We start from the raw sequence: 113578 nt of genomic DNA on the forward strand, positions 1-113578 counted from the left end.
CCACCAGCCGCTTGAGAATATCCAGTACACGCGGGTTCATCGGGCATTACTCACAATCTGAAGGGCTGCAGGCTCACCGGTTTGCAACGCCGTGGGTGGTGCAAACCGGCGCACATCGAACGGCGCCACATGGGTGCTGGTGTGCCCGGTGCTCATCCACTCGGCCATCACGTCCCCTACCCCGGGGCCCAGCTGGAAGCCGTGCCCACAGAAGCCAAAGGCATAGAAAAGGCCATCTACCTTGCTGCTGGCGCTGATCACTGGCAGCGAGTCGGGTGTGTAGCTTTCGATGCCGCTCCACACGCGGATGATGTTCAGGTTCACGGCACCCGGCAGCAAGCGTTGCATTTGTTCGATCTGGTTGATCGTGCTGCGCGGCTCCACCTGCACGCGCCGGGTGAGCATGTCGGGGCGGCTGCGGTAACCGCCGCCGATCACGATATTGCCGCGGGCGATCTGGCGGAAGTAAATCACCTCTTCCGGGATTTTGGTGTACACGCCGATCACCGTCGGCAGCGCATAGGGCACAGGCTCGGTGACCGCCATCTGCGGGCCGTGGGTTTCCAGCGGCACCGGTTCGCCAAACTGTTCGGACAGCTTCGAGCCCCAGGCACCGGCGGTAATCAACAACTGCCCGGCGATGAATACCTGGCCGTCGGTGGTGGTGACATGAAACTCGCCGCCCACTTTCTGCACATCGCGCACTTCAGTGCGCTCCTCGACTCGCGCCCCGGCCCGCACCGCCGCACGGGCAAACGCCGGGGCGGCCAGGCGTGGGTTGGCATGGCCATCGTGGGGCGCGTAAGAGCCGGCCTTCACCTCCGGCCCCAGGAACGGGAAGCGCTCGTGCAAGGCCTTGCCGGTGATCACTTCCAGGTCCAGGGCGCGCGCTTCGGGTGCGGCGGCGTAGGCGCGCAACTCGTCGACATGCGCTTCGTCGTAGCACACCCGCATATGGCCACTGGGCAAAAATTCCAGGTCTTCGCCAATCAGCTCGGGCAGGCGTTTCCACAAGGCCCAGGAGCGGTTGGCCAAATCCAGCTGGCACAGCGCGCGCCCTTGACGCCGCACGTTGCCAAAGTTCACACCACTGGCGTACTGACCAATCTGGTCGCGCTCCAGCAACGTCACCGAGCGCCCACGCTGGCGCAGGAAAAATGCAGACGCAGCGCCCATGAAACCACCGCCCACAATCAGCACATCGCTTCTGTGCGCCGTCATGAAGCCACCTCGCTTTTGTGCATCGACAGGGGTTTGACCGGTGCCTGACCGCGCTGGCGGCCCACGGCCTCTACCGGTACGCCGGCCTCGGCGGCAATCACCTGGGCACCGGCCTGGGAGCAATAACGGCCCTGGCAGCGGCCCATGCCAACGCGGCTGAAGGCCTTGGCGCGGTTCACTTCGCAGGCGCCCTTCTCGCGCACCACGGCACGCAGTTCACCGGCGCTGATCATTTCGCAGCGGCAAACAATCGCCTCGTCGGGCAACGCCTTGGCCTGTTCGGCAGGCCACGGGAATGCCTCGCACAGGCCCACGCGAAACTGCTCCATCACCGCCAGCGACTGCCGGCACGCCTGCTGGGCAACGCCTTGCACGGGTTGCTGCAAATCCTGCAGCACCGCCAACGCCGCCAACCGGCCGGCCTGCTCAGCCGCATCGGCACCTCGTACGCGAGCACCGTCGCCCGCGGCATAAACACCTTCGACCGAAGTCCGGCCGTCGTCGTCGACCGCCAGCAGCCACTGCCCGGATACCGCGTCAAACTGCATGCGGCAACCGGCCAGGTCGGCCAGCTGGGTTTCCGGGCGCAAGTGATAGCCTAGGGCCAGGGCATCGCAGTCAATTTGCTGCACCTGCCCATCAGCACCCTTGAAGCGCACCCCACGCACCCCCTGCTGGCCATCGCCCTGGATTTCCAGCGGCTGTACGCCCAGGCGCACCGCTACCTTGGCCCGGTACAACCGCGCCAGCAGCTTCATGCCTTCAAACAGCACCGCGGGCCGGGCCAGCAACTTGGGCAAGGCCTTGATGCGGTTGATCAGCGGTGAGGTATCGAGCACCGCCGCCACCTGCGCCCCGGCCTTGAGGTACTGACTGGCGACAAGGTAAAGCAGTGGCCCGCTGCCCATGAACACCACGTTGTGGCCAATAGACACCGACTGCGCCTTGAGCGCGATCTGCGCCCCGCCCAGGCTATAGGTGCCCGGCAGGTGCCAGCCGAGCAGCGGCATCAGCCGGTCGGTGGCGCCGGTGCACAGGATCAACGCGTCATACTCGACCACCGAGTGTTGCCCTTGGCTGACGCAGTGCAATTGCCCCGGGGTGAGGTTCCACACCAGTGTGTCGGGGCGGTAATCGATGAGCCCGCTCAGTTGGTCGAAACACTGATGCAAGGCTTTTGCCTTGTCGGCTTCAGTGCCGTACAAGGCGCTGTAATCGCGTGTGAAACCTTCGGGCTGACGGCGGTAGATCTGCCCGCCGTCACGGCGGTTCTCGTCGACTACCACCGGTTTGATGCCGGCCTCCAGCAAGGTTTGCGCACAGCGCGTGCCGGCTGGCCCGGCGCCGACGATGACTACCCGCGCAGTGGCCATATTGCCTCCGGTTGTTGGGTAACGATATCCAGCCCTTCGCGCACTTCGTTGGAGCAGGCGCGCAGCCGCTCGCCGTTGCGGGTCCAGACCCAGCAATCCTGGCAGGCGCCCATCAGGCAGAACCCGGCGCGGCGGCCGGAATCGAACTCCGACTCGCGCAACGATGCACCTTGCGTCAACAACGCGACCATCAACGTGTCGCCCTGCAGTGCCTCGATGGGCGCGCCATCGACCAGCAGCCTTACCGTGGCGCGCTCGCGCTCGCCCAACCTCGCAAAACGCGCTTTCATGCCAACGCCCTCACGCCCATATTCTCCGGTTGCGTACGTGCCCCGCCCAGTTCGGCAGCGTCGCGGTGGCACAGAATTTCGCTGCCATCAGCCAGCGTGCGCCGGCTGGGGGCTGTCTTGTTGCACAGGCCATCGATGCGCTGCGGGCAGCGGTTCAGGAAGCTGCACAGCTCGCTGGCATTTTCTACCGGGCTGATGGCGGGCAGTTCGCCGCAAGTAATGCCGCAATGCTCCAGCCAGCCCTGGCGCAGTTCGGGCACCGAATGCACCAGCAAGTTGGTGTAGGGGTGCAGCGGCGCGGCACTGAAGGCCTCGCGGCTGCCTTGCTGAACCTTGTGGCCGCTGTACATCACCACGATGTCGTCGCACAGCGCCCGCACGGTGGAGATGTCGTGGCTGATGAACAGGTACGACACCCCCAGTTCGCGGCGCAGGTCGCCCAACAGTTCGAGGATGGCGGCACCCACCACGGTGTCCAGCGCCGAGGTTACTTCATCGCACAGGATCAGGTCCGGCTTGGCGGCCAGTGCTCGGGCCAGGTTGATACGTTGCTTCTGGCCACCGGAAAGGCCACTGGGGCGGCGCTTGGCGATGTTGCGCGGCAAGCGCACCAGGTCGAGCAGTTCATCGACGCGCTGGTCCAGTGCTGCCCCTTTGAGGCCAAAGTACATTTTCAGCGGGCGAGACAAGATGGTGTGGATGCTGTGCATGGGGTTGAGCGCCGTGTCGGCGTTCTGGAACACCATCTGGATGCGCCGGAACTGGTCGGCGCTGCGTTCGGCCAGGCTGCCTGGCAATGTGGCACCGGCAAAGTTCAGGCTGCCACGCGCGGGCGTCAACAGGCCGGCCACCACCCGAGCCAGGGTCGACTTGCCCGAACCCGACTCGCCGATCACACCAATGGCCTGGCCACGGCACACGGTCAGGTCGATGTCTTCCAGCACGCGGATCATCGGCAGGCCGTTGAGGTTTTTCTTGCCGTAACCAGCACTCATGCCGTTTATCGACAGCAACACGTCATCCTGGGCCACCTCGCTGCTGGGGGCTTGGTTGGCATCCGGGCGCGCCGCGGCCAGCAGGCTGCGGGTGTAGTCCTGAGACGGGCCATTGAGCAAGGCCCGGGTGCTGCTGTGCTCAACCACCTTGCCGCCGTTGAGTACCACGATCTGGTCGGCCATTTGTGCAACCACGGCCAGGTCGTGGGACACGTACACCGCCGTCGCGCCACGCTCGTGTACCACCCGTTTGAATGCGCGCAGTACGTCGATCTGGGTGGTCACGTCCAGGGCGGTGGTAGGTTCGTCCAGCACCACCAGCAGCGGGTCGCTGATCAGCGCCATGGCCGCCATGATCCGCTGCAGTTGCCCGCCAGACACCTGATGCGGGTAGCGCTGGCCAATGCTCTGCGGGTTGGGCAGCGCCAGGTCGCGGAACAGGCCGATGGCCTTGGCCTGCAGCTCGCTACGCGAACCCAGGCCATGGATCAGCGCACCTTCGATCACTTGGTCGATGAGTTTTTTGGCCGGGTTGAACGCTGCGGCAGCACTTTGCGCCACATAGGCCACGCGGTGCCCGCGCAAACCTTGCAGGGCCTGCTCGCTCAAACCGAGCATGTCGTGCTCGCCCACTTGCACCACGCCACCGGCCAGGCGGCAGCCTTTGCGGGCATAGCCCAGCAGCGCCAGGGCGATGGTGGTCTTGCCCGAACCCGATTCGCCGATCAGCGCCAGCACTTCACCTTTGGCCAGTGTAAAACTCACGCCCTTGACGATCTCGATATCACCGCTTTCGCCCTCGGCCACCACGCGCAGGTCTTCGACCCGAATCAAATCAGCCATCTCAGTTACCCCCCGAGCAGCGGTTGCGCCGTAGCGAAATACGGTCGATGAACAGGTTCACACCAATGGTCAGCGAGCCAATGGCGAGCGCCGGGATCACCAGCGCCGCCGCACCCTGGCTCAGGCCACCGATGTTTTCCCGTACCAGCGAACCCAGGTCGGCGTCGGGCGGTTGTACGCCCAGGCCCAGGAAGCTCATGCCGCTGAGCAGCAGCACGATAAAGCCAAAACGCAGGCCCAGGTCGGTGAGTACCGGGTTGAGCATGTTGGGCAGGATTTCCATGCAGGCCACATACAGGCGCCCTTCGCCACGGGTGCGCGCCACTTGCACGTATTCGAGCGCTTCGATGTTCACCGCCAGGCTGCGCGAAATGCGAAACGCCCCCGGGGTAAAGCTGAGCACCGCCGTGCAGATCAGCAAGGTGACCGAAGAGCCGAACGCCGACACCATGATCAGCGCCAGCATCTTGCTGGGGATCGAGATCAGCGCATCCATCAGGCGGCTGATGGTTTCATCCAGCCACTTGGGGGCGACCACCGACAGCAGCGCGCACAGGCACCCCAGGCCACTGGCCAGCAACGCCGACACCAGCGCCAGGCCGACGGTGAAGCGCGCACCCACCAGCACCCGGCTGAACATGTCGCGGCCCAGGTAATCGGTGCCGAACGGGTGCGCCAGGCCAATGGCGTCGAAGATGTTGTCGGACACCACCTCCCCCACCGGGTGCGGCGCCAGCCAAGGCCCGAACAGCGCCACCAGCAGCCACAGCAAGCACATTGCACCGCCCAGCCAACCGAGCCAGGTAGACGCCGAAGCGCGTTTGCCTGCCGAGCGTGCGGGCGTGACCGGTAGCGATTTCACACTGAGATCGTTCATTGGTTTCGCAGCCTCGGGTTGGAAAGAATCGCGCACAGGTCGGCAACCAGCACCAACCCCAGGTAAGCGGTGCAGAACAACATGGTGCAGGCCTGCACCAGCGCCATGTCACGGTTGGTGACAGCGTCGACCATCAAGCTGGCGATGCCGGGGTAGTTGAAGATGGTCTCGACGATCACCACACCGCCCAGCAGGTACGAAAGGCTAAGGGCAATGGCGTTGGCGATCGGGCCGATGGCGTTGGGCAGCGCATGGCGCAGCACGATGCGCACCGGGCCCACACCTTTGAGCCTGGCCATTTCCACATAGGGGCTGTCGAGCTGGTCGATCACTGCGGCGCGGGTCATGCGTGCCATCTGCGCCACGATCACGAAGCACAGGGTCATCACCGGCAGTGCGTAGGTACGCATGAACTGCCAGGGTGAGTTGACTTCGCTGGCGTACGACAGCGCCGAAAGCCAACCCAGGTTGACCGCAAACACCAGCACCGCCAGCGTCGCCACCAGAAACTCCGGCACCGCCACCAGGGCCAGGGTGATGAAGCTCAGGGCACTGTCCACACGCCCGCCGCGCCCCATTGCCGAACCGATGCCCAGCACCAGCGCCAGCGGTACCGACACCAGCGCGGTGACGGCCGCCAGCATCAAGGTGTTGGGCACGCGCCCGGCCATCAGCTCGCTGACCGGCATGGCGCTGGACACCGACATACCAAGGTCACCACCCAGCAGGCTGGTCAACCAGTGCAGGTAGCGCACCACACCCGGCTGATCCAGGCCCATTTTCAGGCGCAGCGCTGCCACCTGCTCCGGCGTGGCGAACTGGCCCAGCGCCTGCTGGGCCGCGTCACCGGGAAGTACCGCCGTGATGGCAAACACCACCACCGACACGATCAACAAGGTCACGACGGCAGCGCCAAGGCGCCTGCCGATCAGCCAAAGTGTGTTGCTATTCATGGTCTTGCCCCCGCATCAGTACTGCACTGCAATCACGCGTCCAGCCATACCTGCTCGCTGAACATGTAACCCATGAAGCCACCCAGCGGGTTGCTGCTGTAGCCCTTGATGCGTTGGTCGACGCCGTCGATGTTGCTGATGAACACCGGGATGCCGATGCCACAGTTTTCGCTGACCAGGGTTTGCATGTCGGCGTACATCTTGCCGCGCTTGGCATCGTCAGTTTCGCCACGCGCCAGCATCAGCAGCTGGTCGAACTGGTCGTTCTTCCAACCGGATTCGTTCCACGGTGCGCTGGACTGGAAGAACTGCGAGAAGATCACATCGGCGTTGGGGCGCGGGTTGATGTTGCCGAAGCTCAACGGGTGCTTCATCCAGTGGTTGGACCAATAGCCGTCGCTGGGCAGGCGGTTGACGTTCAGGTTCAGGCCTGCCGCCTTGGCCGACTGCTGCAACAGCACCGCGATATCTGCCGAGCCGGTGGCGGCCGGCGAGCACACCAGCGGCATCTTGATGTTTTCCATGCCGGCCTTCTTCAGCAGGAATTTGGCTTTTTCGGGGTCGTAGGCGCGTTGTGGCAGGTCGGCATTGTGGTAACGCGAGCCAGGGGCGATCGGGTGGTCGTTGCCGACCACGGCGTAGCCACGGAACACGGCGGATTTGACCTGTTCGCGGTCCAGCAGGTACTTCATGGCTTCGGTGAAATCGCGGTTCTGCCCGGGCATCTGGTCCTGGCGGATGATCAGGTCGGTGTAGTTGCCCGATGGCGCGTCGACCACGCGGTGCCCGGCGCTGGCGGCAATGCGCTGGGTAGAGCGCGGGTTGACCTCGTTGATCAGGTGCACGTCACCGGACAGCAGCGCGTTGACCCGCGACGGTTCATCCGGGATGGCGATGAACTCGATCTCGTCCAGGTACGGCAGCCCCGGCTTCCAGTAGTTCGGGTTGCGCACGCTGATCGAACGCACGCCCGGTTTGAATTCCTTGACCTTGAATGGCCCGGTGCCGATACCCGCGTTGAAGTCTGTGGTGCCGGCCGGCACGATCAGCAGGTGCGACACAGCCAGAATCGACGGCAGCTCGGCATTCGGTGCGCTGAGGGTGATCTGCACTTCCAGCGGGCCGGTGGCCTTGATGTCACTGACCTGCGCCATCAGCGGCATGACCTTGGAGCCGGTAGCCGGGTCTTTGTGGCGGGTGAGCGAAAACACCACGTCTTCGGCACTGAGGGCCTTGCCGTTGTGGAAGGTAACGTCCTTGCGCAGGGTGATGGTCCACACCGTGGCATCGGTGTTGTCGATGCGCTCGGCCAGTTCCAGTTGCGGCACCAGGTGGCGGTCGAACCGGGTCAGGCCGTTGTAGAGCATGAAATGGCGTACGTAGTCGGTGGACAGCGCACCTTTGGCCGGGTCAAGGGTGTCGGCGGTGGAGCTGGACATGCCGGCAACGCGAATACGCCCGCCTGGCTTGCCCTTGGCCGGGGTTGCCGATTCGTCGGCAAACACCTTGCCCGCCATCCCGAACAGGCTGCCGGCACTGGCCGCAGCAACCCCTGCAACACCCAGCATGCGCAATGCATCGCGGCGCGACATGCCACGATTGAGCCCTTCGAACACGCGCAGGCTTTCTTCGCCCGAGATCAGTTGCGGTTCGACTTTTTTGTCTGCCATATCGGTTCTACCTGTCGAAAATGAAATTGTCCGAGTTGCGCTGGTTCAGCCAGGGCATCCTTGAAACACAAACGACGACGGTGAAGCTAAAACGCTTGCCTGGCGTTACAGGCGTTGGTCCTGGAAGCGGTAATAGGCGCCAACCAGAGGGAGGAACCAGGGCGTGCCAAAGTGGCCGGGCACCGCAGGCCACTTGAGTGCGCGCCACGGGTTGGCGTGCGGCTTGCCGTCCATTACATCGGCCATCACCTGGCCCATGTGCACCGACATCTGCACCCCATGGCCGCTGTAGCCCATGGAGTAGAAAATGCCGTCGTGCTCACCTGCCCGTGGCAGGCGGTCGGAGGTCATGTCCACCAGCCCACCCCAGCAATAGTCGATGCGCACATTGGCCAGTTGCGGGAACAGCTGGGCCATGGCGGCCTGCAATACCTTGCCGCTCTTGGCATCGGAGCTGCTGTTGGACATGGCAAAACGCGCCCGGCCACCGAACAGCAAACGGTTGTCGGGGGTGACCCGGAAGTAGTTGCCGATCAGCCGGCTGGTCACGTACGAGCGTTGCTGGGTGAACAGTTGATCGATCAGCGTTTGTGGCAACACCTCGGTGGTCACCACGAAGCTGCCCACCGGCACGATGCGCCGGCGGTACCAGCCCGGCCCACCGTGTTGGCAAGCACCGGTTGCCAGCAAGATCTGCCGCGCCTGGATCTTCCCTTTGGACGTATCGACCTGGTAGCCGCCCCGGTTGGCTTTCCAGCCCTTTACCGCTGCGCCTTCATAGACTCGCGCGCCCTGGCGAACGGCCGCTTCAGCCAAGCCAACACCAAAACGCCCGACATGCATTTGCACGCCATTGCGCTGCAGCAGGCCACCATGAAACGCCGACGAATCGACTTCGGCACGCACCTGGGCTGCGCTCAGCAACTCCACGTCAGCATCCACATCACGCCGGATCAGCTCGCAAGTGCGGGCCATGCTGTCGAAGTGCTTGGCCTTGGCCGCCAGCTTGAGCTTGCCGTTGCGCACCAGGTCACAGGCAATGCCCTCGCGTTCCACCAGGGTCACCACACTCTGCACTGCGCTTTCGTACGCCTTGTAGTACTCGCGCGCCTGCTCTACACCCAGGCTTGCGCACAGCGCCGCATAGTCCTGCGCCACACCGGTGTTGCACTGGCCACCATTGCGGCCAGAGGCTTCGCCGATGACCGCACCGGCCTCCAGCACGACCACGTTGGCACCCTTCAGCGCCAGGGAGCGCGCAGCCGAAAGGCCGGTAAAACCACCGCCAACCACGACCACATCAGCGCTACCTTCCACCGCCCCGTGTTGCGCGCCGTTGAAGGCGGGTGCGGTATCGAGCCAATAGGATTCACTGCGCATCTCATTCCCCGTTTGCCTGCTCATGCTTGAGCGTTTTCAAAGGTGCCAGCGTTGACGGCTGCGCCGCCTTACAGGCCGACCAGCCCGGCCAGGCCGCCGATGTCCGGAATCTGGCGATAGCCGTAGAACTCGTTGGCCGGCACCTCGTGGCCACGGGCGACGAAAGCCTTGTTCTTGATCTTCATGTCATGGGCGGGGAACAGGTCGTAACGGAAGCTCGAAGACACGTGCAGGATGTCCTCCGGGCCGCAATTAAGGTTGTCGAGCATGAATTCGAATGCAGCCAGGCGCGGCTTGTAGGCCTTGGCCTGCTCGGCGGTAAACACCTTGTGGAACGGTGCGCCCAGTTTGTCGACGTTGGACATGATCTGGCTGTCGCTGGCATTGGAGAAAATCACCAGTGGGATCTTGTCGGCAATTTTGGACAGGCCTGCCGGTACATCGGCATGCGGGCCCCAGGTTGGCACGGCGTCGTAGTAGAGCTGGCCTTCGCCACGGTACTCGACGTTCCAGCGCTTGCAGGTACGGGCCAGTGCAACCTTGAGGATTTCGTCGTAGGGCATCCAGTCGCCCTTGACCTGATCCAGGCGATACGCCGAGAAGTCCTTGACGAACTGATCCATCTGTTCGGCGGGTACGCGGTCGGCAAACAGCTCGCGCGTCATGGTGCCCATGTGGAAGTTGGTCAGCGTGCCGTAGCAGTCGAAGGTAATGAATTTAGGTCGAAGAAAGCTCATGGTGTGCGGTCCTGAAGTTCGTTGAGGTCAAGGCATGACGAGCATTCGCTCCGGTCGGGAGCTGTGATTGCAACCCTGCAACACAGATTCATTACACCACCGTGAAATCAGCAGATGGCGTTGAAAGCGCTGGCTGCTTGATAGAAACCACCGTTTTGCGGGGCGCTGTCAGCATTCTTTGCGGGGCGCTCCGACGTTGGGCAAAGCCTGAAAACGTGCACATTCCTGGACCCTTTTCCACTGCCTTGAAGCAAGCTGCGGCCATTCGTGCCGCAGAGCCTGCTGTCTGCGGCCAAACGCATCGCGGGCAACCCACATTCACCGCACTCGGCGGCGAACGCGGCGTTGCCCGCGATCGGTATGACGATGTTCTGCAAGATCTGCACCTCCCGGGCCATATAAGGCGGTCAGGTGCAGCAGATTCTGCTTCTAGGGCTGAATGTCGATCAGCACGCTCTTGAAGCGCAGGTTGGCTTCAAAGGCTTCACGCCCCAGGTCCTTGCCAATGCCCGAGCGCTTGTAGCCGCCGGTTGGCAGGATGTAATCGTTGCTGCGGCCATAACGGTTTACCCAGACCGTGCCGGCTTCCAGCTTGCGTACCAGGCGCAAGGCGCGGTTGAGGTCGGCCGTGTGCACCCCGGCGGCCAGGCCATAGGTATCGTGCCTGGCCAGTTCGAGGGCCTCGGTTTCATCGTCGAATGCCTGCACCGTCAGCACCGGGCCAAAGATTTCTTCGCACACGGCCGGGCTTTGGCTGTTCACGCCCGCCAGGATCGTCGGCTGGTAATACGCCCCGCCCATGCCTTCGAACAACCCGCCACCGGCCAGCACCTCGGCGCCGGCGTCGCAGGCACGGCGCACAATGCCATCAATGCGCTGTGCCTGCAGGTGGGAAATGATCGGCGGCAACGTGCTGTGTGAGGACCACGTCGGGCCGGGTTTCAAGGCATTGAAATAGCCCTGCAGGTGTTCGATGAAAGGGGCCATGATCGAACGCTGAATAATCAGCCGTGAGCCGGACACGCACACTTGGCCGGCATTGCCGGTAATGGCCAGGGCCACGGTGTGCGCGGTCTTGGCCAGGTCGGGTACGTCGGCGAACACCAGTTGCGGGCTTTTGCCGCCCAGTTCCAGCGTCACCGGCTTGGGGCCGACCAGCGCACAGGTGGACATGATGCTTGCCCCGGTCGCCGTGGAGCCGGTAAAGGTGACCTTGGACACCAGCGGGTGCCGGCACAGGGCATCGCCCGTCACCCGGCCATCGCCTTGCACCACGTTGAAGATGCCGGCCGGGATACCCGCCTGCACGGCCAGTTCGGCAAACCGCAGGCTGGAGAACGGCGTGAGTTCGGAAGGCTTGAGCACCACCGCATTACCGGCCGCCAGGGCGGGGGCGACTTTCCACGAGGCCATGCTCAGTGGGAAATTCCAGGGTGCGATTGCAGCGACTACACCATAAGGCTCGGCAATCTGCAGGCCCAGGCGGTCGGTCTGGGTGGCCGCCACTTCGCCGCCGTGCTTGTCAGCCAGCTCGGCGAAAAAGCGGATGCCCTCTGCAACATAAGGAATGTCCCAGGCCAGCACATCCTTGTGCGGGCGGGTCGACCCTACTGCCTCCAACGGCGCCAGCACCGCACCGTCTGCTTCAACAAGGTCTGCCCAGCGGCGCATCGCTCGCGCCCGCTCACGCGGTGGCCGGCTGGCCCAATCGCTGGCCTTGAACGCCTGCCAGGCGTTGCCGATGGCTTCATCCACCACCGTGGCATCGGCCAATGGCAACGAGGCGTACACCTGGCCATCAGAGGGGCGGGAAACCTCCATGCCTGGCTGCGCATCGCGGTAGCGCCCGCCAATGAAGTGGGCGCTGCGCACAGCAATGAGACGGGGATCGAAGCTATCCATGAAGGACTCCAGGCGTATGGAAACGAGGCCTTCAATGCTAGAAAAAAACGCCAAGCATTTGCTGCCGACGTTGCACCGTGTTTAAGCAGTTACTGTGGCCTTGCCCCCCTGCCACTTGTGCTTTCTACCGAATCGCTCTGCCCCCCTTGCCAGCCCGGGCCGCGGGTGGGATACAGCGTGAAGAACCTGGGTTGTTCAGCCTTTTTCACTGGCCCATACGGGAGTGCCGCCATGCCGGTTTCAGCACCTTCTTCTTACGACTACCGCCCGATGACAGCCGACGACGTGGCCAACGCCCACGCGCTGTCACAAGCCCTGAAGTGGCCCCATCGCCTGGAAGACTGGGCGATGCTCCAGCGCACCACGCAAAGCTTTGTGGCCATGGACAACGGCCAAGTGATCGGCAGCGCGTTCGCCTGCCATCAAGGGGCATTCAGCACCATCGGCCTGGTGATCGTCAGCGACGCGTATCAAGGCAAAGGCATCGGCCGCACGCTGATGGAGCTGGCAGTGGGTTGCGTGCCGCCGCGCACGGCCATCCTCAATGCCACACTTGCCGGCGAGCCGCTGTACGCCAAGATGGGCTTCAAAGCGTTCGGCACTGTCGAACAGCGCCAGGGCGCCGCCCTGCCGAGTGAACTGTTGCCTGCGAATACTGGCGATCATTACCGCGACCTTGGCCGGGCCGACTCGCCAAGCCTGGTTGCCCTGGCTACGGCAGGCAGCGGCCTTGACCGTGCGGCGCTGCTGGACGACTTGTTACCGGCCATCGAGCGCGGTGTGGGCATCGAACAGGATGGCCAACTGCAAGGTTTTGCCCTGCTGCGCCGCTTCGGCCGAGGCCTGTGCATCGGCCCGGTGATTGCCCAGGACAGCGCGCAAGCCCAACGCCTGATTGCCACCTTGCTCAATGGCGTACCGGGCGAATTCGTGCGCATCGATATCCCTACGACTTCCGGCTTGTCGGCATGGCTGGAAAAGGTGGGGCTGGCGAAGGTCGACAGCGTGACCCAGATGTCCCTCGGCCCCATTCCCCAGGCCACCGGCGGCGTCAGCCAGTTCGCCCTGATTACCCAAGCCCTTGGCTGATTCATTTACAGGAGACTCCCCATGCCCCAACACCCCGTCCTGCTGCTTGCACGTGCCGACAATGGCCCTGTGCCAACCGCGTTTCAGCAAGGCCAGTTGAACAGCAGCGACCCCTTCGGCACAAGCCGCCACATCGCGGTCATGCACGATGACGGCATTGCGGCGGGCACTTTGCAGCTGGGTGGCACGCTGGCCGTTGAGCAGTACCCCTTCACCGAGATGCTGGTTGTGCACCGCGGGGTCATTACGCTGCAGGGTGATACCCAGCCCGTCGAAGTGCACAAAGGCCAGGCCGTGGTGATCGGTCGCGGCACCCCGCTGCGGATCACTGCCAGCCCCGACAGCCTGTGCGCCTTCTGCACCGCTACCCTGGCAAATGGCGACGACAAACCCGGCATTTTCCCGATTGACGCCCGCGCCGTACTCGCCCCGTCCGCGTCGCTGGAGCCTGCCGTGCTGATCGGCCCCGCGCCGCAGTGCCGCGCCAACAACCTGTTCGAAGACAGCGCCAGCCCGTTGCGCATCGGGGTTTGGGACTCCACCCCGTATGCCCGCATTGCCCGGGCGCACAAGGTGCACGAACTGATGCACGTGCTCGAAGGCACGGTCGTGCTGACCGATGCCGAAGGCAACGGCTTGACGGTAGCGCCGGGGGATACGGTGTTTGTGTCGAAGGGCACGGTGTGTGCGTGGACCAGCACGGTTTACGTGCGCAAGTACTACGCGGTTGATTGAGTAAAGCCGGCTTCAGGGGCAGCCTGAGAGAATGGCTTGCCCCGCGTTCCGGTAAATCCATGCCGGGTCACCACAAACTGCCACGCCTTCAGAGCATCAGGCTCTGATTCCCCCCTCAAAATCGTACGCAATCCACAAAAGTTTCATGCACCGTCCTCAATAAATGTGATCGGACAATGCATTACACTTGCGCACCAGCTAGAAATAACCAGTAACATTTCCGGCTGGCTCTACGCATCACTCCGCTTTCCCTCCCTTATTCCTTACAAAAAACGAGCGTTAATATTTGCATGCACGACTCAAGACAGCGCTACCTCACCCCATCCGGGTTGCAGGCCTGCACGTTCACCTTTGCGCTGCTCAGTGGCTTGGCAGTGGTAAGCCCAGCCTCGGCAACGGATGCCTTCGATAGTCAATCGCCCTACATGTTCGGCAACTGGGGCGGCACCCGCGATGATCTTGCGCAGCAGGGCATCGAGTTCAACGCCAGCTACGTGGGCGAGGTCGGTGCAAACCTGGGTGGCGGTTACAACAACAGCCGTGCCACGCGCTACAGCGACCAGTTCGCCTTCGGTGCCAAGTTCGACCTGCAAAAACTGCTGGGTTGGCACGATGCGGCCTTCCAGCTGACCGTCACCGACCGCAACGGCGACAACATCTCCAACGACCGCATCGGTGACCCGCGCGTCGGCACCCTGAGTTCGTCCCAGGAAGTGTGGGGGCGCGGTTCGCACTGGCGCCTGACCCAGATGTTCTACCAGCAGAAATTCTTCGACCAGCGCCTGGACATCAAGGTCGGCCGGTTTGGTGAAGGCGAGGACTTCAACACCTACGACTGCGATTTCCAGAACCTGGCGTTCTGCGGCTCCCAGGTCGGTAACTGGGGTGGCATCTGGTACAACTGGCCCGTCAGCCAGTGGGCGGCGCGGGTCAAGTACGCGATTACCCCCGAGCTCTACGCGCAGATCGGCGCCTACGAGCAGAACCCCTCGAACACCGAGTCGGGCAATGGCTTCAAGCTTAGCGGCAGCGGTACCGAAGGCGCCGTGCTGCCGGTCGAACTGGTCTGGCAACCCCGCTTGAACGGCCTACCGGGCGAATACCGGGCCGGCTACTACTACAGCACTGCCGACGCCAAGGACGTGCTCAAGGACAACCACGGCCAACCGGCCGCCATCAGCGGCAACGACTACCGCAGTGCTTCGAGCAAGCACGGCTTGTGGCTGGGCGTGAAACAGCAGGTGACCCAGGTAGGTGCCGACACCTCGCGCGGCCTGAGCCTGTTCGCCATGGCCACCGTGCATGACAAGAAGACCAACATGGTCGACCACTACGCGTCCGCCGGCGCCATCTACAAAGGCCTGTTCGATGCCCGCCCGCAGGACGACATCGGCCTGGCCGTGTCGCTGATCCACGTGAACCCCGCCTACCGCAAGAATGCCAAGGCCTCGAACCTGGCCAGCGGCGTCTACGATTATGACGACCCCGCCTACCTGCCGGTACAGGACACCGAGTACAACGCCGAGCTGAACTACGGCGTGCATGTCACCAACTGGCTGACCGTGCGGCCAAACCTGCAGTACGTCCGTCACCCCGGTGGTGTGTCCCAGGTGGACGATGCCTGGGTCGGCGGCCTGAAGATCCAAGCGTCCTTCTGACGTGAAGCGCGCCGGCTCAGGCCGGCTTTCCTGACTCACTTGAAACGGAGTTTTTTATGAGCACTCAAGGTGCTTCGAACCGTAGCCGACTGCTACCGAGCCTGCTCGGGGTCGTGCTGCTGCTGATGGGCCTGGCCCTGGTGGCAGGCGGCATCAAGCTGGCCACCCTCGGCGGCTCGCTGTACTACCTCATCGCCGGCGTGGGCATTGCCCTGACTGGCATTCTGCTGATGCTCGGCAAACCTGCCGCACTGTGGCTGTATGCCTTGGTGCTGTTTGCCAGCACCGTATGGTCGCTGGTCGAAGTAGGCCTGGACTGGTGGCGCCTGGTGCCCCGCCTGGCGCTGTGGTTCGTGCTCGGCATCGTGATGCTGCTGCCCTGGTTCCGCCGCCCGTTGCACGGCAGCAGCACAGCAGGCAAAAGCACCGGCGCGTTGGGCTTTGCCGTTGTGGTGGCTGGCCTTGCCGCGCTGGCCAGCCAGTTCGTGGAACACCGTGAAATCAACGGCACCCTCGACCGCGCCAGCACCGACATGGCCAACACCGCCCCGGCCCAGCCCGATGGCGACTGGCAGAGCTATGGGCGTACCGCCTACGGCGACAAGTACTCGCCGCTGAAGGAAATCACCCCGGACAACGTGCACAAGCTGGTACCGGCCTGGACCTTCCGCACCGGTGACATCCCAACCGAAAACGACCCGGGCGAGACCACCGCGGAAAACACCCCGCTGAAGGTCAACGGCATGCTGTATGTGTGCACCCCACACAGCCAGGTAATTGCCCTGGACCCGGACAGCGGTAAGGAAATCTGGCGCTACGACCCGAAAATCTCGACGCAGAATGCCGAGAACTTCAAAGGTTGGGCGCACATGACCTGCCGTGGCGTGTCCTACCACGACGATGCAGCCTACGCCTCAGCCGACGCCGTGCAGCAGAGCGCTGCCGACACCGCCAACGCCTGCCCGCGCCGCCTGTTCCTGCCCACCGCCGACACTCGCCTGATCGCGCTCAACGCCGACACCGGCAAGGTCTGCGAAGGCTGGGGTGACAAAGGCCAGATCGACCTCACCCGCAACATCGGCACCTTCGCCGCCGGTGGCTACTATTCCACCTCCCCACCCGCGGTTACCAAGGACCTGGTGATCATCGGTGGCCACGTGACCGATAACGTCTCCACGGATGAGCCTTCTGGCGTAATCCGTGCCTACGACGTGCATGACGGCCGCCTGGTCTGGAACTGGGACCCGGGCAACCCCGACGCCACCGCGCCGATTGCTGCCGACAAGTTCTACACCCGCAACTCGCCGAACATGTGGTCGGTGCCTGCGGTGGACGAGAAACTGGGCATGGTCTACCTGCCCATGGGCAACCAGATGCCTGACCAGTGGGGCGGCAACCGTACCCCAGAGTCGGAAAAATACAGCGCTGGCGTAACCGCGCTGGACCTGGCCACCGGCAAGGTGCGCTGGACCCGGCAGTTCACCCACCACGACCTGTGGGACATGGACGTCGGCGGCCAGCCGACCCTGATGGACCTGAAGACCGCCGACGGCGTGAAGCCTGCGCTGCTGGCCTCCACCAAGCAGGGCAGCATCTACGTGCTGGACCGCAGCAACGGCGAAGCGATCGTGCCGATCGAAGAGCGCCCGGTGCCACAAGGCGCCGTGGAAGGTGACCGCACTTCGCCTACCCAGGCGTTCTCGGCCCTGAGCTTCGCCCCGCCGACCGTCAAGGAAACCGACATGTGGGGCGTGTCGCCCTTCGACCAGATGCTGTGCCGCATCAACTTCAAGTCGCTGCGCTACGAAGGCATGTTCACCCCGCCTTCCACCCAGGGCTCGCTGGTGTTCCCGGGCAACTTCGGCGTATTCGACTGGGGCGGCATCTCGGTTGACCCGGTGCGCCAGGTGCTGTTCGCCAACCCGGACTACATGGCCTTCGTCTCGAAGCTGGTGCCAAGCGAAGAAGTGGCTGGCGGCCCGGCCCGCAAGTCCGAGACCGAGGGTGTGCAACCCAACAAGGGCGCGCCGTATGGCGTGATCATGTCGCCGTTCCTGTCGCCGGTCGGCTTGCCGTGCCAGGCACCTGCCTGGGGCTACGTGGCAGCCGTTGACCTGACCACCCACAAGGTCATCTGGCAGCACAAGAACGGCACCGTGCGCGACAACTCGCCACTGCCGCTGGCCCTGCCGATGGGCGTACCGAGCCTGGGCGGCAGCTTCATGACTGCCAGTGGCCTGGCGTTCCTGTCGGGCACCCTGGACCAGTACCTGCGTGCTTATGACGTACGCGACGGCAAGGTATTGTGGGAAGGCCGCCTGCCGGCCGGCGCGCAAACCACGCCAATGACCTACCAAGGCAAGGATGGCAAACAGTACGTGCTGGTCATGGCCGGCGGCCATGGCTCGCTCGGGACCAAGCAGGGTGACTACGTCATCGCTTACAAGCTTGCCGACTGACGCCCAGGTTTGAACTGAAAATGCCGGGGCCGCTTTGCGGCCCTTTCGCGACACAAGGCCGCTCCCACATAGTCCGCCATAACCCTGAAAATGCAGGGCTCACGCGGTCAGTGTGGGAGCGGCCTTGTGTCGCGAAAGGGCTGCGCAGCAGCCCCGGCATTCTTAAGTGAACAGCATTACGCTCTCAAGCGGCATTTTTTGTTACAGGTCCTACAAGAAATCCTCAGATTTTTCCCATTTCTTGTAGTCCATTTCCGAATTATATTGCTGCCCCTGCCAAGCCATTGCATGTGCCTGGATTGCGGCCTAGTCTCGGCCGGTCGTTGCCAAATCAGCGACCGGCTTTGACAGGCTGAACCCACTCCGAGCACGTGCTCTAGCTTTATGGCGGCAGTACGTGGGGCACCTCGTGTGCGCCGAGTCTCCGGAGTCCTCGGTCTGTCAACCCGCGTACCGCTGCCACCCTCTTGTTTTGACCTACCAAGGCAAGGATGGCAAACAGTACGTGCTGGTCATGGCCGGCGGCCATGGCTCGCTCGGGACCAAGCAGGGTGACTACGTCATCGCTTACAAGCTTGCCGACTGACGCCCAGGTTTGAACTGAAAATGCCGGGGCCGCTTTGCGGCCCTTTCGCGACACAAGGCCGCTCCCACATAGTCCGCCATAACCCTGAAAATGCAGGGCTCACGCGGTCAGTGTGGGAGCGGCCTTGTGTCGCGAAAGGGCTGCGCAGCAGCCCCGGCATTCTTAAGTGAACAGCATTACGCTCTCAAGCGGCATTTTTTGTTACAGGTCCTACAAGAAATCCTCAGATTTTTCCCATTTCTTGTAGTCCATTTCCGAATTATATTGCTGCCCCTGCCAAGCCATTGCATGTGCCTGGATTGCGGCCTAGTCTCGGCCGGTCGTTGCCAAATCAGCGACCGGCTTTGACAGGCTGATCGATTCAAGGTGCCGTTGCAGCGTTTTATGGTAGCTGTGCACGGGGCACCTTCGTGTGCGCCGGGCTTCCTTGGATCACCGGTCTGTCAACCCGTGTACAGCTGCCTCCATTCGTTTGACAGCGTTGTAGGTAGCTCCACCTGATCCAAGGAGTTTACATGCGCAAGATGGTCCCCGATCCACCCTACTCCCTCCCTTTGCCCAACGGCGTGCAAGACACCCTGATCCAGACCTCGGAATACGTGCTCTGCGCACTGACCGTGGCCCGCCAGTCCGTGCAACTGAAACCCACTGCATCCAGCTCGATCGTAATGCAGGCGGTGATTCACGAGATGGAAGCCGTGCATGCGCTGGTCGAGTCGGCGTTGTTGCAGTTGCAGATGCACGCGCATTTGCCGGCTGAGCCGCAGACGCTGCATTAAGGCTGACGGCCTCTCGCGGATAAATCCGCTCCTACACAGTCCAGGCCATTACACAGCCCTGTAGGAGCGGATTCATCCGCGAGAGGCCCGCACCGGCAACAACTGTTTTCAGGGAGAACCCACAATGCCCACAAACACCACCCCCGGCAAAACCCGCTTCTGCCAAGGCGAAAACCAAACCCACCCGCTGTTCCGCATCGAACCCGGTATCCCTTGCGAATACGCCCGCGAACAAGCCTCCGAACTGATGGGCTACGTGCGCGACCTGACAATCGCCGGGCTGATGGAGAAGGATGAAAAGCTGATTTGGGCGTCGCATTACCTGAGCGCGATGGCCAAGGCGTTGCTGGATGATGCTGAGTTGGGGATGCGTGCACGACCGCTGGCTGAGCCTCAGACTCTGCATCAAGGCTGATGGCCTCTCGCGGATAAATCCGCTCCTACAAGGACCGCGCAGGCCCGACATTGCGCGGCACCTGTAGGAGCGGATTTATCCGCGAAGGGCCATCACAGGCAGCCATTCCCCCAAAATCCCCCAAACGAAAAAAGCCCCGAGGGCTATACAGCGCTCGGGGCCTTTAATATGGCGGAGAGATAGGGACTCTAAGATTTAAACCCTACAGCCCATAATACACCGTATCTATTGGCTTTTATCATCAATAGTGGTCAAATTGAGTGGTCAAAATGGAGACTGCTCAGCATGGCCACACACCTTGTACAGAAACCCGGCGAAAGCACTTGGTACGTCAGAATGGCAGTCCCTGCTGATGTACGTCATGCCTTTGGTGGGCGTGCCAAACTGATCAAGACCACCGGCACCAGCAACCGATCCGAAGCCATGGACCGGCGACTACCTATCCTCGCACAGTGGAAAGCTGACATAGCGGCAGCAAGGGAACATAAGCTCGTCTCAGGCGACCAGTGGAGACTTGCTCAGCATCAAGCAGGTTTGGATTTACAAACCCAACGAACCAAAGCAATCACACGTATTTATACCCCCGTCTCTCCCGACGAGCCTACACCAAGTTTCGCATGGTTCGAACAACTACCAGAAATCATCAGTAACCTTCGCAATGAAGGGCATGACGCTATAGCCAGCAGACTCACAGACTACGCGAAGCGGTACGTTGCTGCACTTGAAGACGGTATCACCGCCGGTGCCGGTATTGACCTGCACAACGAGCTTCTGACAATCATGGCTGACATGGAAGCAGTGTGTATTTCAGAGGAGTACGGCCTGTCTGATGCTGAACACCAAGAAGCAAAGGCTATTATTCACAACCCGGTAATCTACAAGCCCGTCTCCCCCATCACTGACGGACGCCTGGACAAATTCAGGGCACAACGAGTTAAAGATAGTATCGCAAACAAAACGATAGACCAGCAGGAAAGCAAGCTCAGGAAGTTATCAGACTACCTTCGTGACCAAGGTAAACCGTTGACCAGCGAGACAGTTGCCGCGTGGTTAGAATCATTGAACATGACAAGCAAGACCAAAGCTCAATATCTGCTTGCAGGTTCAACATTCTGGCAATGGGCGATCAAACATGACACACACTGGAAAGAACTTCATCAGGGCCAAGACAACCCGTTCAAAGAGCAAGCCCTGCCAAAACTTAGCGGTAAGGCCAAGGTAGCAGCAGCACGCAAAGCATTCACCCCTGAACAGATTGAAAGCCTTTACAAAGTAGCTAAGACACAAAATAACCGGGCATTATGTGACCTGATCGAACTTGGCTCTCACACTGGCTGTCGCATTGAGGAACTTGCCCAGCTTCGCAAGGAGTCAGTTGTTAAAGTTGAAGGTGTTCTGAGCTTTAAGATTGAAGACAGTAAAACAGCGGCTGGCATTAGGGAAATACCAGTACACCCTTCAATCCAAACCACCGTTGAACGACTAATCAATGACAGTGCTGATGGTTTTCTACTCCCAGCCACAAGCGGAAATAAATACGGAATCAGATCAGACTCTCTGAGCAAAGCATTCGGTAGAATGAAGACAGCAGAAGGCTTTGGTAAACAGCATGTATTCCACAGCGTGCGCTCAATGGTAATTACACTACTACTCCGTGCTGGAGTAGTCGGACCTACTGTTGCAAACATTGTTGGACATGAAACTGGCATTGTTACGTTCGACATTTATGACGAGGGCGCCAGCCCCCAGCAGAAATTGAAAGCATTGGAGAAACTATCATTCAATTTCACCTAAAAGTTTCAAGAAAGTTGCAACAGGTATTGACAGAATGAGAATCATTCGCTATAATGGTCGCATGTTAAGAGGTTATTAGCTTAGGGCTTTCAGGGTTATAAACCCTCCCTCTCAACATCCTCTAACGCCTTCCCTCGGCGTTGTTAGCAACTGTAGATCATGGTTTCCTTTTCTGTATTCTACGGCCTGCTCTACCACTATGTTCTCTACCGTAGTGGTACACATTTCTCCTTAGCCCCCTCGTTCACTTCATTGTGGCGAGGGGTTTTCTTATGCCTGTATAGCTATTCGTTCGATAGGCACCATTACATTTATCATTAAGAGGTTCAATCAATGGAACAAACACGTTGCTGCCTGTCTTGCCAGGCACCATTAACAAACAAACGGTCTGACGCTGTAACTTGCAGCGGGAGGTGCCGCAGCAAGAAGTGGAGGGCTTTGAAGGAGCAGTCAGTATTGATTCCCTTTCGTTTGCCTACTTCTTTACATGTTGACCTATTTTTAGCGGCCTATAAAGGCAATCAGGGAATCAACACCTATCTTACTAAGGTGGTGAGCGACCATCTGACTCACATTCATTAAGGGGAAATACAACATGACGAATAAAGAAATCTATCAGCAGATCAAGCATTATAAATCGTTGAGAGCAGCGGCGGCAGTTACCGGGAATCGTGCAGAAGGCCAACGGTGTAGTGATATGCTTGAAATACTCGCTGCACATATTACGTGCGGTGCCCGTTATGAGCGTTGATTCATTCATCAAGGGAATGCAACGAGCAAACGCTAATCGCAAGCAACGGCAGACCAAGCAACAGGCAAACACTGTAACCGGTAAGCCAGTGGTAGTTGCACCATCACCAGCAGTCGTCGCTTCACCGGGTTTTGATCTGGAAGCTTTCCGCTTAGATATCATTCGCAAGGCGATTGCCAAAATCATGTTTAACAAACAAAAGGAAATGAATAAATGACAGAGAAGGTTAAGATAACTGGGGTGCCTCCACAATTCGATGAGGCAGAGCTTGAGCGACGAGTAGAAGGATGGACTAGGGTTTATCGCAGTACCGAGCAGAGTATGGAGTTGGTCAGTGCCTGTCTTGGGCATGAGTTCCTTCAAAAAGTAATCGACAAAGCAAGTCAGGGCTATACAATTACTTCTACTAAACATCTGAATCATGCTGAGCTTTATCACTCGACTTACATGGTAAAACCACCGGCGATGCAGGAAGAAGACATTGCCAAAATTCGTGCTGAGCAGAAAGCAAAGTACATTGCCCATCTGCAAGCTGAACATGCACGATATCATGATATGCTTCGTCAGCAACTCATTCAGGCTGCTGAGGACAAAGAGCGTAAGGCAGCAGAAGCCGCTAAGGCGAAGCAACTGGCATCCATCGAAAAAGAGGTTCAAGGTTGCTACAAACCGTTGGTCATTCCGGAGTGACAACCTAGGGTCATTAACAATGGATATACAGGATGCTTCCTACTGGTTAACGCTGGTAGGAAGCTTTTTTTATGCATCAAGAAAAGTCGTTTTATCCGATAACCATTGGGGATGATGGTGATGGTGCTTAACACACCCAACGTTCGCACTGAAAAAATCATCATTTCTCAACGGATAGTACGTTTAACCAAATTTATCTTCAGAATGGCAGGAGCAATACGCAGGAAGGCACCAACGGAGCGATTCTGAGCGTTTTATCGTCTCATGCAAGAAAAGGTAGCGAGGTATAGGTCTGCATCGCTCTAATCGCACTAGGGAGCGTTACAGGGGGTATTGCGAAGGTAGCTATCGCAAATGAAAATATTTCGCATTTGGTATTGACATTTTCCTTCCGTTGCTGTAGAATAGGGCTTGCCTGCCGAGCGGTAGCGAGGTAGGTAAAGCAAAAGCATTACATTATTATGTGCTGTAGCACATAGTTATAATTAAAGAATAAGTAAAGAGAAAGGAGTGTAAACACTCCAAAGATAAAAAATAATTAACTACTTAACGTAGTTAAGAATGTTATTATTCTTAGCTTCGCTAAGGTGTTGATATACTGTACCGGGTACAGAAGAGAGATCAAGAGCTTTGAGGACTGTTGTCCTCTCTCCCAAAAGCATTCGCACATTCGTGCTCACCGGCAGGCACTGAAATACATCAGAGTGATGCCTGTCGCTAGTCAGTTGATGATCGGCAAAGGAAACCGAAAGGTTGACGCTCTAGTCCGTCAACGGACGATTGTCATTGACTCAGCGTTGACGCTGAATACGGTTCCTTAGATCACGCCAGAGAGGGGGGAAGGTACGAACCCCAAACACCGTGTTGTCATTCTCACCGTTGACGGTGAAGAGCATTCACCATCCCCACTCGACGTGTACCAATGTCGTCACACACTGTTTTCCAATGTCGTCACTGGTCGATTTGATTTTCCACCAACCTCAAATTCGATCACCGGTTGTTCCAACATTCAAATCTGATACTGACGACAGTCACCACTTGACGATGATCGCATTGTCATTTCCGGCATTTGTCATTTGGGAATATTGACTTGTCACTAGCAAGAACGGTCGTTCCCCCAATTGACAAATTGGTCTAAACGACCGACAATGTGACCATCAGCTAGGGAGCATCCATCATGGTTAACGTTGTCGCTTACATCCGAGTATCTACCAGTGGTCAAGGTGAATCTGGCCTCGGTTTGGAAAGCCAGCGTGAGTACATCCAACGTGCCGCCCAAGCCAATGATTGGAACATCGTTGGTGAGTATGTTGACGTGGTATCGGGCAAGCTTGCCCTGGAGGAACGTCCAGAAGGTAAGAAGGCACTGGCAGCGTGCAAGGAACACGATGCAAAGCTTCTGGTAGCGAAGCTGGATCGTCTTTCCCGCTCGGTTCTGCACATTGCTCAGCTGATGGAGCAAGTAGATTTCAAAGTGGCGACAATGCCGCAAGCCAACACCTTTCAGCTTCACCTGTTCGCTGCCCTTGCCCAGCAGGAACGTGAGTTCATCGCCCAGCGTACCAAGGATGCTCTGGCTGCTTTGCAACGTCGTGCGGATGCTGGTGATGAAGTGGCGGTGAAGAAAGTCCAGAACCGTACCCAAGCACTCGAAAAGGGTCGTGCTGTTGCCGACATTACAGCCGCAAACAACGTGCGGATGGAGAAGGTTACCGCGTTTCAAAACACTGTGAAGCCACACGTAGAGGCTTGCTTGTACAACAAGCTCGGCACATTGCAAGCGGTAGCTGACTGCCTGAACACCAAAGGTATTCGTACCAAACGCGGTAGCATCTGGAACCCTACCGCTGTACGTCGCCTGATCCTTGCACTTGGTTTGCCACTCCCAAAGGTGGCTTAAAAACTAGCCCCATACAGCAGCGTTAGTTATCACCCTGTGGGGTTGGGTAGGCTGATGATCAATCGCCTGGCTATGAGCCTCCTGCAAGCTTGTGACGGGGGCCTTCTTACTCGTGCTGCCGCCACTCGTTAATTCATCCTCAGGGATTTGCCAAAATTGCCGCATTGGGGGTGTTTCTGAACGAGTAGGCTGTTAAGCACTATCGCTGCCCTACAGCGGATTTCCCCCTGATGCTGCAATCCTAGACGCTGTGAATTCAGACTCCAATTACAGGGGGGGCAAGGAATGCTATACAGAAGTGAACTAGTAGCAGTTAGCCAAGGCGACGCCTACCATGTAGCGTCACTTTTAATAATGTCGGCAAGAACATCATCCATTCCGAATACCTTTTCCTTGACGACTGTATATAGCTCTCTCAATGAATCTTTCGCTTCCTTGGTTCCTAAGTCTTTTGAATTATAGGAAACCATCCCTCTGAATTCATGCCAAGCATCTTCGGGCCACGAGGCCATATCCTCTATTTCATATCTCCCCGGATAATAGTGGAGATAGAAATCGCCCGAATCACTTTTTATGATTGACCACTTGTGCTTATTATCGTACCTAAAGAAAATCTCGGGATCATAATTTCCTTGGCATGTCGAATCTATTTTGTCTTGATTCGAAATCATTACATTGACAGCCTCAACGATTTTGCTCATGCCCTTTCGTCCCCAATCAAACTGTCGATATTTGCGACATTCAGATTTCTAAGCCTTTCACGCAGTTCACTTACCACAGCCCTTTTCTTGGGCTCCGTAAGTTTTTTTCTGTTTGAGGCAAGCTCTTCCATTCTATCTACCAATTCAGAAAAATGAACACAAAGCTTATCATTTCCTCGAATCTGGCCGATTATTTCATGAAAGATATTCTCTATAATCTCACAGCTTTCCGGGTCTTTTGCATTGCAATCATTCAATCGCTCAAGCTTTTCTTTAATTTCAGAAAGAGACATTTGAAAGGTATAATTTACAAGCAACGAAAATACTGATGATATTTCTTTGCCTTTGGCAAAAAACAAATAAATAGCGATAGATGAGGCTACGATGGTTAACAAATCCGAGCCAAATGATGCAGCATCTATAATGAACTTCACTACACCAATCTCCTGCACCAATTGCCTCCTAACGCTTCCGCTCTAATCAGATTCCACTACGGCAACATGATTTTGTAAGTTTTAGAGGCAGTAGTCACGCCACTCTATCGCCACTATACCTGAACTCAACAGATTGCCAACTGAAACGGCGAGAATAGGTGCCACACAGCACGGGGACGCTGCCGCCATCCCGCCGTGGATTTGCATTGATACCGAGCTCCTAGAGGCATGAATCAAACTCCGCGTTTCAGGGGGGGGGAGGCGGGATTTGTGGCAAATGGAGTACGCTTACGCGAACCACCTGACAGAGTCTGACCATGGACAAAGCCGGTACTACCGCCGACACCCTTGAACTACTTCATCTGAATCAGATAGCTATCCGAGCCGCGATTGAGGAGGTCAGTACATGGATTCGCCAGCGCGGTTCCACCAACGTTCACGACAACGTGATGGAAGCATTACAGACGCTGGATACCAACGCCGGTGCGATCACCAACGCCATTGAGCGCCTACGTGATTGAGTGGTCAAAGCGAGTGGTCAAGCGCAAAAAATAGTAGGCGAAAAAAAACCCCGTAAATCAATGACTTACGAGGCTTTTTAACGTATGGCGGAGAGATAGGGATTTGAACCCTAGGTACTGTTGCCAATACAACGGATTTCGAATCCGTCCCGTTCGACCACTCCGGCATCTCTCCAATGCCGCGCATCATACCAGCGAATTCTGAAAACGCAAACCTTTATTTTCAAAAAAATCGCGTGGTATCAGGCGCTTGCGTGAACGCGCCGCTTACAGCGGCACGCCCAGGCGCTTGGCAACTTCTTCGTAGGCTTCGATTACGTCGCCCAGGCCCTGGCGGAAGCGGTCCTTGTCCATCTTCTTGCGGGTTTCTTTGTCCCACAGGCGGCAGCCGTCCGGGCTGAACTCGTCGCCCAGCACGATCTGGCCGTGGAACACGCCAAACTCCAGCTTGAAGTCGACCAGAAGCAGGCCGGCGTCATCGAACAACTTGTTCAGCACTTCGTTGACCTTCAGCGACAGCTTTTTCATCTCGGCCAGCTGCTCGGCGGTGCCCCAGCCGAACGCGACAACGTGAGATTCGTTGATGAAGGGGTCGCCCTTTTCGTCGTTCTTCAGGAACAGCTCGAAGGTGGACGGTTCCAGCTTGATGCCCTCCTCCACGCCCAGACGCTTGACCAGGCTGCCGGCGGCATAGTTACGCACCACGCACTCGACCGGGATCATGTCCAGCTTCTTCACCAGGCACTCGTTGTCGCCCAGCAGCTTGTCGAACTGGGTCGGCACGCCGGCTTCTTCAAGCTTTTGCATGATGAAGGCGTTGAACTTGTTGTTCACCATGCCTTTGCGGTCGAGCTGCTCGATGCGCTTGCCGTCGAACGCCGAAGTGTCGTTACGGAACAGCAGGATCAAGCGGTCGGCGTCGTCGGTCTTGTAAACCGATTTGGCCTTGCCGCGGTAGAGTTCTTCGCGTTTTTCCATGATGGAGGGCTCCGCTTGCATTAAAGGTGGGCTAGGCGATTTCGCGCCAGTCGAGCCCGTGTTCCTGATTCGCCACCTGGAGCCAGTCCGGGTCGCACCCAAGGGTGTCGACGAAGCACTGGCGGGCCAAGTGTGGCAGGTTGTTCTTGCTGCTGAGGTGGGCCAGCACCAGGTGTTGCAGGTTGCTCCAGCCCAACTCGTGCACCAGGTTTGCGGCCTGGTGGTTGTTCAAATGCCCTTGCATACCACCTACCCGCAACTTGAGGAAGTGCGGATAGTGCCCGCGCGCCAAAAGGTCGCGGCAGTGGTTGGCTTCGATCAGCAGTGCATCCAGGCCCTGGTAGCGCTCCAGCAGGCGCGCGTCGTACGACCCCAGGTCGGTCAGCATGCCGAAACGCCGGCTACCGTCGCTGATTACATACTGCAGTGGCTCGTACGCATCATGCTCGACCCGCGCCGCGCTCACTTCCAGGTTGCCGATACGCAATCTGTCGCCACAGGCGAGAAAACCGGCCACCTCCACCGGCTTGCGCAGGCCGCGCAAAGTGCCTTGGCTGAGGTAGACCGGTACATTGTAGCGCCGCGACAGCAACCCGACGCCATGCACGTGGTCGGCATGCTCGTGGGTGACAAATACCGCGCTCAGCTGTGTGGCCGACACCCCGAGCAGCGCCAGGCGCCGCTCGGTTTCGCGCAGGGAAAAGCCGCAATCGACCAGAATGAACGTGTCACCACTGGCGATCAGCGTGCCGTTCCCTTGGCTGCCGCTTCCGAGTACCGCGAAGCGCACTTAGCCCAGGTGGTCCTGAATGACGCTCAGCACGCGGCGGGCGACATCGGCCGGGGCCACGGTGTTGATGTTTTTCTCGACAGTAACCTGCACGCTTTCGCCGACCTTGCTCAGGCGTACCTGATAACGCTCGGCACGGGCTTCACGCTCTTCCTGGGTCGGTTCGCTGCCGAACATGCGGCTGAAGAAGCCCGGCTGGTTCTGCTTGTCGTCCGGCTTTTCCGACAGGTTGATGTAGTACAGGCCCAGGCTGCGGTTGATGTCCTCGACGCGCCACTCACCCTGCTCCAGGGCACGACCTACGCTGGACCAGGCACGGTCCAGGTCGGCGCCCAGGTACAGCACCGGGTTGCCGCTGCCGTCTTCGCTCAGGCTGACGCGGCTTGGCGCGTCGAAGTCGCGTGCGGCCAACAAGGACACCGAGCCGCCTTTTTCGGCGCTGCGGTTCATGCTGGCGAGCATTTCGTCCACCAGCAGCGCATCGGCGCCGGTGTTGGTGGAGCTGGACGGGAAGCCAGGCTCGGCGGTGCTGCCAGCCGGGCGCTCGACGCTGACGATGTACACCTCGGAGGTGTTGCGCTGCACGCCAGGCTCCATGCGCACTCGCACGCGCACTTCGCTGTCGCCGCTGCTGGCGGTGCTCGCCAGGCGCTGGCCGAGGGAGGCCGACAGTTCGTCGAAACGCTGCCAGGTAGTGTTGAACTCACCTGTTTGCGGGCGCTCTTCGGCAATGCGGAAGCCGTTGTCCTCAAAGAACTGACGCGCTACCGGCCACACTTCGGCCGGCGAATGCTGGGCCAGCACCCAACGGCTGCTGCCGCTGCGCTGCAGGGTGTAGTCGCTGACGTCGGCGGTGGCCGACAGCGGTTGCGGGCGCGGCACCTCGAACTCGCCCGTGGCGCGATCGTCGGCAACGTTACGCGGGATCGGCAGCAGCGGGTCAAGGCGCTTGACGTTGCTGGCGTCCGGCGGCAGCTGCATCGGCGCGGTGGGGTGCGCCTGCAGGTAATCGCTGCCGCGGTCGCGGAAATAGCCATCCTCGCCCCACAGCCAGCCACACCCACTGGTGCTGGAAATGATCAGGGCGAGCGCGGAAAGACCAGCCAGTCGCTTCATGCGGTGTACTTCCTCTTAAACCAGTACGCCGGACTGGCGCAAGGCAGTACGGACTTTGTCGTGGCAACCTTCGCTGAGCCAGGTCAGCGGCAGGCGGATGCCTTTCTTCATAAGGCCCATTTCGACGAGCGCCCACTTCACCGGGATCGGGTTGGCTTCGCAGAACAGGTCTTTGTGCAGTGGCATGAGTTTTTCGTTGATTGCGCGGGCCTTCTCGGCATTGCCCTCAAGGGCGGCCTCGCACAGGTCGGCCATTTCGCGCGGGGCGACGTTGGCGGTGACGGAGATGTTGCCTTTGCCGCCCATCAGGATCAGCTCGACAGCAGTAGGGTCGTCGCCGGACATGACGATGAAGTCCTTGCTGACGCCGTCCAGGATGGCCTTGGCGCGCACCAGGTCGCCGGTGGCTTCCTTGATGCCGATGATGTTCGGCACGGTCGACAGGCGGATCACGGTCTCGGCCTGCATGTCGCAGGAGGTGCGGCCGGGTACGTTGTACAGGATCTGCGGGATGTCGACCGCTTCGGCAATGTGCTTGAAGTGCTGGTACAGGCCTTCTTGCGTCGGCTTGTTGTAGTACGGCACTACCAGCAGGCAGGCGTCGGCGCCGGCATTCTTGGCGTTCTGGGTCAGGTGCACGGCTTCGGCGGTGGAATTCGCGCCGGTGCCAGCGATGACCGGAATCGGCTTTTTGCTGTGCTTGACGCGTTCGACCACGTGCTTGATGACCAGGATGTGTTCTTCGACATCCAGCGTGGCGGACTCACCGGTGGTGCCGACAGCGACGATCGCATGGGTGCCGTTTTCCAGGTGGAAGTCTACAAGTTTGTCGAGGCTGTCCCAGTCAAGACGCCCTTGTGCATCCATGGGAGTGACCAATGCCACCATACTGCCCGCAATCATGTAACTGCTCCTGCCGGAAAAAGAGAGCGGTAATGGTACTGGGGGCATCGGCCTTGCACAAGCGAAGCAGGCGGGCGGAGCATTCCCCTCGGCGCCTTATTTCGCTACCCTTGATCCTTTGATCGGTGCAGCACGGCCCGCCGGGCCGTCGACCTTGCTCCCCGCCAGCGTCCACGTCCTCGCATGCGAGCCCCGGGCCCTGCCGACAGGAGGCTTTCGCCCGTCCTGCACCGACCGCTCATCGCTTTAGGAATGCTGCATGTCCACCGCCACCGTCCGCGAACAATTCCTTGTCATCAGTGCTCTGGGCCCCAACCCCATGGAGCTGGCCAACGTCCTCAGCCGTGCCGCTTTCGAAAACCGCTGCGCGGTGATCACCTCGCGCCTGAGCCGCCATGGCGAGACCAGCGCCCTGGTATTGCAGGTGGGTGGCAGCTGGGACGCGCTGGCGCGCCTCGAAGCCATGCTGCCGGGCCTGGCCAAAAAGCACGGCCTGACCCTTGATGTGGTACGCAGCGCCGACCAGGAAGTACGCCCGCAGGCACTGCCGTACGTGGCCTATGTCAGCGCCGCCTACCGCCCGGACATCATCAACGAGCTGTGCCAGTTCTTCCTCGACCACCGCGTCGAGCTCGAAGCCATGACCTGCGACACCTACCTGGCGCCGCAAACCGGCAGCAGCATGCTCAACGCCCAGTTCACCGTGATCCTGCCGGCCGGCACCCAGATCAGCTGGCTGCGCGACCAGTTCCTGGACTTTGCCGACGCCCTGAACCTGGACGCGCTGATCGAGCCGTGGCGCCCACAAAACCCAGTTTAAGGAGCCGAACATGGCTGTAGCACTCGACCAACCGGTTGCCGACTTCCAGGCCCAGGCCACCAGCGGGCAGACTGTAAACCTGAGCGAGCTCAAGGGCCGCCAGGTGGTGGTGTACTTCTACCCGAAGGACAGCACCCCGGGCTGCACCACCGAGGGCCAGGGCTTCCGTGACCAGCACGAGGCCTTTGCTGCGGCCAACACCGTGGTGTTCGGCGTATCGCGCGATGGCATCAAGTCGCACGAGAACTTCAAGGCCAAGCAGGGCTTCCCGTTCGAGCTGATCAGCGACAAGGACGAGGCACTGTGCCAGCTGTTTGACGTGATCAAGCTGAAGAAGCTGTATGGCAAGGAATACATGGGTGTGGACCGCAGCACCTTTTTGATCGACAAGGACGGGGTGCTGCGCCAGGAATGGCGTGGGGTGAAGGTGCCGGGGCATGTGGATGCGGTGCTGGCGGCGGCTCAGGCCCTGAACAAGGCTTGAGATCGGCGCTTGCCTCATCGCGGATAAATCCGCTCCTACACAGGGTTGCGTACGCCTGTAGGAGCGGATTTATCCGCGATGGCTCCAACACCTGTTTTACAGCATCGGCGCCACACTCGCCTCCTGCCGCGGCCAGGCATCCAGCACCGCCTTGATCAGCGTCGCCAGCGGGATCGCAAAGAAAATCCCCCAGAACCCCCAAAGCCCGCCAAACAGCAACACCGCGCAAATAATCGCCACCGGGTGCAGGCTTACCGCCTCGGAGAACAGCAGCGGCACCAGCACGTTGCCGTCCAGCGCCTGAATGATCGCGTACACCGTCATCAGGTAGATGAACTGATCACCCCAGCCCCACTGGAACAGCGCAATCAGCGTCACCGGCACCGTGACCACCACGGCCCCCACATACGGCACCACCACCGACAAGCCCACCAGCAGCGCCAGCAACGCGGCGTAGTTCAGCCCCAGGCTGATGAATGCAATGTAGGTGGCAATGCCGCAAATCAGGATCTCGATGCCCTTGCCACGAATGTAGTTGGCAATCTGCCGGTTCATTTCGCTGCCGACCCGGTTGATCAACGTGCGCTGACGCGGCAGGTAACCGCTGACCCAACGGCCGATCAATTCACGGTCCTTGAGGAAGAAGAACACCAGGATCGGCACCAGCACCAGGTAGATCATGGCATTGACCAACAGCGGCAGGCTCGACAGCGAGAACGTCAGCGCCCACTGGCCAAATTTGCCGATCTCGCCACGTACCGACTCGATGGCGTGCAAAACCTGCTCGTCCGATACCAGGTGCGGATAGCGCTCCGGAAGCAGCAACAGCAGCGACTGCCACTTGCCCAGCATGCCGGGCAGCTCATTGAACAAGGTGATCAACTGGTGCCACAGCAGCGGCACCAACACCAGCATGAACAGCGCCAAGGCCCCCATGAACAGCGCGAACACCAGCGCCACGGCCAGGCGCGTGGGCACCTTAAGCCGCTCCAGGGCGTTGACCAGCCCCTGCATCAGAAACGCCAGCACCATGCCCGCCAACACCGGCGCCAGCATGCCGCCCAGGGTGAGCACCACGGTAAACGCCAGAAACAGCAGCACCGCCAGCACCACCGCTTCTTCATCAGAGAAGTAGCGCTGCATCCAGTCGCGAAGCACTTTGAACATTGACGATCCTTGGTTGTGAATCAGGCCTTGCGCAGCCAGTAGGTGAAGGTACCGGCCTCGGCCGTTTCATGCAGCAGCGTATGACCGGCCAGCTTGGCAAAAGTGCGGAAGTCGCGCTGGGAGCCGGCATCCGTGGCAATCACCTTGAGCACCGCGCCGCTGGCCAGGCGGTTGAGCTCCATCTTTGCCTTGAGCAAAGGCAGTGGGCAATTCAGCCCGCTGGCGTCGAGTTCGGCGTCGCAGGTCAGGGTGTCACTCATTGCAGGTGTCTCCAGAGGCGGTGTCAGGCAGGTTGGCTAGGATACCGCCACTGGTCGCCAACGTGCGAGCGGGCTACAGTAGGGCCTTTGACCCGACGCGAGCTTCATGCATGAATCTACTGCGCCCTACCCTGTTGACGCTGGCCTGCCTGATGGCCCTCCCCGGCCATGCTGACGACCTGCCATCACTGGGCGACGCCAGTTCCGCGATCGTCTCGCCCAAACAGGAACACGACCTCGGCCGCGCCTGGCTGAGCCTGCTGCGCGGCCAGGTCAATCAGCTCAACGACCCGCAGCTCAAGGACTACGTCGAAACCACCGTGTACCGCCTGGCCGAAACCAGCCAGCTGCAGGACCGGCGCCTGGAGTTTATCCTGATCGACAGCCGCGAGCTCAACGCCTTTGCGGCCCCAGGCGGCATCGTCGGCGTCAACGGTGGCCTGTTCCTCAATGCCCAGACCGAAGGCGAGTATGCCTCGGTGCTGGCTCACGAACTGGCGCACTTGTCCCAGCGCCACTTTGCCCGAGGTGTCGAAGCCCAGCAGCGCATGCAGCTGCCGATGATGGCCGCGCTGCTGGCCGGTATCGTGCTGGCTGCGGGGGGCGCTGGCGACGCTGGCATCGGCATGATTGCCGGCACCCAGGCGGCGGCCATCCAGGAGCAGCGGCGCTTCTCGCGGCAAAACGAGCAAGAAGCCGACCGCATCGGCATCCAGAACCTGGAAAAGGCCGGTTACGACCCGCGCAACATGCCGACCATGTTCGAGCGCCTGGCACGTCAGTACCGCTACGATGCCAAACCACCCGAATTTTTGCTGACTCACCCGGTTACCGAGTCGCGTATCGCCGACACCCGCAACCGCGCCGAACAGGCGCCCAAGGGCGGCGTCGAAGACAGCATGCGCTACCAGCTGATTCGTGCACGGGTGGCACTGACCTATGAAGGCACCCCGGGCCTGGCCGCCAAGCGCTTCCGCGCCCAACTGGACGAAGACCCCAAGCTGGACGCTGCCCGTTACGGCCTTGCGCTGGCCCAGATCAAGGGCGGCCAGCTCAACGAAGCACGCGAAAACCTGAAGCCGCTGCTGGCCAAGGCGCCCAACGACATCACTTACAACCTGGCGCAGATCGACCTGGACATCACCAACAATCGTTTGGCCGATGCCCAGCAACGGGCCGAGCGGATGCAGGGTTTGTATCCGGGCAATTACCCGCTCAAGCAAGTGCGCGCCGACCTGCTGGTCAAGCAGAAGAAACCGGCCGAGGCCGAGAAGGTGCTGGACGATTTGCTCAAAAGCCGGCCGGACGACCCGGACGTGTGGTACGACGTGGCCGAAGTGCGCGGCCTTTCGGGCAACACCATTGGCCTGCACCGGGCGCGGGCGGAGTACTTCACGTTGGTGGGGGATTTTGACCAGGCGATCCAGCAGCTGGACTACGCCAAGCGCCGGGCGGGCAGCAACTTCCCGTTGTCGTCACAGATTGATCAGCGCCAGCGCGAGATCATGGAACAGCAGCGGATGGTGCGGGAGATGATGGGGCGTTGAGCATGTTGGGGGCGCTTTGCGCCCCATCGCGGATAAATCCGCTCCTACAATGGGATCGCATTTCCCTGTAGGAGCGGATTTATCCGCGATAGGGCCGCAAAGCGGCCCCCGGCAATATCAGGCATTACCCGAAAGCTTCAACCGCGCTGCCTGGGTAAAGTCCAGCATCCGGTTCAACGGTTTGATCGCCTTGGGCACCAACGCCGGGTCCACAAAAATCTCGTCCCCGCCATTACGCAAACAGTGCAGCACCCGCTCCAGGGTGTTCATCGCCATCCACGGGCAGTGCGCGCAACTGCGGCAAGCCGCACCGTTGCCAGCCGTCGGCGCTTCGACGAATTCCTTGTCCGGGCACAACTGCTGCATCTTGTAGAAGATGCCGCGGTCGGTGGCGACAATGAACGTCTTGTTCGGCAGGGTTTGCGCAGCCTTGATCAGCTGGCTGGTAGAGCCCACCGCATCGGCCAGCTCGATCACCGACTCTGGCGACTCAGGGTGCACCAGAATGGCCGCATCCGGGTACAGCGCCTTCATGTCGGCCAACTGGCGCGACTTGAACTCTTCGTGAACGATGCACGCGCCATCCCACAACAACATGTCGGCGCCGGTCTGCTTCTGAATGTAGCGACCCAGGTGCTGGTCCGGGCCCCAGATGATGGTTTCGCCGTTATCCATCAGGCTTTCGACGATTTCCAGCGCACAGCTGGAGGTTACCACCCAGTCGGCTCGGGCCTTCACGGCAGCGGAGGTGTTGGCATAGACCACCACGGTGCGCTCGGGGTGCTGGTCGCAGAAGGCCGAGAACTCTTCGACCGGGCAACCAAGGTCGAGCGAGCAGGTGGCCTCCAGCGTGGGCATCAGCACGCGCTTTTCAGGGGTGAGAATCTTGGCGGTCTCGCCCATGAAGCGCACGCCGGCAACGATGACGGTTTCGGCGGGGTGGTTCTTGCCGAAACGGGCCATTTCCAGCGAGTCGGACACACACCCGCCGGTTTCTTCAGCCAGGGCCTGGATAACCGGGTCGCAATAGTAATGGGCAACCAGCACGGCGTTCTGCGCCTTCAGCTCGGCAGCAATGGCCGCACGGTATTCGGCCTCCTGCTCAGCGGTCAGCGGGTTGGGCTGCTTGGCGTCAAGGTGGGCCTGAACCAACAGGCGTTCGGAAATCTGGGTCATGATCGCTGGACCTGCAGGCGCGCGCGCGCGTCAAATCGAGTGTATCACCCGGCCCTGGCAGATCGGCTAAGGGCGCCGGACGGCAGGCATGCCGCCACGGCCCTCTGCGGGCGCGGATTATTATCGGACGCCGAAGGCTACAGACAAACGAGGGAATTCTAAAGGGGTTTTTGCAGTGCCTGCGCCGGCCTCTTCGCGGGTAAACCCGCTCCCACAGGAGGCCGGTGCAGGTTCAATTCATCACCCCTGCGGCTGCATCGCCGCAAAATGCGCGGCCAGAATCATGGCAAACTCTTCAACGGTCATCTTCTTGCCGTTGAAGTCCACCATGCCATCGGCGTAGTGCAGGCTCGACACCACATCACTGCCCTGCACCGTGGCCATGCCGCTCTGCAGCGCCATCATGCCGACCATCTCGCCCGCCTGGCTGGATTGCATGGCAATCGCCTGGGCGTCGGTCTGGCCATCCAGCAGGGCCTGCAGGGTCGCCAGGTCACCAATCATCGGCTTGGACAGGGTCAGCTTGCTCTTCACCTGGGTGATCAGTTGCTTGGTCAGCTGGTCCGGTGGCAGGTCGAACGAGGTTGGGCTGGCGAAGTCCATCGACAGGTTGAAGCGGCTTTCGCCATTGGCGGTCTTGAACGACAGGTTTTCCACGGCCAATTGCGGTTTGGAGGCCAGCAACTGCTTCACATCACCCTGGAACTTGGCCTTCTCGGCTTCATCCATGGGGATTTCCGGCAACGGCTGCCCGGCGGCGGCGGCCTGCTGGAACTCCGGCATGTGCGCCTGGTACCACTGGGCCAGCGACTGCCAGGCCTGGGCATTGATCGACTTGATGCTGACGCCCATCTGAGCGCTGCCGACCTTGCGGCCGTCCCAGGTGATGTCTGCAAGCTTGTAGTCCACACGGCCACCCACGGTGTCCGGGCCGTCGAGTGTCTGCAAGACGTTCTGCTCGATGCCCTTGATCAGCAGCACTTGCTGCTTGGGCCCCAGCGTGGCTTTGGCTTCAGACAACAGCAGGTCGACATTGCCGACATAGATGGCATCGTGCTTGGTTGCAGCCAGGTTGCCCCCCAGCTTCAGGCCCGTCAGTTCGAACGTGGCCGGTGGATTGTCTTCGCCCACCAGCGTCATCGCAAAGCGCTCGGCGCTGCCATGGAACCTGGACGCCTTGCCATCGCGGTCCCCGCTCGCCTCAAGGCGCATGCCGGAAAACTCAAGAGTCGTGCCGTTGGCTTCGGTGAGCTTGACCGGCGCGAGGATGATTTCGCCATCGGCGCCGCCATCGAAGCCCAGGCTGGTCTGTGAGGTCAGCGGCACCCTGTCGCCCGCGGCGGCGTACCAGGGGGCGGTGAAATCATCCTTGTCCAGGCTGCTGTTGCTGGCGGCCAGCACCGGCATCAGCTTGAACGACTTGACCCGCGACCACGGGAACGGGCCGTGTTCGATCTGGTCAGTGATGCCCACCTCGAAATTGACCGCCTCACCATCGGACAGATGAACGTCTTTTACCTTCAGGCGATAGTGCGCGGTGCTGGAGAAAAAGCGTTGGTCCAGCGAGGCCAGCTCGACGGTCATGCTGCCGCCCACCCCGACCAGGGCCTTTTCCAGCTGCGTATTGCCGCGCGCGATGGCGTGCTCCAGTTCGCCGGGCAGCTGCTTGCCGGTGTACCAGGCGCCAGCGGTGGTGACGACGGCAATGGCGACGGCCAGGCCGGAAAGGATGCCTACTGATTTCTTCATGAATAGAACCGATTGATGTCCGTATGGGCTTGCTCGAGGCTGAAGAATATCACGGGGGCTCGCCCGTGTTCGGAGGGGAAGCCCGGCGCCTGGCTCCGCCGCGTCATCCTTGTGCCAACGTTCAATTTTACGAACATCCGAATCGATCAAAACCGCAAAAAAGCGCGCAAAAACCGAACATGGCGGCTAAAAAATCGATAAAAATTTCAAATTGGTAACATCTTGTCATGTTTAACTTGACGCCCTCCTACCAATCGTTTTTTATTTTCACCACCTCGCCCAGCGCCCGACCCACGAAGAAGAAAAAGCCGCGCCGTCATGATGCCCGTACGCCCCTGCCCGCACGCCTCACCTTCCTCGCCACGGCACTGCCAGCCCGGCACCAGCGCCTAGCCCGCGCTTACCTCTGCTCCAACATAAAAGGTGAACAACATGGAGCCACATCAGCATGCAGAATGACCACAACGCCACCGGCAACGGCCAGTTCCGTAAATCCCTGCGCCTCTGGCACGTGGTCATCATTGGTTTGGCGTACCTCACGCCAATGACCGTGTTCGACACTTTCGGCATCGTGTCCGGTATTACCTCCGGTCACGTTCCCAGCGCCTACTTGCTGGCATTGGCCGGCATCCTGTTCACCGCCGTGAGTTATGGCACGCTTGTGCGCCGTTTCCCACAATCCGGCTCGGCCTATACCTACACCCAACGCGCCATCAACCCGCATGTAGGCTTTTTGGTGGGCTGGTCGTCGCTGCTGGATTACCTGCTGCTGCCCATGGTCAACGCCCTGCTGGCCAAGCTGTACCTTTCGGCGATGTTCCCCGAGGTGCCGGCATGGATGTGGGTGGCCGGCTTCGTCACCCTGATCAGCCTCATCAACATGCGCAGCATCAACCTGGTGGCGCATTTCAACCTGCTGTTCGTGGCCGTACAGCTGGTGATCATGTCGGTGTTCATTTACCTCTGCGTGCGCGGCCTGGACCAGGGCGAGGGCCTTGGCACCGTATGGAGCCTCACGCCTTTCAGCGACCCGCAGACGCAACTGAGCGCACTGGCCGCCGGCGCGACCATCCTGTGCTTCTCGTTCCTGGGCTTTGACGCGGTCACCTGCCTGTCCGAAGAAACCAAAGACCCGGGCAAGATCATCCCACGGGCGATCTTCCTCACTGCGCTGATCGGCGGGGTCGTGTTCATTGCCGTTTCCTACTTCATGCAGGCTTACTTCCCGAGCAACGCCCGCTTCCACGACCCGGAAGCCGCCTTGCCGGAAATCGCACTGTATGTGGGTGGCAAGCTGTTCCAGTCGATTTTCATCGCGTGCACCGTGATCAACACCATCGCCTCCGGCCTGGCGTCGCAAACCAGCGTATCGCGCCTGCTGTACGTGATGGGCCGCGATAATGTAATCCCGAGCGGCGTGTTCGCCCGCCTGCATTCGCGCTACAAGACCCCGGTGGTGAACATTGCCGTGGTGGGCGTAATTGCCATGTCGGCAATCTTCTTCGACCTGGTTACTGCCACCTCGATCATCAACTTCGGCGCGCTGGTAGCCTTCAGCTTCGTCAACCTGTCGGTGATCTGCCACTGCTACCTGCGCGAAGGCAACCGCAATGGCCTGGCCAACAAGATGAAGTACCTGGTGATGCCGACCATCGGCTTCTGCATCATCGCCAAGCTGTGGCTGGACCTGAACGAGCACTCGCTCGTGTTCGGCGGCATCTGGGCATTGCTGGGCCTGCTGCATTTGGCCTGGCTGACCAAAGCCTTCCGGGTGGCCCCGCCCAACTACATCGCCGAATGAACCACGTCACCAACAACGCCCGCGCCTGAACGCGGGCGTTGTGCGTGTCAGATAAGGAACGCCCCGATGCTGCGTCGCCTCTCCATCCAGTGGAAAATCACCCTGCTTGCCGGCCTGTGCCTGCTGGCCATCGTCGCCGTGCTGGTCGCCACCTCGCTGAGCCAGGCCCGGCGCAGCGCGGCGCTGGTCAACCAGGCCAACACCGAAATGCTCGACCACAGCGCCCGTCTGCGCCTGCAGGCCCACGCCGAGACCCAGGCGCTGCGCGTGCAGCGCTACTTCATGGACGCCTACCAGTACGCCAACGGCTTTGCCCGGCTGGTGCAGGTGCTCAAGGCCCAGGGCGGCAACGACCTGCGCGGCGAACTCACCCGGCAAGCCCGTGCCAGCCTGGCAGGCAACCCCGACGTGATCGGCCTGTACCTGGTGTTCCAGCCCAATGCACTGGACCAGAAGGACAACCAGTTCATCGCTCATGACAACGTTGGCAGCAACGAAACCGGACGCTTCTCGCTGTATTGGTCTCAGCCTCAGCCCGGCGAGCTGGAACAGGAAGCCATGCCCGAATCCATGCTCGGCGACAACAGCATCGGCACCAACGGCCTGGCAAAAAATCGCTGGCTGACCTGCCCGCAGGAAACCGCCAGGGCTTGCGTGCTGGAACCCTACCTCGACGACGTCAACGGCCAGCAAGTGCTGATGACCAGCATCGCCCTGCCACTGCTGGAAAACGGCAAGGTCGTGGGTGTGATCGGCCTGGACATCGGCCTGAACAACCTGCAGCAACTGAGCCTGGATGGTCGCCAGGAGCTGTTTGACGGCCAGGGGCAGGTGAGCATCGTCAGCCATGCGGGCCTGTTGGCTGGGCACAGCCGCGACGCCAGCAAGCTGGGCCATGCGCTTGATCAGGACGTGGCGCAAGGCGTACTGCGGATCGCCAGGCCATTCGCCCCCATCCCTGAAGCTGCGCCTTGGCAAGTGACGCTGGAGCTGCCCGAAGCGGTACTGCAGGCCCCGGCCGTCGCCCTCAACCAGCGCCTGGACGCTCACAACCACAGCGCCAACCTCAGCAGCCTGCTGATTGGCCTGGGCGCGGCCATCGCTGGCCTGCTGTTGGTGTGGCTGACCGCACGCGGCGTTACCCGGCCGATTCTGGCGGTGGCCGCCCGCCTGGAAGACATCGCCAGCGGCGAAGGCGACCTCACCCGCCGCCTGGACTACGCCCGCCAGGATGAACTGGGCCAGTTGACCGGCTGGTTCAACCGCTTCCTCGACAAGCTCCAGCCCATCATTGCCCAAGTCAAAGGTTCGCTGCACGAAGCGCGCGGCACCGCGGACCAGTCTGCTGCCATTGCCGCCCAGACCAGTAACGGCATGCAACAGCAGCAGCGTGAAATCGAGCAGGTGGCCACCGCCGCCAATGAGATGAGCGCTACCGCCCAGGATGTCGCCCACAACGCCTCGCAGGCCGCGCAAGCCGCACGCGGTGCCGACCAGGCCAGCCGCGAAGGCCTGCAGCTGATTGCCAGCACCCGCCAGACCATCGACCAATTGGCCAGCGGCATGGACAGCGCCATGGATGAAGCGCGCGCACTGGAGCAGCGCAGCGAACAGATCGGCTCGGTACTGGAGGTCATTCGCGCCATCGCCGAACAAACCAACTTGCTCGCCCTCAACGCCGCCATCGAAGCGGCACGCGCTGGGGAAGCCGGGCGTGGCTTTGCCGTGGTTGCCGACGAAGTACGCAGCCTGGCGCAGCGCACACAGGTTTCCGTCGAGGAAATCCGCCAGGTGATTGAAGGCCTGCAGCAAGGCACCCAGGATGTAGTGGGGGCCATGCACGAAGGCCAGCGCCAGGCGCAGACCAGTGCCACCCGCATGGAACAGGCGCTACCGGCGTTGCAGCGCATCGGCGAAGCAGTGGCGGTGATCAGCGACATGAACCTGCAAATTGCCTCGGCAGCCGAGGAGCAGAGCGCGGTGGCCGAAGAGGTGAACCGCAACGTGGCAGGCATTCGCGACGTAACCGAATCGCTGTCGGGGCAGGCGGATGAGTCTGCCCGCATCAGCCAGGCGTTGAACCGCCTGGCTAACCAGCAACAGGCGCTGATGGAGCAGTTTCGCGTCTAGTCTGTGAGATAAATCCGCCCCTACACGCGACTGCAACCTGTAGGAGCGGATTTATCCGCGATGAGGCCCGCGCAGGCACCCCACCTTCTGAATGAGTTAGAACCATGCAATCCCCCTCCTTCTTCGACACCCAAAGCGAACAGGGCCTGCTGCGCACCTCAATCGCCGTCACCCTGTTCATCGCCACCATCGGCATCGCTTTCGGCCTGGCCTCCGGTTCGTTCTCCATCGTCTTCGACGGTGTGTATTCGCTGGTCGACGCCAGCATGAGCGGCCTGTCACTGGTGGTGGTCAAGCTCATCACCTCCCACGCCACCAGCCTGCAACTGTCGCGCAAGCTGCGTGAGCGCTTCACCATGGGCTTTTGGCACCTGGAACCAATGGTGCTGGCGCTCAATGGCATCCTGCTCAGCGGCGTAGCCATCTACGCGCTGATCAACGCCATCAGCAGCCTGCTGGAAGGTGGCCGTCACCTCGAATTCGGCATTGCGATGATTTATGCGGTTTTGACCGTGATCGCCTGCGCCACCATCGCCTACGTCGAAGCTCGCGCCAACCGCACGCTGAAGTCCGACTTCGTGCGCATGGACGTGAAGGGCTGGGTGATGTCGGCCAGCATCACCGCGGCGCTGCTGATCGCCTTCTGCGTTGGCTTCGCGGTACAGGGCACGCAGTGGGAGTGGATTTCGCCCTACATCGACCCCGCGGTGCTGGCGTTGGTGTGCCTGGTGATCATCCCGCTGCCGCTGTCGGTGGTGCGCCAGGCGCTTGCAGAGATCTTCCTGGTGACGCCAGGCGACCTGAAGCTCCACGTCGACGAGGTGGCACGAACGTTCGTCGCCAAACACGGCCTTCAGTCATATCGGGCGTATGTGGCCAAAGTTGGGCGCTCTCGTGAAATCGAGTTGTACTTCATCGTGCCGCCAAGCTTTGGCGCAAAAACCATCACCGAGTGGGACGCGCTGCGCAACGAGGTGGGTGATGCGGTAGGCGGTGAAGGGCCGGATCGATGGATTACCGTAGTATTTACCGGTGACCCGGAATGGGCTGAGTAAAACGACAAAGCCCGCGACCATTTCTGATCGCGGGCTTTGACTTACTGCGTATGGTGGGTCGTGTAGGATTCGAACCTACGACCAATTGGTTAAAAGCCAACTGCTCTACCAACTGAGCTAACGACCCGTTGGATGGCGCGTATAATACTGATTTCTAACGGGAAATCAACACCCCATCAAAACTTTTTTCAAAAATAACGCGTCGGGTCTGCTACACCGGCGGCGTTGAAGCCGTCGGCGCGCAGGCGGCAGCTGTCGCATTTTCCACAGGCACGGCCGTCGTCGTCGGCCTGGTAGCAGGAGACGGTCAGGCTGTAGTCCACGCCACGGGCAATACCCGCTTGCACGATCTGCGCCTTGCTCATGTTCTGCAGCGGCGCCTGAATGCGGAAACCCTGCCCTTCCACGCCCGCCTTGGTGGCCAGGTTGGCCATGCGCTCGAAGGCTTCGACAAATTCGGGGCGGCAATCCGGGTAGCCGGAATAGTCCACTGCGTTGACGCCGATGAAGATGTCACGCGCTTCCAGCACCTCCGCCCAGCCCAACGCCAGCGACAGGAACACGGTGTTGCGCGCTGGCACGTAAGTTACCGGAATGCCCTCGGTGGGGGCCTCCGGCACGTCGATGCTGCTGTCGGTCAGGGCTGAGCCGCCGATACCATCGAGGTTCAGGCCAATTACCTTGTGCTCGACCACGCCCAGGTCACGCGCCACGCGTGCGGCAGCGTTCAGCTCCGCGCGATGACGCTGGCCATAGTCGAAACTCATGGTGTAGCAGCTGTAGCCTTCGGCTTTGGCCATGGCGACGACAGTGGCCGAGTCCAGGCCGCCAGATAGCAGGATTACCGCGCGTTTTTCAGTCATGTGCTTTTACTCTCAATCAGTGGCCAGGTTCGTCGTTCCACAGCAGCTTGTGCAACTGCAGCTGGAAGCGCACGGGCAGGTTGTCGGCAATGATCCACTCGGCCAATTCAGTTGCGTTCACTTGGTGATGGCTGGGCGAGAACAAAACGTCGCCTGCCCGCTCGGCCAGGTTGTACTGGATCAGCTTGGACACCGCCCAGTCATAGTCCTCGCGGGAGCAGATGACGAACTTGACCTGGTCGTTGCGGGTCAGGTGTTCGATGTTCTCGTAGCGGTTGCGATGGGACTCTTCCGAACCCGGGGTCTTGAGGTCAACCACGCGGCTGACCCGCACGTCGGTATTGGAGATATCCAGGGCACCGCTGGTTTCCAGCGAAACCTCATAACCGGCATCGCACAGCTGCTGCAGCAGCGGTATGGCATTCGGCTGGGCCAGCGGCTCGCCGCCGGTGACGCAGACGTAGCGCGGCTTGAAGCCCGCCACCTGCTCAAGGATCGAATCGAGGGTGCGAATGGTGCCGCCGCTGAAAGCATAGGCACTGTCGCAGTACTGGCAGCGCAGGGGGCAACCGGTCAGGCGCACGAAAACCGTGGGCAACCCAGCCGTTCGCGTTTCACCCTGCAAAGAGTAAAAGACTTCGGTGATGCGTAATGTGTCTTGCATGCTCGCCACGGGCGTGACAGCTAAACAGGCTGTCCGCCTCCGTCAGGCACTGCGGCGGACTCGACATGGCGTTATCCGCGGCAGCGTGTTTAAGAAAAAGGGCGCTAATTCTAACGAAAAAACCCGCGACAGGCGCGGGTTTCTTTTGGAAGGTACAGCTTAGAGCTTCTGCAGGTCGCGTTGCGCCAGTTGTGCGGCGGAAGTGCCGGGGTACTGGGTGATGACCTGTTGCAAAATGCCTTTGACCTTGTCGGTGTGGCCCATGCGGCGCTCGACGTCGGCCAGCTTGTACAGCGAATCAGGCACCTTGCTGTGTTTTGGGTACTTCTGGCTGACCTGGGCAAACGCCTGGCTGGCGCCTTGCAGGTCGCCCTTGGCCAGGTTCACCTCACCCAGCCAGTACTGGGCGTTGCCGGCGTACTGGCTGTTGGGGTACTTGCGCAGGAAGGCGTTGAACGCCTGGCTGGCCTTGTCGAAGTCTTTTTGCTTGATCAGGTCGAAAGCCGCATCGTAATAGAGCTTCTCTTTCGCCGGATCACCCGGCTCGCTGCTGGCGGCCGGCTGTTGTGCAGCAGCGCCAGCGGCGCCTGCTGCTGCCCCGGCGGCATCGGAAGCACCACCGGAGGAAGAATTGTCGGGGGTCGCGGCAGGCGCGCCACCACTGTTGATGCGACGATCAAGGTCCTGGTAACGCTCCAGGTTTTCCTGCTTCATGCGCGCAACATCGTTTTGCAGCTCTTCGATGATGCCTTGCTGGCGGGAAAGTTGATCCTGCATCTGTTGCAGCTGCATGAACAGCTGGCCCTGTGCCGAGGCAGGGGTCGAAGCCCCTGCGCCGGCATAGGCGCCGCTCGTGCCATAACCGGAAGGTGGGTAAGCACCCCCGTTGTCATCAACTACAGGAACCGCAGCCCACGCCGAAAGCGGCAGGCTGAGTGCGAGGACGGTTACAGCACGGCGGCACATACGCATAAGAACTTACTTACGCAGTTCTACGCGACGGTTTTGAGCCCAGGACTGCTCGTCGTTGCCGGTGGCAACTGGACGCTCTTCGCCGTAGGAAACCAGTTCCAGCTGAGCAGGGGAAACGCCCTGCAGAACCAGGTAGCGCTGAACGGCTTTCGCACGACGCTCACCCAGAGCCATGTTGTACTCGCGGGTGCCGCGCTCGTCGGTGTTGCCTTCCAGAACAACGCGGTTGCCGTTGGACTTCAGGTCCTTGGCGTGAACGTCCAGAGCGCGCATGGCTTCTGGCTTCAGGTCCGAGCTGTCGTATTCGAAGTAGAAGGTGGTGATTGCGCGCAGGGCAGCTTCTTCGCTCAGGGAGCCGTCAACTGCGCCAGTGTTGGCACCGTAGCCAGCGTTCGGGTCAACAGCGCCTTCACCAGCGTTGTCACCGCCCTTCGAGGAGCAACCTACAGCTACGGCCATGGCCAGAGCCAGCGCAGCAAATTTACCAAACTTCAGCATTTCCATCGTGAAACTCCTAATGAAACCCCAGTGTGTTAAGCAAAACGTATTACGCCGCAATCAGTTCAGGAAAGGGGACCAGGACGGTTCTCTGACTTCGCCTTGAGCGGTAGGAAGTGGGAGCCTCACACGGCCGTTAAGCGACACGAGCATCAAGACTCCCCGGCCCTGCTGGCGGGTGGCGTAGATTAGCATGGTGCCGTTTGGCGCAACAGTGGGCGACTCATCAAGACTCGTTTCCGAGAGAATCTTTACACTTCCGCGCTGCAAGTCCTGTGCCGCCACCTTGAAGTTGGTGAAGCCCTGCTGGCGATGGATCATCACCAGAGTCTTTTCGTCCGCCGACAGTTTCGGGTTGGCGTTGTAGTTACCCACGAACGTTACGCGCTCGGCACCACCACCGCTGACCGACTGTTTATAGATCTGCGGCTTGCCGCCACGGTCGGAGGTGAAGTAGAGCGTATTGCCATCCTTGCCCCAGAAGGGCTCGGTATTGATGCCCGGGCCGGCGGTAACGCGGCTGATCTGGCGCGAAGCAACGTTCATCACGTAGATGTCCGGGTTACCGTCCTTCGACAGCACGAAGGCCAGGCGCGAACCGTCAGGCGACCAGGCTGGCGCACCGTTCAGGCCTTCGAAGTTGGTGACCTGCTCGCGGCGACCGGTATCGATGTGCTGAACGAAGATACGCGGGCGCTTCTGCTCGAACGACACGTAGGCGATGCGCTTGCCATCTGGCGCGAAGCGCGGCGACAGGATCGGCTCACGCGATTGCAGCAGAGTCACCGCACGGGCACCGTCGTAGTCCGAACGCTGCAGGGTGTAACGCGTGTTGTTGGCCGAGAAGCGTTCGGCGGTCACGTACAGCATGCGGGTGGAGAATGCACCCTTGATGCCGGTGAGCTTTTCGAACGACTGGTCGGCAATGTAGTGCGACATGTCACGCAGCTGGTCCGCAGTGCCCGCGACGCTGCCGGTCAGCACTTGCTGCTCGGTGGCGACGTTGAACAGTGCGTACTGCACCTGCAGGCGGCCGCCCGACGGCACGATGCTACCAACCATCACGTACTGGGCGCCCAGGGCCTTCCAGTCGCGGAAGATGACTTCGCTGGCCTGGGTTGGCTGGCTGATCATGTTCTGGCGCGGAATCGGCGAGTAGTAGCCCGAGTTGCGCAGGTCGTTGCCGATGATGTCGGCCATGTCTTCCGGCAGCACGCTGCCACCCTGCAAACCGAACGGCACTACCGCGATGGGCGTGGCCCGATCGCTGCCGCTGGTGACCAGGATGTTCTTTTCCTCTGCCATGGCCATGCCGGCCACGCAGCAGAGCATGACCAGCATTCCTCGAAGGAGTTTAATCACAACGCTAGATCCTCAGGTGTAAATGTCATCTTGAACGAACGATAACGGTTGAAATCGCTCGGCTTCATACCCTGCATTTCGGTCAAACGACCAATGTTCTTGACCGCAGCCACTGCCGAACTGTCAAACGGACCATCACCGCTGGACCGAGTCACGGTAACACCGGTAATGGTGCCATCCGGCAACATGTTGACCTGCAGGGTCACCGTCATGCCCTTACGCGCGGAAGGCGGACGTGCCCAGCCCTCAGCCGCGCGCATGCGGATCAGGTCGTCGAAGTCGCCGGCTACCTGGTCACCCTGCTCATCGGCCAAAGCCTGCTGCCGTTCGGTGGTGTCAGACAACAGCTCGGCCAGGGCCTGGGCTTTCTTGTCTTCCGCCGCCTTGCGGGCCGCTTCCTGTGCCTTTTTCTTCTGGGCGTCTGCAGCGGCCTTTTTCTTGGCCTCTTCAGCTGCCTTCTTCTTCGCATCCTCGGCCGCCGCTTTCTTCTTGGCGTCCTCGGCTGCTTTCTTCTTCGCCTCTTCGGCGGCCTTTTTCTTGGCCTCCTCGGCGGCTTGTTTCTTGGCTTCTTCTTCGGCCTGCTTCTTGGCCTCTTCTTCAGCCTTTTTCTTGGCGATGTCGGCCTGCTGCTTCTCGGCGGCCTTCTTCGCCTCCTCGGCCTTCTTGGCTTCGGCGGTTTTCTTGGCTTCAGCAGCCTTGGCGGCCTCTTCGGCCTTTTTGGCCTCGGCGGCTTCGCGGGCTTCCTCGGCCTTTTGAGCAGCGTCGGCTTTCTTTTGTTCCGCGGCCTTTATGGCCTCCTGCTCGACCTTCTTCTGCTCCAGCTGCTCGACTTCGGTCTGGCGCGAGGCGGTTTTCTTCGCTTCCCCGGCAATCTTCTGATTGGTCTGGGTAGTCGCCTGGCTCTTGGACTTGAGCTGATACAGCGTAGCCTGAACGATCGGCTTGGACGGCGGCAGCTCCGGCGTCATGGCAAAGCTGACGAACAGCAATGCAAACACCAGCACATGCAGGCCAATGGCCCAGACACTGGGCCAGAAGTAGCTTTCCGAGGCAGAGGGCTCTCGCTGTTGCATCAGGGCGCCTCGGTAATCAGGCCAACGTTACCGACACCGGCCTTCTGCAACCCGCCCATGGCGCCCATGACGGCGCCGTAGTCGACAGCCTTGTCGCCACGGATGAAGACCTGGGTCTGCTTGCCCTGGTCGCGGCCGGCGGCAATGATTTTGGTCACAGCGCCAGTCATTTCAGGCAAGGTCATGGCCTTGTCCATCTGCTTGTCGGTATCGACTTCGCTGCCGAGGTTCCAGTAATAGGTTTTGTCGGCCTTGATGGAAATGGTCAGGATCTGGACGTTGTTGTCCTGCGGCAAGGCTTCGCTGGAAACCTTGGGCAGGTCGACCTTCACGCCCTGGTTGAGCATCGGGGCCGTCACCATGAAGATGACCAGCAGCACCAGCATCACGTCGATGTAAGGCACCACGTTCATCTCGGCGACCGGCTTGCGTTTGTGGCGAACTCGGGCCATGGGCTTCTACCTGCTTACTCTTCGCTGGTGTGCACTTTGCGGTGCAGGATCGCCTGGAACTCGTCGGCGAAGGTGTAGTAACGGCCGATCAGCACTTCGCTGCGGGCCGCGAAGCGGTTGTAGGCAATTACCGCCGGGATGGCCGCGAACAGGCCAATGGCAGTAGCGATCAGCGCTTCGGCGATACCCGGGGCAACAGTAGCCAGGGTGGCTTGCTGGGCGCTGGCCAGGCCGCGGAAGGAGTTCATGATGCCCCACACGGTACCGAACAGGCCGATGTACGGGCTGGTGGAGCCGACGGTGGCCAGGAACGGCAGGCTCTGCTCGAGCTTTTCTTCTTCACGCGAGATGGCAACGCGCATGGCACGGCCCACGCCTTCCATGACCGCGTCCGGGTCCACACCCGGCTGCTGGCGCAGGCGCGAGAACTCTTTGAAACCGGCACGGAACACTTGCTCCACGCCCGAATCCGGGTCCGGGTTGCTGCCTGCCTGACGGTACAGCTTGGACAGGTCGATGCCCGACCAGAAGCGCTCCTCGAAGGCATCCAGCGCACGACGACCGGCACGCAGCATGGTGCTGCGCTGGAAAATCATGATCCATGAAGTGACCGAGGCAGCCACCAGGGTCAGCATCACCAGCTGTACCACTACGCTGGCATTGCTGACCAGACTCCACATGGAGGTATGGTCGACGACGTTAGCTTCCACGCTTATTCTCCTGCATTCGATTGAGTACCCGAGCCGTCCGCCGCAAAGGCGTGGCGCAGCTCCGGGGGTAAGGCTCGGGGTTTGAAAGTGTCGGCGCGCACGGCAGCCACCAGGAACTGCCCTTCGCAGAGCAGCGTTTCATCCTTTTCTCGCCACACCTGCTGCACGAAGCGCAGGCTGGCGCGATTGAGTTCAAGTACTTGCGCAGTGACCCGCAGTTCGTCGTCCAGACGTGCCGGCGCGTGATAGCGGGCTTCGCTGGAATGGACCACGAACAGCAGGTTTTCCCCGGCCAGCTGCTGCTGGGAAAACCCCAGGTGCCGCAGCCGCTCGGTACGCGCGCGCTCCATGAATTTCAGGTAATTGACGTAATACACCACGCCACCGGCATCGGTATCCTCGTAATAGACGCGACAACGGTGTGCGAACGGTTCCAGGCCATTTTGCGCGCGCATACTCTAGTGCTTACTCCTCAGCTTGCCAATCCGCTGCGGCAACTGTTTTTTCTTCATTAATGTCTTATTGCCAGCAACCTTTTGGCATGCCAGCGGTAGGACCACGAAAAGCCGGTTTTGATCTGTCATTCATCGCCTGCTTCGGAAAATTGCGCCGGGTCCGCCAGGCGGCCTGGAATATTCAGCCCGAAGTGCAGGTAGGCATGCCGGGTGACTACCCGGCCACGGGGCGTGCGCATGATGTAGCCCTGCTGGATCAGGTAAGGCTCAAGTACGTCTTCGATGGTGTGGCGCTCTTCACTGATCGCCGCCGCCAGGTTGTCGACACCCACCGGGCCGCCATCGAACTTCTCGATCATGGTCAGCAGCAGGCGGCGGTCGGAATGGTCAAAACCGCGCTCATCGACATCCAGCAGGTTCAGCGCCATATCGGCCACGGCCTTGGTGATCTGGCCCTTGCCGCGCACTTCGGCATAGTCGCGCACACGACGCAGCAGGCGGTTGGCGATACGCGGGGTACCGCGTGCGCGCCGGGCAATCTCGTAGGCCCCGGTATCTTCGATGGGCAAGCCCAGGATGTTGGCCGAGCGCGTGACGATGGTGGCCAGGTCCTTGTCGCTGTAGAACTCCAGGCGCTGGACGATGCCGAAGCGGTCGCGCAAAGGGTTGGTTAGCATGCCGGCACGGGTGGTGGCACCCACCAGGGTAAAGGGTGGCAGGTCGAGTTTGATCGAACGGGCAGCTGGGCCCTCGCCGATCATGATGTCGAGCTGGAAGTCTTCCATGGCCGGGTACAGCACTTCTTCGACGACCGGCGACAGCCGGTGGATTTCGTCGATGAACAGCACGTCATGGGGCTCGAGATTGGTCAGCATGGCCGCCAAATCTCCCGGGCGCTCCAGAATCGGGCCGGAGGTGCTTTTGACCGACACGCCCATTTCCTGGGCGATGATGTTGGCCAGCGTGGTCTTGCCAAGGCCCGGCGGGCCGAAAATCAGGGTGTGGTCGAGCGACTCGTTACGGCCACGGGCCGCCTGAATGAACAGCGCCATCTGCTCGCGCACCACCGGTTGGCCGATGTACTCGTCCAGGCGCAACGGCCGGATGGCGCGGTCCTGGACTTCTTCACGGTCGCGGCCATTGGCGGCGATCAGGCGGTCGGCTTCGATCACTTGGTAATCATCCCTTTAAGGCTGCGACGGATGAGTTCTTCGCTGCTCAGGCCGGCCTTGTCTTTGATGGCGGACACAGCCTTGCTGGCCTCCTGCGGCTTGTAACCCAGCGAAACCAGTGCGCTGACCGCATCGGCTTCGGCCGTTGAGTTGCTGGCGACTGGCAGGGGGCCATCGGACACCAGAGTGAACATTGCCGGGGAGGTTTCCCAGGCCTTGAAACGGTCCTTGAGCTCGACCAGCAGGCGTTCGGCCGTTTTTTTACCGACGCCCGGCACCCGCACCAGGGCCGAGGTATCCTGCGCCTGCACGCAACGCACCAACTCGTCCACTTCCAGCCCGGACATCAGCGCCAGCGCCAACTTGGGGCCTACGCCGTTGAGGCGGATCAGCTCGCGAAACAGCTCGCGCTCGCGCTTTTCGGCAAAGCCGTACAGCAGGTGTGCATCTTCACGCACCACCAAATGGGTGTGCACCGTCACCGGCTCGCCGACCTTTGGCAGGCGATACAGGGTGGTCATGGGCACTTCCAGCTCATAACCAACGCCGTTGACATCGATAATCAGGTGCGGCGGCTGTTTTTCCGCCAGGGTGCCGCGCAAACGTCCAATCACGTTCCGATCCTTCCTCTCGGGGGCCGATCAAAGACCGGTCAACCCTATCAGCAAATGCAGCGGGTGAACGCTTCACCCGGAAAAAATGTGTATCACCGCATGAAGCCGCTACAGACGCAAGCGCCCGCCGCGCCGCCGCGCCGTGGCCAGCCCGTGGGGCACCAGGCTTGAGCGGGTATGGGCATGGCACAAGGCAATGGCCAGGGCGTCGGAGGCGTCAATCTGTGGTTTCTGGGTGAGTTTGAGCAGGTGCATGACCATCATCATCACCTGCTCTTTGTTGGCCCCCCCGGTGCCGGCAACCGCCTGCTTGACCTGGGTGGCGCTGTATTCGGCGATTTCCAGGCCGGCTTCAGCGGCGGCAACGATGGCTGCACCGCGGGCCTGGCCCAGTTTGAGCGCGGAATCGGCGTTGCGGGCCATGAATACGCGCTCGATGCCCATGGTCACCGGGCCGTGCTGGGCGATGATTTCACTGACGCCCCGAAAAACGATCTGCAGGCGCTCGTGCAGCTCGCCGCTGCCGGTACGGATGCAGCCTGACGCCACGTACTCGCATCCGCGGGCAGTCTGGCGAACCACGCCATAGCCGGTGATGCGCGAACCGGGGTCGATACCAAGAATCAGGGTCATAGCGCCTTTCTGGAAAATTAATGCATCTTTGCAAACTGTACCGGCCCTTTCGCGGCTAAAGCCGCTCCCACAGGGACTGCACCGTGTTCGAAACAGGCGCGGTACCTGTAGGAGCGGCTTTAGCCGCGAAAGGGCCAAGTACCGGCACCAAATACACTTAGCCGAGCTTTTCCATGATCTCGTCGGAAATCTGCGCATTGGAATAGACGTTCTGCACGTCATCCAGGTCTTCAAGCATGTCGATCAGCTTGAGCACCTTTTCGGCGCCCTCCTGATCCAGCTCGGCACTGGTGGTCGGCTGCATGACGATTTCCGCATCGGCAGCCTTGAAGCCGGCCTCTTCCAGCGCATTACGCACGGCATAGAAGCTGTTGAACGACGTGAACACCTCGAACGAGCCATCATCGTTGGCCACCACGTCGTCGGCGTCGGCCTCCATCGCGGCTTCCATCAAAGCATCTTCATCGACACCCGGCGCAAAGCTGATTTGCCCCTTGCGTTCGAACAGGTAAGCCACCGAGCCATCAGTACCGAGGTTGCCACCACACTTGGTGAAAGCATGGCGCACGGCGGCGGCGGTACGGTTGCGGTTGTCGGTCATGGCCTCGACCATGATCGCCACGCCACCCGGGCCGTAACCTTCGTAGCTGAGTTCTTCGACGTTGTCGCTTTCGTTGGTGCCGGCACCACGGGCCACGGCGCGGTCGATGATGTCGCGGCTCATGTTGGCGCCCAGGGCCTTGTCCAGCGCCAGACGCAGGCGCGGGTTGGAAGCCGGGTCACCACCACCTTGCTTGGCCGCGACGGTCAGTTCGCGGATCCACTTGGTGAAGATTTTGCCTCTCTTGGCATCCTGGCGCTCTTTGCGGTGCTTGATGTTCGCCCACTTGGAATGACCAGCCATAACGACTCCAAATCTTTTGAAACACAAACAATTACGCCCCCAAAGGGGCGTAACGACGAAAATGCTGCGCCGAAACGCAAAGGCGCATCCATGTGGATGCGCCCGGGTCCGCTTACTCGACCTTGGTCTGTTCGCGCAGACGAATGTGCAGCTCACGCAGGGCTTTGGCGTCGACCAGGCCCGGGGCCTGAGTCATCACGCACGCGGCGCTCTGGGTTTTCGGGAAGGCGATCACTTCACGAATCGACTGGGCGCCGGTCATCAGCATGACCAGGCGGTCCAGGCCGAAGGCCAGGCCACCGTGAGGCGGTGCACCGAACTTCAGGGCGTCGAGCAGGAAGCCGAACTTCTCTTCCTGTTCCGCCGCTTCGATACCCAGCAGGCGGAACACGGCCTGTTGCATCTCTTTGCGGTGGATACGGATCGAACCACCACCCAGTTCAGTACCGTTCAATACCATGTCATAGGCACGGGACAGCGCGGTGGCCGGGTTGGCCTCGAGCTCTTCCGGGGTGCACTTCGGCGCGGTGAACGGGTGGTGCAGCGCGGTGAAGCTGCCGTCTTCGTTTTCTTCGAACATCGGGAAGTCGACGACCCACATCGGCGCCCACTCGCAGGTGAGCAGCTCAAAGTCGTGGCCCAGGCGGATACGCAGCGCGCCGAGGGCTTCGCTGACCACCTTGAACTTGTCGGCACCGAAGAACACGATGTCGCCATCAACTGCACCAACACGGTCCAGGATGTTGTTGAGGTTGGCCTCAGGGATGTTCTTGACGATCGGCGACTGCAGGCCTTCGACGCCCTTGGCGCGCTCGTTGACCTTGATGTACGCCAGGCCCTTGGCACCGTAGATGCCGACGAACTTGGTGTACTCGTCGATCTTGCTGCGCGGCATGCTGGCACCGCCCGGCAGGCGCAGGGCAGTCACACGGCACTTCGGATCGTTGGCCGGGCCGGCGAAGACTTTGAAGTCAACGTCTTTCAATTGGTCGGCAACGTCGACCAGCTCCAGCGGAATACGCAGGTCTGGCTTGTCGGAACCGTAGCGGCGCATGGCTTCTTCGAAGGTCATGTGCGGGAATTCGCCAAATTCCAGGTCCAGTACTTCCTTGAACAGCTTGCGGATCATGCTTTCGGTCAGGCCCATGATCTCGGATTCATCGAGGAAGCTGGTCTCGATGTCGATCTGGGTGAATTCCGGCTGGCGATCAGCACGCAGGTCTTCGTCACGGAAGCACTTGGCGATTTGATAGTAGCGGTCGAAGCCGGCCACCATCAGCAGCTGCTTGAACAGCTGAGGCGATTGCGGCAGGGCAAAGAAGCTCCCGGCGTGGGTACGGCTCGGCACCAGGTAGTCACGCGCGCCTTCCGGGGTGGCACGGGTGAGGATCGGCGTTTCCACGTCGAGGAAGCCGTTTTCGTCCAGGAAGCGACGGATGCTGCTGGTGATGCGCGAACGCAGGCGCAGCTTGTCGGCCATTTCCGGGCGACGCAGGTCGATGAAGCGGTAGCGCAGGCGGGTTTCTTCGCCGACGTCGGAGTACTCGTTCAGCGGGAACGGCGGGGTTTCCGCTTCGTTGAGCACGTTCAGCTGATAGCCGAGGATCTCGATGGCGCCGGAGGCCATGTTGGCGTTCACCGCGCCGTCAGGGCGCTTGCGTACCTTGCCGGTGATCTGCACGACGTATTCGCTGCGCACGCGGTCGGCGGCGGCGAAGGTTTCGGCGCGATCAGGGTCGAACACGACCTGGGCCATGCCTTCGCGGTCACGGATGTCGAGGAAGATCACCCCGCCGTGGTCGCGGCGACGATGGACCCAGCCGCAAAGGGTGACTTCCTGGCCGTCCAGGCTCTCGTTCAGTTGGCCGCAATAATGGCTGCGCATCATGATGGTGGTTTCGCTTCTCGTGATTCGTGTATTCGGAGGAGGCCTTGCCCCAGAGGGTTAATACTGCAAGACCCAGCTACTGCAATTCAACTCAGTCGGCCTTGTCGCCGCCTGCCAGGTTCTTTTTTGCCCCGGTCTTGAAGTCGGTTTCGTACCAGCCATTACCGCTCAGGCGGAAGCCGGGAACCGACAACAGCTTTTTCAACGCTGGCGCTTCACACGCCGGGCAATCGGTCAGCGGCGCGGCGCTGATCTTTTGCAGCACCTCCATGCGATGATCGCAGGAAGCACATTGGTAGTCATAAAGGGGCATGGACGTCTCTCGTCAACCACAACGCTGGCTGCCAGGGCAGCAAAAAGCGGGATTATATATGGTTAACAAGCACTGCGCAGCCCGCTCGGCGATCAGCGTGCACTCGGCGGGTCCTGCAGCCAAGCCACACAGATCACCCGGATCAGCCCGCTGAAATTACGCACCCCGCCCTGGCGCAGGTGCACTTCACGGTCAACGTAGGACAGTACGGCACTGACCGAGCATTGATTGGCCTCGGCAATGCGTTCAAGAATGCCCCAATACACCGCTTCCAGGCGCAAACAGGTGGAAAACCCGTTGAGCCGTACCGAACGCGACACCGGCTGGGTTTGCAACATATCGAAATCCGCCTTGAACGGGTCGATGCACTGCTTGCCGGGCCACGCCCCCACACGCTTGCTCACTTGCATCATGCGCCCCACATCCTCGCACTGGTATGGGGCCAAATAAAGCGCGAGCAACGGTAGTCAAAGCAGCAGCAAACCCTTCCTGCACAGCCCCGATAGCCCGGCCATCCTGCATTCGGCCGGGCGTTTGGCTGGGCAATGCCACGCAGTCACTTGCCGTCGAGCAGCACCCTCAGCATCCAGGCAGTTTTCTCGTGCACCTGCATGCGCTGGGTGAGCAGGTCGGCTGTGGGCTCATCGCTCACTTTGTCCACCACCGGGAAGATGCTGCGTGCGGTACGCACCACTGCCTCCTGCCCCTGCACCAGCTGGCGGATCATCTCATCCGCTGCCGGTACGCCCTCTTCCTCCTTGATCGACGAATGCCGGGCATAAAAGGCATACGAGCCGGGCGCGGGGAAGCCCAGCGCACGAATACGCTCGGCAATCGAGTCGACCGCCAGCGCAAGCTCGTTGTATTGCTCTTCGAACATCAAGTGCAGGGTGCGGAACGAAGGACCGGTGACGTTCCAGTGAAAGTTATGGGTTTTCAGATACAGCACGTAGGTATCCGACAACAGGCGGGAAAGCCCTTCGACGATGGATTTGCGATCTTCTTCACTGATACCGATATCAATTGCCATGAAGTTCCCCTTTCCATTTGGCTTGTGGACTCAAGCGGGCCCAAAACACTGTAACAACACTTTGCACAGCCTGCCCATGACACAAAGCAAAACGCCTGCGGTTTGAGATGCCCTCGCCTTTACTGTTAAATAGGCACCGTGCCACCCGTGCGGACTGTCATTGCCGGGTGCATAGGCTGGCCACCCCGTGTTCGCGCTTTACACCTCATGCGCACCGGGCTGCCAGCTCTTTCCTGTGATCGGCCTTATCAACTGTGAGCCAACCCCATGTTCAAGATCGTCCATCTGGTGACGGGCGTTGCGGCTTTGCTGCTATCGCTCATGCCCAGCCTGAAAACCGACGCTACACCCTTCCTGCAACAACCCGATGCGGTTTACCTGGCGCTGCTGGGCCTGCTCAACCTGCTGCTGGCCCCGGTTGTGCCCATGTACTACCGCGGCGCGCGCCAACAGCTGCAATACCTGGCCTGCGCCTTGCTGGTGGTGGCCGTGGTGCTGCAAACCCTGACCCTGCTGGCCCGCCCGGAAATGGGCAACCTGGCCGCACTGGTGTGCGCCCTGCTGGCCGTCGTCCTGCACCTGGCCGTGGGCTTTGCCCGAATGGGCAGAAAGCCTCGCGCCAGCCAAGGTGCCCCCACGGAAGCCGGCAAGCGTGATACCGGCACGGTGAAGTGGTTCAACACATCCAAGGGCTTTGGCTTCATTTCCCGCGATTCGGGTGACGATATCTTCGTCCACTTCCGCGCCATTCGCGGCGAAGGCCACCGCATTCTGGTCGAAGGCCAGCGCGTGGAGTTTTCGGTGATGCACCGGGACAAGGGCCTGCAGGCCGAAGACGTGGTTGCGGTCAACCGCCGCTGACCGCGTACTGCCCTGAGCACAGCCAGGGCAGCTTCACTTCAGTAGTGCGGTGGCGGGGCCTCTTCGCCCTGGCCGCCGTACTGGCCGACCATATCCTCATAACGCTTGATCAGCTCGGCCACCTGCAACTGCAGGCGCTCGATGACCCGCCCCTGCTCCACCACCACGTCATTCAAGGCCTGGATCGTGTCGTCCTGAAATGCCTGACGGGTTTCAAGCTCGATGATGCGTGATTCCGGTGACATGTCACGCCTCCTGGAAATCGTCAGAGAGCACTGCACGCAGGCGCTGACGAATGGCGTCGACCTGCCCCGGCGCGTATTCCACTGCAGGCACCTTGCCCCATACCGGCGCTGGCCAGGCGGCGTCGGTCTTGTGCCGCACGATGACATGCATGTGCATCTGGCTGACCACGTTGCCCAAGGTAGCCACGTTCATCTTGTCGGCGTTGAACGCTTTTTTCAGTACGTCGGCCAGATGGGTGGTTTCTTTCCACAACTGCGCCTGGTCTTCCTGGTTCAAATCGAACAGCTCGCTCACCCCCTCACGCTTGGGCACAAGGATGAACCATGGGTAGTTGGCGTCTTTGCTCAACAGCAAACGGCACAGTGAAAACTCCCCCAGCACCAGGGAATCCTGCTGCAAACGCAAATCCATCTCAAACACAACAAACCTCCAGCAATGCAATCGACCCGCAAATCGCGGTAAAACAGCCGCAAGGATAACCCGCTGCACGCTTTGAGTTCATAAAACCTCGCACCTTGCACAACGGCGGTAACACAGCGCTACTTTTCGCACCAAAATGATGCTTCGCGTGAGTACGCCACTACCCATCTACCCACTTAAACGACTCAGGTTGAACTGTTGCCGGTAACACATTGACTTTTAAGGCAGGTTTCAACAAATTCCCAGCCCCGCGCGATGGCACACCATCAGACAGCTCTCACCCCGTGTTTTCGGCGCTTTTCCGGTGCCGGAAGCTGCAAATGTGAAAATTTCATAAAGCGTGGTTAATTTTGAGCACACTTGTTGCATTCTCAATACACCAAGTCGGCACGACACCTGCATAGCTCGGTGTACGCGACAAATAACAACAGCGGAATTGGATTCACCAGGGAGTTTCTTCAACCGGAATCGATAGTTACGGATTCTTGACGGTGACAGGAACAGCGCTGGGGTTGTACGGCCCTAATTCAAGGGGCGTGATTTGCGACATGGAGATACCTGAAAGCGACATGGCCGTAAAGTTCCCGAAAGGTTGCTTATACCCATATCGCCAACAACAGTCAGCGTGCTATACATTCCGCCGACATAACAAGAAAGAGCTGCCCCATATAACTAAAAGACTTGGGCGCAGCAGTACTCTTCCTAAAAACCAAAGGAGCAAATCACGATGCGCGTGATGAAGTGGAGCATGATCGCCCTGGCCGTTTCGGCAGGTTCCTCGCAACTGGCCTTGGCCTCTGCACAGTCCGAGTCCAAGGGTTTCATCGAAGACAGCCAGCTGAATGTAAAAACTCGCATGCTGTACTTCAGCCGTGACTTCCGCAACAACGCCCCTGGCACCCAAAGCCGCGTTGAAGAAACCGGCCTCGGCTTCCTGGGCACCTTCGAATCGGGCTTCACCCAAGGTACCGTAGGTTTCGGCGTTGACGCCATCGGCATGCTCGGTCTGAAACTGGACAGCGGCAAGGGCCGCGCCGGTACCGGCCTGTTCCCTGAAGCCTCCGACGGCCGCTCGCAAGACGACTACTCCGAAGGCGGCGGCGCGGTCAAACTGCGCATCTCCAACACCGTGCTCAAGTTTGGTAACCAGTTCACCGCACTGCCGGTATTTGCTACCGATGACAGCCGACTGCTGCCGGAAGTTGCCGAAGGCGGCCTGATCACCAGCAACGAAATCGAAGGCCTGACCCTGCACGCGGGTCACTTCACCGGCATGAACGCCCAGGCTCAAACCTACCGTGACAGCCTGCACCTGACCGAAGCCAACATTGTCGGCGGTACTTACGCCGTTACCGACAACCTCAGCACCAGCCTCTACTACTCCAAAGTAGAAGACTACTGGCGCAAATACTACGGCAACATCAACTGGGCGCTGCCGATTTCCGACAAGCAAGGCCTGGTGTTCGACTTCAACATCTATGACACCAAAGGTGAAGGCCGCGAGTTCTACACCGCCTATGATGGCGACTCGCTGGACAACACCGCATTCAGCCTGTCGGCCGCCTGGAACATTGGCGCGCACACCTTCACCATCGTGCACCAGCGCGTACACGGTGACGGCGACTACGGTTACGGCGTAGACGGTGGCGGCACCGTCTTCCTGGGCAACTCGGTGGCCCGTTCCGACTTCAACGCCGAGGACGAAAAATCCTGGCAAGCCCGCTACGACCTGAACTTCGCTGAGTTCGGCGTACCTGGCCTGACCTTCATGACCCGTTACGTACGTGGTACCGACGCCAACGTCGCCGGCACCAGCAACGGTAAAGAGTGGGAACGCGACATCGACATCAAGTACGTGCTGCAAGAAGGCCCTGCCAAGGACCTGAGCTTCCGCGTGCGTCAAGCCACCTACCGTTCCTCCGATGGCGTTTACTACGGTTCCCCATCGCTGGACGAACTGCGCCTGATCGTCGAGTACCCGCTGAGCATCCTGTAAGCCTGGCTTATAGTGCCCCGCACCTGAAAAAGCCCGGCCTGATCGCCGGGCTTTTTCTTGGCTGACAATTGCCCCGCCCTGCGGCATTCTGTACGCCTTCGTTTCGCCCCCGTACAATGCGGGGTCATTTCAATGTCTTAGGCAATCGACACGGCTAACCATGCGCACCAGTCAATATTTGCTCGCCACCCAGAAAGAAACCCCTGCCGACGCAGTGGTCATCAGCCATCAGCTCATGCTGCGTGCCGGCATGATCCGCAAACTGGCCTCCGGCCTGTACACCTGGCTGCCGATGGGCCTGCGGGTAATGCGCAAGGTCGAAGCCGTGGTGCGCGAGGAAATGAACGCCGCCGGCGCCCTGGAAGTGCTGATGCCCAGCATCCAGCCCGCCGAACTGTGGCAGGAATCCGGCCGCTGGGAGCAGTACGGCCCTGAGCTGCTGCGCCTGAAGGACCGCCACCAGCGCGACTTCTGCGTGGGCCCGACCCACGAAGAAGTCATCACCGACCTGGCCCGTAACGAGCTGTCCAGCTATAAACAGCTGCCGCTCAACATGTACCAGATCCAGACCAAATTCCGTGATGAGATCCGCCCACGCTTCGGCCTGATGCGCGGCCGCGAGTTCATCATGAAGGACGCCTATTCCTTCCATGCCGACCAGGCTTCCCTGCAGGAAACCTACGACCGCATGCACCAGGCGTACAGCAATGTGTTCACCCGCCTGGGCCTGGACTTCCGCCCTGTGCAGGCCGACACCGGCTCCATCGGCGGCAGCTACTCGCACGAATTCCACGTGCTGGCCGAGTCCGGTGAAGACGACGTGATCTTCAGCGACAGCTCCGATTACGCCGCCAACATCGAAAAAGCCGAAGCCATCCCACGCGAAACGGTGCGCCCGGCGCCAACCGAAGAGCTGCGCCTGGTCGACACGCCAGAAGCAAAAACCATTGCGCAACTGGTAGAGAACCACGGCCTGGCGATCGAAAAGACCGTCAAGACCCTGATCGTGCGCGGCGCCGAAGAAGGCAAGCTGATCGCGCTGGTGGTGCGCGGCGACCACGAACTCAACGAAATCAAGGCAACCAAGCTTGAGCAGGTCGCCGACCCGCTGGTCATGGCCACCGACGCCGAACTGCGTGATGCCATCGGCGCCGGCGCCGGCTCTCTCGGCCCGATGAACCTGCCACTGGAATGCATCATCGACCGTTCGGTCGCCCTGATGAGCGACTTCGGCATCGGCGCCAACATCGACGACAAACACTACTTCGGCGTGAACTGGGAGCGTGACCTGCCAGTTCCGCAGGTTGCCGACATCCGTAACGTTGTGGAAGGCGACCCGAGCCCGGACGGCCAGGGCACCCTGGTGATCAAACGCGGCATCGAAGTGGGCCATATCTTCCAGCTGGGCACCAAGTACAGCGAAGCGCTGAAGTGCCAGGTACTGGGCGAGAACGGCAAACCGGTCGTGCTGTCCATGGGCTGCTATGGCATCGGCGTATCCCGCGTGGTTGCCGCCGCCATCGAGCAGAGCTATGACGACAAAGGCATCATCTGGAACGACGCCCTGGCACCGTTCCAGATCGCCCTGGTCCCGCTGCGCTACGAAACCGAAGTAGTGCGCGAAGCCACTGACAAGCTGTACGCCGAGCTGACCGCTGCCGGCTACGAAGTGCTGCTGGACGACCGTGACAAGAAGACCAGCCCAGGCATCAAGTTTGCCGACATGGAGCTGATCGGCATCCCGCACCGCATCGTCGTCAGCGACCGCGGCCTGGCCGACGGCAACCTGGAGTACAAGCACCGCACCGAGCAAGACGCCCAAGCGTTGCCGCTTAATGAAGTGCTGACCTTCCTGCAGGCCCGCGTTCGCCGCTGATAACCAAAGCACGAGTGATCATGTCCAAGCGAAGTACCTTTACCCTGGGGGGCGCCGCACTGTGCGGCGCCCTGTTCCTCAGCGGCTGCGCCAACCAGATGTCCCAGCGCAGCGAGCATGAGGAGCGCGTCGAGCGCAAACTGCTCGAGCACACCCTGCAGATCGATGTCGGCGAGCCGAAGGTGATGGAGCTTCCGCAGCGGCGCGTGCGCATTCATGAACAGAAACGCTTCGAAGTTACCGAGTTCGAAGTGACCCGACGCTACGACCGCTACACGCCATACCAGCCCTGGCGGGAGGTTTACGAAATCCCGCTGGGCGCGGTGGCGGTGGTGGCCGGGGTTGGCGCCAATGTGGTCAACGTGTTCGCGCTGGGCAACCTGCCGGACAGCGTCACCCACGACTGGCTCAGCTATGGCGTGGCGGGGCTTAACCCGTTCATGAACGTGCAGTCCAATGGTCGCGCCCAGCAGAACCTGGCCGGGATCAGCGAAGTGCAGAAGGACAAACGCGAGGAATACACCAGCCTGCCGTGGAGCGAGCGCCTGGTCGAGGTGAAAGCTGGCAAACTGACCCACGAGCTGACGACCGACCGCAATGGCATCCTGCGCCTTAACCTGCTGGACAGCCCGTTCTCCGAGCAGCACCTGAACCACGTCGGCACCCTGCACTTGCAAGTGGTCGACGAGGACAACGCCGTGCGTGGCGACGCCAGCCTGCTGGTCAGCGCTACGCTGCGCAACAAGCTGCAGGAGGCCCACGAGCTGATTTTCGATGACCTCGAAGGTGGCGATGTGGGGCAATGGGTACACCGGGTCAAGCGCCTGTCGGAGCTGGGCCTGGAAGAGGAAGCCAGCGAGATGGAGCAGAGCCTGATCGAGCTGACCCGCAATGATCCGGAGCTGCAGCAGGAATTTTTGCAGGCACTGACCAAGGCCACTGGCCGGTTGGTGGCTGATCCTGGCGTGCAGTAACAGAAAGGGGCCGTAGCAGTACGGCCCCTTCTTTTATAGAGGCGGGAACAGCTCCAGCTGTTCATGGCCACCACGCAAATCCCGCAGCCTTACTCCCACCCCCAGCAAACGCACGGGTTTGCCACCCCGCGCGAAAGCCTGCTTCAGCAACTGCCGGTAACTTTCCAGGTCCCTGCCCGCCCCCGCCTGCTCCATCGTGGTCTGGCTGAAGTCGTGGAACTTCACCTTTACGAAGGGCTTGTCGGGCCGGTAGCTGCTGTCCATTCGAGCGATCCGCTCATTCAGGCTGTCGAGCAGTTCGGGCAGCCGTGCCAGGCAGCTGGCCAGGTCCGGCAGGTCGGTGTCGTAGGTGTTTTCGACGCTGACCGATTGCCGACGGCTGTCGTTGTGCACCGCCCGCTCGTCAATCCCCCGCGCCAACCCCCACAAACGTTCACCAAAACTACCGAATTCACGCACCAGGGCCAGGCGTGACCAGTCTCGCATGTCCTGGCAGGTGTCGATGCCCAGCCGCGCCAGCTTGTCTGCCGTCACTTTGCCTACGCCGTGCAGCCTGGCAACCGGTAACGCTGCCACAAACGGCTCTACTTCATCGGGGGTGATGACGAACAGCCCGTTGGGCTTGCGCCAGTCGCTGGCGATCTTGGCCAGGAACTTGTTAGGCGCCACACCCGCCGACACCGTGATGTGCAGGGTGCGGGCCACGCGGCGGCGGATGTCTTCGGCAATACGTGTGGCGCTGCCGGCGAACCACTGGCTGTCAGTCACGTCCAGATACGCCTCATCCAGCGACAGTGGCTCGATCAACTCGGTGTAGTCGCGGAAAATCGTGTGAATCTCGCGGGAGGCTTCGCGGTAGGCGTCGAAACGCGGCTTGACGATCAACAGGTCGGGGCACAACTTGAGTGCATGGCGGGACGACATGGCGGAGCGCACGCCGTAGGCACGCGCTTCATAATTACAGGTGGCAATCACGCCGCGATGATCGGGCGAGCCGCCGACCGCCATTGGCCGCCCTGCCAGGCGCGGGTCGTCACGCATCTCGATCGCAGCGTAAAAGCAATCGCAGTCGATGTGGATGATCTTGCGCAGGGACATGGATGACCGTCAGCACTGTAAATTCATACAGATATTACCGTATGCCCTCCTGCCTGCACACGCCCGGCAGCGGTAATTGGCCTGAAAGCCGCGCCGTGCCTGAGCCGCGACGTCCCAGCGAACGCTAAGGGTTTGAACAAAAAAGGTTTTTCCAAATAAAAACTTGACACTCGGAAGCAAATCCGTAGAATTCGATCTCACAGGCGCGGGATGGAGCAGCCTGGTAGCTCGTCGGGCTCATAACCCGAAGGTCGTCGGTTCAAATCCGGCTCCCGCAACCAGATTCGAGAAAAGGCCACTGTTAACGCAGTGGCCTTTTTCTTTGGCCTCAAGAAAACCTGCCCTGCTGATATTTCGCACGTATCCGCAGTTAGCGCTTGACCAACAGGTTAGAAACTGTAGAATGCGCCCCTCTGACGCGGGATGGAGCAGCCTGGTAGCTCGTCGGGCTCATAACCCGAAGGTCGTCGGTTCAAATCCGGCTCCCGCAACCATATTCGTCAGAACAAACCCCGCCTGTGTAACAGCAGCGCGGGGTTTGTTGTTTTCGTCCCTTAAAAACTATTCACGCAGCTGCCATCCCCCACAGTTGAGATGCCCTGTTCAGGATGAACTATCTTTAACCGTGCCGGACGACTGAAAGTCATGTTGGCCGGAGTAATATCTGGATACGTTTTTCTAAGGGACTTTCACTTGGCCGTACCTTCCCCCCGCCTCGCGCTGTGCGCACGAGGCCAGTCATGACCTCCCACAACCCAGAACCCCAGGCGCCGCTCGCCTCGGCCCTGCCAGCTGCCGCGCAACGTTTGCCCTGGCTTGAGCGCCTGAGCCGTTATCGCCAGCCGATCGGCCTTGGCGTGACGTTGCTGCTGTTCGCCATGGCGCTGATTGCCTGCCGGCACCTGCTAAGCGAACTGGACATCTACGCGCTGCACGATGCCATCCTCAGCGTGCCGACGCAGTCGCTGCTGGGCGCGTTGCTGGCCACAGCCGCAGGCTTTGTGATCCTGCTGGGCTATGAATGGTCAGCCAGCCGTTACGCCGGGGTAAAACTACCGGCACGTACCTTGGTGATGGGAGGCTTCAGCGCATTCGCCATTGGTAACGCGATTGGCCTTTCCATGCTTTCTGGCGGCTCGGTGCGCTATCGCCTGTACGCGCGCCAAGGCCTGGGGGCTGCAGAAGTGGCACGCATGACGGTATTTGCCAGCCTGTCCCTTGGCTGCGCACTGCCGCCGCTTGCTGCGCTGGCCACCCTGAGCAACCTGCCAGCAGCGTCCACCGCCCTGCGCCTGCCACCTGGCATGTTGGCTGGTATTGCCCTTGCCGTGCTCGCCCTCACCGCCGTGCTGGTGATTGGCTTGTACCGCCGCCGCCAGGCAGAACAGCCCATTGCCGACAACGTGCTTGTGCAGGTAGGGCGACGCACCTTGCGCCTGCCCGGCGCGCGCCTGGCCGCCCTGCAACTGCTGATTACCGCACTGGACGTGGCAGCCGCCGCCACCGTGCTCTACTTGCTGCTGCCAGAGGCCCCGCCCTTTGGTGCGTTCGTACTGGTTTACCTGCTGGCCCTGGCAGCCGGCGTACTCAGCCACGTACCGGGTGGCGTGGGTGTTTTCGAAGCGATCCTGCTGGCAGCCTTCGCCGACCAACTGGGCGCCGCCCCGCTGGCCGCTGCCCTGCTGTTGTACCGGCTGATCTACGTGGTGCTGCCGTTGCTGCTGGCGTGCGTGCTGCTGCTGGCCACCGAAGCCCGTCGCTTGCTGTTTGCGCAACAAGCCATCAAGGCTGCTTCCGGGCTGGCGGCGCCAATTCTGGCCATTCTGGTGTTCCTCTCGGGTGTGGTGCTGCTGTTTTCCGGCGCTACCCCGGAAATCGACACCCGCCTGGAGCACATGGGCTTTCTGGTGCCGCACCGCCTGATTGATGCCTCGCACTTCGGCGCCAGCCTGATCGGTGTATTGTGCCTGCTGCTGGCCCAAGGCTTGCGCCGCCGGTTGTCCGCTGCCTGGTTGCTGACCACGGTACTGCTACTGGTGGGCGCCCTGCTGTCACTGCTCAAAGGCTTCGACTGGGAAGAGGCGTGCCTGCTCACGGCCACTGCTGCGTTGCTGGCACTGTTCCGCCGTTCGTTCTACCGCCCAAGCCGCTTGCTGGAACTGCCCTTCTCCCCCGTGTACCTGGTCGCCAGTGCCTGTGTGGTCGGCGCCTCGGTATGGCTGTTGCTGTTTGCTTACCAGGACGTGCCGTACACCCACAAACTCTGGTGGCAATTCACCCTCGACGCCGACGCACCTCGCGGCTTGCGGGCCGCCATGGGTAGCGCCGTGCTGCTGGTAATTGTTGCCTTGACGTGGCTGCTGCGCACGGCCCGCCCGGTCATCCACCTGCCCGATGAAGAGGAGCTGCAACGTGCCAATGCCATCCTGCTGGCGTCCGACCAGCCCGATGGCGGCCTGGCCCTGACCGGTGACAAGGCGCTGCTGTTCCACCCCAATGGCAACGCTTTCCTCATGTACGCCCGTCGCGGCCGCAGCCTGGTGGCGCTGTACGACCCGATCGGCCCGGCCCAGGAACGCGCCGAAATGATCTGGCAGTTCCGCGACCTGTGCGATCTGCATCACGCTCGCCCGGTGTTCTACCAGGTGCGCGCCGAGAACCTGCCCTTCTACATGGACATCGGCCTGACCGCCCTGAAGCTCGGCGAAGAAGCACGCGTCGACCTGCGCCGCTTCGACCTCGAAGCCAAGGGCAAGGAGATGAAAGACCTGCGCTACACCTGGAACCGTGGTGGCCGCGATGGCCTGAGCCTGGAAATTCACGAACCCGGCCAGGCACCGTTGGCCGAACTCAAGGAAATTTCCGACGCCTGGCTCGGCGGCAAGAACGTGCGTGAAAAAGGCTTCTCGCTGGGGCGCTTCAGCCCCGAGTACCTGCAGCACTTCCGCATTGCGCTGATCCGCTTCCAGGGCCGGCCGGTAGCCTTTGCCAACTTGCTGGAAACCCACAGCAACGAGCTGGCCAGCCTTGACCTGATGCGCGCCCACCCCGAGGCGCCGAAACTGACCATGGAATTCATGATGGTCGGCCTGATCATGCACTACAAAGGCCATGACTACGGCCGCTTCAGCCTGGGCATGGTCCCACTTTCCGGCCTGCAGCCGCGGCGCGGCGCACCGTTGACCCAACGCCTGGGTTCGATGGTGTTCCGCCGCGGCGAGCAGCTTTACAACTTCCAGGGCCTGCGGCGCTTCAAAGACAAGTTCCAGCCGGACTGGGAACCCCGTTACATGGCCGTACCCGCCGGGCTGGACCCGCTGGTTGCACTGGCTGATACCGCCGCCCTGATCGCTGGCGGCCTGACTGGATTGGTGAAACGCTGATGATCCGACGCTATTGGCTGTACGTATTGTTACCCCTGCTGCTGGCCGCGCTGGCCGGCGCCCTGGCCTTCTGGCTGTGGGCCCGCCCGGCACCAGAGGCTCGCGTAGAGCAACTCACCCTCAATGACCTCAACATCACCCGGGTCACGCCCGGCGTGCATGCCAAAGCCCGGGTCGCCATCGGCGTGCCGCAGGACCAGGCGCTGACCGACAAGCAGCTGCTGGACCTGAGCCAGGCAGGTGAAGCCCAGCTGGTACAGGTCATCCTGCCGCCAACCGATTGCACCAAACAGCAGCAGGCGATGGACCAGGCGCTGACCCAACTGTCGGAAAAGCCCACTCTGGTTGCCGGCATCGGCCCCGGCGCGGCCCAAGCCTGGCGCTGGCTGGCCAGCCAGAACGATGACAAGGCCCGGGCCATTTCCGTGGACTTCAGCCTCGAGCAGCCCGGCTGCTCCGCCGCCCTGCCAAAGTCCGCCGCCCACGGCCACTGGAACGTGGCCTGGAACGACAACCCGGACGACGCCAGCGCCGCCTTCGTGCGTGACCAGGCCAACGCCGAAACCAGCATCAGCGACTATGACATTCACCTGCCGCAAGTGCTCAAGGCACAATTGACCCAGGCCCTGGTTGGCCGGGACGGCAACGCACTGGCCATCCCGGTGGTTGAAGTGCCAGCTGGCCAGTCCACCGACACCGTTACCCTGTTCCTCTCTGGCGATGGCGGCTGGCGCGACCTGGACCGCGACGTGGCCGGCGAAATGGCCAAGCTCGGTTTCCCGGTGGTGGGCATCGATACCCTGCGCTACTACTGGCAGCACAAAACGCCGGAGCAAAGTGCCGCAGACTTGTCGGAACTGATGCAGCACTACCGTCAGAAATGGGGCACCAAGCGCTTTGTGTTGACCGGCTACTCGTTCGGCGCCGACGTACTGCCAGCGATCTACAACCGCCTGCCCGCCGAAGACCAGCAACGCATCGATGCCGTGATGCTGCTGGCCTTCGCCCGCAGTGGCAGCTTCGAGATCGAGGTGGAGGGCTGGCTGGGCAAGGAAGGCCAGGAAGCCCCCACCGGGCCGGAAATGGCCAAGCTGCCGGCTTCCAAAGTGGTGTGCATTTATGGGGTGGAAGAAACCGACGAGAGCGGTTGTACCGACAAGACTGCGGTGGGTGAACGCCTGAAACTACCGGGTGGCCACCACTTTGATGAGAACTACCCGGCGCTGGCCAAGCGGTTGATTGGCGAGATCGAAACGCGTCAGGGCAAGGCCAGCGTGGCGGAGCAGAACTGACGATGTATAAGGATGCGCATTACCTGTAGGAGCGGATTCACCGAGACGTCGGACCGCCGCGATGCAGACGATGCCGTAGATGGCACCGGCTTCGCCGGTGTTCGCGGCTAAAGCCGCTCCTACAGGGTACGCGCCCGCATCAGATCTCAACCTGCGTCCCCAACTCGATCACCCGGTTCAACGGCAAATTGAAGAACCTCAAGTTGCCGTTGGCATTCTTCAGCAAGAACGCGAACAAATTCCCCCGCCACCGCGACATCCCCTCAAGCCGCGAGGCAATCACCGTCTCGCGGCTGAGGAAGTAAGTGGTGCGCATCGGGCTGAAGTCCAGCTCGTCCAGGTGGCACAACTTCAGCGCCGCCGGCACGTCCGGCTCGTCCATGAAGCCAAAGTGCAACAGCACCCGGAAGAAGCCATCCCCATAAGCCTCCACCTCGAAGCACTCCTGCTCGGGCACCCGCGGCCTGTCCTCGCTCACCACCGTCAGCAGCACCACCTGGCTGTGCAGCACCTGGTTATGCAACATGTTGTGCAGCAGCGCATGGGGTACCGCGTCCGGCCTTGCCGTCAGGAACACCGCCGTGCCTTCAACCCGGTGCGGGGGCTGCACGCGGATGCTGCTGATGAAGACCGGCAACGGCAAACCGCCTTCATCGATGCGCTCGACCAGAATCTGCTTGCCCCGCTTCCAGGTACTCATCAGCAAGAACAACACCCCACCCGCCAGCACCGGGAAGGCCCCACCCTGTACAATTTTTGGTACGTTGGCGGCAAAGAACAGCCCGTCCACGAACAGAAAGCCCACCAGAATCGGCACTGCCAGCACCGGTGGCCACTTCCACAGCAGCAGCATCACCGCCGACACCAGGATGGTGGTCATCAGCATGGTGCCTGTCACGGCAACACCATAAGCGGCCGCCAGCGCGCCAGAGGACTCGAAACCGATCACCAGCAGCACCACGCCGACCATCAGCGTCCAGTTCACGGCACCTATGTAAATTTGCCCCTGCTCATCGCTGGAGGTGTGCTGGATCTGCATGCGCGGTATGTATCCAAGCTGGATCGCCTGGCGCGTGAGGGAGAACGCCCCCGAAATCACTGCCTGAGAGGCAATCACCGTGGCCATGGTCGCCAAGCCGACCAACGGCAAGAGCGCCCAGCCTGGCGCCAGCAAGTAGAACGGGTTGCGCGCGGCGTCAGGGTTTTGCAGCAGAATCGCGCCCTGACCAAAATAATTGAGCACCAGCGCCGGCAGCACCAAAGCGAACCAGGCCCGGGCGATCGGCTTGCGGCCAAAGTGGCCCATGTCGGCATAAAGCGCCTCGGCGCCGGTAAGCGCCAGCACCACGGCGCCCAGAATGGCCACGCCCATGCCCGGGTGCACGATGAAAAAGTTCACCGCCCAACCCGGGTTGAACGCCTTGAGCACTTCGGGGCTCTGGGCAATGCCATGCACGCCCAACGCGCCCAGCACCACGAACCAGGTGACCATGATCGGGCCGAACAGCTTGCCGATCTTGTCGGTGCCATGTTTTTGCACCACGAACAGCGCCACCAGCACCACCAGCGATATCGGCACAACCCAGTGGTCGATGCCATCAAAGGCCAGGCCCATGCCTTCTACCGCCGACAGCACCGACACCGCCGGCGTGATCATGCTGTCGCCATAGAACAGCGAGGCCCCGATCAACCCGCAAATAACCATCAGGGTGCGCAGCCGCGGATAGGCCGCCGTGGCCCGCCGCGCCAACGCGGTGAGTGCCATGGTGCCGCCTTCACCCTGGTTGTCGGCACGCAGGATGAACATCACATACTTGAACGACACCACCCACAGCAAGGACCAGAGGATCAGCGACAAGATGCCCAGTACGCCATCATGGTTGACCGGCACCCCATAGCCCCCACTGAACACTTCCTTGAGGGTATAAAGCGGGCTGGTGCCAATGTCGCCATACACCACCCCGACCGCTGCCACCAGCAGGCCCAGCGACCGCGCCGCCCCCTGCCCGCCTTCGGCCTGACTGCTTGCCTGCACCATCGACCACTCCTGCAGAAGGCCCTGTAGACCGGTAAAATTCACCCTTGTGCCCAGGCGCCAGCAAAACCCCGGCACAACGGCGCGAAGCATAGCGCAGCGTTCGTCGCTTTTCTGCTGGTCAAGCGACCTTGCGCTCGCTAGAATTGCGCACTTTTTGATCAGAGGCGCCAAAAGCGCCCGCTCAGGATCGCCCCCGTTACCGGCCGGGCGGCCTGCATTCAATACCGAGGTTAGTCATGTCCACCACTCCCGCCACCCCCAAGGTCGGATTCGTCAGCCTGGGCTGCCCCAAGGCCCTGGTCGATTCCGAGCGCATCCTGACCCAGCTGCGCATGGAAGGTTATGAAGTCGTGCCCACCTACGAGGACGCCGACGTGGTGGTGGTCAACACCTGCGGCTTCATCGACAGCGCCAAGGCCGAATCGCTGGAAGTGATCGGCGAAGCGATCAAGGAAAACGGCAAAGTCATCGTCACCGGCTGCATGGGTGTCGAAGAAGGCAGCATCCGTGACGTGCACCCGAGCGTGCTGTCGGTCACCGGCCCGCAGCAGTACGAGCAGGTGGTCAATGCCGTGCACGAGGTGGTGCCGCCACGCCAGGACCACAACCCGCTGATCGACCTGGTGCCGCCGCAGGGCGTCAAGCTGACCCCGCGCCACTACGCGTATCTGAAAATCTCCGAAGGCTGCAACCACAGCTGCAGCTTCTGCATCATCCCGTCGATGCGCGGCAAACTGGTCAGCCGCCCGGTGGGCGAGGTGCTGAGCGAGGCCGAGCGCCTGGTCAAGGCCGGCGTGAAGGAAATCCTGGTTATCTCCCAGGACACCAGCGCCTACGGCGTGGACGTCAAGTACAAGACCGACTTCTGGAACGGCCGCCCGGTCAAGACCCGTATGCTTGAGCTGTGCGAAGCACTGAGCAGCCTGGGCGCGTGGGTACGCCTGCACTACGTGTACCCATACCCGAACGTCGATGACGTGATCCCGCTGATGGCCGCCGGCAAGATCCTGCCGTACCTGGACATCCCGTTCCAGCACGCCAGCCCGAAAGTGCTCAAGGCCATGAAGCGCCCGGCCTTCGAAGACCGCACCCTGGCGCGCATCAAGAACTGGCGCGAGCAGTGCCCGGAGCTGGTGATCCGCTCCACCTTCATCGTCGGTTTCCCTGGCGAGACCGAAGAAGACTTCCAGTACCTGCTGGACTGGCTGACCGAAGCCCAGCTCGACCGCGTGGGCTGCTTCCAGTACTCGCCGGTTGAAGGCGCCCCGGCCAATGACCTGGGCCTGGAAGAAGTGCCGGACGACATCAAACAGGACCGTTGGGACCGCTTCATGGCCCACCAGCAAGCCATCAGCTCCGCCCGCCTGCAGCTGCGCATTGGCAAGGAAATCGAAGTGCTGATCGACGAAGTCGAAGAGCAGGGTTCGGTTGGCCGCAGCTTCTTCGATGCGCCGGAAATCGACGGCAGCGTGTTCATCGATGGCGACCATGGCTTCAAGCCAGGTGACAAGGTGCGTTGCCGCATCGTCGATGCAGACGAGTACGACATGTGGGCTGAGCCTGTCTGACCTTCTGCCGGGGTCGCCAGGCGGCCCCGGCTTTTTCATCCCTCCCCCGCTTTTACAGCTATGTTTTCCTGAGTTCGTCACAGGAAAACACACATGCCCCCAGCCCTGACGCTGCAAACTCCACACCTGAGCGACTACCCTCAACTGGTCCAGGTCTGGGAAGCTTCCGTACGCGCCACCCACGACTTCCTGCCCGACAGCTACATCGAACTGCTGCGTGACCACGTGCTGGGCAAGTACCTGGACGCCGTCATGCTGGTTTGCTGCAAAGACTCCACCCACCACATCCATGGCTTTGCCGGCGTGGCCAACGGCCGCGTGGACATGCTGTTCGTGGCCCCGACCCACCGCGGCCAAGGCATTGGCAAGCGCTTGCTGCGTTACGCCATCAACGAACTCAACGCCCATACGCTGGACGTGAACGAGCAAAACCCTCAAGCCCTGGGCTTTTACCTGCACGAGGGGTTCGAAGTGATTGGCCGCTCGGAAACGGACGGCCTGGGGCAACCCTTCCCCCTGCTGCACATGAAGCTGATTCCTACAGCCTCTTAGGACTACGACGTAGGATGCCGTACAACGCTTCCGAAATGGCGCATCTGGCACAGATTCCCATCATCAAGGGCCTGTGGGCAGGTACAATGTCCATCTTTACCTGCCTTGCGAATTCCCCCATGTCCGAACCCGTCCGCCTGTCCAAACGCCTCATCGAGCAGCTCGGCTGCTCCCGCCGCGAGGCCGAGCTCTACATTGAAGGTGGCTGGGTCACGGTCGATGGTGTGGTCGTGGAGCAGCCTCAGTTCAAGGTCGACAGCCAACGCGTCGAACTGCTGCAAGGCGCGCGAGCCGATGCACTCGAGCCGGTTACCCTGCTGCTCAATCAGCCCGCCGGCCTCGACAGCGAAGCTGCCCGCGCCAGCATCAACATGGGCAACCTCAGCGACGCCCACCGCGAGGGCGTGCGCCCCTTGCACGGGCACTTTGCCCGGCTGACCTGTGTAGCCCCCCTGCAACCGGGTGCCAGCGGCCTGCAGCTGTTCACCCAGGACTGGCGGGTCACCCGCAAGCTCGACGCCGACCTGCGCCGCATGGAGCAGGAATACATCATCGAAGTGCGCGGCGAAACCACGCCCCAGGCGCTGGAACGCCTGGCGCGCGGGGCTACGCGCAACGACCGGGAACTGCCCAAGGCCAAAGCCAGCTGGCAGAACGAAACCCACCTGCGCATGGCCTTGAAAAACCCGCAGCCCGGGCAGATCGCCGAACTGTGCGCCTACCTGCGCCTTGAAGTGGTCAGCATGCGACGCATCCGCCTGGGCGGCGTGCCCATGGGCAAGCTGCCACTGGGCCAGTGGCGTTATGTGGCCAGCACCGAACGTTTTTAAGCACCAGGCCGCATACCGCGCGGCTTCTGAACAGGATTTTGCAACAATGAACCACAACGATGTCCTACGCAGCCTGCGCTATCTGCTCAAGGTGAATGACGCCAAGATGGCCGAAATCATCGCGCTGTCCGGCCTCGAAGTTAACCCCATCGTCCTGGCCACCTACCTGAAGAAGGAAGACGAGCCTGGCTTCGTGCGTTGCCCGGAGCGGGTGATGGCGCACTTTCTCGACGGCTTGGTAATCCACCGTCGCGGCAAGGACGACAGCCGCCCGCCGCAACCGGTCGAGCTGCCAGTAACCAATAACACCATCCTGAAAAAGCTGCGGGTGGCGTTCGAGCTCAAGGAAGAAGACCTGCATGCGATCCTTAAGTCGGTCAACTTCCCGGTGTCCAAGCCTGAGCTCAGCGCGTTGTTCCGCAAAGTCGGCCACGACAACTACCGACCATGCGGCGACCAGCTGCTGCGCAACTTCCTCAAGGGCCTGACCCAGCGCGTGCGCGGCTGAGTGGCCATGCAGCATACGGTTTCGCCGGTCGGCATCGTACGCTCCTGCTTCAAGGAGAAATTTGCCATCCCGCGCCAGCCACAACTGGCCCCGGCAGCGCGCGGGGTGCTTGAGCTGCTGCCGCCGTTTGACCAGGGCGATGCGGTGGCGGGCCTGGAGCAAGTCAGCCATGTCTGGCTGCTGTTTCTGTTCCACCAGGCGCTGGAGGACAAACCACGCTTGAAAGTGCGCCCGCCTCGCCTGGGCGGTAACAAGAGCATGGGGGTGTTCGCTACCCGGGCTACCCATCGGCCGAATGGCATAGGCCAGTCCGTGGTTCGGCTGGAAGGCGTGGAGCCTGGGCGGCTGCTGCTATCGGGTATCGACCTGCTTGACGGTACGCCGGTGCTGGATATCAAACCCTATGTGCCCTATGCCGACAGCGTTGCTGGCGCGAGCAATCTTATGGCCAGCGATGCACCTGAAGCGATTGATGTGCAGTGGGGGGAGGCTGCCCTGCCCCAGGCACGTGAGCATGCCCTACGCCTGGATGAGCCGCTGGTTGAGTTGATCGAGCAGTGCCTGGCACAGGATCCGCGCCCGGCCTATCAGGTACCTGCGCCGGAGCGGGTATACGGGGTCAAGTTCTGGGATGTGCAAGTGAGGTGGCATTACCCGCAGCCGGAGGTAATCCGGGTGCTGGAGGTAGTGCGGGAAGGCTGAGAGTTTTTTGGGCAGGCTTGGCCTCTCGCGGATAAATCCGCTCCTACAGATGGCGCAATTCTGTAGGAGCGGATTTATCCGCGAGAGGCCAGCACAGGCTAACGCGCAGGCAAAAAAAACGCAGACCGGAGTCTGCGTTCTTTCTTCAGTTCGCCTTACTTCTCGACGAACGCTCGCTCAATCAGGTAGTCACCCGGCTCACGCATACGCGCCGACACCTTCAGACCGAAGCTGTCGAGCACTTCGCTGGTTTCGTCGAGCATGCTCGGGCTGCCGCAGATCATGGCGCGGTCGTCCTGCGGGTTGATCGGTGGCAGGCCGATGTCGCTGAACAGCTTGCCGCTGCGCATCAGGTCGGTCAGGCGGCCCTGGTTCTCGAACGGCTCGCGGGTCACGGTCGGGTAGTAGATCAGCTTGTCACGCACCGCTTCACCGAAAAACTCGTTCTGCGGCAGGTGCTCGGTGATGAACTCGCGGTAGGCCACTTCGTTGACGTAGCGTACGCCGTGAACCAGGATCACTTTTTCGAAGCGCTCGTAGGTTTCCGGGTCCTGGATGACACTCATGAACGGCGCCAGGCCAGTGCCGGTGCTCAGCAGGTACAGGTGCTTGCCCGGGTTCAGGTCGTCGAGCACCAGTGTGCCGGTAGGCTTCTTGCTGATGATGATCTCATCGCCTTCCTTCAGGTGCTGCAGCTGCGAGGTCAGCGGGCCATCCGGCACCTTGATGCTGAAGAACTCCAAGTGCTCTTCCCAGTTCGGCGACGCGATGGAATAGGCGCGCATGAGCGGGCGACCGGTCTCCTGCTGCAGGCCGATCATCACGAACTGACCGTTCTCGAAGCGCAGCCCCGGGTCGCGGGTGCACTTGAAGCTGAACAGGGTGTCGTTCCAGTGGTGCACACTGAGGACACGTTCGTGGTTCATGTTGCTCATTTACAGGGCTCCTGAAGAAAAACGCAGCGCGCAAAACGCGCAGTTGCGCGATAGTTTAGGGGCAGCGACAATATCTGTTAACTGAATTATCAAGATATGTGTTATCGGTTATATCGATATGCGATTCACACTTCGTCAACTTCAGGTATTCGTCGCCGTCGCCCAGCACCAGAGCGTGTCACGGGCAGCCAGTGTGCTGGCGTTGTCCCAGTCGGCTGCGAGCACCTCAATTACCGAACTGGAGCGGCAATCAAGCTGCCAGTTGTTCGACCGCGCGGGTAAGCGCTTGGCGCTCAACGCACTCGGCCATCAGCTGCTGCCCCAGGCCGTGGCCCTGCTCGACCAGGCCAAGGAGATCGAAGACCTGCTCAACGGTAAGTCCGGGTTCGGCTCGTTGGCGGTCGGCGCCACCTTGACCATTGGCAATTACCTGGCGACCTTGCTGATCGGCAGCTTCATGCAGGTGCACCCCGAAAGCCAGGTAAAGCTGCACGTGCAGAACACTGCGCATATCGTGCAACAGGTGGCCCACTACGAAATTGATCTGGGTCTAATTGAAGGCGACTGCAATCACCCGGACCTGGAAGTACAGCCCTGGGTGGAAGATGAACTGGTCGTGTTCTGCGCCCCACAACACCCGCTGGCCAGGGTCGGGCGGGCTGATGTGGAGCGCTTGTCGCAAGAAGCGTGGATTTTGCGTGAACAGGGCTCCGGCACGCGTCTGACCTTCGACCAGGCCATGCGCCATCACCGCACCAGCCTGAACATCCGCCTGGAACTGGAACACACCGAAGCGATCAAGCGGGCCGTGGAGTCGGGCCTGGGCATTGGCTGCATCTCGCGCCTGGCCCTGCGTGATGCCTTCCGGCGCGGTAGCCTGGTAGCGGTAGAAACCCCGGACCTGGACCTGATGCGCCAGTTCTACTTCATCTGGCACAAGCAGAAGTACCAAACGTCAGCCATGCGCGAGTTTCTGGAACTGTGCCGCAACTTCACGGCGGGCTACACCCGCAGTGATGAAATCATCCTGCCGCCGATCGCTTAAAGCAAGATAACGCCCCACACCAGAGCCACCATGGTCAGTGCCACCAGTTGCGCGGCGCTGCCCATGTCCTTGGCATTTTTCGACAGTGGGTGGCGCTCCAGGGAAATCCTGTCGATGGCCGCCTCTACCGCCGAGTTGAACAATTCGACGATCAAGCCGAGCAGGCACACCGCAATCATGATGGCACGCTCGGCACGGCTGACCGGCAACCAGAAGGCCGTCGGGATCAGCAGCACATTGAGCAGCACGAGTTGGCGGAAAGCCGCTTCGCCTTTGAAGGCGGCGCGCAGGCCGTCCAGCGAATAGCCAGCGGCGTTGAAGATGCGTTTGAGGCCGGTCTGGCCTTTGAATGGCGACATGTGAGTCACTTCACCGGTAAAAAGGCCAGCAGACTAGTCCGGCAACGGTCAAAAAAGCGTGAAGGCGCGAGCAATCAGTTACTCGCAACCGATTCAAGTTGTTGCAGCAACAGTGCCGCCTGAGTGCGGGTGCGTACACCGAGCTTACGGAAAATCGCGGTCACGTGGGCCTTGATGGTTGCTTCCGACACATTCAGTTCGTACGCGATCTGTTTGTTCAGCAAGCCTTCGCACACCATGGTCAGCACGCGGAACTGCTGTGGCGTGAGGCTGGCAAGGCCCTCACTGGCAGCTTTGGCTTCAGCCGAGACGTCAACTTTTTCGAAAGCCTGGGGCGGCCACCAGACTTCGCCGTCGAGCACCTTGCGCACCGCATCCTGAATGACTTCGAGGCCACTGGACTTGGGAATGAACCCGCTGGCGCCGAACTCGCGGGACTTGACCACCACGGCCGCCTCTTCCTGCGCCGAAACCATCACCACCGGGATCTGCGGATACTGGCCGCGCAGCAGCACCAACCCGGAAAAACCATAGGCACCGGGCATGTTCAGGTCCAGCAGGACCAGGTCCCAGTCAGCTTTCTCGCTCAGGCGGGTTTCCAGCTCGGCGATGCTCGCCACTTCGACCAGGCGCACATCAGCGCCCAAGGCAAGGGTTACAGCCTGGCGCAGGGCGCCACGAAACAGCGGGTGGTCATCGGCTATCAGGATTTCGTAAGTGGCCATTGATCTGTGGATCCTGTTCTGTGCCAGGCGCAGGCAGGGGTAATGAAGCGCCTGGCGGGGAAACGGCGCCAAGGATGCCGAGCACGGCCGGGGGTGGTCAAGCCGAACGCCCTGCCGCCTCGCCCACCCTGGCTGCCAGCTCCGACATTATGAACCAAAGCAGCCCGCCTGCCCCTTGGACTATAGGAAGGTATGCAAACGCTGATGCACCTCGTCCTGCTCGTCGATTGGCAGGCGGCGCTTGCCGTTGAGGTAATGCAGGCTGAACACGTCAAGGTAGGCATCCAGCGCCTGGGAGGCCTGGCTGTCCCCGGCCAGATCAAGGCACATGGCCGCGACTTCGGCGGTGCAGAAGTGATCGTCGCGCTTGGAGCGGCGCAAGCGGTACCGCGACATTTGCTCGGCCTGCAAGCTGAGCACCGGGAAGCGGTCCAGATAAGGGCTCTTGCGGAACATCTTGCGCGCTTCGGTCCAGGTGGCGTCGAGCAGGATGAACAAGGGACGCTTGCCCGGCTCGCGCACGACTTCGCTGACCACGCGTTCCTGGGCGACGAATTCACCGGGGAAGACAATGTAGGGCTGCCACTGCGGGTCGTCGAGCAGCGCCAGCAGGTGCTCGTCCACTGACGTACGCAACCAGCCAAATGCTGAAGTATCTTCGACCAGGTCGGCAATCAGCCAGCCGGTATTGGTGGGCTTGAGCGGCTCGGTATCGTGCATCAAGAGGCACACGCCAGCTTCTGCCTGAACCCGAGGTTTCCAGGCACACAGGCAATGGGTGGCGATGACGCGGCAATCCTGGCAACGTTCGGCGCGAGAACCACGGGCAATGAAGGGTTTGATGCTGCGTGCCAGGCGCTCGGCGCGCAGGCGCGCTACCGCATGGCTCATGCTGGCATTACTCGGCTTGATTGGAGAATAAACACTGCAATAACTCAGGAAAAACCGACGCTCATTCTACCAGAGCCATCTTCATTTGGCCGTGCAGGCGTGCAGTGTGGTCTTTTATAATCGTGGCACCGGCCTACGGAACGCTACACACCGGCGCAGGTCAAAGCGCCAGTCACTGAACCAGGAGAGATTCATGCTGCGTCTTATCGTCCCGACCCTGAGCCTGATGCTCGCTCTGCCACTGGCGGCCCAAGCGGCTTCCAAGCAGGAATTCGAGCTGAACAAGATGCTGCAGAAGGTGGCCAAGGAGAGCAGCGTCGGCACCCCGCGCGCCATCAACGAAGACATTCTCGACCAGGGCTATACCGCAGAAGGCAAGGCGCTGGTCAACCACCTGAGCGTGCGTGCCGAGCATGCCGCGCGCATGCAACAAAACCCCGCACAGGTCCGCAGCCAGCTGGGTGATAGCGTTTGCCGCAACACCGGCTACCGCAACCTGATGTCCAAGGGTGCCGTAATGGTCTATCGCTTCACGGTCTACAAGACCAACCAACCGGTCATGGACCAGGCGTTTGATGCTGCCAGTTGCACCGCCGGCAACAAGCGCAAGTAATCAGACCACCCCTTCGTTTTCGTTGCGCCGCGGTTCTTCCTCGGCGCGCATCTCCGCCAACAGCGCCTGCAAGTGGCGTGACTGACATTCCAATGCAGCCAGGCGTCGGCGGCACTCTACCTCCAGGGTCACATGGTGATCCTGTGCGGCGTTCTCCAGCTGCTGATACAGCTGCCGGTCTACCTCGATGACCAAGCGATGCATACCGCCACCTCCTGCATCGACAACGTTTGCCCTCCCAGTTAACCAAACCCTCGTGCCAGGTGGCTGCGCACCGACGAGCGGGCGATTCAATCCAGCCTGCACGATCGGGTGCAAGGGTCTAGATTGATAGCAAAGCCACCGCAACAATTCGATCTACTGCAATGCTCGGGCTACACACTCGAGCCACAGCAGCCAGCGACACACGCAGTGTCGCGGCCATGCCAGGCCACTGGCGCGGTCAGCGGTTTTGCTGCAGAAGGAGACGTTGAATGCCTTACCTATCGAACGAACTCTTGTTCAACCATTTCAGGGACAGCGGCATCGACCTGAGCAAGATCGACCAGCAACTGCAACTGGTCGCACCGAACAGCCCCAACCTGCCCCTTTACCGCGACATGATGCTGACCATCTTGCGCATGGCCCACGAAGACACAGACCGCTGGAGCGCAAAAATCACTCTGCAGGCACTGCGCGAACTGGACCAGTCGTTCCGCACACTTCAGCGCTACAAAGGGCGCCGCAAGGTGACGGTGTTCGGTTCAGCCCGCACGCCACTGGAACACCCCATGTACGCGTTGGCCCGTGAGCTGGGTGCAACGTTGGCGCGCTCGGACCTGATGGTCATCACCGGTGCCGGGGGCGGCATCATGGCCGCGGCCCACGAAGGGGCAGGCAATGAACACAGCCTGGGGTTCAATATCACGCTGCCCTTCGAACAACACGCCAATGCCACGGTGGGCGGCACCGACAAGCTGCTACCGTTCCACTTTTTCTTTATCCGCAAACTGTTCTTCGTGAAGGAAGCTGATGCCTTGGTGCTCTGCCCCGGGGGCTTCGGGACACTGGATGAAGCGCTGGAAGTGTTGACCCTGATCCAGACCGGCAAGAGCCCACTGGTGCCCGTCGTATTGCTGGACTCACCTGGCGGTACGTTCTGGCGTGATTGCCTGGACTTCATCAGCCGTCAGCTTGAAGAAAACCGCTACATCCTGCCCACCGACCTGAAGCTGTTGCGGCTGGTACACAGTGCCGATGAGGCAGTGGAAGAGATCAACCAGTTCTACAGCAACTACCACTCAAGCCGTTGGCTGAAGAACCAGTTCGTAGTACGCATGCACCACCGGTTGAGTGAGGCTGCGCTGCATGAAATTCAGGAAGGCTTTGCCGACTTGCGGCTCAGTGGCAAGTATCACCAACAACCCGACAGCGGAGCCGAGCATGAAGTGGGGAGCTACAGCCACCTGACCCGGTTGACCTTTGCCTTCAATGGCCGTGATCAGGGCCGGTTGAGGGAGTTGGTGGACTTCATCAACCTGCCGGAGAACTGGGCCAAGCCACAGCCCATGCACACGACGCAGCGCGCGAGGGAAGCCTTGAAGGTAAGTTGATGCGCAGGAACAGTCAGAAATCGTCCAGGTCTCGGCCGCTGAGCAGGCGGCCGATCATGTCCATCGGGTAACCCCGATAAGCCAGAAATCGCGTCTGCTGGGCGCGGCTGCGGGGGTCCTGCGGGCGTTGCCCGGCAAACTTGCGCTGCCAGGTTTCCCTTAACAACTCCGCCCAATTCAAGCCGCTTTCACGCAAAGCCTGATCAATGTCGCCACGGTTGAGCCCGCGCTGACCAAGCTCTTCACGAATACGTGCAGGGCCGTAACCCGCACTAGAGCGATGCCGGATAAAGCTCTCTAGATAGCGGGCTTCGCTGAGCAACCCTTCTTCGGCGAGCCGATCAAGCGCTGGCTCGATCAACTCGTCCTCAGCGCCTCGCTGACGCAACTTGCGCGTCAGTTCGACGCGACCGTGCTCGCGGCGCGCGAGCAGGTCCATGGCTGCCCGCCGAACCGCGACGGGGGTGTCGAGTACGACGGACATGTTCAGCTAGCAGCCATGCAATCAATAACCGGCGTCGGCATCAGCCAGGTCACCCGCATCTGCGTCTGCAGCAGCGGCTTTGCCAGCGGCAGCAACGGCGCCAGCGTTAAGCAGCTTGTCGCGGATCTGCTTTTCGATCTCTGCGCCAATGGCCGGGTTCTCTTGCAGGTACTTGGCGGCGTTTGCCTTGCCCTGACCGATTTTGTTGCCTTGGTAGCTGTACCAGGCACCCGACTTTTCCACCAGGCCCTGCGACACGCCCAGGTCGATGATTTCGCCGTTACGGTAGATACCCTTGCCGTAAAGAATCTGGAACTCGGCCTGACGGAACGGCGGCGAGACCTTGTTCTTGACGATTTTGACGCGGGTTTCGCTACCGACCACCTCGTCGCCTTCCTTGACCGCGCCAGTGCGACGGATGTCCAGACGCACCGAGGCGTAGAACTTCAGGGCGTTACCACCGGTGGTGGTTTCCGGGCTACCGAACATCACACCGATCTTCATACGGATCTGGTTGATGAAGATGACCAGGCAGTTGGCGTTCTTGATGTTACCGGTAATCTTACGCAGCGCCTGGGACATCAGACGGGCCTGCAGGCCGACGTGCATGTCACCCATTTCGCCTTCGATCTCGGCCTTCGGTACCAGGGCCGCCACGGAGTCGACGATGATGACGTCAACAGCGTTGGAGCGCACCAGCATGTCGGTGATTTCCAGCGCCTGTTCGCCGGTGTCCGGCTGCGAGACCAGCAGGTCGTCGACGTTGACGCCCAGCTTGCCGGCGTACTCCGGGTCCAGCGCGTGTTCGGCGTCGACGAACGCGCAGGTGGCACCGCTCTTCTGGGCTTCGGCGATCACCGACAGGGTCAGCGTGGTTTTACCGGAAGACTCCGGGCCGTAGATCTCGACGATACGGCCTTTTGGCAGGCCGCCGATGCCGAGGGCGATGTCCAGGCCCAGGGAACCCGTGGAGATGGCAGGAATACCTTGACGCTCATGGTCGCCCATGCGCATGACGGCGCCCTTGCCGAATTGGCGTTCGATTTGACCCAGGGCCGCAGCCAAGGCGCGCTTCTTGTTGTCGTCCATTGAAATCCTCACGTGTTCGACTTGGCCCTGACGGCCGGAATACCTGTATAAGTAGCCAGTATTATTCCACAGGGAAACGCTTGAGCAAACCCCTGTCGTCGATTTAGTCGGTGCCAAGCTGTAACAAGCCGTCTAACGCGGCGATCACCGTCTGTCGGCGCACCGCTTCGCGGTCGCCATCGAAGTGGCGCCGCTCGCTGATGACGCGGTCACCATCGGCCCAGGCCAGCCACACCGTACCCACCGGCTTGGCCGGCGAACCACCGTCAGGCCCGGCGATACCGCTGACCGCCACGGCAAAACGCGCGCCGCTTGCGGCCTGTGCGCCACGCGCCATGGCCTCGACCACCTCCTGGCTGACCGCGCCGACTTGGCCGAACAGCACTTCGGGCACATCCAGCTGGCGGGTTTTCTGGGCATTGGAATAGGTTACATAGCCAGCTTCGAACCAGGCTGAACTGCCGGAAACGCGGGTGATTGCCTCGGCGATGCCACCACCGGTACAGGATTCGGCCGTGGTGACCTGGGCACCCAGGTGGCGCAGGTGCTCGCCCAGGCGGGCGGCGAGAGCAGTAATCGGGTCCATCGCAGGCTCCTCAAGAAGACGTGGCGCCACCCTAGCACCCCCACTCAACGAAGGGGACCCCTTGCACCGCCTGCATCTCACTGAAAAAGCCTGTACCATTGCGGGTTTTATCGCCGCCAACCAGATTACCCGCTGTAAGGCCCTGAATGTCTGATCTTTCCGCACACACCCCGATGATGCAACAGTACTGGAAGCTGAAAAACCAGCACCCAGACCAACTGATGTTCTACCGCATGGGCGACTTCTACGAAATCTTCTACGAAGATGCGAAGAAGGCCGCAAAACTGCTGGATATCACCCTGACCGCGCGCGGTCAGTCGGCTGGCCAGTCCATCCCCATGTGCGGGATTCCGTTCCACTCGCTGGAAGGCTACCTGGCCAAGCTGGTCAAGCTGGGCGAGTCGGTGGTGATCTGCGAGCAGATCGGCGACCCAGCCACCAGCAAGGGCCCGGTGGAACGCCAGGTGGTGCGTATCATCACCCCCGGCACGGTCAGCGACGAAGCGTTGCTCGACGAGCGCCGCGACAACCTGATCGCCGCGCTGCTGGGTGACGAACGCCTGTTCGGCCTGGCCGTGCTGGATATCACCAGCGGCAACTTCAGCGTGCAAGAGATCAAGGGCTGGGAAAACCTGCTGGCCGAACTTGAGCGCCTGAACCCGGTCGAGCTGTTGATCCCCGACGACTGGCCGCGCGACCTGCCCGCCGAAAAGCGCCCCGGCGCCCGCCGCCGCGCGCCGTGGGACTTCGACCGCGACTCGGCACGTAAAGCCTTGTGCCAACAGTTTGCGACCAAAGACCTCAAGGGCTTCGGCTGCGACAAGCTTACCCTGGCCATCGGCGCCGCCGGCTGCCTGCTGACCTACGCGAAAGAAACCCAGCGCACCGCCCTGCCCCACCTGCGCAGCCTGCGCCACGAGCGCATGGACGATACGGTGATTCTGGATGGCGCCAGCCGCCGCAACCTGGAGCTGGACGTCAACCTGGCCGGCGGGCGCGACAATACCCTGCAATCGGTGATCGACCGCTGCCAGACGGCGATGGCCAGCCGCTTGCTGACGCGCTGGCTGAACCGCCCGCTGCGTGACCTCAAGGTGCTGCAGTCACGCCAGGACTCGATCCGCTGCCTGCTCGACGGTTACCGCTTCGAGAAGCTGCAACCGCAGCTCAAGGAAATTGGCGATATCGAGCGTATTCTCGCCCGTATCGGCCTGCGCAATGCCCGCCCGCGTGACCTTGCCCGCCTGCGTGACGCGCTCGGCGCCTTGCCTGAGCTGCAGAACGCAATGAGCGAGCTCGAAGCGCCACACCTGGCTCGCCTGGCAGCCATCACCGGCACCTACCCGGAGCTGGCCAGCCTGCTGGAGCGCGCCATCATCGACAACCCGCCGGCGGTAATCCGTGACGGCGGCGTGCTTAAAAACGGTTACGACAGCGAACTTGACGAGCTGCTCGCCATCAGCGAGAACGCCGGCCAGTTCCTCATCGACCTGGAGGCCCGCGAAAAGGCCCGCACCGGCCTGGCCAACCTCAAAGTCGGCTACAACCGCGTACATGGCTACTTCATCGAGCTGCCAACCAAGCAAGCCGAGCAGGCCCCGGGCGACTACATCCGTCGTCAGACGCTCAAGGGCGCCGAGCGCTTCATCACCCCAGAGCTCAAAGCATTCGAGGACAAGGCACTGTCGGCCAAGAGCCGCGCCCTGGCCCGCGAGAAGATGCTCTACGACGCCCTGCTCGAAACCCTGATCAGCCACCTGGCGCCGCTGCAGGACAGCGCCGCCGCGCTCGCCGAGCTGGACGTGCTGAGCAACCTTGCCGAGCGCGCGCTGAACCTCGACCTGAACTGCCCACGTTTCGTCAGCGAGCCGTGCCTGCGCATCGAACAAGGTCGCCACCCGGTGGTGGAACAGGTACTCACCACGCCGTTCGTGGCCAACGACCTGGGCCTGGACGACAGCACCCGCATGCTGATCATTACAGGCCCGAACATGGGCGGTAAATCTACCTACATGCGCCAGACCGCACTGATTGTGCTGATGGCGCATATCGGCAGCTTCGTACCGGCGGCCAGTTGTGAACTGTCGTTGGTCGACCGCATCTTCACGCGTATTGGCTCCAGCGACGACCTCGCAGGCGGGCGCTCGACCTTCATGGTCGAGATGAGCGAAACGGCCAACATCCTGCACAACGCCACCGACCGCAGCCTGGTGCTGATGGACGAAGTGGGCCGTGGCACCAGCACCTTCGACGGCCTGTCGCTGGCCTGGGCTGCAGCCGAACGCCTGGCGCAACTGCGTGCCTACACGCTGTTCGCTACCCACTACTTCGAGCTGACCGTGCTGCCGGAAAGTGAGCCGCTGGTGGCCAACGTGCACCTGAACGCCACCGAGCACAACGAGCGCATCGTGTTCCTGCACCACGTGCTGCCCGGCCCTGCCAGCCAAAGTTACGGCCTGGCCGTGGCACAGCTGGCCGGTGTACCCGGCCAGGTCATCCAGCGTGCACGCGAGCATCTGGGCCGGCTGGAGACCACCAGCCTGCCCCATGAGCAACCTGCTCCCCAGAAAGCCAAGGGCGAACCACAAGTGCCGCACCAGAGCGATCTGTTTGCCAGCCTGCCGCATCCAGCCATCGAGAAGCTGGGCAAGCTGGACCTTGACGATATGACCCCTCGTCAAGCTATCGAAATGCTATATCAACTAAAGAACCTGTTATAACGGCGCCCACTACAAGCTGGTAGAATCCGCCGCGGTTTGCTGGTGCTGCAGGTTATTAGCCTGGCCTGCAGCCACATGCCAGTAAACCGCGCGGCCCTGAGAGGAAGGGGCCGCCGCCGTCGCCTGAGGAGAAAATTAGAAATGACCTTCGTCGTCACCGACAACTGCATCAAATGCAAATACACCGACTGCGTGGAAGTCTGCCCGGTGGACTGCTTCTACGAAGGCCCGAACTTCCTGGTCATTCACCCGGACGAGTGCATCGATTGTGCACTGTGCGAGCCTGAATGCCCGGCCCAGGCGATCTTCTCGGAAGACGAAATCCCTGCGGGCATGGAGAACTTCATCGAGCTCAACGCCGAGCTGGCTGAAATCTGGCCGAACATCACCGAACGCAAGGATGCCCTGCCAGACGCCGAAGAGTGGGATGGCAAGACCGGCAAGATTGCCGACCTGGAGCGCTGATCGCTTCCAGCAACGAAAAGGCCCGCATCCGCGGGCCTTTTTAGTATACGGCGGGCAAAAAAAAGGGGCGGTTTGACCCGCCCACATTTTTTCCGTAGTCCCTGATTGTCCCAAACATCATCCTGATGAATCGCGTCTTGCGATGTCCCTGGCCTCCTCCCTGGAAGCCTGTGCTTGTCCGTGTGCACAGTTCGAATACTAGCGATTTGCGCTGGGCAGGCAACTGCGAGATATCTCAAGACATTACGGGGGACACATTTCCACATATAAAGAAATGTCAGAAATTTCAGTAACATACGACTTTTCACTGATTGAAAACGACAATGCTTTACTGCTACTGACACAGAAGTCCTACACAACGAGTAAGCAAAGGCTTACACACAATGCATCTGCGGTAGCGCTGGACACAGCATTCAGCGAGCCCCCTCAGCCAACGTGATCAAAAAACGTACAAACAAAAACGCCCCGAATCATCGGGGCGTTTTATGTACAGCGTGAACCGCTTTACTGGAACAGCGACTCGCTGGACAGGCCGTTCTTTTCAAGAATCTCCCGCAGGCGCTTGAGCCCCTCAACCTGGATCTGCCGCACCCGCTCACGGGTCAGGCCAATTTCCAGGCCAACGTCCTCCAGGGTGCTGCTCTCGTGCCCACGCAGGCCGAAGCGGCGCACCACCACTTCCCGCTGCTTGTCGGTCAGCTCACCCAGCCACTGGTCGATACTCTGTGACAGGTCATCGTCCTGCAGCAGCTCGCACGGGTCAGTGGGGCGGTCGTCGGTCAGGGTATCAAGCAGCGTTTTGTCCGAGTCTGGCCCCAGCGATACATCCACCGAAGACACACGCTCGTTCAGCCCGAGCATGCGTTTCACCTCGGTCACCGGCTTCTCAAGCAAGGTGGCGATTTCTTCCGGCGATGGCTCGTGGTCGAGCTTCTGGGTCAGTTCCCGCGCGGCACGCAGGTAAACGTTGAGTTCCTTGACCACATGGATCGGCAGGCGAATGGTGCGAGTCTGGTTCATAATCGCCCGCTCGATGGTCTGGCGGATCCACCAGGTCGCATAGGTCGAAAAACGGAAACCGCGCTCCGGGTCGAATTTCTCGACCGCACGGATCAGGCCCAGGTTGCCTTCCTCGATCAGGTCGAGCAATGACAGGCCACGGTTCACGTAACGACGGGCAATTTTCACAACCAGGCGCAGGTTGCTTTCGATCATGCGCTTACGGCCAGCGGGGTCACCCTTTTGCGACAGGCGCGCAAAATGGACTTCCTCTTCCGGCGAGAGCAGAGGCGAGAATCCAATCTCGTTGAGATACAACTGGGTGGCATCAAGCGCCCGGCTGTAATCGATGTACTTGTGTTGCTTGAGCGAAGAGCCTGATTTGGCCCTGGTCCGAACCGAAGGTACAGCAGGTTCGTCTGACACCACATCCGTTTCCAAAACGATGCCCGTCTCCATCAAGAGCAGCTCATCGTCGATGTCAAACTCCGGCGCTTCTTTACTGAGAGCCATTGTTATAGTCCTTTGCTGAGTTCGAACTCAGACTCGAGCGGCACCTGGTTCCTTGGCATCGCTAGAGCCTGTCCCCACCACATCACAGGAACAGGCCGGGTACAACGATCAACGGCGTGGCAGGAACTGGAGTGGATCGACGGGTTTGCCCTGGCGGCGAATCTCGAAATGCAGCTTCACCCGATCAGTGCCCGTAGACCCCATTTCAGCAATCGACTGCCCTGCCTTGACCTGCTGCCCCTCCCGAACCAACAGCCTGCGGTTATGACCGTAGGCACTGACGTAGGTATCGCTGTGCTTGATGATGATCAGTTCGCCGTAGCCCCTCAAGCCACTCCCGGCGTAAACCACCGCTCCATCAGACGCAGCAAAAACAGGCTGTCCCAAATCACCGGCGATATCAATGCCTTTATTCAAACTACCGTTTGAAGCAAATTTTCCAATGAGCACACCATTGGCCGGCCAGGTCCAACCACCCACCGCCCGCTCTGCGGCGGGCACCGTGGTAACGACCGGCGTAGGCGTGGCGGGGGTTGTTGGCGTCGTTTTTCCGCCGCTGGCGGGGGTGCTGATAGACGATCCAACAGGGCGACGAATGACCGTTGTCTTGCTCGAAGAGGACGGGCTCGATACCACGGTTGTACTGCCAGTGGAGCCGCTGCTGAAGCGGATCGCCTGACCGGGGCGAATGGTGTAAGGCGCACCGATGCCGTTGCGCGCAGCCAGCTCTTTGTAATCCCAACCATAACGGAAGGCGATGGAGAACAGGGTATCGCCAGGCTTGACGATGTACTGGCCAGAGGTCACGGTCGGGCGCTTGGGTGCCGAGTTGTTGCGGTCGACCACGCGCGCGCCGCTCGAACTGGTGCTGGAGCAACCCGTCAGCAGGGTGCCTATGGCCAGCGCAATCACCAGAAGCTTCAAACCCGCCCGATCCTTGCGCTGCCGAATGACTGTGTGCCCCACCCGCGCTCCCCTCATGGTGCCGAAAATCGATAATACGACAAGAAATGCAATATTGTTGCAATTATAAACACGCCAGCCCCCAATGAAAGGGCCGGCACGGTGGCCGGATCAAAGACCGGGATGCCCCGCCAGATAGACAGGGCGATACGGCAAGAATTCGTCGCCGCCGCAAATATTCCCTGTTACTCAGGCCAGCGGGCCATTGAGCAGCGGTACGAAGCGCACCGCACCCAGCACTCGACGCGAGAAGCCGTGCTCTTCACGCACGATCAGCATCAATTGCTGAACCTCGCCAGCCGGGCCAACCGGGATTACCATGCGCCCGCCAGGCGCCAGCTGGTCGAGCAGCGCCTGGGGCACTTCGGGCGCCACTGCCGTGACGATGATGCCATTGTAAGGCGCCAGCGCCTGCCAGCCATCACAGCCATCACCCCATCGGAACACCACGTTGCGCAGGTTAAGCTCTACCAGGCGCTCCTTGGCGCGGTCTTGCAGCACCTTGATCCGCTCTACCGAAAACACGCGCTCGACCACTTGCGCCAGGATCGCCGTCTGGTAACCGGAGCCGGTACCGATCTCCAGCACCTTGTCCAGCGGCCCCGCCTCCAGCAGCAGCTCACTCATGTGCGCAACCATGAACGGCTGGGAGATGGTCTGGTTATGCCCGATCGGCAGCGCGGTGTCTTCATACGCACGATGGGCCAACGCCTCGTCCACGAACAGATGGCGCGGCGTACGGCGGATGGCATCGAGCACCTTGGTGTTGGAGACGCCTTCTTCACACAAGCGCTGGATCAGGCGCTCCCGGGTGCGCTGGGAGGTCATGCCGATGCCGCGACGCTGCAGATCGTCCTGTTCGCGCATCAGAGCACGCCCTCCAGCCAACCGTGAAGCTGCTCGAAGGCATCGTTGAACGTGCGGTCCAGTTGCAGCGGTGTGATCGACACATAGCCCTGCATGACCGCATGGAAGTCGGTGCCGGGCCCGCCGTCCTCGGCGTCGCCAGCCACTGCAATCCAGTAGCCTTCCTTGCCACGTGGGTTGACCACCTTGGTGGGGGCAGCCGCTCGTGCGCGATGCCCCAGGCGAGTCACCTGGATGCCGCGGATGTGCTCCAGCGGCAAGTTGGGGATATTGACGTTTAGCACCGTACGCGGCGGCAGCTCCAGGCGCGACTGCGCCTCTACCAGCCGGCGGGCAATGTACGCCGCGGCAGGCAGGTTGCCGGGCTGGCGCGACAGCAGCGAAAACGCCAGCGACGTCCCCCCCAGGAAACGGCCTTCCAGCGCGGCGGCAACCGTGCCGGAATAAAGCACGTCATCACCCAGGTTGGCACCGAGGTTGATGCCTGAAACCACCATGTCCGGCACCTGCGGCAGCAGGCCGTTGAGCCCCAGGTGCACACAGTCGGTGGGCGTGCCGTTAAGGCTGATGAAGCCGTTCGCCAAGGTTTGCGGATGCAGCGGGCGATCGAGCGTCAGCGAGCTGCCGGCGCCGCTTTTGTCTTGATCCGGTGCGATCACCACACAGTCGGCATAATCTGCCAGCGCGCCGTGAAGCGCGGCAATGCCTGGTGCGGTAACACCGTCGTCATTCGAAATCAGAATACGCATGGGCTGTCCGTCTGCCCTGCCGGCACCAGATCGACGAGTTCGCGCACCACCACGGTGGCGAAGCATCCGGCCGGAAGGACGAATTCCAGTTGCAGGATATCAGGCTCGGGATAATGCCACGTAAGGCCGCCAATAGGGAGACGCAGGATGCGCCGTTCGTGACTCATGCCCGCATTGGCCAACCATTGGCACAGTGCCGGGTGTTGCCCGGCAACGGCCGACTCCAGCTCGGAAGGCTTGCCAGTGGCGGGGGTCGGGCCTTCACCCCACATCGGGCCGGTAGGGTGCAGGTCTAGAATGGCCAACCGCGGATCGGAGCATTCCTGCTCACCCGCAGGGAAAAAGCTACGGCTATCGGTGAACGCGAGCAAGTCCCCAACCTGGGCATGCTGCCAGCTGCCGTCGGCAACACGGGCCGCCAGCACCTGGTTGAAAACGTAGCTGCGCGCAGCCGAGAGCAGACGGGAACGGACATTACGCTGCTCTGGCAGCGCTTTGCGCTCGGCCCAGTGCAGAGCGTCCTGAACATTGCCGCCGCCATGGCCAAAACGTTGGCTGCCGAAGTAGTTAGGCACACCGTGCTGTTTAATGTTTTCGAGCCGTGCATCAAGGGCCTGATGATCAGCGGCCAGCGCAGTCAGGCGCAAGGTGAAACCGTTGGCCGAATGGGCCCCACGCTGCAGCTTGCGCTGGTGGCGGACTTGTTTGAGCACGCGCAGCGTGGCGTCTTCGGCACGCGACAGGTCAGGGTCAGCCTTGCCCGGCAGGTGCAAACTGAACCACTGGCGGGTCAGGGCCTGACGGTCCTTGAGGCCGGCATAGCTGATCGCACGCACCGGTACGCCGGCTGCACGCGCCAGGCGGCGGGCAGCTTCCTCGGTATTGAGGTCACGCTTTTCGACCCACAACCACAGGTGCTCACCCTGGCCGGACAACGGGATGTCGAGCACCTCGTCGACCTGGAAGTCGTCTGCGACTGCCTTGAGCACCGCGGCGCCCAACGACTCGCCCGATGCACGCGGGCCCAGCAGTTCCAGTTCGGTCATGCTGGCAATAGCAGGGCAACCGAATGCACGGCGATGCCCTCCTCGCGGCCGGCGAAGCCAAGCTTTTCTGTAGTGGTGGCTTTGACGTTGACCTGGTCGAGTACGACTTGAAGGTCTTCGGCAATCAACTGGCGCATCGCCTCGATGTGCGGGGCCATCTTGGGTGCCTGGGCAATGATGGTGGCGTCGATGTTGCCCACCTTCCAGCCCTTGGCGCGCACGATGCCAACCACATGGCGCAGCAGCACGCGGCTGTCGGCGCCTTTGAATTGCGGGTCGGTGTCGGGGAAGTGCTTGCCGATGTCACCCAGCGCAGCTGCGCCGAGCAAGGCATCGCTCAGGGCGTGCAGCAGCACGTCACCGTCGGAATGGGCCAGCAGGCCGTATTTGTGGGGGATACGCACCCCGCCCAGGGTAATGAAATCACCGTCGCAAAAACGGTGCACATCGTAGCCGTGGCCAATACGCATAGAAAAACGCCCTGATTGAGTCAGGGCGTGATTCTACCTGCTTTAGCCGCTAATGGGCTCCTACAGTGATGGACTAACGCGTTACAAGCGCCCCAATGCCATTGCATGGTGCCTCAAGTGCTCATCAATGAAGCTGGCAATGAAGTAGTAGCTATGGTCGTAGCCAGGCTGCAAGCGCAATGTCAACGTATGCCCGCCCTTGCGTGCAGCCTGCTCCAGCGCTTCGGGCTTGAGCTGCTTCTCGAGAAAGTCGTCCCGATCGCCCTGATCCACCAGCAACGGTGGGCACTGGCCAGCAGGCGTTTCAGCCAGCAGCACACTGGCATCCCACTCGCGCCAACGGGCACGGTCGTCACCCAGATAACGGCTGAACGCCTTTTCACCCCACGGGCAATCCATCGGGTTTGTGATGGGCGAGAACGCCGACACGGAGCGATAACGGCCCGGGTTGCGCAAGGCACACACCAGCGCGCCGTGGCCCCCCATCGAGTGGCCACTGATGCTGCGCTGATCGGAAGCCGGGAAATGCGCTTCGATCAGTGCCGGCAACTCCTGCACCACGTAGTCATGCATGCGGTAATGCTGCGCCCACGGTTGCTGGGTGGCGTTCAGGTAGAACCCTGCACCAAGGCCAAAATCCCAGGCACCATCCGGGTCGCCCGGCACCTGCTCGCCGCGCGGGCTGGTGTCGGGGGCAACGATGATCAGCCCAAGCTCGGCGGCCAAGCGCTGGGCACCGGCCTTCTGCATGAAGTTTTCATCGGTGCAGGTCAGGCCGCTGAGCCAGTAAAGCACTGGCAGCTTCTCGCCCTGCTCGGCCTGCGGTGGCAGGTACACGGCAAACACCATGTCGCAGCCCAGCACCTTGGAGTGATGCCGGTAACGCTTGTGCCAGCCGCCGAAGCTTTTCTGGCAGGAGATGTTATCCAGGCTCATAGCTGACCTCAGAAGTGGATCACGCTGCGGATGCTCTTGCCTTCATGCATCAAGTCGAAGGCTTTGTTGATGTCCTCCAGGCCCATGGTGTGGGTGATGAAGGTATCCAGCGGGATTTCACCCTTTTCGGACATTTCCACATAGCTTGGCAATTCGGTACGGCCACGCACCCCACCGAATGCCGAACCGCGCCATACGCGGCCGGTCACCAGCTGGAACGGGCGGGTAGCGATTTCCTGGCCCGCACCGGCAACGCCAATGATCACCGACTCGCCCCAACCCTTGTGGCAGCACTCCAAGGCTGCACGCATCAGTTGCACGTTGCCGATGCACTCGAACGAGAAGTCCACGCCGCCATCGGTCAGGTCGACGATCACTTCCTGGATCGGGCGGTCGTAGTCTTTCGGGTTGATGCAGTCGGTGGCACCCAGCTGGCGGGCGATTTCGAACTTGGCCGGGTTGATATCGATGGCGATGATGCGCGAAGCCTTGGCCTTGACCGCACCAATGACCGCCGAAAGGCCAATGCCACCCAAACCGAAGATGGCCACGGTATCACCCGGCTTGACCTTCGCGGTGTTCAGCACGGCGCCGATACCGGTGGTCACGCCGCAACCCAGCAGGCAGACCTTTTCCAGCGGGGCCTCTTTCTGAATCTTGGCCACGGAAATTTCCGGCAGCACGGTGTACTCGGAGAAGGTCGAAGTACCCATGTAATGGAACAGCTGCTGGCCTTTGTACGAGAAGCGGGTGGTGCCGTCCGGCATCAGGCCCTTGCCCTGGGTGGCGCGGATGGCCTGGCACAGGTTGGTCTTGCCCGAACGGCAGAATTTGCACTGGCCGCACTCTGGCGTGTACAGCGGGATCACGTGGTCGCCGACCGCCACCGAGGTGACGCCCTCGCCCACGGCTTCGACGATGGCGCCACCTTCATGGCCCAGAATCGACGGGAAGATACCTTCGGGGTCAGCACCCGACAGGGTGTAGGCGTCAGTGTGGCAGACGCCGCTGGCTACCACGCGCAGCAGGACTTCGCCCGCCTTGGGCATGGCCACGTCCACTTCTACGATTTCCAGGGGTTTCTTGGCCTCGAAGGCTACGGCTGCGCGGGACTTGATCATCAAAGGTCTCCAAACAAGAGGGCTGATTCAGTCCAGCAGTGTAATTCATGCCGATTTGATGAATAATCCAGGCAAAGACAAAACATTATTGCCGCACAGGGATAATCAATGAGCAGTCGCTGGGAAGGCATTGACGAGTTTGTCGCCGTTGCCGAGTCCGGGCAGTTTACGGCCGCAGCGGAACGCTTGGGCGTGTCCTCATCGCACATCAGCCGGCAAATAGCCCGCCTTGAAGAACGCCTGCAAACCCGCCTGCTGTACCGCAGCACTCGGCGGGTGACGCTGAGCGAGGCCGGCCAGACGTTTTTGCAGCATTGCCAGCGGTTGCAGGATGGCCGCGAAGAGGCACTGCGGGCGATGGGTGACTTGTCCAGCGAGCCCAAGGGGTTGCTGCGCATGACGTGCGCCGTGGCGTATGGCGAGCGCTTTATCGTGCCGCTGGTGACGCGCTTCATGGCGCTGTACCCGCAGTTGCGGGTGGATGTGGAGTTGAGCAACCGCACGCTCGACCTGGTACACGAAGGCATGGACCTGGCCATCCGCCTCGGCCGCCTGGCGGACTCCCGGCTGGTCGCGACGCGTCTGGCGCCGCGGCGCATGTACCTGTGTGCATCACTGGCATACCTGGAGCGCTACGGGCGGCCACACAGCCTTTCGGAACTGGCGCGGCACAACTGCCTGGTAGGCAGCACGGATTTGTGGGCGTTGCAGCAGGACGGGCGCGAAATCACCCAGCGGGTGCAGGGCAACTGGCGGTGCAACAGTGGGCAGGCGGTGCTGGATGCGGCGTTGCAGGGGGTGGGGTTGTGCCAATTGCCGGATTATTACGTGCTCGAGCATTTGAACAGTGGTGCGCTGGTTTCGCTGCTGGAGGCGCATCAGCCGCCGAATACGGCGGTGTGGGCGTTGTATCCGCAGCAGCGGCATCTTTCGCCGAAGGTCAGGCGGTTGGTGGATTTTTTGAAGCAAGGGTTGGCGGGGTTGCCGGAGTACCGTCATGCCTGACCGTATCCTGGGGCCACTGCGTGGTCCCAGCAATTTCAGCGCCTGCCTGACCACCGCTGGCGCAACCATTCCAGATCTTCAGGCCGGGTCACCTTGATATTGTCACTGCGCCCTTCCACCAGCTTCGGCGCCAACCCCGACCATTCGATGGCCGAGGCCTCGTCGGTCACCACCACATCAGACACCAGGCACTCAGCCAACGCCCGGTGCAACGCCCCGAGGCGGAACATCTGCGGCGTATAGGCCTGCCAGATGGTGCTGCGGTCCACGGTCGCGCTGACACGGCCATTGGAATCGGCGCGCTTGAGCGTATCCCGGGCAGGCACCGCCAACAGACCACCCACCGGGTCATCCGCCAGCTCGGTCAAAAGTCGGTCCAAATCCGAGCGTGCCAGGTTCGGCCTTGCCGCATCATGTACCAGCACCCAGTCGCTGTCCGCCGCCCCTTGGGCATGCAACAACAACAGCGCATTCAGCACCGAATCGGCACGCTCACGCCCGCCGGACGCCCGCTGAATACGCGGGTCAACAGCACAGCGCAAACCCGGCCAGTAAGGGTCGTCTTCGGCAACACTGACCACCACGCCCTTAAGCGACGGATGGCCCAGAAAACAGTCGAGGCTATGCTCGAGGATGGTCTGCCCGGCCAGCTCCAGGTATTGCTTGGGGCGGTCGGCAGCCATGCGGGCACCAACGCCCGCGGCAGGAATCACGGCCCAGAAGGCCGGTAACGTATCGATCATTTTTGTGGCAGCTGGAAGAGGGTTTCGCCCTCTTTGACCATTCCCAATTCATGACGAGCCCGTTCTTCGACGGTCTCCATGCCTTTTTTCAGCTCCAGCACCTCGGCATCGAGCACGCGGTTACGCTCCAGCAGCCGCTCGTTCTCGGCATGCTGTTCGTCGATTTGCTGCTTGAGCTCGGCCACTTGCGCCAGGCTGCCGTTACCCACCCACAGGCGATACTGCAGGCCACCGAGCAGCAAGAGCAGGACAAGGAACAACCAATAGGGACTGCGCATCAAGGTATCCAGGTTAAAAAGACCGCCGCACACGGGCCTCTCAAATAGCACGAAGCCTGGCCGAGGCCAGGCTTCGTCGACAGAAACCCGTTTGAAGTGTCGCAACTCTCAGTAGGAAAGTTCCGACGACCTCGGCTGCTGTCTTTTTACCATCTCTTGCTTAGCCGCGAAACTCGGCACGACCACGGTAAACCGCTTTGGCGCCCAGTTGCTCTTCGATGCGCAGCAGTTGGTTGTACTTCGAAACGCGGTCGGAACGGCACAGCGAGCCGGTTTTGATCTGGCCAGCAGCGGTACCTACAGCCAGGTCGGCGATGGTCGAGTCTTCGGTTTCACCGGAGCGGTGCGAGATGACTGCGGTGTAGCCGGCAGCCTTGGCCATCTGGATAGCTTCCAGAGTTTCGGTCAGCGAGCCGATCTGGTTGAACTTGATCAGGATCGAGTTACCGATGCCCTTCTCGATGCCTTCTTTCAGGATCTTGGTGTTGGTCACGAACAGGTCGTCACCCACCAGTTGCACCTTGGCGCCGATCTTGTCGGTCAGGATTTTCCAGCCAGCCCAGTCGGACTCGTCCAGGCCGTCTTCGATCGAGATGATCGGGAAACGCTCGGTCAGGCCCTTCAGGTACTCGGCAAAGCCTTCGGCGTCGAACGACTTGCCTTCGCCAGACAGGTTGTACTTACCGTCTTCGTAGAACTCGGAAGCTGCGCAGTCCAGGGCCAGGGTCACGTCGGTGCCCAGCTTGTAGCCGGCCTTTTCAACGGCTTCGGCGATGGCGGCCAGCGCGTCTTCGTTGGAAGCCAGGTTAGGCGCGAAACCACCTTCGTCACCCACGGCAGTGTTCAGGCCACGGGCCTTGAGCACGGCTTTGAGGTGGTGGAAGATTTCGGTGCCCATGCGCAGGCCGTCCGAGAAGGTCTTGGCGCCAACCGGCTGAACCATGAACTCCTGGATGTCGACGTTGTTGTCGGCGTGCTCGCCGCCGTTGATGATGTTCATCATCGGGACCGGCATCGAGTACTGGCCCGGAGTGCCGTTCAGGTTGGCGATGTGCGCGTACAGTGGCAGGTCCTGGTCCTGGGCAGCGGCTTTGGCAGCAGCCAGGGAAACAGCCAGGATGGCGTTGGCGCCCAGCTTGGCCTTGTTCTCGGTACCGTCCAGTTCGATCATGGCGTGGTCCAGAGCCTTCTGGTCAGAAGGATCCTTGCCCAGCAGCAGGTCACGGATCGGGCCGTTGATGTTGGCGACAGCCTTCAGCACGCCCTTGCCCAGGTAACGGCTCTTGTCGCCATCACGCAGCTCCAGCGCTTCGCGCGAGCCGGTGGAAGCACCGGACGGCGCGCAAGCGCTGCCGATGATGCCGTTGTCGAGCAGTACATCGGCTTCCACGGTGGGGTTGCCACGCGAATCGAGAACTTCACGACCTTTGATGTCGACGATTTTTGCCATTGTTGTAAGCACTCCAGAATTGACGAAAACAACGCAGCTTTAGGAAATTCTTGCCGATCACCAGACGAAGATGCAGCAGGCAGGCCTGGTGAAAGCAGCCCCTGACCGGCAGGTCAGGGGCAGAACGGGCGGTACTTTACCCGAGAAATGAGCTTTGCGCGGCTTCTACCGTCGGAAAACTCATCAAAGGCCGATTCAGGCCTTGGCCTTCTGGGCCAGCGCCGCCTTGACGAAGCCGCTGAACAGCGGGTGACCGTCACGCGGGGTGGAGGTGAACTCCGGGTGGAACTGGCAGGCCACGAACCATGGGTGGTCCTTGGACTCGACCACTTCAACCAGCGCGCCGTCTTCGGAGCGGCCGGAAACCACCAGGCCTGCATCAACCAGCTGAGGCAGCAGGTTGTTGTTGACTTCGTAACGGTGGCGGTGACGCTCGGTGATCACGTCCTTGCCGTAGCAGTCGTGAACCTTGGAACCGGCCGCCAGCTGGCAGTCCTGGGCGCCCAGGCGCATGGTGCCGCCCAGGTCGGAGGCTTCGGTACGGGTTTCGACCGCACCGGTGGCATCGGCCCACTCGGTGATCAAACCTACGACCGGGTGGCCGCTGTTGCGGTCGAACTCGGTGGAGTTGGCGTCTTTCCAGCCCACTACGTTACGGGCGAACTCGATCACGGCCACCTGCATGCCCAGGCAGATACCCAGGTATGGCACCTTGTTTTCACGGGCGTATTGCACCGCAGTGATCTTGCCTTCAACGCCGCGCAGGCCGAAACCGCCTGGTACCAGGATGGCATCGGCGCCTTCCAGCAGGCTGGTGCCCTGGTTCTCGATGTCTTCGGAGTCGATGTAGCGCAGGTTGACCTTGGTACGGTTGGTGATGCCGGCGTGGCTCATCGCTTCGATCAGCGACTTGTAAGCGTCCAGCAGCTCCATGTACTTGCCGACCATGGCGATGGTGACTTCTTTCTCGGGGTTCAGTTTGGCATCGACGACCTTGTCCCACTCGGACAGGTCGGCGCTGTTGCACTGCAGGCCGAAACGCTCAACGACGAAATCGTCCAGGCCCTGCGCGTGCAGCACGCCCGGGATCTTGTAGATGGTGTCGACGTCTTCCAGCGAGATGACCGCACGCTCTTCAACGTTGGTGAACAGCGCGATCTTGCGACGCGAGGACGCATCGACCGGGTGGTCGGAGCGGCAGATCAGCACGTCAGGCTGCAGGCCGATGGAGCGCAGTTCCTTGACCGAGTGCTGGGTCGGCTTGGTCTTGGTTTCGCCAGCGGTGGCGATGTACGGAACCAGCGTCAGGTGCATCAGCATGGCGCGCTTGGAGCCCACTTCGACGCGCAGCTGGCGGATGGCCTCCAGGAACGGCTGCGACTCGATGTCGCCCACGGTACCGCCGATTTCCACCAGGGCCACGTCGGCATCGCCGGCGCCCTTGATGATGCGACGCTTGATTTCGTCGGTGATGTGCGGGATGACCTGGATGGTCGCACCCAGGTAATCACCACGGCGCTCTTTACGCAGCACGTGCTCGTAGATACGGCCAGTGGTGAAGTTGTTGTTCTGGGTCATGGTGGTGCGGATGAACCGCTCGTAGTGACCCAGGTCGAGGTCGGTTTCGGCGCCATCGTGGGTGACGAAAACCTCACCGTGCTGGAACGGGCTCATGGTGCCAGGATCGACGTTGATGTACGGATCCAGCTTGAGCATGGTGACCTTCAGGCCCCGCGCTTCCAGGATGGCCGCCAGGGAAGCCGAGGCAATGCCTTTCCCCAATGAAGAAACAACACCGCCCGTGACGAATATGTAGCGCGTCATGAAAAACCCTAGAAGTCTGCGTTAAGGCGGCCAGCGCCGCCGGAGAAAGCGAAGGAAGGCCGAAGCCCCCGATCACCTGCGTCAATCACAGTGCATCTCGAAAAACTGCCGCGTCTGTACAGACCGGGGTTACACCCGGCATGGAGCTCGCTCGTCATTTCCAGAATCAGCCCAGCAAAAAACTGCTTGGTAATCGGCAACTTCTGTGTTTTCGCGGAACCCACAGAAGCTGTATCAAGAAGGGAGGGTAGTCTACCCGAATGTCACCTTCATCTCAAACCTTGCGCGTTCGTCGGAGGCTGCCAGTGAAGCTGGCAATCCGCCTGCGCGAGCTCGGGCAGGTTCGCCACTGCCAGCAAGTGCTTGCCACTGTACAGCAGCGGCAGGCGCGCGCGTACGAAATGAGGCACGTGCAGTTCGTTCAGCAGGCGTTTGAGATCCCGACGGCCCCGGCCGGGGATGTCCAGTACCTCGCCGCCCTGGCGATAGGCGATGCGCAGATCCCCCATTGGCGCACTCGCCTGCAGCCTGACGCTGCCGTTACCCGGCAGGCCCAGAGGGTGTTCAAAGGTATCCCACCCGAGCCCGGCTGAAGGCGTATCCAGCCAATCGCCACTCAACCACCAGATGCGCCCTTGGCTACGCACCAGTTGGCCATCGGCCAGGCGCCAGACCGGCTGCGCATCCGCCGCGGCATCACGTAGCCCCACCCAACCGGCCCAATGCCGGCTGTCGGGCAAGCGGGTTCGACCGCTGAGCCAGTACTGCAGCGCATTACGCTGGCGTGCGGGTGATAACGCTGCGATTTCTGCAATGTCGAGTGAAGCGAGGCAAAGCCATGGGAACGCATCGCCCTGCCCTGCCCTCATCAGGTCGCCTTGTGCCAGTTCGTCGAGCAGGCCGAGCGCTTCGTCCAGGTGTTGCGCGCAGCGCGCCATGTTCTGGCTGGCCTGCGGCCAGCGTTGATGTAGATGAGGGAACACGTCAGCACGCAGGTAATTGCGGTCGAAAGCCGTATCAGTGTTCGACGGGTCCTCGATCCATACCAGGCCGTGGGCCAAGGCATAATCATTCAGCTGTTGGCGTGACGTTTCCAGCAATGGTCGAACCAGCCCCCCCTGCCCCAGAGGTCGCCGCACGGGCATGGCAGCCAACCCGCGCAAGCCGGCGCCGCGCAGCAGGCGGAACAACAGCGTTTCGGCCTGATCGTCACGGTGCTGGGCGGTGAAGAGGATATCGCCAGGGCCAAGGGTCTGCTCGAAGGCTCGGTAGCGTGCATCTCGGGCAGCCTGTTCGAGGCTGGCACCGGGGGTTACCTGAACGCGGACGATCTGCAGCTCGATGCCGAGCTGGTCGCAGATGGACTGGCAGTGAGCGGGCCAGGCGTCGGCGGCAGATTGCAGGCCGTGGTGGATGTGGATGGCGCGCAGTGGTGGTGTGGCGTGGCCAGAGGCGTATTCGGCCAGCTGGTGCAGGAGGACGGTGGAGTCGAGGCCGCCGGAGAAGGCGATGTACCAGGTGGGGGCGTTTAGCCAAGGGGTGAGATTAATCATCATGGCTTGAGATCGCCGGGGCCGTTTCACGGCCCGTCGCGGATAAATCCGCTCCTACAAGGTGCAATCTGTAGGAGCGGATTCTTCCGCGATGGGCCGCAACGCGGCCCCAACGTTCTGTCAGAGGCCGTAGCTCATCAGGCGGTCATAACGACGAGCCAGCAGCGCGTCGTGATCGAGCTTGCCAAGCATGTCCAATTGCTGGATCAGGTCAGCACGGATGCTTTCCGACATCTTCGCCGGGTCACGGTGGGCGCCGCCCAGCGGCTCCTCGATGACCTTGTCGACAATGTTCAGGCTCTTCAGGCGTTCAGCGGTAACGCCCATGGCCTCGGCTGCATCAGCCGCACGGTCGGCGGTTTTCCACAGGATCGAAGCACAACCCTCGGGCGAGATCACCGAGTAGGTGGAGTACTGCAGCATGTTCAACTGGTCGCACACGCCAATGGCCAGTGCACCACCGGAACCACCCTCACCAATCACGGTAGCGATGATCGGGGTTTTCAGACGCGCCATCACGCGCAGGTTCCAGGCGATGGCCTCGCTCTGGTTGCGCTCTTCGGCGTCAATGCCCGGGTAGGCGCCCGGGGTGTCGATGAAGGTCAGGATCGGCATCTTGAAGCGTTCGGCCATTTCCATCAGGCGGCACGCCTTGCGGTAGCCTTCCGGGCGCGGCATGCCGAAGTTGCGGCGTACCTTTTCGCGCACTTCACGGCCCTTCTGGTGGCCAATGACCATGACCGGCTTGCCATCCAGGCGCGCGGTACCACCAACGATGGCAGCGTCGTCGGAGAAGTGGCGGTCGCCATGCAGCTCTTCGAACTCGGTGAAGATGTGCTCCAGGTAGTCCAGGGTGTAAGGACGACGTGGATGACGCGCCAGGCGAGCGATCTGCCAGCTGGTCAGGTTGCCGAAGATGCTTTCGGTCAGGGTATTGCTCTTGTCTTGCAGACGGGCAATTTCATCGCTGATGTTCAGCGAGTTGTCGTTGCCCACCAGGCGCAGCCCTTCGATCTTGGCTTGCAGGTCGGCAATCGGCTGTTCGAAATCGAGAAAATTCGGGTTCATAGTCATCCGTCTTGGGTCTACGGCCAGGCGGCCGGCCGGTTGATCCGTTTGGCGCCCTACCTTAAGGGATCAGGCGCATTCAGGTCGAGATTAAATTTCGTCGGTTCAACGATATTGCAGGAAGACGTTCTCACGCCCGAACTGGTCACGCAGCGCCTGAATCAAGCCATCTGCCGGGTCGATACACCACTGCTCGCCAAACTGCAGCATGGCCTTGGCGTCGCTGCCGGTGTACTCCAGCGTGATCGGGCAAGCACCACGGTGACGGGTAATCAACTCGCCCAGCCACTTCAGGCGGTCGCCCTTGAGCGCTTCGTGCGCCACTTTCAGGCGCAGGCTCTCGGCCAGCTTGGTGCGCGCGTCCTCCATGGTCATCACCGTTTTGACCCGCAGGCGCAGGCCACCCGAGAAGTCGTCGTTACTGACCTCCCCTTCCACCACCACCATCGCATCGGTCTGAAGCAATGACTGTGCCGCCATGAAGGCATCGGCGAACAGTGAAGCCTCAATGCGCCCGGAGCGGTCGTCGAGGGTGACGAAGCCCATCTTGTCGCCCTTCTTGTTCTTCATTACCCGCAGGGCAATGATCATGCCGGCGATAGTCTGGGTATCACGGGCCGGCTTGAGGTCGACGATGCGCTGGCGGGCGAAACGGCGGATTTCGGTTTCGTACTCGTCGATCGGGTGGCCGGTCAGGTACAGACCCAAGGTGTCTTTTTCACCCTTGAGGCGTTCTTTGAGGGTCAGCTCGCGCACCTTGCGGTGGTTGGCATAAACATCAACGTCAGCCTCATCGAACATACCGCCAAACAGGTCGACGTGACCGCTGTCAGCGGTATGGGCGGCCTGCTCGGCTGCCTTGATTGCCTCGCCAAGGGCGGAAATCAACGTAGCCCGGTTGAGGTCGATGTTGGCGTGGTAGGCCTTGAGTTCGTCATGGAAGTGCGGCCCGAGGCGGTCCAGTGCACCACTGCGGATCAGCGCGTCCAGGGTACGTTTGTTGACCCGTTTGAGGTCGATACGCTCACAGAAGTCGAACAAGTCCTTGAACGGGCCGCCCTGGGCACGCGCTTCAACGATGGCCTCCACCGGCCCCTCACCGACCCCCTTGATCGCGCCCAGCCCATACACGATGCGGCCGTCGTTGTTCACGGTGAACTTGAAGTCGGAGAAGTTCACGTCCGGCGCATCCAGGCGCAGCTTCATGCTGCGCACTTCCTCGACCAGCACCACCACCTTGTCGGTGTTGTGCATATCCGCCGACAGCACCGCTGCCATGAACGGCGCGGGGTAGTGCGTCTTCAGCCAGGCGGTCTGGTACGACACCAGGCCATACGCGGCCGAGTGGGATTTGTTGAAGCCGTAACCTGCGAACTTTTCTACCAGGTCGAAGATGTTACCGGCCAGATCCGCATCGATATTGTTGGCGACGCAACCTTCGATGAAACCGCCACGCTGCTTGGCCATCTCCTCGGGCTTTTTCTTACCCATGGCTCGACGAAGCATGTCGGCACCGCCGAGGGTATAGCCTGCCATCACCTGTGCAATCTGCATCACCTGTTCCTGATACAGGATGATGCCGTAGGTGGGCGCCAGTACCGGCTTGAGCCCTTCGTACTGGTAGTCCGAGTGCGGGTAGGCCAGCTCGGCGCGGCCGTGCTTGCGGTTGATGAAGTCGTCCACCATGCCCGACTGCAGCGGGCCCGGGCGGAACAGTGCCACCAGTGCGATGAGGTCTTCCAGGCAGTCGGGCTTGAGCTTTTTGATCAGCTCTTTCATGCCGCGCGATTCAAGCTGGAACACCGCCGTGGTTTCGGCCTTTTGCAACAGCTCGTAAGTCTTGCGGTCATCCAGCGGGATGAAGTCGATGTTGACGTCGGGCAGGTTCTGCTTGGCCTGCTCGCGGTTGATGATTTCCATCGCCCACTTGATGATGGTCAGCGTTCGCAGGCCCAGGAAGTCGAACTTGACGAGGCCGGCTGCTTCGACATCGTCCTTGTCGAACTGGGTAACCAGGCCGCCGCCCTCTTCATCGCAGGCGATGGGCGAAAAGTCCGTCAGCTTGGTCGGCGCAATTACCACGCCACCGGCGTGCTTACCGGTACCGCGCGTAACGCCTTCAAGCTTCAGGGCCATGTCCCAGATCTCGCGGGCATCTTCGTCGCCCTTGAGGAAGTCGCGCAGGATTTCTTCCTGCTCGTAGGCCTTCTCCAGGGTCATGCCCACTTCAAACGGGATCATCTTCGACAAGCGGTCGGCCAGGCCATAGGACTTGCCCTGCACACGCGCCACGTCGCGCACCACCGCCTTGGCGGCCATGGTACCGAAGGTGATGATCTGGCTTACCGCATTCCGGCCGTAAGCTTCAGCAACGTAATCAATTACCCGGTCACGGCCGTCCATGCAGAAGTCGACGTCGAAGTCGGGCATGGAAATACGTTCAGGGTTGAGGAAACGCTCGAACAGCAAGTCATACGCAAGCGGGTCGAGGTCGGTAATTTTCAGCACGTAGGCGACCAGCGAACCAGCACCCGAGCCTCGGCCGGGGCCTACCGGCACATCGTTGTTCTTCGCCCACTTGATGAAGTCCATTACGATCAGGAAGTAACCCGGGAAGCCCATCTGGATGATGATGTCCAGTTCGAACTTCAGGCGGTCCAGGTAAACCTGACGTTTTTCTTCGTAATTGGGCGTGGTGTCCTTGGGCCACAGGACGGCCAGGCGCTCTTCCAGGCCTTCGTGGGAAACATGGCGCAGGTAGTCGTCGATCCCCATGCCATTGGGCGTTGGGAAGTCGGGCAGGAAGTATTTGCCCAACTGCACCTGAATGTTGCAGCGCTTGGCAATCTCGACGGTGTTGGCGATGGCGTCGGGCAGGTCGCTGAACAGTTCCGCCATTTCATCGGCCGATTTCAGGTACTGCTGGTCGCTGTAGCCACGCGGGCGACGCGGGTCGTCGAGGGTCCAGCCCTCACCAATGCAGACGCGGGTTTCGTGGGCGTCGAAGTCGGACTGTTTGACGAAGCGTACATCGTTGGTGGCAACCAGCGGTGCACCCAGCTTGTCAGCCAAGGCTACGGCGGCGTGCACGTATTCTTCGTCACCGGCACGGTTGGTGCGCTGCAGTTCGACGTAGAAACGGTCCGGGAACATGCCCATCCAGTCTTGCAGCAGTGCCTCTGCCTCAGCGCTTTTACCGGCCATGAGCGCCATGCCGATATCGCCTTCCTTGCCTGCGGAAAGGGCTATCAGCCCCTCGCTGGCCGGGGCAATCCATTCACGCTGGAGGATGACCAGGCCGTTGCGCTGGCCATCCGTCCAGCCACGCGAGATCAACTCGGTGAGGTTGCGGTAGCCCTTGGGGTCCATGGCCAGGAAGCAGATGCGCGAAAGCGGCGCCTCGGGGTCGGCCGCCGCCAACCAAAGGTCGGCACCGCAGATCGGCTTGATACCGGCACCCATCGCGGTCTTGTAGAACTTCACCAGCGAGCACATGTTGCTCTGGTCGGTGATCGCCACCGCGGGCATGTTCATACCCGCCAGCGCCTTGGCCAGCGGCTTGATCCGCACCAGGCCGTCTACCAGCGAGAATTCGGAGTGGACGCGCAGGTGAACGAAGGGTACCGACATGGAGGATCCTGTAGCAGTGCTGAACGACAAGGGCGGGATTGTAGCTTAAAACGGCAAGCCATTTGATGATGACTGCGTGGCTGGAGGGCACGGTGAAACAGAATCTGACAATAGCGCTAGCGAGCGGCAAGGCGTCGTTTACCTGACATTTTTGCCAGTATCGCCAATTACCAGAGTTTCTTATGTTGAATGCCCCAGCTTAACCAACAAGCAAGGAACTACTCATGTACAAACTCGCGCTCGCACTGGGTATAACCTTCGTATCTGCCTGCTCTTCGATCAATACCAATCAAATTGAAGACGAACAATTGGTTAACAAACCGATGGCCCTGATTACCCACCCCTACACAGGCGGCCAACCCAGCTTACCGTCGACTGAAGCCCCATTGACATTCACCATTGTCGATACAGGCGGCACCTACACATTACAGGCTCGCGATAACAAGGATTGCTGGAAGATTGACGGTGATGCCAGCATCACAGCTCCGTCAAGGCAAATCAGCTTTTCCAACCTGACGTTCTACCGCACGTTCACATGCAGTAACTCAATCGACAATAACACTCAGGAAAACGCTTTTGACTTGTTGAAAATGGTTCGCCAATACGAAGTTGCCCAAAGCACTGGAAAAGTACAGCTAAAAGACCAGGCTGGCAGGCCAATTCTCTGGTTCCAGTTCGTCGCCGAACCCGTACGACACCGCTGAGCCGCTTTCTATAGCAGGGTAGACACAAGGTTTGCACGCGCCTCCAAAGCGGCTCGCACCGGTGCGAATGAACGCCGATGAATCGGGGTTGGCCCCAGACGCGCCAAGGCTTCAAGGTGCGCGGCCGTGGGGTAGCCTTTGTGCCCGCCTATTCCGTAACCCGGGTAGATCAGTTCAAACGCACTCATCTCCCGGTCACGGGTCACTTTGGCGAGAATTGAAGCCGCCGCAATAGCGGGCACCTTGCTATCGCCCTTGACCACCGGCGCAGCAGGCACAGCCAGCTTGGGGCAGCGGTTGCCATCGATCAATGCAAGCTTGGGCGTTACGTGCAACCCTTCCACTGCCCGCTGCATGGCCAGCATGGTGGCGTGCAGGATGTTCAGGCGGTCGATTTCCTCCACTTCGGCGCGGGCAATGCAAAAGCTGAGGGCTTTTTCGCAAATCTCCTCGAACAGCGCCTCGCGCTTGGCCTCGGTGAGCTTTTTCGAGTCGTTCAGGCCCAGAATTGGTCGGGCTGGGTCCAGAATGACCGCCGCCGTCACCACAGCACCACACAGCGGCCCACGGCCCACTTCGTCAACTCCGGCAACGAGGTCTTCGACCAGGTTGAAGTCGAGTCCAATTTGCATGTCAACGGTCCTTGAGCAAGGCCAGCACCGCGTCGGCCGCCTGGTTGGAGGCATCGCGACGCAGGCTGCGGTGAATCTGGTCGAAGCTTTCGGTCTGTTGGCTGCCATCGGCGATCAGCGGTACCATCTTTTGCGCCAGGGCCTCACTGGTAGCGGCATCCTGCAGCAACTCAGGCACCAACTCGCGCTGAGCCAGCAGGTTTGGCAGCGACACGTAAGGGCTCTTTACCAGGCGCTTGAGAATCCAGTAGGTCAACGGCGCAAGACGGTAAGCCACGACCATCGGCCGCTTGTACAACAGCGCCTCCAGCGTAGCGGTACCTGACGCGATCAACACTGCGTTACACGCTGCCAGTGCCTGATGCGACTGGCCATCCAGCAAGGTCAAGGGTAAGTCACGGCCCTGGAGCATTTGCTCGATCTGGGCACGACGCGCAGGGTTGGCACAAGGCAACACGAAGCGCACGCCCGGCACCTGCTCGCACAAACGCTGGGCAGCATCAAGGAACAAGGCACCAAGGCGCCCAACTTCGCCGCCACGGCTACCGGGCATCAATGCCACGATGGGCCCTTCAACCAAGCCAAGCTCACTGCGTGCAGCCTGACGATCGGCATTCAACGGAATCGTGTCTGCAAGCGGGTGGCCAACAAAACGAACGGGAACACCCTGCTCTTCATAGAAGCGCGCCTCGAAGGGCAACAGGGTAAGCATCAGGTCGCAGCCTTCGCGAATTTTCAGCACCCGCTTCTGCCGCCAGGCCCAAACCGACGGGCTGACGTAGTGAACGGTCTTGATGCCGACCTGACGCAGCTTCAATTCGATATTCAAGGTGAAGTCAGGGGCGTCAATGCCGATGAACACATCAGGCTTCTCGGCGATCAGCGTCTCGATCAGCAGCTTGCGCCGCTTCAAGAGCTCACGCAGGCGCCCCAGCACCTCGACCAACCCCATGACCGCCAGGCGCTCCATGGGGAAGTACGATTGCAGGCCTTCAGCCTCCATCAACGGCCCGCCGACACCGATGAACCGCACATCGGGATGGCGCGCCTTCAAGGCGCGCATCAGGCCGGAACCGAGAATATCGCCGCTGGCCTCACCCGCGACCAGGGCTACGCAAAGCTGGGCCATGTCAGCGGGTGATGCCGCGGGCGGAGTTCAGGATCGACTGACGGAACAGCTCGACCTCCGGATACTGGCCTGCCAGCTCATCCAGTTCCTTGATCGCTTCCTCAGTGGTCAGCCCCTGACGATAAACGATCTTGTAGGAACGGCGCAGGGCATGGATGGCCTCGTCGCTGAACCCACGACGGCGCATGCCTTCGAAGTTCATGCTGCGGGCTTCGGCCGGGCTGCCGAACACCGTGACGAACGCCGGTACGTCTTTGCCAATTGCCGTGCCCATGCCGGAAAACGCGTGGGCGCCGATATGGCAGTACTGGTGAACCAGGGTAAAGCCGGACAGGATTGCCCAGTCACCTACGTGCACATGGCCCGCCAGCGCCGTGTTATTGACCAGAATGCAATGGTTGCCAATGACACTGTCATGCCCGATGTGGGCGTACGCCATGATCAGGTTGTGATCGCCCAAGGTGGTTTCCGAGCGGTCCTGAACGGTACCGCGATGGATGGTCACACCTTCGCGAATCACGTTGTGGTCACCAATGACCAGGCGCGTAGGCTCGCCCTTGTACTTGAGGTCAGGGGTGTCTTCACCAATCGAGGAAAACTGGTAAATACGGTTGTGCTTGCCGATACGGGTCGGCCCTTTAAGCACCACATGCGGGCCGATGACAGTACCTTCGCCAATCTCCACATCCGGGCCGATGATCGACCACGGGCCGACCTCGACACCCTCGGCCAGCTTGGCCGAAGGGTCGATGATCGCACGTGGATCAATCGAACTCATAGGGAGCGTTCCGCGCAAGTGATTTCGGCCGAGCAGACCGGCTTGCCATCGACCAGCGCACGGCACTCGAATTTCCAGATCATGCTCTTGCGGCTGAGGAACTTGGCCTCCAGAACGAGCTGATCACCCGGCAGCACCGGTTGGCGGAAACGCAGTTTGTCGGAGCCAACGAAGTAGTACAAGGTGCCATCAGCCGGCTTGGCATCGAGCATCTTGAAGCCCAGGATGCCGGCCGCCTGGGCCATGGCTTCGATGATCAGGACGCCCGGCATGATCGGGTGCGCCGGGAAATGGCCATTGAAGAACGGCTCGTTGATGCTGACATTCTTGTAGGCACGAATGCTCTGGGCCTCGAAGTCCAGATCCGTCACTCGGTCCACCAGCAGGAACGGGTAACGGTGAGGCAGGTATTCGCGAATCTCGTTGATGTCCATCATTTCGGGGGGAAGCCTGTAATAAGAATAGGGAGCGCAGGTGCTGACCACACGCTCCTTTTGCAATCCAAAGAGGTGCCAGTTAGCGACTGTTCACTCTTGCTCAGGAAATGGTATCAGCCTTCTGATGCCGGCTGGCCACCTGAGGTCACGGTATCGACACGTTTTTCCAGCTGCTGGAGACGCTTGGACATGTCATCCAGCTGACGAATACGCGCGGCGCTCTTACGCCAGTCAGCCAATGGCTGCATGGCAGTACCGGAAGAATAGGCACCCGGTTCGGTGATGGAACGGGTCACCATGGTCATCCCGGAAACGAATACGTTATCGCACACATCGATGTGGCCAACCATGCCCACACCGCCCGCAATGGTACAGTGCTTGCCGATACGCGTGCTGCCGGAAATGCCGACACAAGCGGCCATGGCCGTGTGTTCACCGATCTGCACGTTGTGGGCAATCTGGATCTGGTTGTCGAGCTTGACCCCGTCAGCGATGCGCGTGTCGGACAGCGCGCCCCGGTCCACAGCAGTATTCACGCCGATTTCAACGTCATCACCGATAGTGACGCCGCCGATCTGGGCAATTTTGCGCCATACGCCCTTCTCGTTGGCAAAGCCGAAGCCCTCGCCACCAATTACGGCGCCGGATTGAATGACCACACGCTTGCCAATGGTCACGTCGTGATACAGCGTGACGCGAGGTGCAAGCCAGCCACCCTCACCCACCACGCAACGCGCACCGACAACACAGTGCGCACCGATACTGACATTGGCCCCGATGCGGGCACCGCTTTCGATCACGGCGAATGGCCCGATGCTGGCGCTTGCATCCACCTGGGCGTCCTCGGCTACCACGGCGCTGGGATGAATTCCCGCTACAGCCTTGGGTTTCGGGTCGAACAGGTGGGAAATGCGCGCATATGCCAGGTACGGGTCCGCAACGATCAGGGCATTGCCGGCAAAGCCCTCGGCATCCGCCGCCTTCAACAACACCGCAGCAGCCTGGCAGTTTTCCAGGTATTTGCGGTATTGCGGGTTGGCGAGGAAGCTCAACTGCCCGGGCCCGGCCTCCTGCAAGGTGGCCAGCCCGGTGATCGGCAGCGCCTCGGGGCCTTTGAGTTCGGCCCCGAGGGCCTCGGCCAGCTGGCCGAGCGTCATGGTTAAGGTCATATCAACGCGCTTGGTTCATGCGCTCGATGACCTGGCGGGTGATGTCGTACTGAGGTTTGACATCGATGACCGCGCCACGCTCGAGAACCAGGTCGAACCCGCCCTTCTTGATCACTTCCTCGACTGCACCGTCCAGCTTTGGCTTGAGCTGCTTGAGCATGTCGCGGTCAGCAACAGCTTTGGCTTCGTTCAGCTCTTTGGACTGGAACTGGAAGTCACGGGCCTTTTGCTTGAATTCAAGCTCCAGGCGCTCACGCTCTGGCTGGGCCATCTTGTCGCCGCCTTTGATCAGACGGTCCTGGATACCCTTGGCGCTGCTTTCCAGCGTCTTGAGCTTGGTCAGTTGCGGGCCGAACTTCTTCTCGGCATCAACGGCGTATTTCTTGGCCGCGTCGGACTCGAGCAGGGCCATCTGATAGTTCAGGACGGCAACTTTCATTTCGGCGAAAGCCGGGGTGGCGACCAGCGCCGCGGCCACTACGGCCAGTTGGGTCAACTTACGCACGATGCACTCCTGGATAAACCGTTGTCGTTAAGCAAGGGCCGACCTTTAGAAGGTCTGGCCCAGAGAGAATTGGAACACCTGGGTATCGGCATCGTCCGGCTTCTTCACCGGCATCGCCAGGCTGAAGCTCAACGGGCCCAGGGCAGTGATCCAGGTTACGCCCAGACCAACGGAGCTGGCCATGTCCGAGAACCCGACCTTCGCGCAGTCCGGCTTGCTGCCGCAATTGGTATCGAACACGTTACCCACGTCCCAGAATACGGAAGTGCGCAGGGAACGCTGGTCCTTGACGAACGGCAGCGGGAAGAGCAGCTCCACACCGCCTTGTACCAGCACGTTGCCACCGAACGGCAGCGGATCCTGGTCCGGGTCGGCAATGGTACCTGGGTTGCTACCGTTACTCGGCGTACTGCGTGGGCCCAAGCTGCTGTCCTTGAAGCCACGGACGGAGTTGAAACCACCCGCGTAGTAGTTTTCATAGAACGGCAAGCCAGAAGTACCGCCGAAACCATCACCATAGCCCAACTCGGTGTGCAGGCGCAGGGTGTAGTCATTGGTAATTGGCTTGAACAGCTGACCACGGTAGTCGAGCTTGTAGAACGACAGGTCACTGCCTGGCACGGTGGTTTCCAGGGTCAGGCTCTGGGAGTGACCACGCGTTGCCAGCACACCTTTGTTCAAGGTGGACTCGGACCAGCCGATCGACGCCTTGAAGTTGAGGAAGTTGTCGCCCTCTTCTTCAAGGAAGTCGAAGATTTCGTCAACTGTGTAACGGCCGGTCTTGATCTTGTCCTGCTGCACGCTCAGGCCATAGGTCAGACGCGAAGTCTCGCTGATCGGGTAGCCCAGGCTGACACCGGCACCCAGGCTGTCCACCGCATAGCTGGCCACGTCGACGTCGAGGTCGTCGTAGTCGGTGCTGCGGTAGAAGGCGTTGTAGCCCAGGCTCACACCATCGGCGGTGAAGTAGGGGTCCACGAAGCCGAAGTTGTAGCGGGTCTGGTATTCGGAACGGGTCAGGCCAATGGACACCTTGTTACCGGTACCCAGGAAGTTGGTCTGGCTGATCGAACCGCCCAGGATCAGGCCCGCGCTCTGGGCGAAACCGACCGACGCGGTGATCGAGCCCGAAGCTTGTTCTTCGACGCTGTAGTTGACGTCAACCTGGTCGTCAGTGCCCGGTACTGGCGGCGTTTCGACGTTGACTTCCTTGAAGAAGCCCAGGCGCTCCAGGCGGGTCTTGGACTGGTCGATCAGGTAGGTCGAGGCCCAGCCACCTTCCATCTGGCGCATTTCGCGGCGCAGTACTTCGTCTTCGGTCTTGGTGTTGCCGCGGTAGTTGATGCGGTTGACGTAGGCACGCTTGCCCGGGTCGACCACGAACAGGATGTCGACGGTGTGGTCTTCATCGTTCGGTTGCGGCACGCCGTTGACGTTGGCGAAGGTGTAGCCTTCGTTGCCCAGGCGGCGGGTGATCAGCTCGGAGGTGGTGGTCATCACCTTGCGCGAGAACACCTGGCCCGGCTGCACCAGCAGCAGCGACTTGACCTGGTCTTCCGGCACCTTCAGGTCACCGGACAACTTCACGTCGCGAACGGTGTACTTCTCGCCTTCGTTGACGTTGACGGTGATGTAGACGTGCTTCTTGTCCGGGGTGATCGACACCTGGGTGGACGCGATGTCCATGTTGATGTAGCCGCGGTCCAGGTAGTAGGAACGCAGGCGTTCCAGGTCACCGGACAGTTTTTCGCGGGCGTACTTGTCGTCGTTCTTGAAGAACGACAGCCAGTTGGTGGTCTTCAGCTCGAACAGCTGGGCCAGCGTTTCATCGTCGAACACGGTGTTACCGACGATGTTGATGTGCTGGATGGCCGCAACCGTGCCTTCGTTGATCTTGATCTTCAGCGCCACGCGGTTGCGCGGCTGCGGCACCACTTCGGCGTCGACTTCGGCCGAGTAGCGGCCCTGGGCCACGTACTGGCGCTGCAGTTCGTTACGCACGCCTTCAAGGGTGGCACGCTGGAAGATCTCGCCTTCGGCCAGGCCCGACTGCTTCAGGCCCTTCATCAGGTCTTCGGTGCTGATGGCCTTGTTACCTTCGATCTCGATGCTAGACACCGACGGGCGCTCGACCACGTTGATGATCAGGACGTTGCCATCGCGGTTCAGCTGAATGTCCTGGAAGAAGCCGGTCTTGAACAGCGAACGGGTCGATTCCACCAGGCGGCGGTCGTCGGCCTGATCACCCACGTTCAGCGGCAAGGCGCCAAACACGCTGCCAGCGGACACCCGCTGCAGGCCGTTGACACGAATATCGGAGATGGTGAAGGACTCGGCGTGAACTTCAGCGATCATCAATGCGGACATGACCGCAGTTAGCATCAGACGTTTCATGAAGTCCTTTTATTCCAACTGGCAATAAACAACCTGCCGCAAAGTGGCGGCAGGTTCGCAATGCGAAGCTTTTATAGTCGACCCAGATCGTTGATCAGGGCGAGTAGCATCACCCCTACGACCAAACTGATACCGATCTGGACCCCCCAACCCTGCACCCGGTCCGACAGCGGGCGACCGCGCGCCCACTCGACCAGGTAAAACAGCAAATGCCCCCCATCCAGTACCGGAATGGGCAGCAAATTAAGAACTCCAAGGCTTATGCTCAGGTAGGCCAGGAAATTCAGGAAATCCCCAATACCCGACTGGGCTGAAGCGCCCGCCACTTTAGCAATGGTTATCGGTCCGCTCAAGTTTTTTACCGAGAGCTCCCCGAACAGCATTTTCTTGAGTGATTCGAGCGTCAGAACGCTCATGTTCCAGGTACGCGACAGG

110 protein-coding genes and 4 tRNA genes (2 of these 114 cut by a window edge) are annotated in these 113578 nt (G+C 60.8%); 38 read left to right on the forward strand and 76 right to left on the reverse strand.

All coding sequences use genetic code 11. From position 1 onward, the window contains the following. The 12 genes from argE to PVV54_RS19810 form a co-directional block, all read right to left on the reverse strand. Positions 1-40 carry the 5' portion of an acetylornithine deacetylase gene (gene argE, locus PVV54_RS19755; protein WP_274906859.1) on the reverse strand. It extends 1118 nt beyond the left edge of the window, so only the first 40 of its 1158 coding nucleotides appear in the window; its start codon is at positions 38-40; its stop codon lies beyond the left edge, outside the window. Then, a complete protein-coding gene (locus PVV54_RS19760; RefSeq protein ID WP_274906860.1) occupies positions 37-1221 on the reverse strand; it encodes an NAD(P)/FAD-dependent oxidoreductase in 1185 nt (394 codons plus the stop codon). The genes argE and PVV54_RS19760 overlap by 4 nt, the downstream gene beginning before the upstream one ends. Further along, positions 1218-2594 carry an FAD/NAD(P)-dependent oxidoreductase gene (locus PVV54_RS19765; RefSeq protein ID WP_274906861.1) on the reverse strand — a complete coding sequence of 459 codons (1377 nt, stop codon included), beginning with the start codon at positions 2592-2594 and terminating at the stop codon, positions 1218-1220. The genes PVV54_RS19760 and PVV54_RS19765 overlap by 4 nt, the downstream gene beginning before the upstream one ends. Next, positions 2576-2884, reverse strand: coding sequence for a (2Fe-2S)-binding protein (locus PVV54_RS19770; RefSeq protein ID WP_274906862.1), 309 nt, complete (start codon positions 2882-2884; stop codon positions 2576-2578). The genes PVV54_RS19765 and PVV54_RS19770 overlap by 19 nt, the downstream gene beginning before the upstream one ends. After that, positions 2881-4722, reverse strand: a complete 1842-nt coding sequence (locus tag PVV54_RS19775; RefSeq protein ID WP_274906863.1) for an ABC transporter ATP-binding protein — start codon at positions 4720-4722, stop codon at positions 2881-2883. The genes PVV54_RS19770 and PVV54_RS19775 overlap by 4 nt, the downstream gene beginning before the upstream one ends. Position 4723: 1 nt before the next feature. Then, the gene (locus PVV54_RS19780) at positions 4724-5599 is read right to left on the reverse strand and encodes an ABC transporter permease (RefSeq protein ID WP_274906864.1); all 876 of its coding nucleotides are present in this window, start codon (positions 5597-5599) and stop codon (positions 4724-4726) included. Further along, positions 5596-6552, reverse strand: a complete 957-nt coding sequence (locus tag PVV54_RS19785; protein WP_274906865.1) for an ABC transporter permease — start codon at positions 6550-6552, stop codon at positions 5596-5598. Before PVV54_RS19785 ends, PVV54_RS19780 begins: the two co-directional genes overlap by 4 nt. 32 nt (positions 6553-6584) lie before the next feature. Then, complete coding sequence (locus tag PVV54_RS19790; RefSeq protein ID WP_274906866.1) at positions 6585-8222, reverse strand: ABC transporter substrate-binding protein; 1638 nt, start codon at positions 8220-8222, stop codon at positions 6585-6587. A 105-nt stretch (positions 8223-8327) separates the two neighbouring features. Further along, positions 8328-9602, reverse strand: coding sequence for an NAD(P)/FAD-dependent oxidoreductase (locus tag PVV54_RS19795; RefSeq protein ID WP_274906867.1), 1275 nt, complete (start codon positions 9600-9602; stop codon positions 8328-8330). Positions 9603-9670: 68 nt separating this feature from the next. Next, positions 9671-10339, reverse strand: a complete 669-nt coding sequence (locus PVV54_RS19800) for a haloacid dehalogenase type II (RefSeq protein ID WP_274906868.1) — start codon at positions 10337-10339, stop codon at positions 9671-9673. 107 nt (positions 10340-10446) lie between these two features. Continuing rightward, positions 10447-10716: a hypothetical protein gene (locus PVV54_RS19805; protein WP_274906869.1), complete on the reverse strand. Its 270-nt coding sequence runs from the start codon at positions 10714-10716 to the stop codon at positions 10447-10449. A gap of 52 nt (positions 10717-10768) precedes the next feature. After that, positions 10769-12241, reverse strand: coding sequence for an aldehyde dehydrogenase family protein (locus tag PVV54_RS19810; protein WP_274906870.1), 1473 nt, complete (start codon positions 12239-12241; stop codon positions 10769-10771). A gap of 231 nt (positions 12242-12472) precedes the next feature. Here PVV54_RS19810 and PVV54_RS19815 point away from each other — a divergent pair, with 231 nt between their 5' ends. The 11 genes from PVV54_RS19815 to PVV54_RS19865 all read left to right on the forward strand — a co-directional run bounded on the left by PVV54_RS19815 (position 12473) and on the right by PVV54_RS19865 (position 25097). Further along, a complete protein-coding gene (locus PVV54_RS19815; RefSeq protein ID WP_274906871.1) occupies positions 12473-13330 on the forward strand; it encodes a GNAT family N-acetyltransferase in 858 nt (285 codons plus the stop codon). Positions 13331-13351: 21 nt separating this feature from the next. Next, positions 13352-14065 carry a cupin domain-containing protein gene (locus tag PVV54_RS19820; RefSeq protein WP_274906872.1) on the forward strand — a complete coding sequence of 238 codons (714 nt, stop codon included), beginning with the start codon at positions 13352-13354 and terminating at the stop codon, positions 14063-14065. A gap of 290 nt (positions 14066-14355) precedes the next feature. Further along, positions 14356-15723, forward strand: a complete 1368-nt coding sequence (locus PVV54_RS19825) for a carbohydrate porin (protein WP_274906873.1) — start codon at positions 14356-14358, stop codon at positions 15721-15723. Between the two features lie 56 nt (positions 15724-15779). Continuing rightward, positions 15780-18182, forward strand: a complete 2403-nt coding sequence (locus PVV54_RS19830; protein ID WP_274906874.1) for a glucose/quinate/shikimate family membrane-bound PQQ-dependent dehydrogenase — start codon at positions 15780-15782, stop codon at positions 18180-18182. Positions 18183-19283: 1101 nt separating this feature from the next. Then, on the forward strand, positions 19284-19547 hold the full coding sequence (locus PVV54_RS19835) for a hypothetical protein (RefSeq protein WP_274906875.1): 264 nt from the start codon (positions 19284-19286) through the stop codon (positions 19545-19547). 124 nt (positions 19548-19671) lie between these two features. After that, on the forward strand, positions 19672-19962 hold the full coding sequence (locus PVV54_RS19840) for a DUF3077 domain-containing protein (protein ID WP_274906876.1): 291 nt from the start codon (positions 19672-19674) through the stop codon (positions 19960-19962). 285 nt (positions 19963-20247) lie between these two features. Further along, positions 20248-21756, forward strand: coding sequence for a tyrosine-type recombinase/integrase (locus PVV54_RS19845; RefSeq protein ID WP_274906877.1), 1509 nt, complete (start codon positions 20248-20250; stop codon positions 21754-21756). Positions 21757-22351: 595 nt separating this feature from the next. Then, the gene (locus tag PVV54_RS19850; RefSeq protein ID WP_274906878.1) at positions 22352-22507 is read left to right on the forward strand and encodes a hypothetical protein; all 156 of its coding nucleotides are present in this window, start codon (positions 22352-22354) and stop codon (positions 22505-22507) included. After that, complete coding sequence (locus PVV54_RS19855; protein ID WP_274906879.1) at positions 22497-22724, forward strand: hypothetical protein; 228 nt, start codon at positions 22497-22499, stop codon at positions 22722-22724. Before PVV54_RS19850 ends, PVV54_RS19855 begins: the two co-directional genes overlap by 11 nt. After that, positions 22721-23197, forward strand: a complete 477-nt coding sequence (locus PVV54_RS19860; protein ID WP_274906880.1) for a hypothetical protein — start codon at positions 22721-22723, stop codon at positions 23195-23197. The genes PVV54_RS19855 and PVV54_RS19860 overlap by 4 nt, the downstream gene beginning before the upstream one ends. Positions 23198-24374: 1177 nt before the next feature. Then, entirely contained in the window at positions 24375-25097 is a 723-nt protein-coding gene (locus tag PVV54_RS19865) for a recombinase family protein (RefSeq protein ID WP_274906881.1), read from the forward strand. 329 nt (positions 25098-25426) lie between these two features. On the opposite strand, the gene PVV54_RS19870 is transcribed toward PVV54_RS19865, so the two are convergent. Both PVV54_RS19870 and PVV54_RS19875 read right to left on the reverse strand, forming a co-directional pair. Beyond that, positions 25427-25798: a hypothetical protein gene (locus tag PVV54_RS19870; protein ID WP_274906882.1), complete on the reverse strand. Its 372-nt coding sequence runs from the start codon at positions 25796-25798 to the stop codon at positions 25427-25429. Continuing rightward, positions 25795-26232: a hypothetical protein gene (locus PVV54_RS19875; RefSeq protein ID WP_274906883.1), complete on the reverse strand. Its 438-nt coding sequence runs from the start codon at positions 26230-26232 to the stop codon at positions 25795-25797. Before PVV54_RS19875 ends, PVV54_RS19870 begins: the two co-directional genes overlap by 4 nt. Before the next feature lie 317 nt (positions 26233-26549). Between PVV54_RS19875 and PVV54_RS19880 the strand changes: the two genes are divergently transcribed. Further along, the gene (locus PVV54_RS19880) at positions 26550-26753 is read left to right on the forward strand and encodes a hypothetical protein (RefSeq protein WP_274906884.1); all 204 of its coding nucleotides are present in this window, start codon (positions 26550-26552) and stop codon (positions 26751-26753) included. Positions 26754-26838: 85 nt separating this feature from the next. On the opposite strand, the gene PVV54_RS19885 is transcribed toward PVV54_RS19880, so the two are convergent. From PVV54_RS19885 to dapA, 5 genes are all read right to left on the reverse strand, one after another. Continuing rightward, a tRNA-Ser gene (locus PVV54_RS19885) sits at positions 26839-26928 on the reverse strand. Positions 26929-27020: 92 nt separating this feature from the next. Continuing rightward, positions 27021-27731, reverse strand: a complete 711-nt coding sequence (gene purC / locus PVV54_RS19890) for a phosphoribosylaminoimidazolesuccinocarboxamide synthase (RefSeq protein WP_012315794.1) — start codon at positions 27729-27731, stop codon at positions 27021-27023. A gap of 31 nt (positions 27732-27762) precedes the next feature. Next, positions 27763-28521: an MBL fold metallo-hydrolase gene (locus PVV54_RS19895; protein ID WP_274906885.1), complete on the reverse strand. Its 759-nt coding sequence runs from the start codon at positions 28519-28521 to the stop codon at positions 27763-27765. After that, positions 28522-29637: an outer membrane protein assembly factor BamC gene (gene bamC / locus PVV54_RS19900; protein WP_274906886.1), complete on the reverse strand. Its 1116-nt coding sequence runs from the start codon at positions 29635-29637 to the stop codon at positions 28522-28524. Between the two features lie 15 nt (positions 29638-29652). Further along, positions 29653-30540, reverse strand: coding sequence for a 4-hydroxy-tetrahydrodipicolinate synthase (gene dapA, locus PVV54_RS19905; protein ID WP_274906887.1), 888 nt, complete (start codon positions 30538-30540; stop codon positions 29653-29655). Positions 30541-30799: 259 nt separating this feature from the next. Between dapA and PVV54_RS19910 the strand changes: the two genes are divergently transcribed. Both PVV54_RS19910 and PVV54_RS19915 read left to right on the forward strand, forming a co-directional pair. Next, positions 30800-31360 (forward strand): glycine cleavage system protein R, encoded by a 561-nt coding sequence (locus tag PVV54_RS19910; RefSeq protein ID WP_274906888.1) that lies wholly within the window; start codon positions 30800-30802, stop codon positions 31358-31360. A 10-nt stretch (positions 31361-31370) separates the two neighbouring features. Beyond that, positions 31371-31844 carry a peroxiredoxin gene (locus PVV54_RS19915; protein ID WP_274906889.1) on the forward strand — a complete coding sequence of 158 codons (474 nt, stop codon included), beginning with the start codon at positions 31371-31373 and terminating at the stop codon, positions 31842-31844. Positions 31845-31940: 96 nt separating this feature from the next. Here PVV54_RS19915 and PVV54_RS19920 read toward each other — a convergent pair whose 3' ends face one another. Next, positions 31941-33011, reverse strand: a complete 1071-nt coding sequence (locus PVV54_RS19920; protein WP_274906890.1) for an AI-2E family transporter — start codon at positions 33009-33011, stop codon at positions 31941-31943. Between the two features lie 20 nt (positions 33012-33031). Further along, positions 33032-33271, reverse strand: coding sequence for a sulfurtransferase TusA family protein (locus PVV54_RS19925; protein ID WP_274906891.1), 240 nt, complete (start codon positions 33269-33271; stop codon positions 33032-33034). A 110-nt stretch (positions 33272-33381) separates the two neighbouring features. On the opposite strand from PVV54_RS19925, the gene PVV54_RS19930 reads away from it, so the two are divergent. Then, positions 33382-34818: a M48 family metalloprotease gene (locus PVV54_RS19930; RefSeq protein ID WP_274906892.1), complete on the forward strand. Its 1437-nt coding sequence runs from the start codon at positions 33382-33384 to the stop codon at positions 34816-34818. Positions 34819-34935: 117 nt separating this feature from the next. Here the strand turns inward: PVV54_RS19930 and nadA are convergent, their stop codons facing one another. Both nadA and PVV54_RS19940 read right to left on the reverse strand, forming a co-directional pair. Continuing rightward, positions 34936-35994 carry a quinolinate synthase NadA gene (nadA, locus tag PVV54_RS19935; RefSeq protein ID WP_051099696.1) on the reverse strand — a complete coding sequence of 353 codons (1059 nt, stop codon included), beginning with the start codon at positions 35992-35994 and terminating at the stop codon, positions 34936-34938. 240 nt (positions 35995-36234) lie between these two features. Continuing rightward, complete coding sequence (locus PVV54_RS19940) at positions 36235-37743, reverse strand: YdgA family protein (protein WP_274906893.1); 1509 nt, start codon at positions 37741-37743, stop codon at positions 36235-36237. A gap of 448 nt (positions 37744-38191) precedes the next feature. Between PVV54_RS19940 and PVV54_RS19945 the strand changes: the two genes are divergently transcribed. The 3 genes from PVV54_RS19945 (at position 38192) to PVV54_RS19955 (ending at position 42729) form a co-directional block, all read left to right on the forward strand. Continuing rightward, positions 38192-39544 carry an APC family permease gene (locus PVV54_RS19945; RefSeq protein WP_274906894.1) on the forward strand — a complete coding sequence of 451 codons (1353 nt, stop codon included), beginning with the start codon at positions 38192-38194 and terminating at the stop codon, positions 39542-39544. A gap of 66 nt (positions 39545-39610) precedes the next feature. Further along, a complete protein-coding gene (locus tag PVV54_RS19950) occupies positions 39611-41674 on the forward strand; it encodes a methyl-accepting chemotaxis protein (protein WP_274906895.1) in 2064 nt (687 codons plus the stop codon). Positions 41675-41778: 104 nt separating this feature from the next. Continuing rightward, positions 41779-42729, forward strand: a complete 951-nt coding sequence (locus PVV54_RS19955) for a cation diffusion facilitator family transporter (protein ID WP_274906896.1) — start codon at positions 41779-41781, stop codon at positions 42727-42729. A 51-nt stretch (positions 42730-42780) separates the two neighbouring features. Here the strand turns inward: PVV54_RS19955 and PVV54_RS19960 are convergent. The 18 genes from PVV54_RS19960 to PVV54_RS20045 form a co-directional block, all read right to left on the reverse strand. Further along, positions 42781-42856: transfer RNA gene (locus PVV54_RS19960), tRNA-Lys, on the reverse strand. 61 nt (positions 42857-42917) lie between these two features. Beyond that, positions 42918-43592 carry a 7-cyano-7-deazaguanine synthase QueC gene (gene queC, locus PVV54_RS19965; RefSeq protein WP_274906897.1) on the reverse strand — a complete coding sequence of 225 codons (675 nt, stop codon included), beginning with the start codon at positions 43590-43592 and terminating at the stop codon, positions 42918-42920. Positions 43593-43608: 16 nt separating this feature from the next. Next, positions 43609-44256, reverse strand: coding sequence for a 7-carboxy-7-deazaguanine synthase QueE (gene queE, locus PVV54_RS19970; protein ID WP_274906898.1), 648 nt, complete (start codon positions 44254-44256; stop codon positions 43609-43611). 159 nt (positions 44257-44415) lie between these two features. Then, positions 44416-45228: a tol-pal system protein YbgF gene (gene ybgF / locus PVV54_RS19975; protein WP_274906899.1), complete on the reverse strand. Its 813-nt coding sequence runs from the start codon at positions 45226-45228 to the stop codon at positions 44416-44418. A 6-nt stretch (positions 45229-45234) separates the two neighbouring features. Beyond that, positions 45235-45732, reverse strand: a complete 498-nt coding sequence (pal, locus tag PVV54_RS19980; protein WP_008090230.1) for a peptidoglycan-associated lipoprotein Pal — start codon at positions 45730-45732, stop codon at positions 45235-45237. 54 nt (positions 45733-45786) lie between these two features. Further along, positions 45787-47058, reverse strand: coding sequence for a Tol-Pal system beta propeller repeat protein TolB (gene tolB / locus PVV54_RS19985; protein WP_446731424.1), 1272 nt, complete (start codon positions 47056-47058; stop codon positions 45787-45789). A 26-nt stretch (positions 47059-47084) separates the two neighbouring features. Next, on the reverse strand, positions 47085-48161 hold the full coding sequence (gene tolA / locus PVV54_RS19990) for a cell envelope integrity protein TolA (protein WP_274906900.1): 1077 nt from the start codon (positions 48159-48161) through the stop codon (positions 47085-47087). Next, positions 48161-48613, reverse strand: coding sequence for a protein TolR (tolR, locus tag PVV54_RS19995; RefSeq protein ID WP_039603824.1), 453 nt, complete (start codon positions 48611-48613; stop codon positions 48161-48163). Before tolR ends, tolA begins: the two co-directional genes overlap by 1 nt. A 14-nt stretch (positions 48614-48627) precedes the next feature. Further along, positions 48628-49323 carry a protein TolQ gene (gene tolQ, locus PVV54_RS20000; protein ID WP_010952367.1) on the reverse strand — a complete coding sequence of 232 codons (696 nt, stop codon included), beginning with the start codon at positions 49321-49323 and terminating at the stop codon, positions 48628-48630. 2 nt (positions 49324-49325) lie between these two features. Beyond that, a complete protein-coding gene (gene ybgC / locus PVV54_RS20005) occupies positions 49326-49778 on the reverse strand; it encodes a tol-pal system-associated acyl-CoA thioesterase (protein WP_274906901.1) in 453 nt (150 codons plus the stop codon). A gap of 125 nt (positions 49779-49903) precedes the next feature. Then, positions 49904-50950, reverse strand: coding sequence for a Holliday junction branch migration DNA helicase RuvB (gene ruvB, locus PVV54_RS20010; protein ID WP_274906902.1), 1047 nt, complete (start codon positions 50948-50950; stop codon positions 49904-49906). Further along, positions 50947-51564 carry a Holliday junction branch migration protein RuvA gene (gene ruvA / locus PVV54_RS20015; protein WP_274906903.1) on the reverse strand — a complete coding sequence of 206 codons (618 nt, stop codon included), beginning with the start codon at positions 51562-51564 and terminating at the stop codon, positions 50947-50949. Before ruvA ends, ruvB begins: the two co-directional genes overlap by 4 nt. A gap of 108 nt (positions 51565-51672) precedes the next feature. Further along, positions 51673-52197 carry a crossover junction endodeoxyribonuclease RuvC gene (gene ruvC / locus PVV54_RS20020; RefSeq protein WP_012273769.1) on the reverse strand — a complete coding sequence of 175 codons (525 nt, stop codon included), beginning with the start codon at positions 52195-52197 and terminating at the stop codon, positions 51673-51675. 157 nt (positions 52198-52354) lie between these two features. Beyond that, entirely contained in the window at positions 52355-53101 is a 747-nt protein-coding gene (locus tag PVV54_RS20025) for a YebC/PmpR family DNA-binding transcriptional regulator (RefSeq protein WP_274906904.1), read from the reverse strand. 112 nt (positions 53102-53213) lie between these two features. Then, the gene (gene aspS / locus PVV54_RS20030) at positions 53214-54989 is read right to left on the reverse strand and encodes an aspartate--tRNA ligase (RefSeq protein WP_274906905.1); all 1776 of its coding nucleotides are present in this window, start codon (positions 54987-54989) and stop codon (positions 53214-53216) included. 91 nt (positions 54990-55080) lie between these two features. Next, on the reverse strand, positions 55081-55302 hold the full coding sequence (locus PVV54_RS20035) for an FmdB family zinc ribbon protein (RefSeq protein WP_016392253.1): 222 nt from the start codon (positions 55300-55302) through the stop codon (positions 55081-55083). Positions 55303-55394: 92 nt separating this feature from the next. Continuing rightward, positions 55395-55715 carry a ribbon-helix-helix domain-containing protein gene (locus PVV54_RS20040; RefSeq protein ID WP_274906906.1) on the reverse strand — a complete coding sequence of 107 codons (321 nt, stop codon included), beginning with the start codon at positions 55713-55715 and terminating at the stop codon, positions 55395-55397. Positions 55716-55858: 143 nt separating this feature from the next. Further along, entirely contained in the window at positions 55859-56332 is a 474-nt protein-coding gene (locus PVV54_RS20045) for a Dps family protein (protein ID WP_023381917.1), read from the reverse strand. 267 nt (positions 56333-56599) lie between these two features. On the opposite strand from PVV54_RS20045, the gene PVV54_RS20050 reads away from it, so the two are divergent. Continuing rightward, positions 56600-57193, forward strand: a complete 594-nt coding sequence (locus PVV54_RS20050) for a cold-shock protein (RefSeq protein ID WP_274906907.1) — start codon at positions 56600-56602, stop codon at positions 57191-57193. A 38-nt stretch (positions 57194-57231) separates the two neighbouring features. Here PVV54_RS20050 and PVV54_RS20055 read toward each other — a convergent pair whose 3' ends face one another. Next, positions 57232-57438, reverse strand: a complete 207-nt coding sequence (locus PVV54_RS20055; RefSeq protein WP_274906908.1) for a SlyX family protein — start codon at positions 57436-57438, stop codon at positions 57232-57234. A 1-nt stretch (position 57439) separates the two neighbouring features. After that, positions 57440-57859: an HIT family protein gene (locus tag PVV54_RS20060; protein WP_274906909.1), complete on the reverse strand. Its 420-nt coding sequence runs from the start codon at positions 57857-57859 to the stop codon at positions 57440-57442. Between the two features lie 727 nt (positions 57860-58586). Here PVV54_RS20060 and PVV54_RS20065 point away from each other — a divergent pair. From PVV54_RS20065 to PVV54_RS20075, 3 genes are all read left to right on the forward strand, one after another. Beyond that, positions 58587-59855 carry an OprD family porin gene (locus PVV54_RS20065; protein WP_274906910.1) on the forward strand — a complete coding sequence of 423 codons (1269 nt, stop codon included), beginning with the start codon at positions 58587-58589 and terminating at the stop codon, positions 59853-59855. 160 nt (positions 59856-60015) lie between these two features. Continuing rightward, entirely contained in the window at positions 60016-61731 is a 1716-nt protein-coding gene (locus PVV54_RS20070) for a proline--tRNA ligase (RefSeq protein WP_274906911.1), read from the forward strand. A 20-nt stretch (positions 61732-61751) separates the two neighbouring features. Further along, a complete protein-coding gene (locus PVV54_RS20075; RefSeq protein ID WP_274906912.1) occupies positions 61752-62705 on the forward strand; it encodes a hypothetical protein in 954 nt (317 codons plus the stop codon). Between the two features lie 33 nt (positions 62706-62738). Here PVV54_RS20075 and dinB read toward each other — a convergent pair whose 3' ends face one another. Continuing rightward, entirely contained in the window at positions 62739-63797 is a 1059-nt protein-coding gene (gene dinB / locus PVV54_RS20080; RefSeq protein ID WP_274910472.1) for a DNA polymerase IV, read from the reverse strand. 210 nt (positions 63798-64007) lie between these two features. On the opposite strand from dinB, the gene PVV54_RS20085 reads away from it, so the two are divergent. From PVV54_RS20085 to PVV54_RS20100, 4 genes are all read left to right on the forward strand, one after another. Next, positions 64008-64084 (forward strand) — tRNA-Met (locus PVV54_RS20085). A 136-nt stretch (positions 64085-64220) separates the two neighbouring features. After that, a tRNA-Met gene (locus PVV54_RS20090) sits at positions 64221-64297 on the forward strand. Between the two features lie 246 nt (positions 64298-64543). Continuing rightward, on the forward strand, positions 64544-67186 hold the full coding sequence (mprF, locus tag PVV54_RS20095; RefSeq protein WP_274906913.1) for a bifunctional lysylphosphatidylglycerol flippase/synthetase MprF: 2643 nt from the start codon (positions 64544-64546) through the stop codon (positions 67184-67186). Then, positions 67186-68478 (forward strand): virulence factor family protein, encoded by a 1293-nt coding sequence (locus tag PVV54_RS20100; RefSeq protein WP_274906914.1) that lies wholly within the window; start codon positions 67186-67188, stop codon positions 68476-68478. The genes mprF and PVV54_RS20100 overlap by 1 nt, the downstream gene beginning before the upstream one ends. Positions 68479-68617: 139 nt before the next feature. On the opposite strand, the gene PVV54_RS20105 is transcribed toward PVV54_RS20100, so the two are convergent. Then, positions 68618-70516 (reverse strand): potassium transporter Kup, encoded by a 1899-nt coding sequence (locus PVV54_RS20105; RefSeq protein ID WP_274906915.1) that lies wholly within the window; start codon positions 70514-70516, stop codon positions 68618-68620. A 236-nt stretch (positions 70517-70752) separates the two neighbouring features. Between PVV54_RS20105 and rimO the strand changes: the two genes are divergently transcribed. The 5 genes from rimO to tsaA all read left to right on the forward strand — a co-directional run bounded on the left by rimO (position 70753) and on the right by tsaA (position 74676). After that, the gene (rimO, locus tag PVV54_RS20110) at positions 70753-72084 is read left to right on the forward strand and encodes a 30S ribosomal protein S12 methylthiotransferase RimO (RefSeq protein WP_274906916.1); all 1332 of its coding nucleotides are present in this window, start codon (positions 70753-70755) and stop codon (positions 72082-72084) included. Positions 72085-72177: 93 nt separating this feature from the next. After that, positions 72178-72636: a GNAT family N-acetyltransferase gene (locus PVV54_RS20115; protein WP_274906917.1), complete on the forward strand. Its 459-nt coding sequence runs from the start codon at positions 72178-72180 to the stop codon at positions 72634-72636. A gap of 119 nt (positions 72637-72755) precedes the next feature. Beyond that, positions 72756-73466 carry an rRNA pseudouridine synthase gene (locus PVV54_RS20120; protein ID WP_274906918.1) on the forward strand — a complete coding sequence of 237 codons (711 nt, stop codon included), beginning with the start codon at positions 72756-72758 and terminating at the stop codon, positions 73464-73466. 46 nt (positions 73467-73512) lie between these two features. After that, positions 73513-73974, forward strand: a complete 462-nt coding sequence (locus tag PVV54_RS20125) for a DUF1456 family protein (protein ID WP_274906919.1) — start codon at positions 73513-73515, stop codon at positions 73972-73974. A 6-nt stretch (positions 73975-73980) separates the two neighbouring features. After that, positions 73981-74676 (forward strand): tRNA (N6-threonylcarbamoyladenosine(37)-N6)-methyltransferase TrmO, encoded by a 696-nt coding sequence (tsaA, locus tag PVV54_RS20130; protein ID WP_274906920.1) that lies wholly within the window; start codon positions 73981-73983, stop codon positions 74674-74676. Between the two features lie 155 nt (positions 74677-74831). On the opposite strand, the gene fpr is transcribed toward tsaA, so the two are convergent. Then, complete coding sequence (fpr, locus tag PVV54_RS20135; protein WP_274906921.1) at positions 74832-75611, reverse strand: ferredoxin-NADP reductase; 780 nt, start codon at positions 75609-75611, stop codon at positions 74832-74834. A 118-nt stretch (positions 75612-75729) separates the two neighbouring features. Between fpr and finR the strand changes: the two genes are divergently transcribed. Further along, positions 75730-76656, forward strand: a complete 927-nt coding sequence (finR, locus tag PVV54_RS20140; RefSeq protein WP_274906922.1) for a LysR family transcriptional regulator FinR — start codon at positions 75730-75732, stop codon at positions 76654-76656. Here finR and PVV54_RS20145 read toward each other — a convergent pair. From PVV54_RS20145 to PVV54_RS20155, 3 genes are all read right to left on the reverse strand, one after another. Next, positions 76653-77015, reverse strand: a complete 363-nt coding sequence (locus PVV54_RS20145; protein ID WP_027595832.1) for a diacylglycerol kinase — start codon at positions 77013-77015, stop codon at positions 76653-76655. The genes finR and PVV54_RS20145 overlap by 4 nt on opposite strands. A 74-nt stretch (positions 77016-77089) precedes the next feature. After that, positions 77090-77740, reverse strand: coding sequence for a response regulator transcription factor ErdR (gene erdR / locus PVV54_RS20150; protein WP_274906923.1), 651 nt, complete (start codon positions 77738-77740; stop codon positions 77090-77092). A 180-nt stretch (positions 77741-77920) separates the two neighbouring features. Then, a complete protein-coding gene (locus PVV54_RS20155; RefSeq protein WP_274906924.1) occupies positions 77921-78631 on the reverse strand; it encodes a tRNA-uridine aminocarboxypropyltransferase in 711 nt (236 codons plus the stop codon). Positions 78632-78824: 193 nt separating this feature from the next. On the opposite strand from PVV54_RS20155, the gene PVV54_RS20160 reads away from it, so the two are divergent. Then, on the forward strand, positions 78825-79244 hold the full coding sequence (locus tag PVV54_RS20160; RefSeq protein WP_274906925.1) for a quorum-sensing-regulated virulence factor family protein: 420 nt from the start codon (positions 78825-78827) through the stop codon (positions 79242-79244). Here PVV54_RS20160 and PVV54_RS20165 read toward each other — a convergent pair whose 3' ends face one another. After that, on the reverse strand, positions 79245-79448 hold the full coding sequence (locus PVV54_RS20165) for a hypothetical protein (RefSeq protein ID WP_274906926.1): 204 nt from the start codon (positions 79446-79448) through the stop codon (positions 79245-79247). A gap of 269 nt (positions 79449-79717) precedes the next feature. Here PVV54_RS20165 and PVV54_RS20170 point away from each other — a divergent pair, with 269 nt between their 5' ends. Next, positions 79718-80836, forward strand: a complete 1119-nt coding sequence (locus PVV54_RS20170; RefSeq protein ID WP_274906927.1) for an LOG family protein — start codon at positions 79718-79720, stop codon at positions 80834-80836. Positions 80837-80849: 13 nt separating this feature from the next. Here PVV54_RS20170 and recX read toward each other — a convergent pair whose 3' ends face one another. The 3 genes from recX to PVV54_RS20185 all read right to left on the reverse strand — a co-directional run bounded on the left by recX (position 80850) and on the right by PVV54_RS20185 (position 82995). Beyond that, positions 80850-81320, reverse strand: a complete 471-nt coding sequence (gene recX / locus PVV54_RS20175) for a recombination regulator RecX (RefSeq protein ID WP_274906928.1) — start codon at positions 81318-81320, stop codon at positions 80850-80852. A gap of 21 nt (positions 81321-81341) precedes the next feature. Then, positions 81342-82409: a recombinase RecA gene (gene recA / locus PVV54_RS20180; protein WP_274906929.1), complete on the reverse strand. Its 1068-nt coding sequence runs from the start codon at positions 82407-82409 to the stop codon at positions 81342-81344. Positions 82410-82512: 103 nt separating this feature from the next. Then, positions 82513-82995, reverse strand: coding sequence for a CinA family protein (locus tag PVV54_RS20185; protein ID WP_274906930.1), 483 nt, complete (start codon positions 82993-82995; stop codon positions 82513-82515). 146 nt (positions 82996-83141) lie between these two features. On the opposite strand from PVV54_RS20185, the gene mutS reads away from it, so the two are divergent. Continuing rightward, positions 83142-85715 (forward strand): DNA mismatch repair protein MutS, encoded by a 2574-nt coding sequence (gene mutS / locus PVV54_RS20190; protein WP_274906931.1) that lies wholly within the window; start codon positions 83142-83144, stop codon positions 85713-85715. A 141-nt stretch (positions 85716-85856) separates the two neighbouring features. Continuing rightward, entirely contained in the window at positions 85857-86180 is a 324-nt protein-coding gene (gene fdxA / locus PVV54_RS20195; protein ID WP_051097441.1) for a ferredoxin FdxA, read from the forward strand. Between the two features lie 504 nt (positions 86181-86684). On the opposite strand, the gene rpoS is transcribed toward fdxA, so the two are convergent. From rpoS to PVV54_RS20235, 8 genes are all read right to left on the reverse strand, one after another. Next, on the reverse strand, positions 86685-87692 hold the full coding sequence (gene rpoS, locus PVV54_RS20200; RefSeq protein ID WP_274906932.1) for an RNA polymerase sigma factor RpoS: 1008 nt from the start codon (positions 87690-87692) through the stop codon (positions 86685-86687). Between the two features lie 108 nt (positions 87693-87800). Next, on the reverse strand, positions 87801-88658 hold the full coding sequence (locus PVV54_RS20205) for a peptidoglycan DD-metalloendopeptidase family protein (RefSeq protein ID WP_274906933.1): 858 nt from the start codon (positions 88656-88658) through the stop codon (positions 87801-87803). A 186-nt stretch (positions 88659-88844) separates the two neighbouring features. Continuing rightward, positions 88845-89483: a protein-L-isoaspartate(D-aspartate) O-methyltransferase gene (locus PVV54_RS20210; RefSeq protein ID WP_274910473.1), complete on the reverse strand. Its 639-nt coding sequence runs from the start codon at positions 89481-89483 to the stop codon at positions 88845-88847. Positions 89484-89521: 38 nt separating this feature from the next. Then, positions 89522-90271, reverse strand: a complete 750-nt coding sequence (gene surE / locus PVV54_RS20215) for a 5'/3'-nucleotidase SurE (RefSeq protein WP_274906934.1) — start codon at positions 90269-90271, stop codon at positions 89522-89524. After that, the gene (gene truD, locus PVV54_RS20220; RefSeq protein ID WP_274906935.1) at positions 90259-91317 is read right to left on the reverse strand and encodes a tRNA pseudouridine(13) synthase TruD; all 1059 of its coding nucleotides are present in this window, start codon (positions 91315-91317) and stop codon (positions 90259-90261) included. Before truD ends, surE begins: the two co-directional genes overlap by 13 nt. Further along, positions 91314-91787 (reverse strand): 2-C-methyl-D-erythritol 2,4-cyclodiphosphate synthase, encoded by a 474-nt coding sequence (ispF, locus tag PVV54_RS20225; protein ID WP_274906936.1) that lies wholly within the window; start codon positions 91785-91787, stop codon positions 91314-91316. Before ispF ends, truD begins: the two co-directional genes overlap by 4 nt. 81 nt (positions 91788-91868) lie before the next feature. Next, complete coding sequence (fghA, locus tag PVV54_RS20230) at positions 91869-92723, reverse strand: S-formylglutathione hydrolase (RefSeq protein ID WP_274906937.1); 855 nt, start codon at positions 92721-92723, stop codon at positions 91869-91871. 8 nt (positions 92724-92731) lie between these two features. Beyond that, entirely contained in the window at positions 92732-93844 is a 1113-nt protein-coding gene (locus tag PVV54_RS20235) for an S-(hydroxymethyl)glutathione dehydrogenase/class III alcohol dehydrogenase (RefSeq protein ID WP_274906938.1), read from the reverse strand. A gap of 108 nt (positions 93845-93952) precedes the next feature. Between PVV54_RS20235 and PVV54_RS20240 the strand changes: the two genes are divergently transcribed. Beyond that, a complete protein-coding gene (locus PVV54_RS20240; RefSeq protein WP_274906939.1) occupies positions 93953-94849 on the forward strand; it encodes a LysR substrate-binding domain-containing protein in 897 nt (298 codons plus the stop codon). Positions 94850-94884: 35 nt separating this feature from the next. On the opposite strand, the gene ispD is transcribed toward PVV54_RS20240, so the two are convergent. The 7 genes from ispD to dnaE all read right to left on the reverse strand — a co-directional run bounded on the left by ispD (position 94885) and on the right by dnaE (position 105395). After that, entirely contained in the window at positions 94885-95592 is a 708-nt protein-coding gene (ispD, locus tag PVV54_RS20245) for a 2-C-methyl-D-erythritol 4-phosphate cytidylyltransferase (RefSeq protein ID WP_274906940.1), read from the reverse strand. After that, positions 95589-95870 (reverse strand): cell division protein FtsB, encoded by a 282-nt coding sequence (ftsB, locus tag PVV54_RS20250; RefSeq protein WP_023534037.1) that lies wholly within the window; start codon positions 95868-95870, stop codon positions 95589-95591. Before ftsB ends, ispD begins: the two co-directional genes overlap by 4 nt. 160 nt (positions 95871-96030) lie before the next feature. After that, entirely contained in the window at positions 96031-97320 is a 1290-nt protein-coding gene (gene eno, locus PVV54_RS20255; RefSeq protein ID WP_274906941.1) for a phosphopyruvate hydratase, read from the reverse strand. A 195-nt stretch (positions 97321-97515) separates the two neighbouring features. Further along, positions 97516-99144 carry a CTP synthase gene (locus PVV54_RS20260; RefSeq protein WP_274906942.1) on the reverse strand — a complete coding sequence of 543 codons (1629 nt, stop codon included), beginning with the start codon at positions 99142-99144 and terminating at the stop codon, positions 97516-97518. A gap of 269 nt (positions 99145-99413) precedes the next feature. Next, on the reverse strand, positions 99414-100697 hold the full coding sequence (gene tilS, locus PVV54_RS20265; protein WP_274910474.1) for a tRNA lysidine(34) synthetase TilS: 1284 nt from the start codon (positions 100695-100697) through the stop codon (positions 99414-99416). A gap of 120 nt (positions 100698-100817) precedes the next feature. Continuing rightward, on the reverse strand, positions 100818-101765 hold the full coding sequence (locus PVV54_RS20270; RefSeq protein ID WP_274906943.1) for an acetyl-CoA carboxylase carboxyltransferase subunit alpha: 948 nt from the start codon (positions 101763-101765) through the stop codon (positions 100818-100820). A 105-nt stretch (positions 101766-101870) separates the two neighbouring features. After that, positions 101871-105395 carry a DNA polymerase III subunit alpha gene (gene dnaE, locus PVV54_RS20275; RefSeq protein ID WP_274906944.1) on the reverse strand — a complete coding sequence of 1175 codons (3525 nt, stop codon included), beginning with the start codon at positions 105393-105395 and terminating at the stop codon, positions 101871-101873. 224 nt (positions 105396-105619) lie between these two features. Here dnaE and PVV54_RS20280 point away from each other — a divergent pair, with 224 nt between their 5' ends. Then, entirely contained in the window at positions 105620-106099 is a 480-nt protein-coding gene (locus tag PVV54_RS20280) for a hypothetical protein (protein ID WP_274906945.1), read from the forward strand. An 8-nt stretch (positions 106100-106107) separates the two neighbouring features. On the opposite strand, the gene rnhB is transcribed toward PVV54_RS20280, so the two are convergent. From rnhB to rseP, 8 genes are all read right to left on the reverse strand, one after another. Further along, on the reverse strand, positions 106108-106731 hold the full coding sequence (gene rnhB / locus PVV54_RS20285) for a ribonuclease HII (RefSeq protein WP_274906946.1): 624 nt from the start codon (positions 106729-106731) through the stop codon (positions 106108-106110). 1 nt (position 106732) lies between these two features. Beyond that, positions 106733-107860 carry a lipid-A-disaccharide synthase gene (gene lpxB / locus PVV54_RS20290; protein WP_274906947.1) on the reverse strand — a complete coding sequence of 376 codons (1128 nt, stop codon included), beginning with the start codon at positions 107858-107860 and terminating at the stop codon, positions 106733-106735. A 1-nt stretch (position 107861) separates the two neighbouring features. Beyond that, positions 107862-108638, reverse strand: coding sequence for an acyl-ACP--UDP-N-acetylglucosamine O-acyltransferase (gene lpxA, locus PVV54_RS20295; protein WP_274906948.1), 777 nt, complete (start codon positions 108636-108638; stop codon positions 107862-107864). Then, on the reverse strand, positions 108635-109075 hold the full coding sequence (gene fabZ / locus PVV54_RS20300) for a 3-hydroxyacyl-ACP dehydratase FabZ (protein WP_003252314.1): 441 nt from the start codon (positions 109073-109075) through the stop codon (positions 108635-108637). Before fabZ ends, lpxA begins: the two co-directional genes overlap by 4 nt. 113 nt (positions 109076-109188) lie before the next feature. Continuing rightward, positions 109189-110244: a UDP-3-O-(3-hydroxymyristoyl)glucosamine N-acyltransferase gene (gene lpxD / locus PVV54_RS20305; protein ID WP_274906949.1), complete on the reverse strand. Its 1056-nt coding sequence runs from the start codon at positions 110242-110244 to the stop codon at positions 109189-109191. 1 nt (position 110245) lies between these two features. Beyond that, positions 110246-110749, reverse strand: a complete 504-nt coding sequence (locus PVV54_RS20310; RefSeq protein ID WP_274906950.1) for an OmpH family outer membrane protein — start codon at positions 110747-110749, stop codon at positions 110246-110248. Positions 110750-110794: 45 nt separating this feature from the next. Then, on the reverse strand, positions 110795-113143 hold the full coding sequence (gene bamA, locus PVV54_RS20315; protein ID WP_274906951.1) for an outer membrane protein assembly factor BamA: 2349 nt from the start codon (positions 113141-113143) through the stop codon (positions 110795-110797). Between the two features lie 71 nt (positions 113144-113214). After that, positions 113215-113578 carry the final stretch of an RIP metalloprotease RseP gene (gene rseP, locus PVV54_RS20320; protein WP_274906952.1) on the reverse strand. 989 nt of this gene lie beyond the right edge of the window, so only the last 364 of its 1353 coding nucleotides appear in the window; its start codon lies off the right edge, out of view; it ends in the stop codon at positions 113215-113217.

The sequence above is a fragment of the Pseudomonas sp. PSKL.D1 genome, from assembly GCF_028898945.1.
In the GTDB taxonomy this organism is placed as follows: domain Bacteria; phylum Pseudomonadota; class Gammaproteobacteria; order Pseudomonadales; family Pseudomonadaceae; genus Aquipseudomonas.

Excerpts from the sequence above, each read along its gene's own strand:
- lpxD (WP_274906949.1), bottom strand. The coding sequence starts at position 110,244 with ATGACCTTAACCATGACGCTCGGCCAGCTGGCCGAGGCCCTCGGGGCC.
- PVV54_RS19945 (WP_274906894.1), top strand. The coding sequence starts at position 38,192 with ATGCAGAATGACCACAACGCCACCGGCAACGGCCAGTTCCGTAAATCC.
- PVV54_RS20145 (WP_027595832.1), bottom strand. The coding sequence starts at position 77,015 with ATGTCGCCATTCAAAGGCCAGACCGGCCTCAAACGCATCTTCAACGCC.
- PVV54_RS20115 (WP_274906917.1), top strand. The coding sequence starts at position 72,178 with ATGCCCCCAGCCCTGACGCTGCAAACTCCACACCTGAGCGACTACCCT.
- PVV54_RS19910 (WP_274906888.1), top strand. The coding sequence starts at position 30,800 with ATGTCCACCGCCACCGTCCGCGAACAATTCCTTGTCATCAGTGCTCTG.
- PVV54_RS19845 (WP_274906877.1), top strand. The coding sequence starts at position 20,248 with ATGGCCACACACCTTGTACAGAAACCCGGCGAAAGCACTTGGTACGTC.
- PVV54_RS19925 (WP_274906891.1), bottom strand. The coding sequence starts at position 33,271 with ATGAGTGACACCCTGACCTGCGACGCCGAACTCGACGCCAGCGGGCTG.
- PVV54_RS19810 (WP_274906870.1), bottom strand. The coding sequence starts at position 12,241 with ATGGATAGCTTCGATCCCCGTCTCATTGCTGTGCGCAGCGCCCACTTC.
- PVV54_RS20045 (WP_023381917.1), bottom strand. The coding sequence starts at position 56,332 with ATGGCAATTGATATCGGTATCAGTGAAGAAGATCGCAAATCCATCGTC.
- PVV54_RS20125 (WP_274906919.1), top strand. The coding sequence starts at position 73,513 with ATGAACCACAACGATGTCCTACGCAGCCTGCGCTATCTGCTCAAGGTG.
- tolB (WP_446731424.1), bottom strand. The coding sequence starts at position 47,058 with ATGCTCTGCTGCGTGGCCGGCATGGCCATGGCAGAGGAAAAGAACATC.
- lpxA (WP_274906948.1), bottom strand. The coding sequence starts at position 108,638 with ATGAGTTCGATTGATCCACGTGCGATCATCGACCCTTCGGCCAAGCTG.
- PVV54_RS20165 (WP_274906926.1), bottom strand. The coding sequence starts at position 79,448 with ATGCATCGCTTGGTCATCGAGGTAGACCGGCAGCTGTATCAGCAGCTG.
- PVV54_RS20055 (WP_274906908.1), bottom strand. The coding sequence starts at position 57,438 with ATGTCACCGGAATCACGCATCATCGAGCTTGAAACCCGTCAGGCATTT.
- recA (WP_274906929.1), bottom strand. The coding sequence starts at position 82,409 with ATGGACGACAACAAGAAGCGCGCCTTGGCTGCGGCCCTGGGTCAAATC.
- tilS (WP_274910474.1), bottom strand. The coding sequence starts at position 100,697 with ATGATTAATCTCACCCCTTGGCTAAACGCCCCCACCTGGTACATCGCC.
- PVV54_RS20280 (WP_274906945.1), top strand. The coding sequence starts at position 105,620 with ATGTACAAACTCGCGCTCGCACTGGGTATAACCTTCGTATCTGCCTGC.
- ispD (WP_274906940.1), bottom strand. The coding sequence starts at position 95,592 with ATGATCGATACGTTACCGGCCTTCTGGGCCGTGATTCCTGCCGCGGGC.
- PVV54_RS19815 (WP_274906871.1), top strand. The coding sequence starts at position 12,473 with ATGCCGGTTTCAGCACCTTCTTCTTACGACTACCGCCCGATGACAGCC.
- PVV54_RS20270 (WP_274906943.1), bottom strand. The coding sequence starts at position 101,765 with ATGAACCCGAATTTTCTCGATTTCGAACAGCCGATTGCCGACCTGCAA.
- PVV54_RS20155 (WP_274906924.1), bottom strand. The coding sequence starts at position 78,631 with ATGAGCCATGCGGTAGCGCGCCTGCGCGCCGAGCGCCTGGCACGCAGC.
- PVV54_RS20075 (WP_274906912.1), top strand. The coding sequence starts at position 61,752 with ATGTCCAAGCGAAGTACCTTTACCCTGGGGGGCGCCGCACTGTGCGGC.
- tsaA (WP_274906920.1), top strand. The coding sequence starts at position 73,981 with ATGCAGCATACGGTTTCGCCGGTCGGCATCGTACGCTCCTGCTTCAAG.
- ybgF (WP_274906899.1), bottom strand. The coding sequence starts at position 45,228 with ATGCGTATGTGCCGCCGTGCTGTAACCGTCCTCGCACTCAGCCTGCCG.
- fabZ (WP_003252314.1), bottom strand. The coding sequence starts at position 109,075 with ATGATGGACATCAACGAGATTCGCGAATACCTGCCTCACCGTTACCCG.
- PVV54_RS20120 (WP_274906918.1), top strand. The coding sequence starts at position 72,756 with ATGTCCGAACCCGTCCGCCTGTCCAAACGCCTCATCGAGCAGCTCGGC.
- purC (WP_012315794.1), bottom strand. The coding sequence starts at position 27,731 with ATGGAAAAACGCGAAGAACTCTACCGCGGCAAGGCCAAATCGGTTTAC.
- bamA (WP_274906951.1), bottom strand. The coding sequence starts at position 113,143 with ATGAAACGTCTGATGCTAACTGCGGTCATGTCCGCATTGATGATCGCT.
- PVV54_RS19920 (WP_274906890.1), bottom strand. The coding sequence starts at position 33,011 with ATGTTCAAAGTGCTTCGCGACTGGATGCAGCGCTACTTCTCTGATGAA.
- PVV54_RS19780 (WP_274906864.1), bottom strand. The coding sequence starts at position 5,599 with ATGAACGATCTCAGTGTGAAATCGCTACCGGTCACGCCCGCACGCTCG.
- fpr (WP_274906921.1), bottom strand. The coding sequence starts at position 75,611 with ATGAGCAACATGAACCACGAACGTGTCCTCAGTGTGCACCACTGGAAC.
- pal (WP_008090230.1), bottom strand. The coding sequence starts at position 45,732 with ATGGAAATGCTGAAGTTTGGTAAATTTGCTGCGCTGGCTCTGGCCATG.
- queE (WP_274906898.1), bottom strand. The coding sequence starts at position 44,256 with ATGCAAGACACATTACGCATCACCGAAGTCTTTTACTCTTTGCAGGGT.
- dapA (WP_274906887.1), bottom strand. The coding sequence starts at position 30,540 with ATGATTGCGGGCAGTATGGTGGCATTGGTCACTCCCATGGATGCACAA.
- tolR (WP_039603824.1), bottom strand. The coding sequence starts at position 48,613 with ATGGCCCGAGTTCGCCACAAACGCAAGCCGGTCGCCGAGATGAACGTG.
- PVV54_RS19785 (WP_274906865.1), bottom strand. The coding sequence starts at position 6,552 with ATGAATAGCAACACACTTTGGCTGATCGGCAGGCGCCTTGGCGCTGCC.
- ybgC (WP_274906901.1), bottom strand. The coding sequence starts at position 49,778 with ATGCGCGCGCAAAATGGCCTGGAACCGTTCGCACACCGTTGTCGCGTC.
- rpoS (WP_274906932.1), bottom strand. The coding sequence starts at position 87,692 with ATGGCTCTCAGTAAAGAAGCGCCGGAGTTTGACATCGACGATGAGCTG.
- PVV54_RS19765 (WP_274906861.1), bottom strand. The coding sequence starts at position 2,594 with ATGGCCACTGCGCGGGTAGTCATCGTCGGCGCCGGGCCAGCCGGCACG.
- mutS (WP_274906931.1), top strand. The coding sequence starts at position 83,142 with ATGTCTGATCTTTCCGCACACACCCCGATGATGCAACAGTACTGGAAG.
- PVV54_RS20050 (WP_274906907.1), top strand. The coding sequence starts at position 56,600 with ATGTTCAAGATCGTCCATCTGGTGACGGGCGTTGCGGCTTTGCTGCTA.
- PVV54_RS19770 (WP_274906862.1), bottom strand. The coding sequence starts at position 2,884 with ATGAAAGCGCGTTTTGCGAGGTTGGGCGAGCGCGAGCGCGCCACGGTA.
- PVV54_RS19870 (WP_274906882.1), bottom strand. The coding sequence starts at position 25,798 with ATGAGCAAAATCGTTGAGGCTGTCAATGTAATGATTTCGAATCAAGAC.
- ruvC (WP_012273769.1), bottom strand. The coding sequence starts at position 52,197 with ATGACCCTGATTCTTGGTATCGACCCCGGTTCGCGCATCACCGGCTAT.
- PVV54_RS19850 (WP_274906878.1), top strand. The coding sequence starts at position 22,352 with ATGACGAATAAAGAAATCTATCAGCAGATCAAGCATTATAAATCGTTG.
- PVV54_RS19860 (WP_274906880.1), top strand. The coding sequence starts at position 22,721 with ATGACAGAGAAGGTTAAGATAACTGGGGTGCCTCCACAATTCGATGAG.
- PVV54_RS19795 (WP_274906867.1), bottom strand. The coding sequence starts at position 9,602 with ATGCGCAGTGAATCCTATTGGCTCGATACCGCACCCGCCTTCAACGGC.
- PVV54_RS19800 (WP_274906868.1), bottom strand. The coding sequence starts at position 10,339 with ATGAGCTTTCTTCGACCTAAATTCATTACCTTCGACTGCTACGGCACG.
- PVV54_RS19930 (WP_274906892.1), top strand. The coding sequence starts at position 33,382 with ATGAATCTACTGCGCCCTACCCTGTTGACGCTGGCCTGCCTGATGGCC.
- fdxA (WP_051097441.1), top strand. The coding sequence starts at position 85,857 with ATGACCTTCGTCGTCACCGACAACTGCATCAAATGCAAATACACCGAC.
- PVV54_RS20070 (WP_274906911.1), top strand. The coding sequence starts at position 60,016 with ATGCGCACCAGTCAATATTTGCTCGCCACCCAGAAAGAAACCCCTGCC.
- PVV54_RS19835 (WP_274906875.1), top strand. The coding sequence starts at position 19,284 with ATGCGCAAGATGGTCCCCGATCCACCCTACTCCCTCCCTTTGCCCAAC.
- PVV54_RS19950 (WP_274906895.1), top strand. The coding sequence starts at position 39,611 with ATGCTGCGTCGCCTCTCCATCCAGTGGAAAATCACCCTGCTTGCCGGC.
- PVV54_RS19790 (WP_274906866.1), bottom strand. The coding sequence starts at position 8,222 with ATGGCAGACAAAAAAGTCGAACCGCAACTGATCTCGGGCGAAGAAAGC.
- bamC (WP_274906886.1), bottom strand. The coding sequence starts at position 29,637 with ATGAAGCGACTGGCTGGTCTTTCCGCGCTCGCCCTGATCATTTCCAGC.
- PVV54_RS20210 (WP_274910473.1), bottom strand. The coding sequence starts at position 89,483 with ATGACCTCCCAGCGCACCCGGGAGCGCCTGATCCAGCGCTTGTGTGAA.
- PVV54_RS19865 (WP_274906881.1), top strand. The coding sequence starts at position 24,375 with ATGGTTAACGTTGTCGCTTACATCCGAGTATCTACCAGTGGTCAAGGT.
- mprF (WP_274906913.1), top strand. The coding sequence starts at position 64,544 with ATGACCTCCCACAACCCAGAACCCCAGGCGCCGCTCGCCTCGGCCCTG.
- PVV54_RS19760 (WP_274906860.1), bottom strand. The coding sequence starts at position 1,221 with ATGACGGCGCACAGAAGCGATGTGCTGATTGTGGGCGGTGGTTTCATG.
- PVV54_RS20105 (WP_274906915.1), bottom strand. The coding sequence starts at position 70,516 with ATGGTGCAGGCAAGCAGTCAGGCCGAAGGCGGGCAGGGGGCGGCGCGG.
- PVV54_RS19955 (WP_274906896.1), top strand. The coding sequence starts at position 41,779 with ATGCAATCCCCCTCCTTCTTCGACACCCAAAGCGAACAGGGCCTGCTG.
- PVV54_RS20100 (WP_274906914.1), top strand. The coding sequence starts at position 67,186 with ATGATCCGACGCTATTGGCTGTACGTATTGTTACCCCTGCTGCTGGCC.
- PVV54_RS19840 (WP_274906876.1), top strand. The coding sequence starts at position 19,672 with ATGCCCACAAACACCACCCCCGGCAAAACCCGCTTCTGCCAAGGCGAA.
- PVV54_RS20160 (WP_274906925.1), top strand. The coding sequence starts at position 78,825 with ATGCTGCGTCTTATCGTCCCGACCCTGAGCCTGATGCTCGCTCTGCCA.
- PVV54_RS19830 (WP_274906874.1), top strand. The coding sequence starts at position 15,780 with ATGAGCACTCAAGGTGCTTCGAACCGTAGCCGACTGCTACCGAGCCTG.
- PVV54_RS19915 (WP_274906889.1), top strand. The coding sequence starts at position 31,371 with ATGGCTGTAGCACTCGACCAACCGGTTGCCGACTTCCAGGCCCAGGCC.
- PVV54_RS19940 (WP_274906893.1), bottom strand. The coding sequence starts at position 37,743 with ATGAAGAAATCAGTAGGCATCCTTTCCGGCCTGGCCGTCGCCATTGCC.
- PVV54_RS20035 (WP_016392253.1), bottom strand. The coding sequence starts at position 55,302 with ATGCCCCTTTATGACTACCAATGTGCTTCCTGCGATCATCGCATGGAG.
- PVV54_RS20235 (WP_274906938.1), bottom strand. The coding sequence starts at position 93,844 with ATGATCAAGTCCCGCGCAGCCGTAGCCTTCGAGGCCAAGAAACCCCTG.
- fghA (WP_274906937.1), bottom strand. The coding sequence starts at position 92,723 with ATGAGCCTGGATAACATCTCCTGCCAGAAAAGCTTCGGCGGCTGGCAC.
- truD (WP_274906935.1), bottom strand. The coding sequence starts at position 91,317 with ATGACCGAACTGGAACTGCTGGGCCCGCGTGCATCGGGCGAGTCGTTG.
- PVV54_RS19825 (WP_274906873.1), top strand. The coding sequence starts at position 14,356 with ATGCACGACTCAAGACAGCGCTACCTCACCCCATCCGGGTTGCAGGCC.
- PVV54_RS20170 (WP_274906927.1), top strand. The coding sequence starts at position 79,718 with ATGCCTTACCTATCGAACGAACTCTTGTTCAACCATTTCAGGGACAGC.
- nadA (WP_051099696.1), bottom strand. The coding sequence starts at position 35,994 with ATGACCCAGATTTCCGAACGCCTGTTGGTTCAGGCCCACCTTGACGCC.
- PVV54_RS20185 (WP_274906930.1), bottom strand. The coding sequence starts at position 82,995 with ATGGACCCGATTACTGCTCTCGCCGCCCGCCTGGGCGAGCACCTGCGC.
- rnhB (WP_274906946.1), bottom strand. The coding sequence starts at position 106,731 with ATGCAAATTGGACTCGACTTCAACCTGGTCGAAGACCTCGTTGCCGGA.
- lpxB (WP_274906947.1), bottom strand. The coding sequence starts at position 107,860 with ATGGCCCAGCTTTGCGTAGCCCTGGTCGCGGGTGAGGCCAGCGGCGAT.
- ftsB (WP_023534037.1), bottom strand. The coding sequence starts at position 95,870 with ATGCGCAGTCCCTATTGGTTGTTCCTTGTCCTGCTCTTGCTGCTCGGT.
- PVV54_RS20240 (WP_274906939.1), top strand. The coding sequence starts at position 93,953 with ATGAGCAGTCGCTGGGAAGGCATTGACGAGTTTGTCGCCGTTGCCGAG.
- PVV54_RS20065 (WP_274906910.1), top strand. The coding sequence starts at position 58,587 with ATGCGCGTGATGAAGTGGAGCATGATCGCCCTGGCCGTTTCGGCAGGT.
- PVV54_RS19880 (WP_274906884.1), top strand. The coding sequence starts at position 26,550 with ATGGACAAAGCCGGTACTACCGCCGACACCCTTGAACTACTTCATCTG.
- eno (WP_274906941.1), bottom strand. The coding sequence starts at position 97,320 with ATGGCAAAAATCGTCGACATCAAAGGTCGTGAAGTTCTCGATTCGCGT.
- rimO (WP_274906916.1), top strand. The coding sequence starts at position 70,753 with ATGTCCACCACTCCCGCCACCCCCAAGGTCGGATTCGTCAGCCTGGGC.
- dnaE (WP_274906944.1), bottom strand. The coding sequence starts at position 105,395 with ATGTCGGTACCCTTCGTTCACCTGCGCGTCCACTCCGAATTCTCGCTG.
- aspS (WP_274906905.1), bottom strand. The coding sequence starts at position 54,989 with ATGATGCGCAGCCATTATTGCGGCCAACTGAACGAGAGCCTGGACGGC.
- PVV54_RS20040 (WP_274906906.1), bottom strand. The coding sequence starts at position 55,715 with ATGATGCAAGTGAGCAAGCGTGTGGGGGCGTGGCCCGGCAAGCAGTGC.
- PVV54_RS20025 (WP_274906904.1), bottom strand. The coding sequence starts at position 53,101 with ATGGCTGGTCATTCCAAGTGGGCGAACATCAAGCACCGCAAAGAGCGC.
- PVV54_RS19820 (WP_274906872.1), top strand. The coding sequence starts at position 13,352 with ATGCCCCAACACCCCGTCCTGCTGCTTGCACGTGCCGACAATGGCCCT.
- PVV54_RS20260 (WP_274906942.1), bottom strand. The coding sequence starts at position 99,144 with ATGACGCGCTACATATTCGTCACGGGCGGTGTTGTTTCTTCATTGGGG.
- PVV54_RS19775 (WP_274906863.1), bottom strand. The coding sequence starts at position 4,722 with ATGGCTGATTTGATTCGGGTCGAAGACCTGCGCGTGGTGGCCGAGGGC.
- ispF (WP_274906936.1), bottom strand. The coding sequence starts at position 91,787 with ATGCGTATTGGCCACGGCTACGATGTGCACCGTTTTTGCGACGGTGAT.
- tolA (WP_274906900.1), bottom strand. The coding sequence starts at position 48,161 with ATGCAACAGCGAGAGCCCTCTGCCTCGGAAAGCTACTTCTGGCCCAGT.
- surE (WP_274906934.1), bottom strand. The coding sequence starts at position 90,271 with ATGCGTATTCTGATTTCGAATGACGACGGTGTTACCGCACCAGGCATT.
- queC (WP_274906897.1), bottom strand. The coding sequence starts at position 43,592 with ATGACTGAAAAACGCGCGGTAATCCTGCTATCTGGCGGCCTGGACTCG.
- PVV54_RS19855 (WP_274906879.1), top strand. The coding sequence starts at position 22,497 with ATGAGCGTTGATTCATTCATCAAGGGAATGCAACGAGCAAACGCTAAT.
- recX (WP_274906928.1), bottom strand. The coding sequence starts at position 81,320 with ATGTCCGTCGTACTCGACACCCCCGTCGCGGTTCGGCGGGCAGCCATG.
- finR (WP_274906922.1), top strand. The coding sequence starts at position 75,730 with ATGCGATTCACACTTCGTCAACTTCAGGTATTCGTCGCCGTCGCCCAG.
- erdR (WP_274906923.1), bottom strand. The coding sequence starts at position 77,740 with ATGGCCACTTACGAAATCCTGATAGCCGATGACCACCCGCTGTTTCGT.